The organism is Acinetobacter sp. YH12156 (genome assembly GCF_013418235.1).
GTDB classification, from domain to species: Bacteria; Pseudomonadota; Gammaproteobacteria; order Pseudomonadales; family Moraxellaceae; genus Acinetobacter; species Acinetobacter pseudolwoffii.
Map to the genome: position 1 here is coordinate 172,757 of NZ_VPCL01000002.1, position 115,343 is coordinate 288,099.

Sequence of the window (115,343 nt, forward strand, 5' to 3'; positions counted from 1 at the left end):
GAACAACTAGAGCAAAACCTTACACAGTATACCTCAGTTTATAGTGCAGAATTTAATACCAAGATTATCGGGGCAATCTGGTGCACCGGACAGGGAGAAAGCCGGATTCTGGAAAATATCGTGGTGCATCCGGCCAACCGCGGGCGTGGCGTTGCAGAAAGGCTGGTCAGTGAAGTCTGCCGCATGGAAGAAGAAAAAGGGGTCAAGAATTTTGTGCCGGGGTGTGGTGCCATCCATCGTTGTCTGGCCAATCTGGAAAAAATCTAAAAATAGATCAAGCAGTCGCAGCCTTCGGGCTGCTTTTTTGTAAATAAGACCGCAGATTTGTTTTATTGGTGAAGTCTTTGGTAAAAACTGTTTAATTTATGACTCAAATTGATGCGAGTTGATGGAAAAGTAAACATTTGATGAAAATTATTCTCTGCGCTCTTGACGATTTAAAGCTGAAACTGTTTAATACGCGACATCGGCGTGATAGCTCAGTAGGTAGAGCAACGGATTGAAAATCCGTGTGTCCCCAGTTCGATCCTGGGTCTCGCCACCATATTTTAAAACATTTTAAAGTTTTCAATCCCTGATCCCATCAGGGATTTTTTTTAGACCAAAATTCAGTCATTCAATTATTTTTTTTATAATTTTGATTGACTAATGCAGCCAGATACGGCTTAATACACCGCATCGGCGTGATAGCTCAGTAGGTAGAGCAACGGATTGAAAATCCGTGTGTCCCCAGTTCGATCCTGGGTCTCGCCACCATATTCGAAAAAACCTCAAACATTGTTTGAGGTTTTTTTTCGCCTGTCATTTTGTCTTTCAGCTGAAAACAGTGGTTTTGCCTCACTATTCGGCTTTCAGACGATGAGTCCATGCTTTGCTGACTTTCAGGATAATTCACATGAGTTGCCATTCATCTGAGCAAGCATGAGTTATCCAATTAATCAATGTAATCTAGTAGATAAGAATATTGAAAATAGACTGGATCATCGTCAGTTGCAGTATTTGGGCCATCAATAATAGGGGAAAGGCAAACCAATGAATATCATGAAAATGTCTATATTCGGACTCATGCTCGGTGTTTACAGCATCGGAGCACAAGCCGAGGACAAGCAAGCGGTCGTGACGCTACCGACCCTGACCGTGATGGCCGAACCTGAAATGAGTAATGAAACCGGCTATGTGCCTTTTGTACAGGAAGAAAAGAATCTGCGCGCCTTACAGCATCAGGTGATTCGTGGTACCCGGGATGCAGAGAATTTCATGGTCAATCCTGATGTGGTGGCAAACCTCGAGATCCAGCCCATAGAAGCCCCTGATCTAGATTCACTGTCACCGGCACTACAGCAGTACGTGCTCACCATTGCCCAGGGACTGCAATCCAGTGATCCAACCCAAGGGTTATATACCATTCTGGAAAATTTTGGCATTGATCGAAGTAACAGCCTACAGCCAGATCGCAATATGAAGATCCAGATCAATCTGGACAAGGTGAATATCGACCTGCTTGAAAATCACCTTAATGTACCTGCTGTCATACAATTACCGAAACAGCCCTGAAATACTGTCCAATGCTACCTATCCATCCCCGCCAGTCGGGGATTTTTTATTGCTAAAATTTACGGTAAAAGGAGCATGAATTTCTAATCGCCCGCTTAAAACCAGCATCGAAAGATACGCCAGTAATCATGCTGAAATGACCGTGTATCAATACTCACAGTAATACTGATCATGTTTACACAAGTTTAAGGAACAATAGGGTCTCTCCCCCTGAAATGATGATGCGGAGGTTTTCCTTATGCGTCCCCTTAGCACAACTTTCCTGATGTTACTGAGCCTGTTTACTGCACTGCGCATGGTCGATGCACATGCCGCACCAGATTCAGTCACTTTACCGACACTGACCGTGATGGCAGATCGTGAATTGCGTGAAGAAACAGAGTTCATGCTTCCCCTGCAACAACAATCCAGCCAGAAAAAGGCGTTAAAGATGCGGATGATGAAGATTGAACGCGAATTGCAGGACTACACGGTCAATACTGATTTCGCGGGTGATCTCGACATTCTACCTAGCAGCAATCCGGCACGACTGGATAGCCTGCCACCGGGGCTGCAACAGTATGTGCAGGCGATTGCGGATGGTTTGCGCTCTGCTGACCCACGTGATGGTATTTATCTGATGCTGGTGCCATTTGGCATTAACCGTAATGCAACTTCAGTTCAGACTGCCCGAGAACAGTTCAACCTGAATAATATTGACCGGGCGCTGCTGAATGAATGGTGTTCGGCAAACGCTTGCTAGATAAAGTCAAACGATACAGCGTGAGTTTAAAACAGGATTTCGATCTGATTTCCTTTTGGAACAGTCCGTGCCTTTGCAGAGGTTTTGTATAGAAGAATTGATTTATGCTTAAAAAATAAGCATATTGATAAAAAGGAAATCTATACATAACTTGCAGCAGGGGAGCATGTGCATGCCGCGTGTTTTTATGATTTTAGCCGCTGTGACACTGGCAATTTTTATCGGACTGTTTTATCAAAACTCTGCCCAGAAAAAACATCAGGCTGATTTGCTCGAATATGAAACTGTGCTTGAAGAAAAGACCGAGAGCATTGCGCAGCAAGCGCAGGACTGGTCTAAGCCGATTGAGCTTGAGCTTGAAGATGACCGGTTGGATGGAGACTATGCCATCATGGCTGAATTCATGCTGGGTCAATTGCGTGACAGTGCCGAGGAGCGGAATCAGTACCTGCGTGATTTAAAAGCGGCCAACTGGCAGAATTTTCTGGATATCGACCGCCTGGCCAAGGATCAGGCACAAGACTATAAAGAAACTGAAGCCATGCTCAAGCAGGTTCATCATATCGTCAACAGCTATCAGCAGAAAATTCAGCAGCGAGATGCCGAACTGATCGACAAGGCGCAGCAACTGGATATTAAAAACCGTTATCGCCAGCAACTGAGCCAGACCCTGAAAGATAGTCAACAAAATAGTAATGCGCATGTCATTTTTGAAATTGAAAAACAGACTTTGGCCAAGGCCGATGCCTTGTTTGCCGTATTGAAAAAGCATAAATGGCAAAAGAAAAATAAAACCTTCATGTTTTATGAAGATAAAGCAGTGCAAGAGTTTAATGCGCTGTATAAAGAAATATTAAATCTGAATAAACAGATGCAACAGATTGCGACAGCAAACCAGAAAGCGGTTGAAAACAAGTTATAACCCTGTAGGCAATCACAGGATTGCCACATGACTGTCATCTGCTGTTCAAACTCAGTGCTTAAATTGAATGTGTCGCACAGATCACGACATAACATTTAAGCAGGTGAGTCATGCAAACAATTCAGGTTTTTGCTGATATTCAGCAGGTGTACGGTGAGTTTGTCGCAAATAAAATATGTCCAAAACTACAAAGTCTGAATAATGAGGGCAGGAGCCGATTTTTCTTGAATCAATATTTCAAGCTGATCGAGGACTGGCACTATACTGAACAGATTGTGATCCAGTTTAATCAGCAATATTTCAGTCTGGATCTGGAAGGCGCGCCGGATTTTATGGATCAGGAAAATTATATGCGCTGGCTACAATCAGAACTACTGCATTAATCCAGTCACCCTATTCATTCTCTGGCTAAACTCAAGCTGTCGATCGAGGCAGCTTTTTTATTTTCCAGATTTGGTCTGCATCTTGCTGCTGTATTGGCACAGCGTAAATAAGCGCTGATTCCAATTCCGGCCTGAACCAGCTATGCTGAAATGAATAAAACCGTCGCTATAAGCATGACAGGCGGCGCATGCATGAGATGGAGGGCGATATTGATGCAAGAACTGATTTGTTATAAGCAACTTCCGGTCTGGACAGAAAAGAGTATTCCTCAGGGCTTCAAGAATCAGCACAATACCAAAGCAGGGACTTGGGCCAAACTGACGCTACTTAAAGGCGAGCTGCGTTTTGCCATGCTGGAAGCATCCGGTGTGGTGCAATCTGAACATGTATTTACACCAGAACAGCAACCGCCATTTATTGAACCTGAGGCTTGGCACAAGATTGTTTCTGCCAGCGAGGATGTCGAATGCCAGCTGCGTTTTTATTGCCGGCCTGAAGATTACTTCATCAAAAAATATCAGTTGAATCCTACCCATTCTGAAGTGCTGGCGGCCATGCCCTATTTAAAGGGTGGCCGTGCGCTGGACGTCGGTTGCGGTACAGGACGTAATGCACTGTATTTAAGTCAGAATGGTTTTAATGTCGAAGCCTGGGATGTCAATGAAAACAGTTTGCAGACCTTAAGACAGATTGTGCAGACGGAGCACATTGATCACGTGCAGATCCAGCGCCGTGATCTCAACACAGATACCAGTATTACAGGCCAGTATGACTTCATTTACTGCACCGTGGTGATGATGTTCCTCGAGGCCAAAACCATTGCACCCTTGATTGCGCAGATGCAGCAGGCCACCGTGCCGGGTGGTTATAACCTGATTGTTTGTGCGATGGATACGCCAGAGATTCAGGTACAGCCCGATTTTCCATTTAGCTTTAAGCCGGGGGAGTTGCGGGCTTATTATGAGGACTGGAAGATTGTGAAATACAATGAAAATATTGGTGAGCTGCATCGGGTGGATGCACAAGGCCAACGGATTAAACAGCACTTTGCCACCATGCTGGCGCAGAAGGTTGAATAGAAGATTGAGGATTTTTTTAAATTCTTGAGCTTAAATGAGACTACATAAAACAAAAAAAGATGTCGTAATGACATCTTTTTTATGCTTTTAAAAAGCTTAAGCCGCTTTTTTAAACCAAGAGAACCAGCCTTTTTTCTCAGCTTTTACTTCTGCTTGAGCAGCTTCGGCTTTCTCAGTAGTCGCGTCTTTTACTTCAGCAGCAGTTTCAACAGTTGCGTCTTTTGCTTCTGCTACTTCTGTTTTTGCAGCTTCAACTTGTTGTTCTGCGGTTGCTTGTGCAGTTTCTACTTGAGCAGTTGTTTCAGCTTTTACTGTTTCAACTTTCGCTTCAGTTACTTGTTTTGCATCTGTAGCAGTGGCTTGAGCAGCTTCAACTTTTGCTTGCACAGGCGCAACCGCTTCTGTAGCAACAGTTTGAACTGTAGTGGTTGTAGCAGCAGGTGCTACTTGAGCTTCAGTTGCCATTGCAGATGCAGAAGTTGCTACGATTGCAGTCGCAAGCATTGTTTTAAGCATGTTCATATAAACCCCTTAAGGAAGTAGGAAAAAAGAGGCTTGATCATACACAGATAAAATTTAAGCGATTCATAATTAAGATTTTAATGGTGGAAAAATAAACCAATTTTACAAAGGGATAACATTCTAGTTTAAATAAAAAAGCTCTGAAGAGCTTTAACTAATGACATAAAGCTTTGGTCGAGGTTTAGATTCTTCATATTTAATTAAAGAATCAAATGTTAGTTCATTAAAGTCTTTTTCAGATATACGAATTTCATCGAGCATTTTCTGCTTACTAAATTTTGGATCTGAAGCTAATGTTAAAATTAATTTAGGAAGCATTACGCTTTCATCACGGTGAGTTTCGTTAGGCTCATTAATGTGATAACCTAAGGTATTAATTTTCATAGAGTTACTTCGATAAAACCAATCTGTTATACGTTGCAATTTATGCGATTTATAATTTATAGCCTTTAAACATGTTCGCCATACTTTCTTATAGTCGATCATATTTTCAATCGTTAAATAAGAAGGAACTGTACTTAAAAAACCTTCAGTAGGCATTAAAAATTCTGAAGCAAACTTATCTGCTTCAGTTTCTAAAATGCGATTGTCTACTTCATTGCGGACATATTTGTTATGTGTGTGCATAACGGTGTGGCCTAATTCATGCGCACAATCGAATCTTACCCGTTCGGCAGATTTTGTATCATTCAAAAAAATAAACGGTGAGCCTGATTCATCATCAAAAAAAGAAAGGGCATCAATTTCTTTTTTTTGTATAAAAAAACCCCGCACTAAGCGGGGTTTATTTTTATCTGAGTATTTAAGAATTAAACACGTTCGATAATTGTCGCAATACCTTGACCCAAACCAATACACATGGTCGCAAGACCAATTTGCGTATCTTGCTGTTCCATCACGTTAAGCAAAGACGTGGTAATACGCGCACCAGAACAACCAAGCGGGTGACCCAACGCAATCGCACCACCGTTATGGTTTACGATGTCCTGTTTGTCATAAATGCCTAAGCCTTTAAGAACAGACAGACCTTGTGCAGCAAAGGCTTCGTTCAATTCAAAAGTTTGAATATCAGAAATGGCAAGGCCAGCACGTTTCAAGGCTTTTTGCGTTGCCGGAACCGGGCCATAACCCATGATCGCAGCATCACAACCTGCAACTGCCATAGAGCGGATCACGGCACGTGGCTTAAGACCTAAGGCTTGTGCACGCTCATAAGACATGAGCAACATTGCAGAAGCACCATCAGACAAGGCTGAAGAGGTTGCCGCAGTCACTGTACCGCCTTTCGGATCGAACACTGGACGTAAAGCACGGAATGATTCGATGTTGGCATCCGGACGGATCACTTCATCGATATCACATAGAACTTTATAACCATCAGCGTTGTGACCTTCAATGCCCACAATCTCGTTCTGGAACAGACCATTTTCAGTCGCAGCCCAGGCACGACGATGTGATTCCACACCAAAGGCATCCTGTTCCTCACGGCTAATGCCATTCATGCGACCCAGCATTTCCGCAGTCAAGCCCATCATGTTGGACGCTTTGGCATAATGCTTAGACGCTTCCGGGTTCAGGTCGATACCGTGCATCATGCCAACGTGACCCATGTGCTCGACACCACCAATGATGAAGATATCACCCTGATTGGTGGCAATTTGCGCAGCCGCAGTATGAATCGCCTGCATAGACGAACCACACAAACGGTTCACGGTTTGACCAGCCACAGTTTTCGGCAAGTCCGCCAGTAATGCGATATTACGGGCAATGTTCATCCCTTGTTCCAGGGTCTGATTCACACAGCCCCAGATCACGTCTTCAACTTCATTCGGGTCGAATTCGTTACGTACCATCAGGGCACGGACAAGTTCAGCAGACAGGCTGTCCGCACGTACATTGCGGAACATACCGTTTTTGGTTTTACCCATTGCTGAACGTACGCCATCGACGATGACAACGTCACGTGGATTTAAAGTAGCCATTCACGTTGCTCCTTAACCGTAGAATTTTTTGTTGTTAGCAGCCATTTCACGCAACATTTCTGGCGCTTCATAAGCTTTACCAAGGTGCGCATACTTATTGCAAAGCGCAACATACTCAGCTACACCGGTTTGATCGATGTAACGGCATGGACCACCACGGAATGGAGGGAAACCGACACCCATGATCATTGCCATATCTGCTTCAGAAGCAGTCGCGACAATGTTGTCTTCCAGGCAACGAACCGTTTCGTTACAGAAAGCCAGCATCATACGGTCAATGATTTCCTGAGCGTCAAATTCACGTTTTTCCACAGTTGCAACAGAGGCCACAAGCTCATATGCAGTTGGATCAACTTTTTTCGCTTTCTTGCCTTTACGGTCAAGTTCATACTTGTAGAAACCCACGTCGTTCTTTTGCCCCAGACGTTTGTTTTCATACATGGTTTGAATCGAACCTTTGAAGTCCGGTTTCATACGGTCAGGGAAGCCTTCAGCCATCACTTCTGCACCATGCACGCCAGTATCAATACCGACAACGTCCATCAGGTAAGCAGGGCCCATCGGCCAGCCGAATTTTTCCATCACTTTATCGATTTGCTGGAAATCAGCGCCATCTTTAAGCAATAGGTCAAATGCACCGAAGTAAGGGAACAATACGCGGTTGACCAGGAAGCCCGGGCAGTCATTCACCACGATTGGTGTTTTACCCATTTTCTGAGCAAGTACCACAGTCGTTGCAATGGCTTCGTCAGAGGTCTTCGCGCCACGGATCACTTCAACCAAAGGCATCATATGTACCGGGTTAAAGAAGTGCATCCCCACGAAGTTCTCAGGACGTTGCAGGCTTTCAGCCAGACGCGTGATCGAAATCGTAGACGTATTTGAAGCAATGATGGTGTTCTCACGTACTGATTTTTCAGTATCAGCAAGTACAGCAGCTTTGATTTTAGGGTTTTCAGTTACCGCTTCAATCACGATATCCACTTCTTTAAACTCTTCCAGGCTTAAAGTCGGACGGATACGTGCAAGCGTTTCACCCATTTTCGCTGGTGTCATTTTTTTGCGTTCAACCTGTTTGGTCAACAGTTTGTTCGCTTCAGACATACCCAATGCAAGCTGTGGATTACCAATATCTTTCATGATGATTGGTGTGCCTTTGCTCGCCGCCTGATAAGCAATACCACCACCCATGATCCCAGCGCCAAGTACCGCCGCCTGGTTCACCGGATGCGCACCTTTTTCGTAGCGCTTCGAGGTTTTTTTCACGATCTGGTCGTTCAGGAACAAACCGATCAATGCACCTGCTTGTGGCGTAACTGCAGCTTTGGCAAAGCCTTCAGCTTCAACTTTTAACGCGTCATCACGATGCAAGCTTGCACCGGCCTGTAATGAATCAAGCAGTAATTTTGGCGCCGGATATTGAGTCGGATTGGCCTTGGCCAGAACCATGCCTTTCGATGAGTTAAACGCCATCATCTGTTCAATCGGGCTGAGTTTAACCGGATCCAGTTTTTCCTGACGCTTGGTTCTCCAGTCTAAACGGCCATGAATCGCCTGTTTGACCAGATCAAGTGCAGCATCTTTAAGTTTGTCAGCAGCAACCACTGCATCTACAGCACCGTCTTTTAGTGCAGCAGCAGGCTTTTTCGGGTTGGCCATGGCCATCCATTCTACGGCGTTGTCGATACCGATCAGACGGCTTAAACGCACTGTACCACCGAAGCCCGGGAAAATGCCCAGCTTGATTTCAGGCAGACCGACTTGCGCCTGTTCTGACATGACACGGTAGTCACACACCAGACACATTTCAAAACCGCCACCCAGTGCCATACCATTAATGGCCGCCACTTTAGGAATGTCGAGATCTTCGAAGCTGTTGAAAATTTCATGTACCGGCATCGCCCAGTCAACAATCGCTTGTTCACCCTGAGCAAAGTTATCGCCGAATTCTGTGATATCGGCACCGACAATAAATGTAGATTTGCCTGAAGTGACAATCAGACCTTGAATATCGGCATAGGAGACGGCTTCAATAGCAGCCTTGAAATCTTCAATCGTTGCACGGTTGAATTTGTTAACAGACTCACCTTGTAAGTCAAAGCGGAATTCTGCAATCCCGTCCTCTAGCATTTGGACGGTAATGGCATTGCCAGCGTGGATCATGCCCTGATCTCCTTTATTTTGGAGGACTTCTAAGTTGATGTTGTGAAGCAAATGCGCATATCCCGCGCACTTTTAGACTTCGCTAATCTTACGATAACTATATCCAAAAAGAACATAACAAGTTGTATCAAGCCGTGACGCAAGGGTCATCAATTTTTGCCGAATCGATTCCATCTGCGCTGTATTTTTGTTGCCGTTTTTGACCACAGCCTGAACTAAAGATTCTGTTTCAATTCATTATTTTTTATCGATTAGCCTGATTGATATGGAGCAGGGTGGACAATATTCAAGGGCAGGCTTTGCTGCTATTTGGTCAATTCAGTCAATTATCGGCCTGTGGAACAAGGGAAATCAGGGCTGAATCTCGCTCAGTACAGGGCGTGCAGGCATGTATAGATATTTTCGGATCAGCCGCAATAAAACTGTAGTTGATTGTTTTAGTCGAGGGTTTTCTGAGGATTTCAGCCCCAACATGCCTATGTTGATGCTAGGCCTGAAATAAGCGTGCTTCTGTTGGATATGACCTCTGTCATCTGGCACAGAATTGTTTATGATGATCAGGCACATAGATATGGGGATCTCGATGCAGGTATTTCGTTCCAAAAAAGACTGGTGGCTGGTCGCTTTTCTGATCTGTATGAGTGGCCTGTTACTGCAACTGCTGCTGACCATGCAGGCCAAAGGCACCCTGCAGCAATATCCACTGCACACCGCCATCTACATTCTGACCATTATTATTCTGTGGTGGCCGCTGTGGAGTACGCGCTATATGGTGGAAAATGGAGTGTTGAGCATTAAAAGCCTGTGGTTGAGCTGGCAGATTCCGTTGAGCGCCATCCAGTCCATCCAGCCGACAGATCACTCTATCATTGCACCGGCCTTGTCCTTAAAGCGTCTGCGGATTAACTATAGGGAAGACGGCATGCAGAAATTTGTATTGGTTTCACCTACAGATCCGACCACTTTTAGACAGGCGATTCAAGCAAATAAACCGGATATTGAGTCTGCATGATTTAAGCTTTTGCTTGCTCAGGCAGAACCACGAGTTGTCCATCGACACAGTCCAGATGCAGACTGAACTGCTCGGGCTGACTTAAAAAATACAGCGCCAGAACCGGTTCCAGTTCGGTACGCAGCTTGCGACCCAAATGCCGGGCGCCGTAACGAATATCATAGCCCTGATAGAAATAGGCTTTGGCTGCATCCGATAAATGTACTTGTCGGTTTTGATGTTGCAGGCGTTTATTGAGTTTTTCCAGTTCAATTTCGACCAGACGCGGCAGGGCATCATGCTGTACCGCCTGATAATGCAGGCTGCGGTCAATCCGGTTTAAAAATTCAGGATCGAATTTACGCTGCATGACTTTTTCAATAATGCGCTGGGTGGGTACATGTTTCAGGCACAGTGCCTGCATTTGCTGTGGCAGGTAGCTGAGTTTATCCAGATATTGTTGTGCCGCCTGTGCCCCGACATTGCTGGTCATAAAGATCATGCAGTTACGAAAATCGATGGTTTTAGTTCCGGCTGTCAGGGTCAATCTTCCAGTATCCAGCACATTCATCAAACCACGAATCACTTCGTTACTGGCTTTTTCCAGTTCATCAAACAGCATGATGCCGGGACGGGTATGACTGCCGGCAATCGCCGTTTCATCAAACAGGCTATGACCTTCTTTAGAACCGACATAACCCGGCGGCGCACCGGTGAGTGCTGCGGCATAATGTTCCTGTGCCAGAGTGTTCATGTCAATCCGGCAGAAAGCATCCGGACGACCATAAATCGCTTCGGCAATCAGACGCACAGTTTCAGTTTTACCCACGCCGGTTGGGCCGAGCATCAAGGTGACCGAGAGTGGACGCTCCGGACTGGAGAAATCGGCCTTGACCACATGCAGCATTTTTTCAATTTCATTCAGTGCGGCATCCTGTCCAATCATCCGTTCACGCAGCAATTGCATCACGTGATTCGGCTCGAAATGAAAACGCGGTTTGCCAATCCGGCGATCACGCTCAGAGGGGTGATGGGTGGAGCTGGATGGTTGAACAATATGGATGCCCGATTGCTGCATGGTCATGCGAATCATCTCAAAACTAGACCCTTCGAGCATAGCAAAGTTAAAGGTTGAAATTTAGAGCTTTTAGCAATCAGATCATGCGGAGAAAGCTATAGATTGCAAAGATGGCTGAGCTATAGTTTTAAATTGGGTGTCAAGTTGAGGGGAATTTTGTGTTTTCGCTTGAAAATAACCGAATAATCATCACATATATCTGCAGATTGCATGTAAAAAATAGGCTTTAGGTGAACGAAAACGCACGTCCTCATATCGAGAAAATTCTGGCCAATATGACCAGCCTGCCCGGGGTCTACCGGATGTATGGCAAAGACGGCGAACTGTTGTATGTGGGGAAAGCCAAAAATCTAAAAAACCGGGTCTCCAGCTATTTTGTCAAAACGCTGGATCATCCCAAAACCCAGGCCTTGGTGGCGCGGATTTATGATATTCAGACCTTGGTGGTGCGCTCTGAAACCGAAGCCTTGTTGCTGGAACAGAACCTGATCAAGCTGCATCATCCGCCGTATAACATCATGCTGCGCGATGATAAATCTTATGTCTATATCTTTGTTTCCGCAGATAAACCTTATCCACGACTGGCCAGTGGGCGCGGCAAGGGCAAGCATCAGGTCGGCAAGTTTTTTGGGCCTTATCCGAGTGCCTATACCGCCCGGGATACCTTGGTGGTGCTGCAAAAACTGTTTAATGTGCGTTCCTGTGAAAACAGCTTTTTTGCCAACCGAACCCGTCCCTGTCTGCAATACCAGATCAAGCGCTGTTCGGCGCCCTGTGTCGGATTTATCTCTCCGGAAGACTACAAAGCAGATGTGGATAACTCGATTCGCTTTTTGCAGGGCGATACCAAGGAGCTGAATCAGGAACTGATCGCAAAAATGGAAGCGGCAGCCGAAGCTCTGGAATTTGAAAAAGCCGTGTTCTATCGCGATCGGATGGCACTGTTAAGAGATGTGCAGTCACAGCAGGCGATTTATAAGCTCAAAGGCGAAGCCGATATTTTATCGATTGCTTATCAGGCCGGGGTGACCTGTGTGCAGATCATGCATGTGCGCAACGGTAAAATGCTGGGTGGGAAAAGTTATTTCCCGGATATGCTTAGTGATGACCTGGGGCAAATGCTGGCCGATTTTATTGCCAATTTTTATTTTCAGGTGGCAGATGAAATCCCGGCTGAACTGATTGTCAATCTGGAAGTGGCTGATCGTAAGGAACTGGAAGCAGCACTGTCGCAGCATTTTGGCAAGAAAATCCAGATCAAGTCTAAAGTCCGCGAAACCCGGGCCGAATGGCTGGAACTGGCGCAGATGAATGTACAGCACGCGATTCAGGGCAAGCTAGCCAATCATATAGAATTAAATGAGCGTTTTCATCAGCTGGAGCAGGTGGTCGGCCGTCCTGTAGACCGGATCGAGTGCTTCGATATTTCACATACCATGGGCGAAGATACCGTGGCGTCCTGTGTGGTCTTTGATAGTGGTGGCGCGCGCAAGCGCGATTATCGCCAGTTTTCCATCCATGACATTCAGGCGGGCGATGACTATGCCGCCATGCGTCAGGCTTTGACCCGTCGTTATAAAAAAGCCATGCTGCCAGATTTACTCCTGATTGATGGCGGCAAGGGGCAACTGCATATGGCGATGGAAGTGATGCAGGAACTGGGGCTGGAGGCCTTTATGGTCGGTGTGTCCAAAGGCGAGGGGCGTAAACCCGGTCTGGAAACCCTGCACTTTACCGATGGTCGCAAGATTCAGTTGCCAGAAGATCATAAGGCACTCCATTTGATTCAGCAGGTGCGGGATGAAGCGCATCGCTTTGCGATTACCAAGCACCGCGCCAAACGCGATAAAAAACGCAGTTCATCGGTACTAGAAGTCATTCCGGGCCTTGGGCCAAAACGCCGTCGTGACCTGTTGACCCATTTTGGCGGGATTCAGGGCGTACTGAAAGCCTCAGAAAGAGATCTGCAACTGGTGCCGGGATTGGGTTCAGTCATGGCACGGATGATCTATAAAGTGCTGCATGAATAATTATCAAGCCCAATGCAAGGGCAAAAGAGCACATTGACGCACGGGTCATTGATCATTCACAGCAGAGCAAGCTTGACTCAATATACTGAGGATCAAGACTCACTGAGGGATCAACATGTCTTTGCAGGCGCTTTATGCACAAATTTCCGAACAGGAATGGGTGGAATTTCCATCAGGATGGTTACAGGGGCGCACCCTGTATGGTGGTCTGGCTGCAGCAATGATGATGCAAAAAGCGGTTATTCAGATCAATGATCCGGCCAAACATCTGCTCAGTTGCAGCGTCACCTTTGTTGGGCCGATCCAACAGGCGAAAGTGCGACTAAGTGCTGAAATTTTGCGGGAAGGTAAGTCGGTCACCACCATCGAAGTGCGTCTATGGCAAGACGAGGTAGTACAAAGTATTCTGATTGCCAGTTTTGGTATCTCGCGTGACTCGGAAATTCAGGTACAGCAAGAAGAACAGGCACCTGACTATGCTGCACCAGAGCAGTTGTTGCAGATTCCTGCTGGTTATGGCCTGCCAGAATGTTATGACCATTTTGAAATCGCCTGGGCGGACGTCAATCTGCCTTGTAGTGCCAGCTCACGTCCGGACTTTGGCGGCTGGTGCCGTTTTCATCCTGAAAAGCATAGCAATCGTGAATTCCTGATCGCTGACCTGATGGCAATTTTCGACATCTGGCCACCTGGTGTACTGCCGATGTTTAAAAGTATGGCACCCGCGAGTAGTCTGACCTGGAGCGTGACTTATGTGCATCCGCTTCAGCATCAACTGCATGATTGGTTTAAATATAAAGTATTTACGGATCATGCTGCGGATGGTTATGCAACCGAGCATGCCTATCTCTGGGATGCAGAAAATCGCCTGATTGCGATGGCAAGACAAACAGTGACGGTGTTTGCCTAGTGACACTGACAGCCAATTCGTATAAAGTGAAGCCTATTAATGATGGATCAAACCTCTAAAAAAGTGTGCATTTTCATCGTACATGAGGGGAACAATTGGCGGTGTCTATGACTACAGGTCGTATCCTGAATATTCCAAATATCTTGACCTTGGCGCGTATCGCTCTTATTCCGGTATTTTTATTGGTGGCTTACTGGCCGCCTGCAATGGGCTTTGAAGCCAACCATTCCGACATGACACGGCATATTATTTTGACCACGATTTTTGTAGTGGCTGCAGTGACGGACTGGTTTGATGGCTATCTGGCTCGAACTTTAAACCAGACCTCTGCTTTTGGCCGTTTTCTCGATCCGGTCGCAGATAAATTGATGGTCGCAGCTGCGCTGATTGTATTGGTGCAATGGCAACCTTCAATGTCGATGGCTTTTGCTGCGATTGTGATTATTTCACGTGAAATTACTGTTTCAGCATTACGTGAATGGATGGCAGAACTGGGTGCACGAACCAATGTTGCAGTATCAACCGTGGGTAAGTACAAAACGGCTTTTCAGATGATTGCGATTACCGTGTTTTTGCTGAACTGGCCACCACTGGAAATGCTGGCCTATGCCTTGTTGTACACAGCAGTCATCCTGACTTTATGGTCGATGTTTATTTATCTGAAAGCGGCTTGGCCCTATTTGAAACAGCCTTAAGCAAAATTAAAAAGAGAAGCTCCTTGAAAGGGGGCTTTTTTTATGCGCTTAAATTATCAAGCCAATCGGCAAATTGCAGGCAAAAAAATACCCAGCCTTTGGGGGAAGAACTGGGATGAAATCGGGGTATTTGTTGCTTATTATTATAGTTATTCAAAGATATCTCATCTTCTTAGGGATCATTATAGAGAGACAGTTTTTTTTAATCATGTGGCTTCTTGTAGCAGAATGTTGTGTTTTGTGATTACTCTGTATATTGCTTTTACAATCTATTATTTTGATACAAATCTGAATGTTTTTCAGCAGGATAGTGGCTGACTATTGGCGGGGGATAGGCTAGGTAAAAATGCTTTTTAATCCTTCAGCTTTTGTCTAAAAAGTACAGAATACCGGCCGCCGCCCAATCAAAACCCTGAATTCAAGACATCAATAACTTAGCTTGCTGCTATTACTCTGTTCTTGAAATTTGAAAGCGCTATTGGAAAGAAAGATTTATAATTTCAGAAATGAAAAAGAGCCTCAAAAGAGACTCTTTTAGATTAAAGCCTACGCGCAGCATAGCTGCTTGTCTTGCGTTCGGGTGGAGCAGCGCTCCACTAATCCTCACTCAGGCTTTAGCCCTTCAGCTTTTTCCAAAGTTTCGTCATTGCTAAAGAACTTTTCACGTTGTTCTTCTAGAAACTTTTTCGCATCAGCTTCAAACACGTTTAAACGCTTTTCATTAATTAGCGTGGTTTGGTGTTTTAGCCATTCTTGCCAAGCCTGTTTAGACACGGTATCAAACAATTCCTGACCCTTTGGTCCCGGAAATGGAGCAAAGTCTAAACCATCCATGTCAGCCTGATACTTACGGCAAAAAACTTGTCGAGACATATCCATACTCCAAAATTATGCGTAAAGTTGTTCCAAACGCGCATGTGCGCGCTCAATGGCTGCTTTCACTTGAGCAGGCGCGGTGCCACCAATGTGGTTACGTGCATTTACCGAGGCTTCAAGAGTTAAGGCTTTTTCAAATACGTCTGCTTGAATCAGGTCAGAGAACTGTTGCAGCTGTTCGAGTGTCAATTCAGACAGGTCTTTAGATTCTTGTACACCGAGTGCAACCGCTTTACCTACAATCTCGTGCGCATCACGGAATGCAACGCCGTTTTTTACCAAGTAATCAGCCAGGTCAGTCGCAGTTGAGAAACCACGTAGTGCTGCTTCGCGCATTTCAGCAATGTTTGGAACCAGTGCAGGAATCATGTCGGCAAATACCATGAGTGAACCGCGAACGGTATCAATTGCATCGAACAATGGCTCTTTATCTTCTTGGTTGTCTTTGTTATAGGCTAGTGGCTGGCCCTTCATTAAAGTCAGCAGGCTCATCAGGTCACCATAGACACGACCAGTTTTACCACGTACCAGTTCAGGTACATCCGGATTTTTCTTCTGTGGCATGATTGAAGAGCCTGTACAGAAACGATCTGGAATATTCACGAATTTGAACTGCGCTGAAGTCCATAGAATCAGTTCTTCAGACATACGAGACAAGTGCATCATAATTAACGATGCAGCGGCATTAAATTCAATTGCAAAATCACGATCCGATACTGCGTCTAAAGAGTTTTCAGCAACGGCTTCAAAACCTAACAGCTCAGCGGTGTAAGCACGCTCAATCGGGTAGGTGGTTCCTGCAAGTGCAGCAGAACCCAGTGGCATACGGTTGACACGTTTACGGCAATCAATCAGACGCTCAGAGTCGCGTACCAGCATTTCAAACCAGGCCATTAAGTGATGACCAAAAGTCACCGGCTGAGCGGTTTGTAAATGGGTGAAGCCCGGCATGATGGTATCGGTATTTTTAGCCGCCAGGCTTAAAATACCTTTTTGTAATTTTTCGAGTAATTTTAAAATCGCATCAATTTCATCACGTACATAAAGACGAATGTCAGTTGCGACCTGATCATTACGGCTACGGCCAGTGTGTAATTTCTTGCCTGTGATGCCAATACGTTGAGTCAGGCGCGACTCAATGTTCATGTGCACATCTTCTAGGTCAATGCGCCATTCGAACTTACCTGCTTCAATATCGGCTTGAATGGCAGTCAGACCTTCGATGATGTCATCGCGTTCCTGTGCCGTCAGTACGCCTACTTTGGCCAGCATGGTTGCATGGGCAATCGAGCCTGCAATATCCTGTTTATAAAAACGTTGGTCAAATTGAACAGATGCTGTAAATTCAGCAACAAAAGCATCAGTCGCTTCAGAGAAACGACCACCCCACATACCCGAAGTCTGGGCTTGTGATGGATTAGAGGAATTAGAAGATGTGGTCATGTCGGCTCAATCAGATTAAAAGCAGTAGAACGAAAAAGAGTATAACAAATTCAAAGCCTATTGCCGAAGTCACATCTGCTCAATCTTTCGCATCGATAAACAGGCAAACACAAAGTTCCTATTTTTTTAGCCAGATTGGCAATCTTCGCTATTTGCTGGAACTGTTTGTCGGCGGCAATATTCTGGCCATGATTCTAGCGCTCGCAGAAGCACAGTCGTGGCAAGCTTTAAATGCGATGCATCTGCTGCAATATATGCTGTATATCAACTGGGTACTGTTATGTTTTGCAGCACTGGTGGAATTATTCCATCAGGCCTTTCAGCATATGGGGATTAAGCTGGCGCTCATTTCCGGTTTTTTGCTACTACAGGCCATTGTGGTGCTGACCACCATCAGTCTGAATGTTGTGATACATTTTGGAATGAATTTTAATTTTCAGGGCTTAAACCTGGCAATTGCCCTGGATCAGGTTGGGTTACATCTCAGTTTGGGTGTTTTGCTCGGTATGTTTTGTTTTCGCTACCTGTATTTGCGTGAACAATGGGAACAGCAGCAGCATAGTGAACTGAATGCCCGGATTCAGGCCATGCAAGCGCGGATTCAACCGCATTTTCTGTTCAATAGTATGAACAGTGTGATTAGCCTGATCAGCATCGATCCGGATAAAGCCGAACAGATGCTGCTGAATCTGTCCCGCTTATTTCGTGCCAGTTTTCAGGAGTTGAAACTGGTCAGTCTGCAAGAGGAAATTGATCTGTGCCAGCGCTATCTGGAGATTGAGCAGATCCGTTTGGGTGAACGCCTGCAAATCGAATGGAAGTTAGAAAACAAAGACTTATACTCACAAGTACAAATTCCATTATTAACTTTACAACCCTTGTTAGAAAATAGTATTTTCCATGGAGTTGAAAAAATTCTCACAAAGAGTACGATAAGTATATTGGTTGAAATATTGCAAAATCAAATTAATATCATTATTACTAACCCTTATACGCAGGATAATAAAACTTTAAAAAAGGGGCATGGTATTGCAATAGAAAATGTCAGACAGCGTCTGCAAGCTTATTACGGACCCAGTATGACCTTTCAAACCTTTGCCGGCGAAGGGATGTTTACGACGGTAGTGCGATATCAATATAAATAAAAATAAATCAAAGAAATCGCAGTTAGCTTTATCATGTATTTGATCATGTTAACTGGGTAAGGAGGAGCAATGGACATCCTGATTTGTGATGATGAGCCTTTGGCTGTCGAGCGATTATCACGTTTGGTCTCTCAGCTGGGGCATGATGTGGTGGCGACTGCAAGTCATGGTCGTCAAGCGATTGATCTGGCTCACCAATACGAACCCGATGTCATTTTATTAGATATTCAAATGCCTGAAATGAATGGACTGGCTTGTGCGCAGTATTTGCGTCAGCTGGACCCGATGCCGGCAATTATCTTTTGTACGGCCTATGACCAACATGCGCTGGATGCATTTAAATCAAATGCCGAAGGCTACTTGCTTAAACCCGTGATGCAACAGGAATTGGCACAGGTTTTGGAGCACTTAACTAAACTTACCCAAGCTCAGATGAGCCAACTAAAACAAAAAGAAAATATGGACGAAATCAATATCAGCCGCCAGCAGATTGCGGCAAAGACCTATCGTGGTGTCGAATTGGTGCCAGTTGAAAATATCTATTATTTTCTGGCGGATCAGAAATATGTCACTGTACGTCATAAAAACGGCAGTGTACTGATTGATGAAACCTTAAAGGAGCTAGAGCAGGAGTTTGGGAACCAGTTTATCCGGATTCATCGTAATGCCTTGATCTCGGTGAATTATCTGGATGGTCTGGAAGTGGTCAGTTCAGGTCAGTATCAGGTGCGTTGTCGTGAGCTGGACGACCGTTTAGCGGTCAGTCGGCGACATTTGCCATTTTTAAGGGATCGGATTCAAAAGCTATAGCAGGAATCAATGAGAGCATTCAGTTGAAACTTGTATAAATTCACTTGCATTTTAAAGTGAGCAGGTTAAGTTTAGACTATTGTTCTCATTTACTGTTATTGAAATTTATGAAGACCCTAAAAATTGCAACTCGACAAAGTCCACTTGCGCTTTGGCAAGCGGAACATATCCGTGCGCGCCTACAAGATTTGCACGCTGGTTTGCAGGTCGAGTTAGTCACTTTTGTTACACAGGGCGATAAAATCCTAGATACGCCGCTGGCCAAAATTGGTGGTAAAGGTCTATTTGTAAAAGAATTAGAAGCTGCTTTACTCGATGGCCGTGCCGATCTGGCCGTACATTCCATGAAGGATGTACCGATGGCATTGCCGGAAGGGCTGAGCCTTGCGGTGATCTGTGAGCGTGAAGATCCACTGGATGCCTTTGTCTCGAATACCTATGCCAGCTTTGATGAATTGCCACAGGGCGCCAAAGTGGGCACTTCCAGTTTGCGCCGTAAAACCCAGATTTTAAAACAGCGTCCTGATCTCGAAATCATTGATTTGCGCGGTAATGTCGGTACACGTTTGTCCAAGCTGGATGCCGGTCAGTATGATGCGATTATTCTGGCCAGTGCCGGTTTGAAACGTTTAGGTCTGGCAGAACGTATTCGTCATACTCTGACTCCTGAAATCAGTCTACCGGCCGTAGGTCAAGGTGCACTGGGGCTGGAATGCCGTACCCATGATCAGGCGGTACTGGACTTGATTCAGCCATTATTACATGCAGAAACGGATGCCTGCGTGCGTGCTGAGCGTGCCTTTAATGCCTATCTGGAAGGCGGATGTCAGGTGCCGATTGCCGGCTATGCCACGCTCCAGAATGATGTGATTTCAATCGAAGGTCGCGTTGGCAGTGTTGATGGAACGGTTTTGCTGCGTGCACAGCACACTGGAAAAATTGCAGAAGCTGAACAGTTAGGGGTGGAATTGGCCAAAAATTTACTCGATCAAGGTGCAGGCGAGTTGCTGAAAGCACTTTATTCAAACTGATGTTACTGATTAATACCCGTCCGAGTGAGCGTGCTGCGGGTTTGACTCAGCAGTTACAGGCAGCGCAGATTTCTGTACTAGAATTGCCTTTGCTGGAATTGCACGCACAGCCTTATTCCGACGAGCTGTTACGCTTGTATCGCCAGCTGGATCAGGCCAAAATCATTGTGGTGGTCAGTCCGACTGCCGCCCAGATTGGCATGCAATATTTACAGCAAGCGGAAATTATCTTATCGCGCTTGGCAGATGTGCAATGGGTGGCGGTGGGTAAAGCCACTGAGCAGGCGCTGGCTGGTTATGGTATTCAAAGTCATGTGCCTGAACTTGAAACTTCGGAAGGCATGTTGCAATTACCCGTGTTAAGGCAACTGCCTGCTGGCTCAGCTGTGGCCTTCTGGCGCGGAGAAGGCGGCCGTCAATTTATGATGGATCATCTGCGCGCAAATAATATCAAAATTTTGAATTTTATTTTATATCGGCGGCAATGCCCCGCAAGCACAGCAATAATTTTGGCAGAAAACCTGGCATTGCTTGAAGCGCAGCAGCGCTTTGCCGTGCTAATCAGCAGTGAAGCAAGCTGGTTAAACTGGCTGACATTAATGCAGGATAACTCGGATTTAATGCATCAGGCCCGTTATTTGGTTTTGGGGCCGCGTTTGGCCACTCTTCTTGGGGAATATCAACAGCAGCATCAGGCAGGGTTTGAATTTGTGCAAATTGATGATTTAGAGGCGAATACGATCTTGCAAAAAATGAGACTGATACTAGGGAACGCATGAAGAAACTATTTATTGTATTTTTCATTTTGAGTGTGGTGTGGCTCATCAAACTCAGCTATGACCTTTATGTTCTCAATGCAGCGCAGACTGGACTTCATCAAGGTGTTAAACAGTTGCAGCAGCAAAATGCCAATCTCAATGATCAGTTTGTGGCATTGAAACGCCAGTTTACCGCCCAGCAGCAAAATGCAGGCACTCCCTCAGCTCAGGCAGCAGCTGCAGTGCTAACTGCTGACATGCAGAATGATATTGCTCTCGTACAACAGCAGCTGGATCTGATTGAATTTGCACTGCAACAGCAACAATATGCCACCGCCATTGAAAAACTAAACCACCTGCAGAATGAGTTGGATGAGTATGTCTTGGCGCCTGCCTTGGTCAGTAGTCTGCAGCAAGTAATTGCGAAAGATCAGGACATGCTGAAAAAATTCGTCAATAGTCGCTTGGTGCAGCAAAATAAATTAAAAGAAGTATTGATGCAGATGGATGCTGAAATTGAAAAAGAAATTCAGGCTCCGCATCTTCAAAGTTTGGAAACTCAACGCTCTTTCTGGCAGCGCTGGATTCAGATCGAAGCTGCAGAGCAGCCGAGTACCGTATTAATGCAACGGCATCTGGTATTGAAAGAAGCTCAGTTGCGCTTGCTCATTGCACAAAATACGTTGCAGCAAGATCAATCTGTCGCCTTTCAGCAAGCGTTGAATGCGGTGATTGATGTCTTGGAACAATTGCCGGATGCACGTAGTCAGCACTGGATTCAGCAGTTGCATCAAATCAAGGCCACACCGGTCACTCCGACGCCTTTATTAAATACACGCACCTTAGTTGGCTAATTGCTTATGAAACAGATTTTGCTGGCCTATTTATTTATCTGCCTACTGGGTATAGCGGGGCTGAGCATCCTGAGTTATGGGCATGGGGCCGGCTATGTCTATTTATATTGGCGTGAGTGGCAGTTACAAACTAGCCTGTGGTTTTTGGCGGCCTCACTGGTCACGTTCAGTTTTCTGATTCATTGCCTCTGGTACGCGATCAAACAGTATCGCAGCCGTGAACAGCGTAAAAATGAAACCGTATTTAGTTTTGCCCATTTACATCCTTATGAACAACTGGCTGTGATCTGGTTATTAAATGCGGCTCAGGATCAACGGGATTTTATTCAGCAGTCTTTTAGCAAGTCGGGCTTACTCAAACATATTATTGATGCACGATTATCTTGGGGGCAACAGCAATATACAGATGCCTTGACTGCTTTAAATCAGTCTAACCCGATGGCATTTGAGTTGGCAGAATTGCAGCGAATTGAAATTTATTTATCGCAACAGCACGGTGAGCAAGCACTGACTCATTTAGAATTTTTAAATCAGCATGAATTATCACCATGGTTAATACAGGTGAAACTAGCCTATGAACAGCGACTCACCACATTATGGGGTGTATTTGCCCTACAGTTTCCCTGGTTATATTTACGCTCGACTAAATATGGACATTTAGAACAAGAAGTAAAAAAAATATGGCTTGAACAATTATTATTGGCCTATGACCAAGCCACACAAGATGATTTAATTTATTTACAACAGCGTTATTTAGATTTAAAAAAGCAAGTATTTGATCGTGACTATACAGTTAAGTTATTATGGTTGAAATTATTATTCAGAATACCTGAAATGAGTGCCGAACATGAAACAATGGCAATTCATTTATTAGAGCAACAATTTAATCAGGATGTATTTTATTTGTGGTTTCAACAGCAATTGTTACGGCAGAACCCGGATTATGATCATATTGCACAGCAGATTTCGCATTGGGAAACCAAGTATCCGGCATTACCGATTTTGAGTTTTGCAAAATGGCATGTGTTACAGGCCACCGGTTATACAGAGGAAGCCCAGCATTTGCTTGACTTATATCCTGATGATATTCGTATGAGTTATTTGAGAATTAAAGCGGCCTTACAAGACCGTGAAGACTTGCTCCAGCAGTTAAATGCAGTATTTGAATCCAATGTAAACTTTATCGAAATTAAAATTTGAGAATCATCATGTCAGAATTACAACAATATCCAGTGGTTTATGCACAGAGCGTGGCATGGGGAGACATGGATGCATTGGGTCATGTGAATAATGCCATGTATTATCGTTACATAGAAAATGCACGTCTGGCTTATCTGGATGCATTGGATTTACTGAATGAATCGGTCTCTACGGTGGTCTCTTCAAATCAGTGCCGTTATTTAAAACCGGTGGTTTTTCCAGATCATTTAAAAATTGCAGCACGTATTGAAGAGATTCGAAATAGTGCATTCCGCATGCATTATTTATTATGGAGTGAAAAACAGCAAAGTATAGTGGCAACTTCGGAAGCGGTTATTGTTTGTATTGATCAAAAAACCCTGCAGAAAACTCAAATTCCAGAACATATCCGAAAGAAAATCGAAGCACTTGAATTAACAGCCGGACATGAAATCTAAAAAATGAATTGATTATTTAATTTTGTCATTATTTTTAAACTTTATTGTTATTGGTTTAAATATTTATATTGAATGTTTTATTTAATATAAATATGATGGGGCATTATTTAACAAAACAAATAATATTATTTAATCGGAGAGCATTATGCCAGATATTACTCATTTATCAGTAGAAGAGTTAAAGCGTTTACAAGCCGAAGCAGAATCACTGATTGCTTCAAAAAAAGACCAAGAGATCGAAGATGCTTATCAGCAAATCTTGGCCGTTGCTGACAAAGTAGGTATGACTGTAGAACAGTTACTTGAATTTGGCGCGTCTAAACGCAAGAAATCATCACGTAAATCGGTAGAGCCACGTTATCGTAGCAAAAGCAACCCAGATGATACCTGGACGGGTCGTGGCAAGCAGCCGCGCTGGTTGGTGGCAGAGCTGGACAAAGGTGCCAAGCTTGAAGATTTCTTGATCTAAGCCTCGATTTCATCTCGTCATTAGGCTGTCATACAGACAGTCTAAGATTGCTGAACCAAGCATGATTGCTTGGTTTTTTTATATCTATGAATTGGCGTTGGGAAAAAAGTGTGCATAATGTGTCTGTATAAGGAAAACATTATAAATGGGGATTTAGACTTGAGATATTGGTCGTGGTGGGATGAGCAATAAACCTAAAACTTTAAAATGGTTCATCCTTGCGCTTGTGGCGTTTTTTGTCTTTGTGATCCTGCAAGTGCCAGCTGCCTGGTTGATTTCAAAATTTTATAAAAATAATCAGGCCTTGCACAATGTAAACGGGAATATCTGGCAGGGCAGTGCTGACTGGAAAAAAGGTAATTTGCGGGGCAGCCTGAACTGGAAAGTACGGCCATTGGACTTGCTGTTGCTGCGAGTTGGGGCAGATGTTGAATTGCATAGCGGCAATACTCAGCTTTCAGGGATCATGGGCTATGGGCTGAATAAAGCCTTGATCGTCAAAAATCTTGAGGGTCAGCTCGCGCCGGAAACCTTAAAAAAAGTGGCAGACTGGCAATGGCCAGCGACTGCTATTCAGTTTAAAGAGCTGGATTTTAAATATAAACAGGAACAAGGCTTCAGTCAGGTGACCGGGCAAATGCAATGGGCGGGTGGTGAGCTGATTTATAGCTTTGCCCAGCGTCAGGAACGTATGAATGTACCGGCCATGACCGGACAACTGGCAGATGAGAGCGGACAGCTCTTACTCGACGTTCGGGATAACCGAGAGCAACGTATGCTGAATATAAAGCTTGATCCCAGTCTGATGCTCGATATCCAGCTTACCCAGCGCTTTTTAATGAATGCACCCTCCTATGAAGGTAAAGCTGGCCTGGATACTTATGTGATTAGTACCCGCCAACCCCTAATGGGAGGCTTGAACTAATGGCCATTTCTCTTGGCGATCTAAAAAATATCGATCTGAAACAGGCCAATCGTGTTGCGCCTGTCGTGTTGCTGTTGTTGATTCTATATTTATGCTGGAAACTGGCGGCCATGTTCTGGTTGCTGATTGCACCACCTCAAGCTATGCAGCTGGATCGGGTGGAACTGGGTTCACAACAGGCGCAAATCCCCAATATCAGTGCATTTTCGCTGTTTCAGGAAAGTGGACAAACAGCGGCAGGAGCAGAAGCTGCCAATATTCTTTTGCAAGGCGTGGTGGTTGCCAGTCCAAGCTATAACTCTTCTGCGGTGCTGAAAGTCAATGATCAGGTGGATCGTTATCGCGTTGGAGAAATGCTGGGCAGTAGTGGTTTTGAGCTGGCCGAGGTCTATTGGGATCGGGTCATTCTGCGCAGAGCAACCGGTGCCACTCATGAAGTGTTATTCAAGGGGCTGGAAAATGGCTTGAATCAGCCGATCGTGCCGGCAACCCCAGCATCTAATACGATGTCTGCTCCATCTTCGATTATGAATAGCGCAGCTGAAGCACAAAATCTGCCTTCAGCGCAAAATGAAATCGGTCGGGCAATCCAGCAGATGCAGGAAAACAAGGATCAGTATTTACAGAATATGGGGGTCAGTGCGTCGGATGGAGGCTTTGAAATCACTTCCCGGACACCAGCTGCACTGCGTAATCGACTCGGTTTAAGACCGGGAGACCGGATTTTATCTTTAAACGGTCAGACGCTATCGCAGGGGCAAACCGAGGCGCAATTACTGGAACAGGCTCGACGTGAAGGTCAGGTCAAACTCGAAATAAAACGTGGTGATCAGACGATGACCATACAACAAGATTTGAAGTGATGTGTCATCACGCATAGGGTTAGGAAACACAAAAGTTTATGGCTTTATTTAATAATAATCGATCAGCATGGGCATGCTGTGTGGCCGCCCCGCTCGTAGCAATGATCAGTACGGCGGGTTATGCGCAAACCTGGAAAATCAACCTGCGGGATGCTGACCTCACCGCATTCATTAATGAAGTGGCTGACATTACCGGCAAGAACTTCGCAGTCGATCCGCGGGTGCGTGGTAATGTTACCGTTATTTCCAATAAAGCACTGAATAAAAATGAAGTCTATGACCTGTTTTTAGGTGTGCTCAATGTCAATGGTGTGGTGGCGATTCCTTCGGGCAATACCATCAAGCTGGTACCGGACAGCAATGTCAAAAGCTCGGGCATTCCCTATGATGCCAGAAGCCGTGCCAGTGGTGACCAGATCGTGACTCGGGTATTGTGGCTGGAAAATACCAATCCGAATGATCTGATTCCAGCACTGCGCCCTTTGATGCCGCAATTTGCCCATCTGGCAGCAGTGCCGGGCACCAATGCGCTGATCGTATCAGATCGGGCCAATAATATTTATCAGCTGGAAACCATCATTCGTAATCTGGATGGCACCGGTCAAAATGATATGGAAGCGGTCAGTCTACAATCGAGTCAGGCCGAGGAAATGATCGAGCTGATCGAGTCCATGACAGCCACGGGTGCAGCCAAAGATGTTCGTGGTTCGCGGGTACGTGTCATCGCAGATACCCGCACCAACCGGATTATCATTAAAGGTGATCCGACAACGCGTAAGCGGCTGCGTCAAATGATTGAAACTTTGGATGTGCCGGCGGCAGACCGTCTGGGCGGCTTGAAAGTCTTTCGTTTGAAATATGCCAGTGCCAAGAATCTGGCAGAGATCTTGCAGGGACTGGTGACAGGGCAGGCGGTGAACAGTAGTTCAAATTCCACTAGCACGTCTTCGGGTTCATCTTCCCTGAGTTCGAATAACAGTTTAAGCAATAACAACAGTAGCAACACCAGCGGAAATAATACTTCCTCCGCTATTCAGTTGAATACCGGCATGAACACCGAGCAGGGTGGAATTAGCAGCTTTAGCGCAAATGGGGTGAGTATTATTGCCGATGCCACGCAAAACTCTTTGGTGGTTAAGGCCGATCCACAATTGATGCGGGAAATCGAATCAGCAATTAATCAGCTGGATATTCGCCGTCAACAGGTACTGATTGAAGCTGCCATTATCGAAGTAGAAGGTACAGATGCCGATCAGCTTGGGGTGCAATGGGCCTTGGGAGATATCAGTAGCGGTATCGGGCTGATTAACTTTGATAATTTTGGTACCAGCCTAAAAAATGTGGCAGCCGGTTATCTCACCGGCGGTGGTGCAGGTGCTGCAAGTACCGTGGGAGCTGGGACTTCGTTGGTGCTTGGTGATTATCGTGAAGGCAGTGATGGTTCACGCCGTCTGTATGGTGCGCTGATTCAGGCCTTAAAAGAAAGCACCAAGTCCAATCTGTTGTCTACGCCATCCATTGTGACCATGGACAACGAAGAAGCCTATATTGTGGTCGGTGAAAACGTACCCTTTGTGACAGGCTCGGTTTCAACTGGCGCTGCTGGGGTGGCCAATCCCTATACCACGATTGAACGTAAAGATGTCGGGGTCACTTTAAAAGTGGTGCCGCATATTGGTGAAGATGGTACGGTGCGTCTGGAAGTGGAGCAGGAAGTATCGGCTGTTAATCGGGATCGTGGACAAGCGCAGGATCTGGTGACCAGCAAGCGTGCGATTAAAACTTCGATTCTGGCTGAAAATGGGCAAACCATTGTGCTGGGTGGTCTGATTTCGGATAACACCAGTTATGGCCGTCAGGCAGTTCCGGGTCTGGGCGCAATCCCTGGTCTTGGGCGTTTATTCCGTTCTGAAGGTAAATCTAATCAGAAACGTAATCTGCTGATCTTCATCCATCCAACGATTGTGGGGGATAAAAATGAAGTCAGTAAACTGACCCAGCAACGTTATAGCCAACTGTATAGTCTGCAACTGGCCCTGGATGCTGATGGTAATTTTGCCAAGCTGCCGGAACAGGTCAGTGATGTCTATCAACAGCGTATTCCGGTTTCGAAAACACCTTTACAAAATTCGTCTTATCAAACTGTGCCGACTGCTCCGGTGCCGACTCAGCCAGCTGCTGTGGTAGTCACGCCTGTCGCGATTGAGCCTGTGTTGCAGTCACAACCCGGACAACACGTCGAAAAGCGTAAAAATACCGTGACCACCACAACACTTAGACCGAAAAGCTAAGTGATGTAGCATGAACAAACAGCATGTTATGATAATGTCAAAGAGAAAAGAGAAGTAAATTCATGACTTGGAAAATATACGCGATTACAGGTGACTTGACAGGGCAAGAGATTAGCATTGACCGTGATATGCTGGTGGGACGTCATCAGGCCGCAGACATTGTGTTGCAGGCCGCAGAGATCTCGCGCAAACATGCTGCTTTCTTGCTCAAAGATGATGCGCTCTGGGTACAGGACTTAGGATCATCGAATGGCACTTTCGTCAATGATGTGCAGATTGCACAGGAAACGTTATTAAAACAGGATGATATCGTTCAGTTTGCCAGCCTGAAATTTTCCGTGTTGGCGCCTGTGGCTGCGGTAGAAGTTCCAGCAGAAATAGAAGCCACGGCAGAAAAAGTCGTGGCACAGGTTGAAGTGACTGAACCAACGCCAGCACAACAAATGAATGAGCAGGGTATACCGGAACTGACACAGCGAGATGCCTCAGTCCAGCTGACCCGAGATGGCATGCCAACCCATGTCGGGATTCCAAAACCAGCGCCGATTCCTGAAGGCGTCGATCTTGCTGCAGGGAAACCAGAACCTACGCCAATGCCGGTTGAGCAGCCTGTGTCACGGGTAGAGCAGGAAAAAGAAACCCAGAAAAATGTGTCTGTTGGTTTGATTTCAGTGATTGTATTGATTATTTTGGCAATTATGGCTTGGGTAATGTTTAAATAAGCCGATGATTGGTTACAATCAAGGTATGCACAGCGCATGCCTTTTTTGTGGCTGCGAATAATATAAAAGAGGGTCGGGATGTCTATTGCACAATTAGAACAGCGTGAACTGATCTTGTTTGATCTGGATGGTACTTTGGTTGATTCGGCGCATGACCTGTATCGTGCCATGAATATGAGCCTGAATGTGTTGCAATTGCCTTTGGTCACGGAAGAGCAGGTTCGTACCTGGGTGGGCAAGGGCACCTCGATATTTTGTGAAAGTGTATTGCTACATCTGGTCGGTGAAGTTACACCCGCACAGCATCAGGAGCTGCTGAATACTTTTCTGGATATTTATAATGTTGATCCTTGTGTCGACACGGTTCCATTTCCCGGAATTCTGAAGTTTCTCGACTGGGCCAAAGCGCAGGGCAAAACCCTGATCTGCGTCACCAATAAGCCGGAGCTTCCTGCTTGTGCTATTTTAGAGACATTGGATATGGCACATTATTTTGCCGAGACCATTGGTGGCGACCGTTTTAGCGAGCGTAAACCGCATCCGCGTCAATTATTACACTGTGTCGAACAGTATGGTGTAACGAAAGAACAGGTGTTACTGATCGGGGATTCTTCCAATGATGTGGAGGCTGCACGTCGCGCCGGGATTGATTGTATTGTGGTGAGCTACGGCTATAATCACGGTGAAAATATAGCAGACTGTCATCCTCAAGAAATTGTAGATGATCTACGTGAATTGCTTGCTTAATTAGGGTGTTAGGAAAATAAAATGAATAGTGATCAGGTTTTTCGATGGCGTCGCTCAGTTCAAGTCTATTTATACACTGAGTAAACCAAATTTAAAGAGAAAAACCGCATGACCACACAAGCACAATTCCAGCAACTTGCTGCACAAGGCTATAACCTGATTCCAGTGTACCGTCAGCGTCTGGCCGATACGGATACCCCACTTTCTATTTTCGCGCGTCTTAAGCAGCATCAGCAGGCTTATCTGTTTGAATCTGTCGAAGGTGGAGAAAACTGGGCACGCTATTCGATTATTGGGCTGGGCGAATCTACGGTATTTTCCTGTAATGCCGGTGAACTGACGGTACAGCATGCGGACGGCTCGATTGAAAAGCAGCACTGTGCAGATCCTTTTCACTATATTCGTGACTTTCAGGCTCAGTTTAAAGTGCCGACCCAACAGGACTTACCTGCATTGCCAAGCTTCACTGGCGGTCTGGTGGGCTACTTTGGTTATGATGCCGTGCGTTATATTGAACCCAAACTCAAAAATGTGCCTGAAGCAGATCCGGTTGGCTTGCCTGATATCTGGATGATGTTGTCTAAAACCGTCATTGTCTTTGACAATTTAAAAGATACCTTATTTCTGATTGTGCATGCCGATGCAGCTGACCCGATTGCTTATGAAAAAGCACATGAACAATTGAATGAATTGGAAAATATTCTGGCAACACCGATTAGCCTGAAAGCTGAAAAACATAGTCCGCCACATTTTGAATCTCTAACCGGACATGACAACTTTATTGCCTCGGTTGAAAAGGTCAAAGAATATATTCGTGCTGGCGATGTGATGCAGGTGGTGCCCGGGCATCGTATGGTGTCAGATTTCGATGGTGATCCCTTACAGGTCTATCGTGCGCTACGTCATCTGAATCCTTCGCCGTATCTGTTTCTGGTACAAGGGCAAACCTTGGAAAACAATACACCGTTCCATATTGTCGGTTCATCACCAGAAATTTTATCGCGTTTGGAAAATGGCATTGCCACAGTGCGTCCTTTAGCAGGCACACGACCACGTGGCAAAACCAAGGAAGAAGATCTGGCCCTTGAGCAAGACTTGCTCTCTGATGAAAAAGAAATTGCCGAACATGTCATGCTGATTGACTTGGGGCGCAATGACGTCGGACGCATTGCAAAAATTGGTAAAGTTCAAGTGACTGATCGAATGGTGATCGAACGTTATTCGCATGTCATGCATATTGTCTCGAATGTACAGGGTGAAGTGCGTGACGATGTCGATGCCTTGGATGTTTTCAAGGCAACTTTCCCTGCCGGTACGCTTTCAGGTGCACCAAAAATTCGTGCCATGGAAATTATTGACGAAGTTGAGCCGGTAAAACGTGGAATTTTTGGTGGCGCTGTCGGTTATTTAGGCTGGCATGGTGAAATGGACATGTCGATTGCGATTCGTACCTGTGTGATCCGTGAAAATAAGGTCTATGTTCAGGCCGGAGCAGGGCTGGTTGCCGACTCAAATCCCGAATCTGAATGGAATGAAACCCAAATAAAAGCTCGCGCAGTGATCAAAGCGGTTGAATTATCATCAAATGGTTTGATTTTATGAGTTTTTGGGGTTTTTTTTGAAAAAAACACTTGCATGGTTTGTGAGTTTTGCTAAACTGCACACCGTTCCGATACGAAACGTACGAAACACTAAGAAACGCCGGCATAGCTCAGTTGGTAGAGCAACTGACTTGTAATCAGTAGGTCCACAGTTCGAATCCGTGTGCCGGCACCATCTTAGAGAGTTTCAAGGGTTGAGTAAAGAACAGCACTGATGTAAGTGTAAAATGGTGAGGTTCCCGAGCGGTCAAAGGGGGCGGACTGTAACTCCGCTACGAAAGTTTCGAAGGTTCGAATCCTTCCCTCACCACCAATTTTAATACTTCAATAAGTGGTTTGTACCAACATCGTGCGGGAGTAGCTCAGTTGGTAGAGCGGTAGCCTTCCAAGCTGCATGTCGCGAGTTCGACCCTCGTCTCCCGCTCCATTGAAGTGCTAATATTTGCTCTTATAGCTCAGTGGTAGAGCACTCCCTTGGTAAGGGAGAGGTCTCGAGTTCAAATCTCGATAAGAGCTCCAGATTACAGTTTAGCAATTTTTATTGCACAATATTCCAGAAGCAGGCTATTTAGTCTGCTTTTCAAGTATTTGGTATTTGGTTTTTTAAAACGACATGTCGGAACTGGGTTTTACTCAGAATTGTGTTCGACGTAAACGAGGAGTATTAACATGGCTAAGGCTAAGTTTGAACGTAATAAGCCACACGTTAACGTGGGCACAATTGGTCACGTCGACCATGGTAAAACAACTTTAACAGCTGCGATTGCAACTGTATGTGCGAAAAAATTCGGTGGCGAAGCGCGTGATTACGCTGCAATCGACTCTGCACCAGAAGAAAAAGCACGTGGTATTACAATTAATACTTCACACGTAGAATACGATTCTCCAACTCGTCACTACGCTCACGTAGACTGCCCGGGCCACGCCGATTATGTTAAAAACATGATTACTGGTGCTGCTCAGATGGACGGCGCGATCCTTGTATGTGCTGCGACTGATGGTCCTATGCCACAGACTCGTGAACACATCCTGCTTTCTCGTCAGGTAGGTGTACCTTACATCGTTGTATTCTTGAACAAATGCGACCTTGTAGACGACGAAGAGCTTCTTGAGCTGGTTGAAATGGAAGTTCGTGAACTTCTTTCTACTTATGACTTCCCGGGCGATGACACTCCAGTAATCCGCGGTTCTGCACTTGCTGCACTTAACGGTGAAGCTGGTCAGTATGGCGAAGACGCTGTTGTTGCATTGGTTGAAGCACTTGACTCTTACATTCCAGAGCCAGAACGTGCAATCGACCTTCCATTCCTTATGCCAATTGAAGACGTATTCTCAATTTCTGGTCGTGGTACAGTAGTAACTGGCCGTGTAGAGACTGGTATTGTTAAAGTAGGCGAATCGGTTGAAATCGTTGGTATCCGTGATACTCAAGTAACTACAGTTACTGGTGTTGAAATGTTCCGTAAATTGCTTGACGAAGGTCGTGCAGGCGAGAACTGTGGTGTTCTTCTACGTGGTACTAAGCGTGAAGACGTACAACGTGGTCAAGTATTGACTAAACCAGGTGCGATCAAGCCACATACTAAATTCGATGCGGAAGTATACGTACTTTCTAAAGAAGAAGGTGGTCGTCACACTCCATTCCTTAACGGTTACCGTCCACAGTTCTACTTCCGTACTACGGACGTAACTGGTGCGATCGCGCTTAAAGAAGGCGTGGAAATGGTTATGCCTGGTGACAACGTTGAGATGTCAGTAGAGCTAATCCACCCAATCGCAATGGACCCAGGTCTACGTTTTGCGATCCGTGAAGGCGGTCGTACAGTGGGTGCTGGTGTAGTTGCTAAAGTAACTGCATAATCATAGAATAAGATAAACGGGTTGGGGTTTCGGCTCCAACTTGTTATTTTGCAGGTCAGTAGTTCAATTGGTAGAGCGTCGGTCTCCAAAACCGAATGTTGGGGGTTCGAGTCCCTCCTGACCTGCCAAGTTTTGAAAAAGACGCTTGATGTCGGCAAAATTGGTCATATAATAAGTCGCGAAACCTACGACGAGTACAAAAATGTCGAATGAAAAATCACGCGACGCATTAGGCGAAGCGGCAATTCCTCAAAGAAATAATCCTGCAGTAGATGTAAGTTCTGGTTCTCCATTAGACATGGTTCTATGGGTTATCGCCTTGATTTTATTGGTTGGTGCAATGATGGTAAACCAATATTTACCAGCATACTGGGCCCCTGCGAATGATATTTGGGTGCGTGTTGGGGTGATTTTGGCTTGTATCGTTGCAGCATTCGGTTTATTATACGCCACCCATCAAGGCAAAGGCTTTATTCGTCTGCTGAAAGATGCACGAATCGAGCTCCGTCGAGTGACCTGGCCTACCAAGCAAGAGACTGTGTCCACATCTTGGCAAGTTCTTGTTGTAGTCGTAATTACCTCCATTGTTTTATGGTGTTTCGATTATATTTTAGGCTGGTTAATCAAGTTTATTATCGGGTAAGAGAGCTATGAAACGTTGGTACATTATTCATGCCTATTCAGGTTATGAAAAACAAGTAATGCGTTCGCTTAATGATCGAATCCAGCGTAGCGCTGTTGCCGATAGCTTTGGTGAAGTCCTGGTTCCTACCGAAGAAGTGGTAGAAATGAAGGATGGCAAGAAACGTAAATCAGAGCGCAAGTTCTTTCCTGGCTATGTTCTAGTCGAAATGGAAATGAATGACGACACTTGGCACATTGTTAAAGAATGTCCGAAAGTTTTAGGCTTTATTGGTGGTACGGCGGAAAAACCGGCGCCAATTACGCAAAAAGAAGCTGATGCGATTCTTGCGCGTGTACGCAATACTGGTGAAGCACCTCGTCCTAAGACGATGTTTGAACCAGGCGAAGAATTACTCGTAGTTGACGGTCCATTCACGGACTTTAAAGGTGTGGTGGAAGAAGTTCAGTACGAAAAGTCACGTTTAACGCTGACCATTAATGTATTTAACCGTCCAACTCAAGTTGAACTGGAATTTCGTCAAGTCGAAAAATCAGTTTAATTGGTTTGGGTTGAAAACGCCTGATTTGCGTGCAAATCAGGCATTGTTGTTGTAACGGTATCGTTACTTGAAATCATTGGGGAGCCTTCACCGGCGTTTGCACCCAGAGGTAATTTGAAATGGCTAAGAAGATTGACGGCTATATCAAGCTGCAAGTTCCAGCTGGTAAAGCGAATCCATCTCCACCGATTGGTCCTGCACTAGGTCAACGTGGTGTGAACATCATGGCATTCTGTAAAGAATTCAATGCTGCGACACAAAAAGTTGAAGCTGGTCTACCAATTCCAGTCGTGATCACTGTGTACAACGACAAGTCGTTCACATTCATCATGAAAACTCCACCTGCTGCTGTTCTTCTTAAGAAAGCTGCTGGTATCCAGAAGGGTTCAGCTGTACCTAACAAAACTAAAGTTGGTAAGTTGACTCGTGCTCAAATCGAAGAAATCGCGACTACTAAAGAACCAGATTTGACTGGTGCTGATTTAGACGCACGTGTACGTACCATTGCTGGTTCTGCGCGTTCTATGGGCTTGGAAGTGGAGCTTTAAGACATGGCTAAATTAACTAAACGTCAAAAAGCGATCGTAGCTGCTGTAGAAGCGCACAAAGTTTACACGCTAGAAGAAGCTGTTGCAGTTTTAGAGAGCCTTCCAGCTCCTAAATTCAAAGAATCTTTGGATATCGCGGTAAACCTAGGTGTTGATCCTCGTAAATCTGACCAAGTTGTTCGTGGCGCGACTACACTTCCTGCAGGTACGGGTAAAACTGTACGTGTAGCTGTATTCGCTCAAGGCGCTGCTGCTGAAGCTGCTAAAGCTGAAGGCGCAGACGTTGTTGGTTTCGATGATCTTGCTGAAAGCATCCAAGCGGGTAACCTTGACTTTGACGTTGTAATTGCTGCTCCAGATGCAATGCGCGTTGTAGGTAAACTTGGTACGATCCTTGGTCCACGTGGCTTAATGCCAAACCCTAAAGTGGGTACGGTAACTCCTGACGTAGCAACTGCAGTTAAAAATGCAAAAGCTGGTCAAGCACGTTACCGCGTAGACAAGGCGGGTATTATCCACGCTGCGATCGGTCAAGTAGGTTTCACTGCTGAAGCTGTTCGTTCAAACGTTGAAGCACTCGTTGCTGACTTGAAACGTTTAAAGCCTGCGACTTCTAAAGGCGTATACATTCAAAAGATCACTTTGAGCTCAACTATGGGTCCTGGTTTGATCGTTGATGTAGCAAACGTTTCTAAATAAGTCTCGACTTATACAGAATTTTAAAGCCCTGAGTAAGTTTTAAAGCAGTGCTTTAAAACTTACGCAAGAAACGCTCCGTCGTATTTTGCAAACTTAGGCAAACTTTGAATTGATAAATGAAAATTTATCAGCGTCAAAGACCGCGGGCGAGGGGAGTTTTATGCTTCGCTCTTAATCGTCCAGCCTGCGTAGACGCGGTGGTGTGATTTGTTCATCCTCCGCGTGTTAGTCCAGTGATGGATTAACGAATTGGGAGTGTACTTCGCGTAAGTACATAAATCACCGTTAGGAGGTTTTACAATGGCTCTTCTTATCGAAGGCAAAAAACAGATCGTAGCTGAAGTAACTGAAGTTGCTTCTACTGCATTTGCCGCTGTTGTTGCTGACTATCAAGGTTTAACTGTTGAGCAATTAACTGCTCTTCGCGTTGAAGCTCGTAAACTAGGTGTTCACACACGTATCGTGCGTAACACTTTGGCTAAACGCGCTCTTCAAGATACTCAATTCAATATCTTGAACGACAACCTTGTTGGCCCAACAATCTTAGCTTTCTCGACTTCTGAAGACGACATGGGTGCTGCTGCACGTTTGTTCGAAGAATTCGCTAAAACTAATAAAGCATTTGAACTTAAAGCTGCTGCATTTGATGGCAAACTTTATCAAGGCGAAGAAGTTAGCGTTATCGCGAATCTTCCGAACCAAGAAAAAGCGCTTACTATGCTTGCAAACGTTCTTCAAGCTCCTATTTCGAAATTGGGCCGCTTACTTACAGCGCTTCAAGAGAAAAACGAGTCAGAAGCTGCTTAAGCTCAAACTTACACACACATCATTCAATACCCATTTGGAGTTAATCTCATGGCTTTAACAAACGAAGAAATCCTAAACGCAGTTGCTGAAAAAACTGTTCTTGAACTTGTTGAACTTATTTCTGCTTTCGAAGAGAAATTCAACGTTTCTGCTGCTGCTGTAGCTGTTGCTGCTGGTCCTGCTGCTGCTGCTGCTGAAGAGCAATCTGAATTCAATGTTGAATTGACTTCTTTTGGCGCAAACAAAGTTGCTGTAATTAAAGCAGTTCGTGAAGCAACTGGCCTTGGCTTGAAAGAAGCTAAAGACATGGTTGAAAGCGCTCCTACAGTTCTTAAAGAAGGCGTTTCTAAAGAAGAAGGCGAAGAACTTAAGAAGAAACTTGAAGAAGCTGGTGCTACAGTTACTCTTAAGTAATAGCTTAAGGGAGCCGGTTTTTTTATAATCAGCTCCAAAAATTGGCTGATGGCTCTTGGGTCATCAGCCTTTTTGCGTTACAATAATCGGCTCGATTTTTGTTTGCATGATATAAAAATCATACAAATTAAAAATAAACATAATGAACAAACGTTTACCAATATTTTTCAGTAAAAAAATATTGATAAGCGTTTTAATACCACTAAAAATTGCAGCATTTGTAAAGAGTGGTGGCCATATCGGCCAGCGTAATTCCTTCTGAGCCCGTTCTGCAGGCGGGCTTGGTTTACACTTTCCGAGGACTCCAGATGGCATACTCATATACCGAAAAGAAACGGATCCGTAAGAATTTTGGTAAATTGCCTAGCGTTATGGATGCTCCGTACCTGCTCGCGATTCAAGTCGACTCGTACAGAACGTTCTTACAAGATGGCAAATCACCAAAAAACCGTGAAGATATCGGTCTCCAAGCCGCATTTCGTTCAGTTTTTCCTATAGAAAGTTATTCTGGCAATGCTGCTTTAGAATTTGTTGAGTATAGTCTTGGTAAGCCTGAGTTTGATGTACGCGAATGTATTCTTCGTGGCTCAACTTATGCAGCACCAATGCGTGTAAAAATTCGTTTGATCCTGAAAGATCGTGAAACGAAGTCAATTAAAGACGTACGTGAACAAGAAGTCTATATGGGCGAGATGCCATTGATGACGGATAACGGTACCTTTGTAATTAATGGTACCGAGCGTGTAATCGTATCTCAATTACACCGTTCACCAGGCGTATTCTTTGACCACGATAAAGGTAAGACTCACTCAAGTGGTAAAGTCCTTTATTCAGCGCGTATCATTCCTTACCGTGGTTCATGGTTAGATTTTGAATTCGATGCCAAAGACCTGGTCTATGTACGTATTGACCGTCGTCGTAAATTACTTGCGACTGTGGTGCTGCGTGCGCTGGGTTATAGCAGCGAAAACATTCTCAACATGTTCTACGAGAAAGTCCCTGTGTATCTTGACATGGGTAGCTATCAAATTGACTTGGTGCCGGAACGTCTGCGTGGCGAAATGGCACAATTTGACATCTTGGATAAAGATGGCAAGGCAATCGTTGAGCAAGGTAAACGTATTAACGCGCGTCATGTACGTCAGATGGAAGCTTCAGGTCTTGAAAAACTTGCAGTGCCTGATGAGTATTTGTATGAGCGTATCACGGCTGAAGACATCGCATTAAAAGATGGCGACGTGATTGCTGCAAATACCGTATTGAGCCATGAAGTCATGGTGAAAATTGCAGAAGGCGGCGTGAAGCAGTTTAATGTTCTGTTCACCAATGATATCGACCGTGGTTCATTCGTTGCAGATTCTCTACGTGCAGATACTACGACCACTCGTGAAGAAGCATTAGTAGAAATCTACAAAGTCATGCGTCCGGGCGAGCCACCAACCAAAGAAGCAGCTGAGAACCTGTTCAACAACCTGTTCTTCTCTTCTGAGCGTTATGACTTGTCTCCAGTCGGTCGTATGAAGTTCAACCGTCGTTTGGGTCGTCCTTACGAAGTGGGTACAGACCAGAAGTCGCGTGAAGTTGAAGGTATTCTCTCGAACGAAGATATCACTGATGTATTGAAAACATTAGTTGAAATCCGTAACGGTAAAGGTGAAGTCGACGATATCGATCACTTGGGTAACCGTCGTGTTCGTTCTGTGGGCGAAATGACAGAGAACCAATTCCGTGTCGGTCTGGTTCGTGTAGAACGTGCTGTTAAAGAACGTTTATCTCAAGCTGAAACAGATAACCTGTCTCCGCAAGATCTAATCAATGCGAAGCCTGTTGCTGCTGCAATCAAAGAATTCTTTGGTTCAAGCCAGTTGTCTCAGTTCATGGATCAAAACAACCCGTTGTCTGAAATCACGCACAAGCGTCGTGTATCAGCACTTGGTCCCGGTGGTTTGACGCGTGAACGTGCGGGCTTTGAAGTACGTGACGTACATCAAACGCATTACGGTCGTGTATGTCCAATTGAAACGCCGGAAGGTCCAAACATTGGTTTGATCAACTCGCTTTCTGTATATGCTAAAGCGAACAACTTCGGTTTCTTGGAAACGCCTTACCGTAAAGTAGTTGATGGCCGTGTAACCATGGACATTGAATACCTGTCTGCGATTGAAGAAGTGGGTACTGTGATTGCACAGGCCGATTCTGCAGTAGATGCTGATGGTAATTTATTAGAAGAAGTTGTATCTGTACGTCACCAAGGTGACTTCGTACGCATGCCGCCGGAAAAAGTAACGCATATGGATGTATCTGCTCAGCAGGTTGTATCTGTGGCTGCGTCACTGATTCCGTTCCTTGAACACGATGATGCCAACCGTGCATTGATGGGTTCAAACATGCAACGTCAGGCTGTTCCTACGTTAATCGCTGACAAACCACTCGTAGGTACGGGTATGGAAGCGAACGTAGCACATGACTCTGGTGTATGTGTGATCGCTCAGCGTGGTGGTCGTATCGAGTTTGTTGATGCATCTCGTGTAGTCATTCGTGTGAACGAAGAAGAGATGATCGCAGGTGAGGCAGGTGTAGATATCTATAACCTGATCAAATACACCCGTTCAAACCAAAACACCTGTATCAACCAGAAAGTTCTGGTGAACCTGGGTGATAAAGTGGGTCGTGGTGACGTATTAGCTGATGGTCCATCGACTGATGGCGGTGAGCTAGCGCTTGGTCAAAACATGCGCGTCGCATTCATGACCTGGAACGGTTACAACTACGAAGACTCGATCTTACTTTCAGAGCGTGTACTTCAAGAAGACCGTTTAACCTCGATTCATATCCAGGAATTGTCATGTGTCGCACGTGATACTAAGCTTGGTGCTGAAGAAATCACGGCCGATATCCCGAATGTGGGTGAAGCAGCGCTTTCTAAACTTGATGAATCAGGTATTGTTTACATCGGTGCTGAAGTAACAGCAGGTGATATTCTTGTTGGTAAAGTGACGCCTAAAGGTGAAACGCAGCTAACGCCGGAAGAAAAATTGCTTCGTGCAATCTTCGGTGAAAAAGCAGCTGACGTTAAAGATTCATCTTTACGCGTTCCATCTGGTACCAAAGGTACTGTGATTGATGTTCAAGTGTTTACACGTGATGGTCTTGAAAAAGACGAACGTGCTCAAGCAATTGAAAAAGCTCAGCTTGATGCTTACCGTAAAGACTTGAAAGAAGAGTTCAAGATCTTTGAAGAAGCAGCACGTGAACGTGTAATTCGTTTGTTGAACGGTCAAGAGTCGAATGGTGGCGGTACCACTAAACGTGGCGACAAACTGTCTGAAGACGTGTTGTCTGGTTTAGAGCTTGTTGATCTTCTTGAAATTCAACCGGTTGATGAAGCAATCGCTGAACGTCTAACGCAAATTCAAGTGTTCTTGAAAGAGAAGAGCTTCGAAATTGACGAGAAATTTGCTGAGAAAAAACGCAAACTTTCTACAGGCGATGAGCTGACCACTGGCGTATTGAAAGTAGTTAAAGTTTATCTTGCGGTAAAACGTCGCATCCAGCCGGGTGATAAGATGGCCGGTCGTCACGGTAACAAGGGTGTTGTATCAAACATCTTGCCGGTAGAAGACATGCCACACGATGCCAATGGTGTACCTGTTGATATCGTACTGAACCCGCTGGGCGTACCATCGCGTATGAACGTGGGTCAGATTCTTGAAACTCACTTGGGTATGGCTGCCAAAGGTCTTGGCGATCAAATCGACAAGATGATGAAAGAACAGCGTACTGTACTTGAGCTTCGTGATTTCCTGGACAAGATTTATAACAAAGTTGGTGGCGAGCAAGAAGATCTTGACAGCTTGACTGATGAAGAAATCTTGAAACTTTCTGGTAACTTGCGTGCTGGTGTGCCTTTGGCAACACCTGTATTCGATGGTGCTGAAGAAGGTCAGATCAAAGAATTGTTACAACTTGCAGGTCTATCAAGTACTGGTCAGACAGTATTATATGATGGTCGTACTGGTGAGCGTTTCGACCGTCCAGTAACTGTAGGTTATATGTACATGCTGAAACTGAACCACTTAGTTGATGACAAGATGCATGCGCGTTCAACTGGTTCTTATTCTCTAGTCACGCAACAGCCGCTGGGTGGTAAAGCACAATTCGGTGGTCAGCGTTTCGGTGAGATGGAAGTCTGGGCACTAGAAGCTTACGGTGCAGCATATACGCTACAAGAAATGCTGACTGTGAAATCGGATGACGTTGAAGGCCGTACCCGTATCTACAAGAATATTGTAGATGGTAACCATTATATGGACCCGGGTATGCCTGAATCGTTCAACGTATTGACCAAAGAGATCCGTTCTTTAGGTATCAACATTGAACTGAAAAATGGTGACTAATTAGTTCCATTGAATCTCCCTTGCGAAGCAGTGCTTCTCACCTCTTTAAGAAAGAGGGGAAAGTCCCTCTTTATAAAGGGGGATTTAGGGGGATTCTTGGGATTCCCAATTCAGTTGAAAACAATATTTGTGACCCAGTCGAGAAGTGAAAATCTCCTCGACACACGGAGAAAAAAATTGAAAGACTTGCTCGATATCATGCGCAAAAAGACGGATTCAGACGGTCATGCTCCTGTAGAGTTTGACCGCATCCGTATTGGTCTTGCGTCACCAGAAATGATTAAGTCATGGTCTCACGGTGAAGTTAAAAAGCCAGAAACCATTAACTATCGTACGTTCAAACCTGAACGTGATGGTTTATTCTGTGCCAAAATCTTTGGTCCAGTAAAAGATTACGAATGCTTGTGTGGTAAATACAAGCGTATGAAATACAAAGGCGTCATTTGTGAAAAATGTGGCGTTGAAGTAACAACTGCGAAAGTTCGTCGTGAACGTATGGGTCACATCGAGCTAGCTTCTCCAGTTGCACACATCTGGTTCTTGAAATCATTGCCGAGCCGTATCGGTCTATTATTAGACATGACGCTACGTGATATCGAACGCGTATTGTATTTCGAATCTTATGTGGTTACCGATCCTGGTATGACACCATTTGAGAAATACCAGCTTCTGAACGATGAAGAATACTTCAATGCGTTGGAAGAACACGGTGATGAATTCACAGCGAAAATGGGTGCTGAAGCGGTTCAAGACTTGTTGAAAGACATCGATCTTGAAGCTGAAATTGCGCGTCTTCGTGAAGAAATTCCTGTGACAACTTCAGAAACCAAGCTGAAAAAAGCCTCTAAGCGTTTGAAGTTGATGGAAGCATTCAACGATTCGAACAACAAGCCAGAATGGATGGTGTTGACTGTACTTCCAGTTCTGCCACCAGACCTTCGTCCGTTGGTACCACTTGAAGGTGGTCGTTTCGCGACTTCTGACTTGAACGATCTTTACCGTCGTGTGATTAACCGTAACAACCGTTTGAAGCGTCTTCTTGACCTTGCAGCGCCAGACATCATCGTACGTAACGAAAAACGTATGTTGCAAGAGTCTGTCGATGCATTGTTAGATAACGGTCGTCGTGGTCGTGCAATTACCGGTTCAAACAAGCGTCCGCTTAAATCTTTGGCAGATATGATCAAAGGTAAGCAAGGTCGTTTCCGTCAGAACTTATTGGGTAAACGTGTCGATTACTCAGGTCGTTCGGTCATTACCGTTGGTCCAAACCTGCGTTTGCACCAATGTGGTCTTCCGAAGAAAATGGCACTTGAACTGTTCAAGCCATTCATTTTCGCGAAACTACAAGCATCTGGTCAAGCAACCACCATTAAAGCTGCGAAGAAAATGGTTGAGCGCGAGACGCCAGAAGTTTGGGACGTTCTTGCTCACGTGATCCGTCAACATCCAGTGATGTTGAACCGTGCGCCAACACTTCACCGTCTAGGTCTTCAAGCATTTGAACCGATCCTGATTGAAGGTAAGGCGATCCGTCTACACCCGCTCGTGTGTGCTGCGTTTAACGCCGACTTCGATGGTGACCAAATGGCGGTACACGTACCATTAACACTTGAAGCGCAGTTAGAAGCGCGTGCGTTAATGATGTCGACCAACAACATCTTGTCTCCAGCGAACGGTGAGCCAATCATCGTGCCGTCTCAGGACGTTGTCTTGGGCTTGTATTACATCACGCGTGATGCAATCAATGCCAAAGGTGAGGGCATGGTGTTCGCGGATACTCACGAAGTAAACCGTGCACTGGCAACAGGTCAGGTTGATCTACACGCTCGCGTTAAAGCACGTGTACACCAGACTGTCATCGATGAAGATGGCAACCGTGAACATCAAACCATTATTGTAGATACCACACCTGGTCGCTGCCTACTTTGGGAAGTTGTGCCTGAAGGTATGGATTTCCAGCAAATTAACGTTGAGATGACCAAGAAAAACATCTCTAAGTTAATTAACTCTTGCTACCGTAAATTGGGTCTGAAAGATACTGTTATCTTCGCTGACCAATTGATGTACCTAGGCTTCCGTCAGGCGACGCGTTCAGGTGTATCTGTCGGTATGGAAGACATGGTTATTCCACCGCAAAAACAAGTCATTATTGGTAAAGCGGAAGCTGAAGTTCGTGAAATCGAACAACAGTTCGAACAAGGTTTCGTAACTGCCGGCGAACGTTATAACAAAGTGGTCGATATTTGGGCGCGTACCAATGACCAGGTTGCTAAAGCGATGATGGACAACTTGTCTTTCACGACTGTTAAAAACAAACAGGGTGAAGACGAGAAGCAAAAATCATTCAACTCGATCTACATGATGTCTGACTCGGGTGCCCGTGGTTCGGCAGCTCAGATTCGTCAGTTGGCGGGTATGCGTGGTTTGATGGCGAAGCCGGATGGCTCGATCATTGAGACCCCAATTAAAGCGAACTTCCGTGAAGGTTTGACTGTACTCCAGTACTTCATCTCGACACACGGTGCGCGTAAAGGTTTGGCCGATACAGCACTGAAAACTGCGAACTCTGGTTACTTGACGCGTCGTCTGGTAGACGTTGCGCAGGACTTGGTGATTACCGAGCCAGATTGTGGCACCTTCGACGGTCTAGTAATGACACCATTCATTCAAGGTGGTGATGTTATCGAGAACTTGGGTGCACGAGTATTGGGTCGTGTGGTTGCTGAAGATGTGAAACGTGTCGGTACAGACGAAGTTCTGCTTCCACGTAATACTTTAATTGACGAGAAACTGGCGACGTTTATCGAAAGCCAAGGTGTCGACGAAATTAAAGTACGTTCGGTTGTAAACTGTGCGTCTACTTTCGGTGTATGTGCGAAATGTTACGGCCGTGACTTGGCGCGTGGTCATCAGGTGAACCCGGGTGAGTCTGTTGGTGTCATGGCAGCTCAATCAATTGGTGAACCAGGTACACAGTTAACTATGCGTACCTTCCACGTGGGTGGTGCTGCAAGCCGAACGTCTGCTGCAAACAGCGTACAAGTTCGTAACCAGGGTACAGTGCGTTTCCACAACGTGAAAACAGTACAACATGCCAAAGGTCACTTGGTATCGACTTCACGTTCAGGTGAGATCGGTATTGCGGATGATTTAGGTCGTGAGCGCGAGCGCTATAAACTGCCTTACGGTGCATCTATCTTGCTAAAAGATGGCGAAGCTGTAGAAGCAGGCGGTATCGTGGCGACTTGGGATCCGCATACACATCCATTGGTAACAGAAGTTGCAGGTAAAGTGCGTTTCAGCCAGATCGCTGATGGCGTGACCGTGACTTCGAAAACTGATGATGCAACAGGTATGTCAACCATCGAAATCTTGCCAGTGACTTCACGTCCTGCGTCAGGTAAAGATTTGCGTCCTGCTGTAGTGTTAGACACAGTTGAAGGCACTGAACAGTTCTACTTCTTGCCACAAAACACCATTCTTTCTGTCCGTGATGGCGAAACGATTGGTGTCGGTGACGTTATTGGTCGTGTACCACAAGAATCTTCACGTACCCGTGATATTACCGGTGGTCTACCGCGTGTAGCTGACTTGTTCGAAGCACGTAAGCCGAAAGAGCATGCAATCCTTGCAGAAGTATCGGGTGTTGTGAGCTTCGGTAAAGAAACCAAAGGTAAGAACCGTCTGGTGATTACACCGGATGATGGCTCTGAGATTTACGAAGAGCTGATTCCGAAATGGCGTACCATTAACGTGTTCGAAGGCGAACATGTGAACCGTGGTGAAACCATTTCTGACGGCCCACAGAACCCGCATGACATTTTACGTCTGAAAGGTGAAGTGGCGCTGACCAACTACATCGTGAACGAAGTTCAGGACGTATACCGTCTGCAAGGTGTAAAAATCAACGACAAGCACATTGAAGTCATCGTACGTCAAATGCTGCGTAAAGTGGATATCACTGATGGTGGCGATACCAGCTTCATCAAAGGCGAACAAGTGGATTACATCCGTGTTGTACAAGAAAACCAAGCAGTTCTTGCACAAAACAAGTTCCCTGCGAAGTTTGAACGTCTGTTGATGGGTATTACCAAAGCGTCGCTTTCGACTGACTCGTTCATCTCTGCTGCATCGTTCCAGGAAACAACTCGTGTGTTAACTGAAGCGGCTGTAACAGGTAAAGAAGATGACTTACGCGGTCTGAAAGAAAACGTGGTTGTAGGTCGTCTGATCCCAGCGGGTACAGGTTTGGCTTACCATCTCGAGCGTCGTCGTCAAGAAGCAGAAGCTGCAGAATTTGAACTGCACAATGACTTCTCTGATGTTGATCAAGCTTTAAGTCAGGCATTTAACGAAGAATTCTAATTCAAGTTAAAGCTAAAAAAGAGGCGCCTTCGGGCGTCTTTTTTTGTCTTAAATACATAAAAATTAAAAGCTAATTAAAGGCTAAACAGCGGAATAATCCATTGATACTTACAAAACTCAGCAGGAATACCGAGAGAAGTAACACGCTCCATGTTTTAGTTTTATAAAATGAAGATAAGCTAAATTAAAGTATGAAAAGGAAGGCCAAAGTCATGAAAAAATTAATGGGTGTGATGGCAGTTGCAACTCTCTCCACCTTTATGCTGGCAGGTTGTGAAAGTATGTCTGCCAATGAGCAGCGTATCGGTGCCGCCGCCTTAGGTGGTGCAGTCGGTGGTGGTGTAGGTAATAGTGTCGGGGGTGGTCTTGGTTCTGCAGTCGGTGGTGGTGCAGGCGCAGCCGTGGGAAGTAAGTCCCAAGGTGGCTCAAACCGTAATGCGACCTATAGTGGTGTCGGCGGTGCTGTAGGCTCAGCTGTAGGTAAAAGCATATTCGGTGGGAATGCTGGTGCTGCGATTGGTGGTGCAATCGGTGGTGGCGCAGGTGCTGCGATCGAACAGGATAACCGCCGTCGTTAAGTCTGCACTGACTTTAAATCGATTCAGATCTAAAAGCGCCCATGTGGCGCTTTTACCTTATCCAGTTTTTTGAATTTTTCCTTTGCTTTGTTTGCGCCGGATATAAACCGTTTTTTGTACTTCGGCAATTCGAACGCCAGCCTCATCATAGATATTGAGCTGGTAATGGCGATATACCGGTGCATAGTCAGCAGCCAGGTCAATAATAGTACTGACTTCTTCAGCAGAGATGCGCACATCAGCAAAGACGGTGCCGCGACCCGGTGCTAAAAACTGGATACTCGCGCCCTTATCCCAGACGATATATTTCGGCCCTAAATGATGCATCAGTAAGAGCATATAAAATGGATCGACCATTGAATATAAGCTGCCACCAAAATGGACGCCGACAATATTCTGGTTTTTACGGGTCAGTGGCATTTTGACCCGAATGTGATAATGATTAAAATCAATTTTATCAATTTCGATGCCTGCACCACGATAGGGGGCATAGCGGTTCAGAATAAATTTTGAAACCAAAGGCAGTTTTTGAATTTTCTGGAATAGGCTCATGCTGACATTCTTTTTTCTTGTGTAGTTATGCATACTAGAGCAACAAAAATGCGCTGGCATTGATAAATTATTCCGATTTATAAACTATGCGGTCAATAACAACAACAGGATCAAAACATGGAAATGCAATGGGTCGATACCACGGATCAGCAGCGTCTTTGCGTTAAAACTTACGGACAGCCCACACGGCCGGCATTGGTACTGGTTCATGGCTACCCCGATCATCAAGCGGTTTGGGAGCCAGTCATTGCTTATTTGAGTCAGGATTATTTTGTTGTGAGCTACGATGTGCGCGGCGCAGGTGAGTCCAGTATTCCTCAAAAAATCTCGGATTACCGCTTGGCACGCTTAAGTCAGGATCTGGAAGAGGTAGTGAGCAAGGTATTGCCGAATCGTGGTTTTCATCTGGCAGCGCATGACTGGGGTTCAATTCAGTCTTGGGAATCTGTCACAGATTTAAGATTCAAAGGCCGAATTCTGTCTTATAGCACGCTGTCTGGCCCTTGTCTGGATCATGCTGCTTTCTGGATGCGCGAGCAGTTCAATCAAGACAAAGCAAAATTTTTAAAGCAAATGAGCAAGTCCTGGTATATCGCGGTATTTCAGTTGCCTTTACTAGCCCCCTTGGCCTGGAATTTTTTTAATCCGCAGCGCTGGGCCAAGATTGTCCGGCAATTAGAAAGACGGGACGATCTGCCGCTGAACCCGAAGATCGTCAAAGATGGCAAGTATGGGGTAAACCTGTATCGGGCCAATTTTTTACCGCGTTTGGCCCGACCACGGCAGCGCTTTGCCATCTGTCCGGTACAAGCGATTGTGCTGAAATATGACCAGTTTGTCGGGCCTGATCTGGTCGATGAGATGGCAAAATGGGTCGATAATTTCTCTAAAGTGGAACTGGACGCCAATCACTGGGCAATTCTGAGCCAGCCAGAACAAGTGGCTCAATTAATTGATCACTTTATTCAGCGTCAATCTGCTGAAGTCGTTTAATCAGCCTCAGCACTGAACATGACTGCTGAAAGGAAAAGTGGCGGAATTTTTATCCGAATTTTCTGATAAAATAGCCGCTTTCTCTCTATTCCGATTCATTATGTTCGCAATTCTTGCTGCTATTGGAGTCATGTTCGGACTCTCATTGGCACGTGTACCTGTGGTTTTTGCCCTGGTCATTGGTGCTGTTACGGGTGGTTTACTGGCAGGTCTTGGCCTTCAGGGAACCTTGGACGCGTTTAACAATGGCTTGGGCGGCGGTGCCAAAATTGCCTTGGCTTACGGTGTTTTAGGTGCATTTGCTTTGGCGTTGGCACGTTCAGGTTTGCCGGATTTGTTGGCGTATAAAATGATCAACACCTTAAAAGGTGAGGCTGATTTTAAAGCACAAAACCGGGTGAAATATCTGATCTTTTTTACAGTAGCCATTGCTGCGGTATTTTCCCAGAACGTGATTCCGGTACATATCGCCTTTATTCCAGTCCTGATTCCACCATTATTGACTGTATTTAACCATTTAAAGCTCGACCGTCGTTTGATTGCCTGTTTGCTGACCTTTGGTCTGGTAGGCACCTATATGCTGATTCCGGTCGGTTTTGGTGCAATCTTCCTGAATGACATTCTGGGTCATAACATCAATACTTTTGGTAAGCCATATGGATTTGAAATTAGCTATGACCAGATTCCATCTGCGATGGCAATTCCAGTATTCGGTATGTTTGTGGGCTTATTGGTGGCGATCTTTATTAGCTATCGCAAACCACGTCAATATCAAGATATTCATGTCCAGGAACAGCAAAGTATTTCCGCTGAATTGGGTGTGGCTGAGCAGGTTAAACCGCAGATTGCCAAATTTACCATCTGGATGGCCGGCCTTGCAGTTATTGCCACATTGGCGGTACAGCTTTATTCAGACTCGATGATTCTGGCCGGTCTGGTCGGTGTCGCAATCCTGAGTTGTGCCGGGATCTTTAAATGGAAAGAAGCGGATGATGTGATCATTACCGGTATGCGCATGATGGCGCTAGTTGGCTTTATCATGATTGCGGCACAAGGCTTTGCCGCGGTGATTGAAGCGACTAATCAGGTACCAACCTTGGTTGAAGCATCAGTAAACTGGATTGGTAATAGTCAGGCACTGGCCGCATTTCTGATGCTGTTGATTGGTTTGCTGATCACATTGGGCATTGGTTCGTCTTTCTCGACTATTCCCATTCTGGCGATTATTTATGTTCCGCTGTGTATCCAGTTTGGTTTCAGCCCGGCTGCGACCATTGCCATTATCGGGACTGCGGCGGCTTTAGGCGATGCCGGCTCTCCAGCGTCAGATTCAACTCTAGGCCCAACATCCGGTCTGAATATGGATGGTCAGCATGACCATATGAAGGATAGTGTGGTTCCAACCTTCATTCATTTTAATATCCCGCTGATGATTTTTGGCTGGATCGCGGCGATGGTGCTGTAATTTAATTATACGGACTTGAGTGAATATTAAATTCACTCAAGGGGTATTTTAAATGGCTTTATAATATATATTTAAAATACATGTTTTAATGGTTTTAAATATAAAAATGAGTTTATTTCTTTAAATAACCTTATTTAAATCTGATTAGATTGGTTGGTATTAAAACCAACCAATCTAGTCAATTTAAAATAAATATTTATTAATTACATAGACTTAAATAATAATAAAAATTTAGTTTTATAATCTCTATTGCATATTAATTTAACCCGTGTTTATTATTAATTAAGAGATATTTTGTTAATAATTATTCTTCCTGTGGGGTATTTTAAAATGTTAAAGCAAGTTGCTCTAATTGCATTAATGGGTCTTTCAGCATCGGCGATGGCAGGTCAATGGCAAGTGAAAGTGGGGGCTTCTGTATTAGCGCCTACTCAGGAAACTGACCTGATTCCTGGTGTAGTTGAAGATGCTAAAGCAAGTAGCGAACTCAATTTTACTCCTTCTGTTGAATATTTCTTTAATGACAATATCTCAGCCGAATTATTATTGGCTACCCCATTTAAGCATGATGTTGAGATGGCGGGTGATGTGAAAATTGCATCATTAAAACATCTACCACCAACGATCACAGCCAAATATAATTTTAAAAATTCAAGCCGCTTTACTCCATATATCGGCGTAGGTGCTACAGTATTCATTCCATGGGATGAAGAATTTAGCCAAACTGCAAAAGATGCATTAGGTGTAGCAAAGCTTGATGCAGATGTTGCTTATGGTGTAGCTGGCCAAGTCGGTTTTAACTTCCAGCCAGCGGATGCAAAAAACTGGGGTGTATTTGTTGATGCACGTTATGCAGACTTAGATACAGATCTGGAAGCAAGAACTGCTGATGGGACAAAAATTAATTTAGGTGAATTTGGAATCGATCCTTGGGTTTATACGGTCGGTTATAGCTACAAATTCTAAGTTCCAATCGTTTTGGATTCACCTTTTCCAATAGCCTCATCTTGTATGAGGCTTTTTTTTCAAAATAACAACGATTTATAACCTATTGAAATTGAGCAGATCGGCACTGTTCAAATATATTAAAGCGAATAAAGTAAATATTAATTGAATACGACTTAATAATTGAATAATAAGGAAGATCAGCATGAGATTTTTAATGAAGAGTATTGTGATCTTCTGCGGCCTGTTGGCTGCACCTGCCTATGCAGCAAGTTTTGATTGTCAGAAAGCTGAAACCGTGACCGAAAAAGCCATTTGTGAACATCGTCTGCTTAATGATGCCGATGTCAAAATGAGTACCAGCTATCATATCTTACGGCGTATGGTTCCCATGGGCACGCGTTCAGTGATACAGCGCGATCAGGTCAAATGGTTGCAGTTTCGCGACCAGTGTCTGGAATCGGTCTCTTGCCTGAACCAAGTCTATAATATGCGTCAACAGCAACTGGACTTGCAGTTTCAGCGCATTTATAAGCTTGGGCCTTATTAAGTCTGACAGTCGGTCTGGCAAAGATTAAAACCCTGCCAGATCAAGTGCTCAAAAATATCTTGTGAAAAAATATACCACTGACTATTGAAAATTGAGGAACTCACTCCATTCATATAGGCAACAGTATTGACCTGTATTTAAAATAAAAGGAGTGATTAATGAGCGAGTCTAACGCACAAAAACATAGTTTCCAGGCTGAAGTGGCTCAGTTACTACATCTCGTGACCCATTCGCTTTATTCAAACCCTGAAATTTTTCTGCGCGAACTGATTTCGAATGCCTCGGATGCTTGTGACAAATTGCGTTTTGAAGGGATCAATCATCCCGAATTTTATGAAAATGATCCGGATTTACGTGTTCGTGTCAGCCTTGATGCAGAGAATAAGACCATTACCATTTCAGATAACGGAATTGGTCTAAGCGAACAGGAAGCTATTGATAATTTAGGCACCATTGCCAAATCGGGCACCAAAGACTTTATGTCTAAACTGACCGGTGACCAGAAGGCCGATGCCCAGCTGATTGGCCAGTTTGGGGTCGGTTTCTATTCCGGTTTTATTGTGGCAGACAAGATCACGGTAGAATCACGTCGTGCCGGTGCAGATGCATCTGAAGGCGTACGCTGGATCAGTGGTGGTACTGGTGAATTTGAAGTTGAACAAATTCAAAAAGCAGGTCGTGGTACCGATATTATTCTGCATCTGCGTGACGATGCGCTGGACTATTTGCAAAGCCATAAAGTCAAACAGATCATCAATAAATACTCAGACCACATCAGCCTGCCAATCCAGATGCAAAAAGAAGTCTGGCAGGAAGAAGAAGCAGCTGAAGGGGAAACACCGAAAGGTGGCCAGTATGTCAAGACTGATGAGTGGGAAGCGATTAACTCGGCCAGCGCACTCTGGACACGGAGCAAGTCTGAAATTACTGAAGAACAATATGTCGAGTTCTACAAAAACTTAAGCCATGATTTCACGGCGCCATTGGCCTGGGCGCATAACCGGGTGGAAGGCAGTACTGAATATACCCAGTTATTGTATATTCCAAGCAAAGCCCCACATGACATTTTCACCCGTGAATCAAAAGCCGGTATCAAGCTGTATGTGAAACGCGTCTTTATTATGGATGATGCGGATAACCTGATTCCGAATTACCTGCGTTTTGTACAAGGCGTGGTAGACAGTGCGGATTTACCACTGAACGTCAGCCGTGAGTTGCTGCAAGAAAGCCGCGATGTAAAAACCATTCGTGACGGGAATGCCCGCCGTATCCTGACGATTCTGGATCATCTGGCCAAATCTGAAGATGAAAAAGATCAGGAAAAATTCAAGACTTTCCATCAGGAATTTGCTTCAGTGTTGAAAGAGGGCCTAGGCGAAGATTTTGCCAACCGTGAACGTATTTTGAAACTGCTGCGTTATGCAACCTCGAACAATGATGAAGTCAGCACGTCATTGGCAGACTATAAAGCAGGCATGAAAGATGGCCAGAAAGCCATCTATTATGTGACTGCAGACAGCCTGAATGCTGCAAAGAATTCACCGCAGCTGGAACTGTTCAAGAAGAAAGGCATTGAAGTTCTGCTCATGACCGAACGCGTAGATGAATGGGCGATGAACTTCGTGAATGAGTTCGATGGCACACCGTTGCAAAACGTGTCTAAGGGTGCAGTTGATTTGGGCGATCTTCAGGATGCTGAAGAGAAAAAAGCACTTGAAGAAGCCGCAGCCCAGTTTAAACCGGTGGTCGAGAAGCTGACTGATTCACTCAAAGACAAGACCAAAGAAGTGCGCGTGACTACGCGTCTGGTCGATTCACCGGCCTGTCTGGTGACTGGAGAAGGGGAACTATCTCCACAATTAATCCGTATGCTAAAAGATGCAGGTCAGCCTGTACCGGATATGAAGCCGATTCTGGAAATCAACCCGGAACATCCTTTGGTGAAAAAACTGGATGGCTCAGCGCAGTTTGATGATCTGGCCAATGTGATCTTTGATCAAGCGGTGATTGCAGAAGGCGGATTACCAGAAAATCCTGCTGAGTATGTGAAGCGTATCAATAGCTTATTGCTTGCTTAACGCATGATGCTTTAAGCTAAAAAATCCCTCTACGGAGTAATGCCAGTCAGTTAAGGAATTGACTGGCATTTTCTTTTTCAAATTCATGATTATATCTGATAGATAGAAAAGTCATTCGCAACTGTTTGAGGCATGAGGTGTATTGCACCGCAAGATTTAAAAATGATTGTTTCTGCGACAAATTTACTAATCGATGGTGGCTGACGAGTTTTGCGGTGAGGAGTGTTGCTCCGCAAGATGCCTTCCTTGCGAAGCTTCGCTTCTCATTTGGGCGAAACCAAAGTAAAAAATTATTTTTAAGTATTTGATTTATAAATTTAAGACTCCGTCGTGAACGACTAAAAAGTTAAAGAGTCTATTTCTAAACTCCTTAACTAATCAGCATTACCTCTACGGAGGAATTTTTTATATCTGCACCGCGCTTGAGTTTAAAACAATGCCTCTAAACGCACCAAAGCACCAACATAGTGATCACGATCTTCGCGATGATCATTCAGATAGTTGAGGTCGGTCTGTACAAAAAACCATTCACGTAAAAAAGGCTGTCTCCAGGACACATACGGTCCCCAGCGATTAAGACGCAGATCCTTGTCATTTAGATAACCGCCAGTATAAATACCATAGCTAAAACGGTTGTCCTGAAAAAACTGATGTTGCCTAAAGGTATAGTTGTCCCAGGTCAGATCGTCATCTTGATCATCTGCATAGGTCAGACTGAGCTGATTGGAAAAAAATGCCTGATTGGGACGGGCATGGATCAGTTCCAGATTGGTACGCAAATAGTTTTCACTTTGAATCCCGTAGCGATAAATCTGTTCGGCATGAAAAAAGTAGTCATTTTCCAGTGTCCAATCTTTACTGGCTTTGACGCGCAGGTAGATATCATCTCCGGAGCGTAAACCTAGATCCAGATCGGTTTCAAAAGGAATCCGGTCTGACCATTCCGACCAACGTAAGGCGAATGAGCTGTTATCCTGGCGTGCGCGCTTGGTATCGAGACGCTTATCTCCAGATGTTGCCGGATTTTCATTGGTAATCGCGACATTACTGTCTAATTCATTGTCCAGACTGTCATCACCGAAGACCAGACTCAGCTTTTGTTCTAAGGTGGGAAGTTTGATTCTGCCACGGATACGGGGCTTAATCTCATAGCCCTCATATTCATCCCAGCGATTATCCAAAATGACACGCAGTGTGGCGGCAGCCGGCTGATCCGGATCAGTTTCACCGAACCAGTTGTCAATCTTATACGCAGTACGATCTGCCCATTCTCGGATGCCTTTCTGTTTCTGATCGGCCCATGAATGATTTTCCGTTTCTAGCGTTGGCGGGACGATGGCGGTATTCGACTGCTCTGGAAGAATGGTTGGTGTTGCATCAATCAAACGCGGAATTTGATCCAGCAGTCCTGAACGTACCGGCTCAACATTCTCCGAGCTTTTTTCCTGGTCTGAAGAAGCATCTTTTACTGAATTTGCCCAAGACATGCTACTGCTGATTCCCACGCCAAGAGAGAGCAGGAAGATCTGAGTAATTCGATTTATTTGCATGAGATATTTATTACTCTTGTATTCTTTTATTCAGCTGTAGTTTTCTTAAATATAGCGATAAAAAGCAAGTTAAAGCTACAAAATAACAGCAATTATTCAATGATTTGAGTCTGAATTGCCTGATAAAGCTCCATGACCTGAATGGGTTGCGACATCATTAAAATAATCGTGTGAATTTTTTGCCAGTTTAGCTGTTGATCACGTTGCAGCAAGATAGATGGATAGGCCAGTTCATCCTCTGCGAGAGACAGGCGTTTTTCACCATGAATCACGCGTATTCGCTGATGTTCTTGCAATAAGAGTATCGGTGTAGAGAAATCCGCAAGGGCTTCCTCAAATGAGATAAATTTTTGTTTCTGAATCGAATCTGCCGGAATATAAGGATAATAATCGGGTTGTGTCCAGACTATTTCTGCTTGTTGCAAATAGGCTTTTGACAACAGATGCAATTGCGTGAAACCTGTACTTAATTGAGGCCACGACAGCGATTTAATCGCAGCAGCCTGATACTGATGCTGACTCAACCAATGCTCAATACAATAGTGCGCCTGTAATTGACTTGATGCACCCAAAAGCATCAGATATTTAATAAACTGGCCTTGCAGATTCAGCTGCTCCACCAAATAAACTTGGCGTGCCTGCCAGTGATCTTCTGCGGCATAATACAGCACAATATCCAGATAGGCTGGATGCCCGACATCAGGTTCCAATTCTAAAGCACAAAGCCGCTGGAGATTGGTATCTTCCGGAGTCAAAGGCTGAACCTGCGCAATCACGTCTCCCAGTTGAATCTCAGCGGGAAAATCGATCACTTCTGGGACAATAATTTTTTCCTGCACAATCGCAGTTTCAGTGGGTAATGGATGATCTAGATACTCAGACGTGGCCTGTATCTGAATGTGTGGTTCATCTGAATGATTTAAGCTTAATGAGTTGATTTTTGCTTTTTGTCGGCCACGATGATATCGAGTCGTGGCCGCCGCTTTTAAGCTGGCTTCTGCTTCATTCAGGGATAAGGCCGGTACAGTCAATGGAGGAGCCGCTTGCAGACCGGTTGTCAATTGTTGCTGTGACAGCCAGATAGAACATTGTTGTAACTCATTCCATTCACTGTTTAGTGCAGGATGCTTCGGTGCCGGAATTAGCCAGACCTGCCAGCCACGCTCAGGATGATGTAGAATTGCCCAGCCTATATCTGGCTGGGTATACAGTGCCTTTTCCAGAGCTGGAATTTCAGTGAAATAACCACAAAAACTTAGATGATAGGGGGTACTGGCGGAAAATTGATAGGCAGCAAGTTCAGGCTGGGTCTGGGCTTTAAACGCTAAAATCTGATTTTTAAAAATAGGTTCATCACAAAGATTAAAGATATCACGAATTCTTTTTTTGAAACGGGCCACGTCGTACAGAGGTAGAGCCTGATGCTCCAGTTGCTGGATCAATTCATGTAATTCCTTGACTAAGTGTGCTTTTTTTAAAGCGTTCATTTTATATCTCTAGATATGTTTTAGCGCTTTATCCAAAGTTTGGGCCAGCACCATATTCAGCGCCAACTCGATTAATTTGTATTCAGCAGAATGAGGATCTGTATGGCGTTCTGCCATTTCAATCAGAAAATCAATAGAAATGGACTGAGGTGAAATTTTACCCTGCACCAATGCCTGAAGTCTGTTCATAACAATGCTTTTGTATTATCAATATTTTTATATTGCTACAATTATATGCGTAGATCACATGAAATAGTGATTTATTTTAACGGTTTTATATTTATAAACTAGTAAATTTAATGACAAAAAAGCGATCAATATCAATGGAAAATAGCAAAATATGAAATGATCGATAATTTTTAAAATATAGATTTTCTTCAGAGAGCAGCTAAATTAAATCGATATAAAAAAACAGGCTGAATCAATCAGCCTGTTTGCATAAAAACTTGTTGGGTATTAAGCAGTTTTTTCAGTTGCCGGCGTTGCAGTTTCTGTATTTACAGTTTCAGCAGGTGCTTTGCTTGCCGGAAAGTCTGGCAGATAAACCACTTGTGCCATTTGCGCTGATGCTTGAACAGAAAAAGCCATAACAGTTGCTGCGAAAGCAAATTTAAGAGCATTCATGGGACGACCTTTAATATCAGGGTGCTCAATAACTTGAACAGAGGGGAGAGTATTTAAACTTGATTCGGGTGAAATCATAGCAAATAAGGCTGAATAGAAAATGATAGATTCGGCAAAAGCAGCACCTAAAAATTAGAAAAATTATTCTACAAAACAATATATTAGTGTATTTACTCTAGTCTGGGTTTCGGCTGTTTACGGGGCTTTTATGGTTGTTAGTCACAATGGAAATTTGAATATCATGAACTGCCAAAATAAGGTCAACAGATTTTCATCTGCTCAGATGAAAGCTTTGTTCAATCCATGTAAGTTTTTGCTGTCGCTTGTTTACGCGCTGCTGCAATCCTGTGGGAATGAACTAAGATGGATTTTCATTCATGTTTACAATGAGAGTTTCATTATGGCAATTGCAAAAGTGGTGGAAGTTAATTCAAGCAGTACGAAAAGCTTTGAAGATGCGATTCAAACCGGTATTCAAAAAGTCACAGAAACCATCAAAAATGTACAAGGTGCCTGGATCAATGAACAGAAGGTGGTCATCAAAGAAAATAAAATCACGGAATATCGTGTAAATTTAAAAATTAGTTTTCTGGTCGACTAAGTCAATGAGTGTAAATGACAGGCAAAAAACATCCCCATCTGAAATGGGGATGTTTTTATAAATTTTCTGAGTTCGATTGCCTAGGCGTATTGCAACTCTCTGTTGAGTATTATTCAGCCGGATTTTCTGCTGCAGTCTCCAGCGCTTTCTCAAAAACCTGCAAGAACACGTCTTTAGGCTGCGCGCCTGCCAAGGCCACACGTTGATCAAAAACAAAGAAAGGTACACCAGTCACTTTGAGCTGATCCTGTGCCACTTCCTGATCAAATTTGACAAAATCGGAAAATTCATCAGAGTCCAGTAAGTCATCGACCTCGACCGGATTCAGGCCAATACGTGCTGCGACATCTTCTAGTGTTTCACGCTCTCCAATGGCCAAGCCTTGCGTCATATAGCTATAGAAGAAAGCTTCCTGTGCATCAGTACCCAAACCTTTGCTTTGCGCCAGATGAATAATACGATGCGCATTGAAAGTATTGCCTGAGTTGGCACCTTCCCAGTTAAATTCAATGCCTTCAGCTTTGGCCATCTCGGCAATATTACGCTGCATTTCTTCGACTTCAGCTACGCTACGACCATATTTTTGTGCCAGACGCTCAGAATTGGACACTTCCTGGCGCATTGGTGCTTCAGGGTCGAGCTGGTAACTGTGCCAATGCACTTCAAGTTCAATGCCTGCTTCTTGTGCAGCTGCTTCTAAACGTTTTTTACCAATATAGCAGAAGGGGCAAACCACATCTGACCAGATATCTACGCGCATGTCATGTCTCTAATTTACTCTTGTGTTTAAGTATGAGGGTGAAGAATCAGAATTTAAAGTCCTTGAGCATCAGAAGGGGATTTCTACAGCATATTGGCAGCATGAAGATTGGACGAGAATATGAATGATAGCCTGATGATTTTGTCCAGAGAGTCTGCTTATGGCTATTCAAGAAAGATAAAAATCCCATAAAAAAACGCCCCGTAGGGCGTTTTTCGAATGCAGTCAATTATGCAGTTTTTACTGCAGCTTCAACAGCCAGCATGTGACCATTTTCTTCGAAGTTTGAATGCCAAGACAGCGCTTCACGAAGCAGATGAGGCGTATGGCCGCCTTTTGCAGAAGCACGGTCAAAGTAATCATTCAGGGCATCACGATACATTGGGTGTGCACAGTGATCAATCACTGCACGGGCACGCTCACGTGGCGCTAAACCACGAAGATCTGCCAAACCTTGTTCAGTTACCAGAATATCTACATCGTGTTCCGCATGGTCGATATGTGAAGCAAAAGGCACTACAGAAGAGATGTCGCCACCTTTCGCAATAGATTTGGTCACGAAGATCGCCAGGTGCGCATTACGTGCGAAGTCACCTGAACCACCAATACCGTTCATCATTTTGGTACCGCAGACGTGAGTCGAGTTCACGTTACCGTAAATATCAAACTCAAGTGCCGTGTTGATACCGATAATACCTAAACGACGTACCAGTTCAGGATGGTTCGAAATTTCCTGTGGACGTAATACCAGTTTGTCTTTGTATTGTTCCAGGTTGTTAAATACTTTCTCGCCATATTTAGCAGACAGGGTAATCGAAGAACCTGAAGCAAACTTCATTTTGCCTGCATCAATCAATTCAAAGGTACAGTCTTGTAGTACTTCTGAGTACATGATCAAGTCTTCGAAGTTTGAATCTTTCAGACCGGTCAATACTGCGTTGGCAATTGAGCCAATACCCGCCTGTAATGGACCTAAGTTTTTTGGTAGACGCTCTTCAGCCACTTCTTTTTCAAAGAAAGCGATCAAATGGTTGGCGATGCTTTGCGTCTCATCATCTGGTGCAGTTACTGTAGATGGTGAGTCGTGCAAGTCATTGTTGAATACGATACCGACAATTTTTGCTGGATCGATGTTGATCGCATGTGTCCCGATACGCTCATCCACTTGAGTCAAAGGAATCGCTTGACGCGTTGGACGGTATGACGGGATATAGATATCGTGTAAGCCTTCAAATGCCGGGCTTAAGTTGGTATTGATTTCTACAATTACTTTTTCAGCAAAGATTGCAAAGCTTGCAGAGTTACCTACAGATGTGGTTGGAATGATGCCGCCATCTTCAGTGATTGCAACCGCTTCAATGATCGCAACATCTGGTTTTTTCAGCTGTTGGTTACGCATTTGTTCAACAGTTTCAGACAAATGCTGGTCGATGAACATCACTTCGCCGTTGTTGATCGCCTTACGTAAAGTATTGTCGACCTGGAACGGTAAACGACGTGCCAGTACGCCAGCTTCAGTCAGTTGTTTGTCTAGATCGTTTCCTAGTGATGCACCAGTAATTAACGTGATCTTTAATGGATTTGCTTTTGCTTGTTGAACTAAAGCTAAAGGAACCGCCTTCGCTTCACCCGCGCGAGTAAAGCCACTCATACCCACAGTCATGCCATCTTTGATGAATTCAGCCGCTTGTTCTGGACTGATGACTTTGTTGTGTAGGGAGGCTAAACGGATACGATCTAAAGACATTTTAACTCTCATTAATTCTTAAACTATGAGACGGATTGTACCGCTCAAAAAATGTATTGTGCATAGGTGTTAGGCTAAGGTCTAATTTTTTAGCTAAATGTAGGTATAATAAAAAATGATGATTTTTAAGTGATTGAATTAATGAAATATAAAATGAATTGTATAGAAAAACTACAAAATCATTTGCTCACTGACTGATCGTTTCTTAAAAGCGATCAGTCAGTGTTTGGCGGATTTTATCAAGTGTGGTGGCTGGGGGAGGCGTCTCTGGGTTAAGCTGATTCAAGGGGAGTGAGATGATGGCTTCAAGTCCGCCTTCAGGGCGATTATGAATGCGTAATTGACCTTGGTGAATATCGACAATCCGTTTCACAATGGCCAGTCCCAAGCCACTGCCTTGGACGGTTCGTGCTGAATTTCCCCGTACAAAAGGCTGCATCAGCGCTTCAATCTGGTCTTCCGGAATGCCTTCGCCATGATCTGCAACACAAATTAACAGCTGGTTTTCCTCGACATGTGCAGAGATTTCAATCGGTTCTGAACCATAGCGTTTTGAGTTATTGATCAGGTTGCCAATCAGTCTTTTTAGCGACATGCTGCGCGCCTGAATCAACGGTATTTCTTGCGGACTGAAACGGATATCGAGCGGTTTAAACTGCTTGACCAGTTCCTGAAGCAATACATTGACATTGGTGTCCTGTGGTTCTTCATCGGAACCATCGCGCATATAGGAAATGAACTGATCCAGAATCGCGTCCATATCTTCCACATCATAAATCAGACCTTCTTTGAGAAAGTCTTCATCGGGCATCATTTCGGCACTGAGACGAATCCGCGTTAAAGGCGTGCGCAAGTCATGTGAAATACCGGCCAGCATGATGCGGCGTTCCCGCTCGGTCTGGTCCAAGGTATAAATCATCTGGTTAAAGGCATGATTGACCTGACGGATTTCCAGTGGGCCATGATTGGTGTCCAGATAAGGTGCTGAACCAATGCGGCTATAACTGTTGGCGGCATTCTGCAAGCGGCGTAAAGGACGGTTGAGCTGACGCACCAAGGTCAGGATAATAATACCGACAATAATCGGCGTGCCCAGTAACCAGCCCAGAATCAGCTCATTACTATAATTGGCATAGGTTTTTAAAGGCTCTTGCACCCAGTGACCATTCATTTCAGGGGTCTGGATCCAGATGCGCGGGCTTGGTTTAAACTGGAAATAGACCGTGGCCTCTTCAATACGTAGTTCTTTGGCCAGCTTGGTTTCGATCTGCCGGGTAAAAAATTCTGCAATCACTTTTTCCCGGACAGTAGGATACTCTGCCGGATTGGTCACATATTCAATACCAACGCGGTTTTTTAACCAGGTATCAATATCGACTTCCTGCTGTTTATGATACAGGCGCAGATCGGGATTATTGAGAATTTCCAGTTCCATGGCCAGATAGCGCGCATGTTGCTGGATTTCAGGTAAAAATAAGGTACGCCAGAAGAACCACAAAGACATGAACAGGCTGAAACAGACCACAAAGACCACCAGAACTGTGGTACGCATGGCGGCAGAACGCGGTTTGATCTTGTCCAGAAAGCGTTCCCCACGGGTGCGTTTTTTTTCTGAGTAGGTAACAAAATCGGTAAATTTTTGTGGGTCGATGGGGTCGAGTTTCACACTGCGTCCTTTTGCTCAAAAGGGGAGGCTTCCCCCCGTAGTTGGATACACGTTAAGGTCATCCGCAACTGTTTGAGGCAGGACTCAAGATGGTCAATGATGTTTCTGCGAGAGAATTGCTTGAATGACGGAGGTTGTCGAGTTTTGCGGATGACAATGGTTTTGCTTACTTTTGTCGAAACAAAAGTAAGGCGAACCGCAGGTTAAACCCTATAAATGAGCTTAAACTATAAGACTCCGTCATGAATCAAGGTATTAATTTACTCCGCACCATCTGGAACAAACACATAACCCACACCCCAAACGGTCTGAATATAACGCGCACGCGCCGGATTTTCTTCAACCAGACGGCGTAAACGTGACACCTGAACATCAATCGAACGTTCCATGGCACCCCATTCACGACCACGCGCCAGATTCATCAGCTTGTCACGGGTGAGCGGTTCGCGTGGATGCTGAACCAGAGCTTTCAATACCGCAAACTCACCTGTGGTTAAAGTCACGACTTGACCTTCACGGGTCAATGTACGGGTTGATAAATCCAGTGACCAGGGGCCAAATGAGACCACTTCCATTTGCTGGCTCGGTGCACCCGGTACTTCACGCACTTGACGACGCAATACCGCACGAATACGCGCCAGCAATTCATTCGGATTAAACGGTTTAGGCAGGTAATCGTCCGCACCGGCTTCAAGCCCTGCAATACGGTCAGAATCGCTGCCGCGCGCGGTCAGCATAATAATGGGCGTATCGATATTGGATTGGCGTAAACGACGACAGATACTTAAACCGTCTTCAACCGGAAGCATAAAGTCGAGCACGATCAGAGAAAACAGTTCCCGCTGTAAAAGTCGATCCATCTGCGTGGCATCGTGTGCAGTTTTCACCACAAAGCCTTTATCTTCGAGGAAACGTTGCAATAGGGTACGCAGACGAACATCATCATCAACAACCAAGATGCGTTCGACTCGGTCTGTTTCGGTATGTACGGCATCGGCTTTTTCAGCAGGTACAACTAAACTCATGAGATGCTCCTTTATTCTTTATTGTCGTCATAAACAAAAAATGAAATATGCTTTGAGTATACGATTCATTGATATTAATTGACTATGCTCTAAAGCACCAAATATTGCAGTTAAAATCAAGACATAGATACCAAATATATACATCTAAATGGACAAAAAATATGATTTGGAGCGAGATAAAAAGCAAAGTTCATGCAAACTATATTCAGAAAAGCTGAAAACTGTCGCACTTCATAATATAAAGTTGAGACAAATTAATAAAAACAATGGTGGATTTTATAGGCCCGGTCTTTATAATCATGCCATTTAGTACTTATCCTTGTGGGATCAAACACGATGACTGACTTAGTTCAGCAGTTGGCAAAAGAACTTGCCGTACGTCCAAACCAAGTTGAAGCTGCCATCAAGCTTATTGATGAAGGTGCCAGTGTTCCTTTTATTGCACGTTACCGTAAAGAAGTAACGCAAGGCTTAGACGATACGCAATTACGTCAACTCGATACGCGTCTATCATACTTGCGTGATTTGTATGAGCGCCGTGACAAGGTGATTGAATCACTCAAAGAACAAGATAAATTGTCTGATGATTTGTTGGCGCGTGTGAATGCAGCTGAAACCAAAAATGCATTAGAAGAAATTTACGCACCGTACCGTCCAAAACGTACCAGTAAATCATTTAAGGCCAAGGAAGCCGGTTTAGGCCCAATCGCCGAGAAAATTTTTGCTGAAGCGGTAGATCCAAGCGACGCATTGGCCGGTTTTAGCCATGACGATTATCCAGATACTGAAAGCCAGCTTGATGCGATCCAGCACATCCTGATTGATGACTGGGCACAAAATATCGCGCTGACCACTGAACTGAAAGCCACTTTTGCCAAAACTGCAGTGCTGAAAAGTTTGGTTGCTTCTGAAGAAAAGAAAGAAGTCGGTAAAAAATTCCGTGATTATTTCGATTTCTCTGAAAACCTGAACAAAGTGCCTTCACATCGTTTATTGGCGATGCTGCGTGGCCGTCAAGAAAACGTTCTGGGCCTAAAAGTGGATGGCGAAGATGCTGCACCATTGGCACGCATTGAGACTGAATACAATTTAGACACGATTCAGCCGCAAGCACGTCAGGATTTCTTGAAGCAAACCGCAAAACTGTTCTGGCTTGGCAAAGTGCGTCCAAGCATTGAACATTCATTGCTGACTGAAAAACGTCTGGCTGCTGAAACAGAAGCCATGAACGTATTTGCTGAAAATTTGCGTCATTTACTGCTTTCTGCTCCTGCAGGCGCGCGCACTACTCTGGGCGTTGACCCGGGTATCCGTACCGGTGTGAAACTGGCTGTGGTAAATGCATCGGGTGATGTGCTGGCACACAGCACGATTTATCCATTTGCACCCAAAGATGATAAAGCAGGTTCATTGGCTGAACTGGCACGTTTATGCCGCGAGTTCAATGTTGACCTGATTGCAGTGGGTAATGGAACGGCAAGCCGTGAAACTGAAGCTTTAGTGGCTGAAATGATGGCTGCGAATAGCGATCTTAAACTGACGCGTGTATCTGTGTCTGAAGCAGGTGCCTCGGTGTATTCAGCATCAGAACTGGCTTCTCAAGAACTGCCAGAGCTGGATGTGTCGATTCGTGGTGCAGTGTCAATTGCACGCCGTTTACAGGATCCATTGGCTGAACTGGTGAAAATTGATCCGAAATCGATTGGTGTGGGTCAGTATCAACATGATGTGAACCAGACTGGTCTGGCGAAAACCCTTGAAGCAGTGGTAGAGGACTGTGTGAACTCGGTGGGTGTCGATGTCAACACGGCATCTGCGGCGATTTTGGGTTATATCGCAGGTCTGAATAAATCGATTGCACAGCAAATTGTGGAATTCCGTAAGGAAAATGGCCGTTTTGATAATCGCCAGTCCTTGAAGAAAGTGCCACGTTTAGGCGAGCGTACTTTTGAACAAGCCGCGGGCTTCTTGCGTATTCAAGATGGTTCTGAGCCACTCGATGCTTCTGCAGTGCATCCAGAATCTTATGCACTTGTATCTAAAATTGTTGAAGCGAAAGCGACGACAGTGAAAGATATCATTGGCAATACTGAAATCATTCGTCAGGTCAATGCTGAAGAATTTGCAGATGAGAAGTTCGGTCTGCCAACTATCAAAGATGTTTTAAGCGAACTGGAAAAACCGGGTCGTGACCCGCGTCCAGAATTCCGTACCGCGAAGTTCCGTGATGACATTACTGAAGTTGCGCAATTGTCTGAAGGCATGCAGCTAGAAGGCGTAGTAACCAATGTCACTAACTTCGGTGCATTTGTCGATGTCGGTGTGCATCAAGATGGTTTGGTGCATATTTCTGAACTTGCCAATGAATTTGTCGCGGATCCGCATAAAGTGGTGAAACCGGGTCAAATCGTGCAAGTGCGGGTCTTGAATGTGGATGCTGAACGTAATCGTGTGAACTTATCGATGCGTCCTGAAGGTTCTGAAGCGCCGGCAAAAGCACCACGTCAGCCACGTCGTGAGAATGAACAGCGCGGTGAGCGTAAGCCTCAAGGCAAACGTCCACAACAAGCACGTCCGCAAGGTGAGCGTCCTCAGGGCAAGAAACCGCAAGCGGCTAAACCACAAGAGCAAAAAATTGGTGGTTTGGGTGCGTTGCTACTTCAAGCAGGCATTAAAGGTTCAAAGTAATCTTTAATTGCTAAAAGAAAACCTCCCGATCGGGAGGTTTTTTATATGTGATTTTTATGAATTGATCATCGGTACAATCCAGCTGGTAATAATCAGCAAAATACCCAGATGCCCCATTTTTCGTGTCACATAGACCAGTTTCGACGGTGGCTGTTCCAGTCGTTTGGCATATTCTTCCATGGTAATGCCTGCTTTGGTTTTACTGCTAAATAAAAACACGCCCAAGTCAATACAGATCAGAATCGTACCAATATCAGCGACCAGCTCCATCAGGACAAAATCTTGGTTATACAGCGACATGCTCACGCTATAAGTCAGATAGACGGCAAAGGCCAGACACAGGTATTGCAGGACCACTAAAAACTTCTGCATAAATCTCAACAGTTCACAAAATGAAGGCAATTATACAAATAATCGGGCACTCTCGGTCAATTACAAGCCTTTCATGACCTCAGCAAAATTTTGCTTCTCGACCAGTTCCAGAAATTCATCGCCTAAACGCTGACTTTCAGCAATACAGGCTTTCCATAATTTGATCCGTTCTGCCTGATCTAGGCCCTTCAGGGTAAAATCCTTACGATCCGGTAAGCGGCCTGAAGGCAAACTTTGCAGATAGTCCTGCGATGGAGAAAGCAACAAGGTGCGTGCCTGATTTTCCGGATTTGAGGTACGTTTAAATAACTTGTCGAACCAGCCGGGAGTAATGCTGTCAGTAAAATGTGGATAGAGCACAATGCCTTTGCTCTGAAAGGGCAGGTCAATGTGATAGTCAATCAGGCCACCATCGCGGTAATAACCCTGCGGTGCGTCTGGAATATTGTTCACCGCTGCCATTACCCCGGGAATCGACGCCGAGGCCATCAGCCAGGACAATACACTCTGCTCGGTCAGGGCATGATAATGTGTAGTAAATCCATCTTCCGCGATTTGAAATTGTTCCCCCATATTCGGCTGGCTAATCACACGCTGCATAAAATGACGGCTGTGTTTACGTGCGACAGCAGTCGTTCCGACAATTCCGGCTACAGAAGCCAGCAAAGGCAGCGCTTTGTCACTCTGGAAAATGTGCTTGGCTTTAATTGAAATCACAGCGAGATGATAATCCGGATGATTGACCAGATCATTTTCCTTGCCTTGTACCAGGTCGAGTAGCATGCCGCGGCAAACTTCGCTGACCTCCTGGCGGGTCATTTTTTTATGGAAATAAAGGTTGGTATACAGCTCAGCTAAACGCTCGGTTCCCTGTTGAGCCCCATGTGCAGCCATACTGGCAAAACGCCAGCTACCAATCGAGGAACCAACGAGAGTACGCCGTTGTGGGGCACGTGGGAAAAATTCGCCAAAAATTGCCTGATCCAGACCCTGAATCCCGATTCCTTTTGGGCCACCTGCAGCACCTGGGATAATATCGACCTGTTCAGGTTGTAATCCTTGTTGCAGAATCAGCTCACGTGCCAGATGGCCAGCACGAATCGTCAGCGCAGGCGCCCGTTTTTGTAAAATCTGTACCATGATTCAACCCATACCAGCCAAGTGTGTGCTTATTTTAATCGATGCGTCTTTAGACCCAATGGCAAGATATGTCCTAAGGTGACTTGAGAGTCATGGCATCGGGTTGATGTAAGTGTGCATGAGTTCTTTATTGCGTAAATTTAAAAAAGGTAGATTAAATGAAATAATCAAAAGCGTGGTTATAGGATAGCTTGGCCAGTAAAAAGCATGAATTAGAAAGAAACTACCTGCAATACCTATCCATATTTTTAAAGCTAGTATTAGCTGTGTTTGTCGTAGACAGAATAGAAATAACAACGGAAGCAGGTTAAAGCTGACAATGAGCCAGAAATAGTCACTATGAATCAGGCGGTAGAATGTGGTATTGGCAGCAGGGGACCATGCAAGCCAATGGGCTGTTTGGTTGATATAGAAAAAAATATCTATCCATGTTGGGAAGCTGTAAAGTAGTGCAGTGAGAAAGGTTTTTTGTCTATTCTGGCGATACAGTGCGCATAAAAAACTATATTTCATTTGGATATTCTTGTTTTATTTTTTCAATAATTTAAGCATAAAAAAGCCTGACGAATCAGGCTATTTAAAAAATTATTTCGAAATTCGCCAGACTGCCAGAACGCTCACCAGCACAATCAGAAGCACCGACACAAACCATGGTGAAATAATCGCAATCGACAGCAGAATGGCCATGATACTGCCAAACATCCAGCTACGTTTTTGCTGAAGTTCCATTTGCAGGCGCATGCTTTGCAGTTCATTGAGCTGTTTGGCATGCCAGGCTGACTGGTTTTTCAGACCGTTCAGGCTATCAATCATCAAGGTTGGTAGATCCTGTGCCCCTAATAGCAGATCCGGAATTTTTTGTCCCAGTTCTTTCAGGTTCTTTTGCGGATTCATCTGCGCCTTGATCCAGTCCGTCAGGATCGGTTTGGCCAGACTCCAGATATCCAGTTCCGGATACAGGTCGGTTCCCAAGCCTTCGACATGCACTAGTGTTTTGAGTAGCAGCATCAGTTGCGGTGGAATTTCCAGATGGAAACGACGGGCAATGTCCATCACTTCAATCAAAATACCGGCAAAATCCAGCTCATGCATTGGTTTAGAGACCATCGGCCCGACACTGCGGCGCATTTCACGAGCCAAAGCATCCTGATCGGTGCCTGGTGGAATCCAGCCAGCTTGATGCACCACCTGAATCAGTTGCATGAAGTCGCTGTTCATGACCGCCAGCAGCATGCGTGCTACGGTCATCTGGTCGTGTTTGGACAGCTCACCCATAATCGCGCAGTCCAGCGCAATAAAGCGCGGATTGCTCGGATTGATGGTTTCGACAAAGACATTGCCCGGATGCATGTCGGCATGGAAAAAGTTATCGCGAAAGACCTGGGTAAAGAAAATAGTCAGGCCTTTACGTGCCAGATCAGCACGATCCATGCCGAGTCGGTCAAAGGTCGCGATATCTGAAATTGGCACTCCGGTAATGCGCTCGGCCACCAGCACATCTTTGCTGTCCATATACACTTCCGGCACGTACATCATGCTGGAGCCGGTAAAGTGATGGCGCATACGGCGGGTATTGTCCGCTTCCAGGGTCAGGTCCAGTTCATTTAAAATGATCTGACGATAATCCTGAATAATTTCAGACAAATGTAAAGCACGTGCAGCTTCGAGACGTTTTTCCAAAAAGTCCCCCAGCCATTGCAGAATTTCAAAATCCTGCAAAATCTGCTGGCGAATATTCGGACGGGTCACCTTGACCACCACTTCACGACCATCGTGCAGGGCTGCGGTATGCACCTGTGCAATCGAGGCTGCTGCGAGTGGTTGCACATCAAAACGGGCAAACAGGGTATTTACATCGGCTTTCAGCGATTCCTGAATGCGCATCCGCGCCACGTCATTGTCAAAGGGCTTGACCTGATCTTGCAGCAAAACCAGTTGCTGTAACAGTTCAGGTGCAATCAGGTCGCGACGAGTGGAGAGCAGCTGGCCCATTTTGATGGCCAGCGGTCCCATTTCTTCTAAAGCCAGTTTCAGCTTGAGTGGATTCTTACGTTCACGACTGGACCAGGCGGCCGGATGCATACGGATCAAAGACAGAATATGCCGGGCCTTTTCTGGTAATTCTTCCGCAGGAAACAACGTGTCGAGTCGATAGTGCGCGGCGATGCGCCAAAGTTCGAGTAAACGTGAAACATGCGGAATCATAAAGCGGCGTACCTAGTCTTGAGTAGAATTGTTTGAGGTATCGATCTGGGCCTGAAGCTGCTGGATTTTCGCTTCAACCCGATCTAAATTTTGATTCAGGATACGGGTGTCCTGATTCAGGTCATCCATTTGCCAGCGTGGGGCAAACAGACCACTGTCTTCTTTTAAGGCATCTTCGGCAAAGAATAGCTGACTTTGCAGGGTACGTTTCAGCTGTTTGGGTAATAGCTGTAATTTACCAATTTCATGTGCCAGTGCCGGGCCAATCCAGGGACTTAAGTGCGCCGCCAGATCCAGCTCTGCCTGTTGCATGATGCGCTGGATTTCCTGCAATAACTTGTAGTCACCTTGCAGTGGAATATTGCCGACTTCATCGGACAGCAGCAGCTTGAGTAATTCCACCACATTGCTGACCTGTAAGGTTGCAGTCGCTTCGGTGACTGTAGATGAACCAGCATCAAATGGACGCTGTTCAAAGATTGAAGATGCTTCACTATGACCAGTCGCGGTCGGCTCCAGACGAAGCTTGTCTTTATCAAAAAACACATCGACCGAAAGCTGCGGAGAAGCAATCACCACCCGCAGCATTTTACCAGACAAAGCATTTAGCTGGATGCGGGTAATCGCATCCAGATCAATCACATGGTGAATCACGCGTTCAACAGCACCGAGTGCCAGAATTGACCACATAGGGAGTGAACCTTAAAGTTTAAAACCGCGGTGAACTGCAACAATCCCGCCAGTCAGGTTGTGATAGTCACAATTCTGGAAGCCGGCATTTTCCATCATGCCTTTTAAGGTGCGCTGGTCTGGATGCATACGAATCGATTCAGCCAGATATTTATAGCTTTCAGAATCATTGGCAATGATTTTACCCATGATTGGCAAGGCTGTGAATGAGTACAGATCGTAAAGCTTAGAGAATGGCTCAAACACCGGTTTAGAGAATTCCAGCACCAGTAAACGGCCACCTGGCTTGAGTACACGATACATCGATGCAAGTGCGGCATCTTTATCGGTCACGTTACGCAGACCGAATGAAATCGTCAAAAGATCAAAACTGTTGTCTGCAAATGGTTCTAAGGTTTCAGCATTTGCCAGAACGAAATCGACATTGGTACAACCTGCATCAATCAGACGGTCACGACCGACATTCAGCATGGATTCGTTAATATCAGACAGTACCACATGACCCGTCGGGCCAACTTCGCGGCTAAAGACTTTAGCCAAGTCGCCGGTGCCGCCCGCGATATCTAGTACATGCTGGCCACGGCGTACACCTGACATATTGATCGCAAAACGCTTCCACAGGCGATGAATACCAAAAGACATCAGGTCATTCATGATGTCGTATTTGCTCGCCACAGAGTGAAACACTTCTGCGACTTTCTGGGCTTTTTCTTCGCTGTTGACAGTTTGATAGCCGAAGTGTGTGGTTGAGCCGACGTTACCGGTATTGGCACCACGCGGCAGATTATATTTAGGCACAGTACCCGTCACAGGCGTGTCAGTCAGACGTTGTTCTAAAGATTGTTGCTGACCTTGCGGGGTGCCTTGTGGAAGGGGTTCAGTTAAGAATGGGCTCACTTTGTCTGTCTGTTGTGCCGACTCGGGGGTAGGGGTAGGCGTTGTATTTTCATTCGACATTGGAGTCACTCCTAACATATCAATCGGGTTAATCTTGCATTGTCTGCATCATGACAGATTCTAAAGGCTTATTCAGCAATCATGATGCAATTGTTATGAATAATATACAGAAAAATTCACGCTTGGCAGAAATACTCATCGGGTATTTACTGAAATGGCAACGGATCGCCAGAATGTACTTTCTCGATAATCTGGCGTTCGGTTGCCGTGAACGTGCGTACAAATTTTTCTGCCGATTTAAGTGGCTTCATCGCTAGAAAACCATCCTGCATAAATTCATACATCACCTGAAAGTTATACTTATTCGCCGCGCCCTTACACATTTTAAAGGCGGTATAGACCACAAATGAACGCATGTATTTATCCAGACTCATGCCGAGCTGATCCAGTAGAGCCAGCTGTTTCAAGCGTGCTTCACCCTGATCCAGCTTCAAATAGGTCAGGCGCATCATCTCGTCAGTCAGCGGTTCATGTGGATGATAATCCTGTAATAACTGAATCGCGACCTGTTCATCCAGTTGTACCGCCAGAATAGCCAGCTCTACCCCTGAGGTGCCGGTTTTAATGGCATTTTCCGGAATAACTTTTTCTGCTTTATGCGCATATTTCATCAGCCGGGCAATCTGTTCTGCCAGCGCATCAAATTCAGCACCGCCGTAGAGACGGTTCAGGAAATATTCGGACATCAACAGGTTTTGTTTTTCAGCAAAATGGGCGCGATGAGTGCGCTGCATGCGGACTTTCTGCCAGGCCTGCACATCCTGTAAACGGCTTAAAATGTCAGGCCGGGTGTGATAAGCCAGTTGATAATAATGCGCTAACAGATCATCGAGTACGGCAAGTTTGGACATGAGGCTTCAATTATGATTGGAGGATGCAAGAATCTTAGAGGCTGCCGGGCAATCCTGCTATGACAAATTGAACACAGATCGGACATTTGTCTGTCAATGTGTTGTTTAAATAGCCAATTTAATCGTGTGAAAAATGTTGCCAGAGCTATTTTTGCGCCAAAACTCATCGTTATACTGCAAACAGAATAAAAACATCAGGGTTGAAGATACGCATGGAACAACCACAATTTCAGTTAATGGATGAAGATCAGTTATCGGTCGAGCTGATTGATGCTCAATATGATTTAAAAAAAACACGCGGCCAGAAAAATGCCAAAAGCCTGTTGATTCTGGTCAACGGGATTGAGCTGGCCGGTAAGGGTGAAGCGGTCAAGCAGCTGCGTGAATGGGTCGATCCGCGCTATTTGCGCGTGAAAGCAGATGCACCGCAAGTGGCCGGGCCTAAACAGACTTTGTGGCAGCCTTATGCGCGCTTTATTCCGGCCGAAGGACAAATCATGGTCTTGTTTGGCAACTGGTACAGCGACCTGCTGAGCAGCGCCATGCAAGCTTCAGATCCGATCACTAATGCACAGTTCAATCATTATCTGCAAGAGATGCAGGCCTTTGAACAGGACCTGAAAAATAATCATGTCGATGTGGTCAAGGTCTGGTTTGACCTGTCCTGGAAAGCCCTGCAAAAACGGCTGGATGCCATGGATCCGAGTGAAGCGCACTGGCATCAGCTGCATGGTCTGGACTGGCGCAACAGAAAACAGTACGACACCTTGCAGCGCTTGCGTCAGCATTTTACCGAAGACTGGTTCATTATTGAGGGTGAAGATGAACAGCAGCGTGACCAGCAATTTGCCCAGCATATTCTGGGTGCTCTCAAGCATTGCCCCAATCATCCGGCCAGAGCCAGTGGACGATGGAAACAGGCCAAGATTCCCGAACTGTTAAAACATCCTGCCGAAACTCGAGCCAAGGCAGAGGATTACAAGCCGGAGCTGAAGAAATTAACGGCTAAGGTAGCCAAGGCGATGCGGTCCGATCCGCGGAATGTGGTGATTCTGTTTGAGGGCATGGATGCGGCTGGAAAGGGCGGTGCGATCAAGCGCATTGTGAAAAAACTGGATCCGCGTGAATATGAAATTCATACCATTGCCGCACCAGAAAAATATGAGCTGAGCCGTCCCTATTTATGGCGCTTCTGGACCAAGCTGCAAAGCGATGATGATATCTGTATTTTTGACCGTTCCTGGTATGGGCGGGTGCTGGTAGAGCGGATAGAAGGTTTTGCCAGTGCCGCAGAATGGCAACGTGCGTATGCGGAAATTAACCGTTTTGAGCAAAGTCTGGTCAAGCATCAAACCGTGGTGATCAAACTGTGGCTGGCCATTTCCAAAGATGAACAGGCCGCACGTTTCAAGGCACGCGAAGATACACCGCATAAGCGTTTTAAAATTACTGAGGATGACTGGCGTAACCGGGAACGTTGGGAGGATTATCTGAAAGCGGCAGCCGACATGTTTGAACGTAGCTCGACCGATTATGCGCCTTGGCATATTATTGCGACCGATGATAAAAATACCGCACGGGTCGAGGTGTTAAAGGCCATTTTAAAACAGCTTCAGGCAGAATAATCTGCCTGAAGTAGCACGGGCTCAGCTGTTTAAAATATTGAGCTCAAATGTGCTTAACCTTGAGCGACCTGTTTTTGCTGGATATTTTTAGCCGCACGGTAGCATTCCTCGACATGGGCTTCGGCAATTTTTTTCATGACAAAATAGCCCAGACTGGCGGCAATCAATTGACCACCCAGGGGAATGAATTTTGTCACTTGCTTTGTGATCACTTTCGCTGCAACATTGTTCAAAGATTTTTTGACAGCAGTTCGCGCGACCACCAGACCAGAAAATTCTACGCCGCGTTTACGCAGCTCATTCCAGTGCACCTGACGGGTTTTGGGATCATAGACACTGATCTGATCAGGCGCCAGTCCGAAGCGGGCATTGATCTCGGGAATCAATTGCGACAAGATGCCGATGTCAATGACGACATCCATAAACGGCACTGGAATAATGGCGGCACCCGCAGAATAGTAGGCACGTTTTTTGGTGAGTTCCAGGCACTCGGCACGAATTTGTTCCAAATCTAAGCTTGGATCGATACGTTCAGGAATTTTATCTAATTTCATGGGCACTACCTAAGCTCTATGTTGTTTTTTTCTATGCAAGCATCATTAAGATGCTTTTTTCAAAGAAATTTTTCGACTGAAGTGTGATTTTAAAGTGTCATACAGCGCTCGAGATGTATAGTAACTAATCTTTATCATTTTGTAGTAAAACTAGTTCAGCAGTTCAGGGGAAACGATGGCAATCCATGTTATTCAGAGTCAACGCATTGATGTGCTTTTGGATAGTATGCTGCGTATTGTCAATCAAACTGCCCGGCATCCGTTTGAAGTGTTACAGCCCCGGCATTTTATTGTGCCGTCTCCGGCCGTAGAAAGCTGGTTGACTCAAAAAATTGCCGAGAAGAAAGGCATCAGTGCCAATAGCCAGTTCCATCACCGGATTCGTGCCTTTCAGTGGACGTCTTATCAGTGGGTGCTGAATGCGCCTAAAGAAGTCGAACAGGTTCGAGAAGCCAATATTCCGCGTATTATCATCAAATGGCGCGTGTTTCAGGCACTGCGTAAATGTATTCTGCCAGAACATATTCCCTTAGACGTCGATCATCCGCTGTATTCAATTGTAAAGCGGATTTACGACAGTGCCGACCGGCTGGAGCAGGGCACGGAAAAACAGCTGAAAAAACAGAGCATGCTGTACTGGGTGGCCGAGCAGGTATCGCGCCTGTTCAGCCATTATATGGATTATCGCGGTTATTGTGCACGTAACTGTCCACCGCAAAGCTGCAGCTGCCCGACCAACTGGCTAGAGGCCTGGGGACAAGATATTGCGCTGGATATCGAGCAGATGATTTATAGTCCCAAAGATGAAAATGGTCACGAAATGCAGGTGGCCGATTTCGTCAAAATTCAGGCGCGTGAGCTGGAAGCCTGGCAACGCTGGTTGTGGCAGCATGTATTTCAGGAGGATTATGCCAAAATTCTGGAGATTGAGCGCCTGTATTGGGAACGGCTGGAGAATCCGGAAACACGAAGCGAAGCCCTGAAACGCTTGCCGGCACAGATAGTGGTATTTAGCCTGCTGGAACTTCCGCCCAGCCAGCTGGACTTTTTACGCCGGCTGGGGCAATACATAGACATTTATATCTTTCATTTTAACCCCTCGCAGGAATACTGGGCCGACAGTGTCGATCCGGACTGGAAAGCCAAATTTGATCTGCAACGGGAAGAGCGCTTTATTCAGCGCTTTGAAAAAACTCGCCAACGTAAACCGAATGATGCTGAACTGAAAGAATTTCGAATCAAGCAGCTCAATTTTAATGCCGAAGATCGTGAATCGCGGCATCCGCTGTTGACCCGCTTTGGCAAGCAGGCGCGGGATCATTTCTCTTTACTCTCCAAACTGTCTTCTGGAGAAGAAGGTCTCTGGGCCGATGTTTTTGTCGATGACTATCAGGACAAGCTGCTGGCAAAAATCCAGTCAGATATTTTATATTTACTCGAACCTGAACAGCATCAATATGCTTTAAATCCGGCCGATGATTCGGTGCAGATTCATGTCTGTCATTCCTCGTTGCGTCAGCTGGAAGTACTCAAAGAACAGGTTATTCACTGGCTGGCACAAGGTACGGAACAGCAGCCACGGCAACCGAGCGACATTCTGGTGCTGAGTCCGAATCTGAAAGAACTGGAACCGGCGATTCGCAGTGTCTTTGCCCCGCCACCACGTGAGCGTGAGATCGGCAGCCAACGGTTGCAGAAAGATAACCTGTATTTACCGATCCAGATTGCCGGGGTGTCGCGTCTGGATGTTAGCAATGCCTGGCGCGCGGTACTGGGCCGGATCCAGTGGGTACGTCGCCGTTTCAGTATTGAGGACTTTGCCGACTGGCTCAGCCTGAATGCCACCCAGCAACGTTATGCTCTGGACTATAGTCAGGTAGAACGGATGTTGCAGTTGCTGACGGAGGCTGGCTTCAAGCGCGGTCTGGACCAGCAGCATTTACAGCAAAGCCTGAGCGCAGGCGATGATGATTACCGTTTTAGTTTTAAATTCGCGCTAGACCGTCTGGCTTTGGGCCTGGCCATTCCTGAACATACAATGTTTGAGGATACCTTGAGTTATGCCAAGGTTCTGACCAGTGATTTCCCGTTGATTTCAACCCTGATCCAGATTTATCAGGATCTGGTGCAGCGCCGTGACTGGCTGACTTTGCATGAGACCGGACAGCGCACACCGGTGAAAACCTGGCTGGAATATTTGCGGGCTGACCTGAATGAATTTCGTGATGCCGGGGTGGAATCGCTCAAAACTGTGGCCGAGATTATCGACAAGCAGATGCGGATGCTGACCTTGGCCGATTATCATGAGCAGGATGATTCACATGCCAGTCAGGAGCTGGTGGCACTGAGTTTGCCTTTGCCTTATGTGCTGGAAGAAATTCAGAATACGCTAGAAATGCAGCTGGATCAGGCCGAACCAACCGGACAGATCACTTTTAGCCAGATTGGCCAGATCCGGCCACTCCCTTATCAGCTGGTGGTGATGCTGAATCTGGATAGCGGTAAGTTTCCGAGCCGGAATCAGCAGGTGCCGTTTGATCTGATGCGCAGCCTGAAGCCGCAACTCGGCGATCGTTCGCGTCTGGATGATGAGCAGGGTGCTTTTCTGGATGCCTTACTATTGGCGCAGGATAATTTATGGCTGTTTTATAATGGCTTTGATCTGGACGATGGCGAGGCCCGAGATCCATCCACTGCCTTGCAGGAACTGATTCAGCATATCGCATTCATCTGTCAGTCGGAACAGCCGGATGCCGAAGTCGATCCTGTGGTGGAAATCAATGGTCTGTCAGTCGCCCAACATATCCAGCAGCTTTATCATGTACATCCCTTGCAGCCTTTTGATCCAGCCGGATTTGCAGATGCGCAAACACCGCGTTATCGGGATCAGTGGTTTGCGGTGGCAGAATATATCCGAAGTGCCGAAGGCAAGCGCAGCAGCTGGATCAATGCGTATTATCCGGCAGTTGAACAAAAAGAACTACGGGTGCTGAAAGGGGATGAGTGGATTCGGGACATGATTTTCCCGGCACGTTTATTTCTGAAAAGTGTCGGAATTTCCACAATTCGCTATGCAGATTTGCCGAGTTCCCGTGAGCCCTTGTTATTAAACAAGCTGGAACAATATCAGGTGCGGGATTTTCTATTACAACAAGATCAGCAGATTGAGCCGAGCTTGATGCTAGACCGTTTGCCAGTAGGCAAAACCCAGCAAGCCACCTGGCTCAGCAGTCAGCAGGAACAGCAGTTGTTGCAAGAACGTTTGCTACAGCTCGGCAAAGAACTGACGCCGGTGACCCAGCAATCCCTGCAATTTAGTCCTGAACTGATCATTCATATCAGCGTACCACAAGCCTCGCACAGCAGTTACTGGTTAAGTCTGCAATCTTCTTCGGCCTCGGAAAAACGCCGTGCCCAGATCTGGCTGGAATATCTGTTATGGCTGGCTTACTTAAATGATGATGCACGCTCACCAGAACTGGAACGTATTGTGATTTTCAGTAATAAGACCCTGAAATTTTCCGGCTTGAGTTCAACTAAAGCGCGAGAATATTTACAGTTCTGGTTCAAAGCCTGGGAAATTGGTCAACAGCAGCCGCTGGTGTTGCCAGCGGAATTGTTGATGAAAAAAGAGTGGCAGTGGGCCGAAAATGAACAGGGCAAAATGACCATTGTGGAAATGCCGGAACTGCTAAAAGCCTGGAATAATAGCTATGAAAGTGCCAAGCCTTTGGCTTCGGATGAATCCAGCCTGTTGCATCAGGACTGGCAGTTTATTTTGCAGGATCAGGACCCGGATCTGGCCTTGCAGCGCTGCTGTCATGATTTCGCCCATGCTCTGTATGCGCCGATTCACCAACATCTGGAATGGGTGAAATAGCAATATGACCGTGTTAAAGCAGCAGATGCAAAAAGCCATTTCTACCAATCCGATTCAGGACATGACGTTCCGGGGCTTACACTGGATTGAGGCCTCGGCAGGCACCGGCAAGACCTATACTTTATCCAGTTTGATGGTGCGGATTTTTCTGGATCAGTATTATCCGCATCAGGTGATTGCAACCACCTTCACCCGCAAGGCAACGGCCGAACTGAAAAACCGGGTACGGCTGCGGGTCGAAGAAACTTTGGCCTATATCCAGCGTCATCAGCAGCTCAATTCTGTGGAAATTGCAGCGAAGATTCAGAGCGAAACTGATCCTTTATTTCAGCAGGTGTTGAAAGATTATGGCACACGGATGGACTATGCCCGTCGCCGCTTGCGTCTGGTACTGAACCAGCTGGATGAACTGTTTGTCGGGACGCTGGACAGCTTTAGCCAGAAACTGTTACGTGAATTTGCTTTTGAAAGTGGCAAGATTGAACGTGCAGAACTGACCGAAGATCAGGATTTATATATCCAGCAACTGATTCATGATGTGCTGCGTGACTGGATTCAGCAGCAGCCACAATATATGGTCAATCATTTGTATGTGCAGAATCTGCTGAAACCGGTCGAGCATTATACCGGGCTGGTTCGGGATGCTCTGAATTTTAGCAAGCAGCAATTCCAGAAGGTCGAGCCGGCTGAATGTGATCTAGGTAAATTAGAAGCCTGTATTACCCAATTATTGAATATTCATGAGCATGATCTCGAAGTCATGCGGCGCTATTGTCAGGAAAGTCCAAAGTATTTTCACAAGAGTTTTTTGACCAAGTTAACCGACGTTTGTGAAAACTTTATGACCTGGAGCGCAGCCCTAAAAACTCAGGGTGGCATGAGTTTCTTCGATGCAGAATTGCAACCGATTTTACTGAATCTGTGCCATTTACGCCGTAAAAAAACTGATTTCCAGCCGACCACTCAGGTTTTTAACAAGAGCTGTCCGGAGGCGGAGCAGCAGCTGATTTTGCAACACAGCCTGATTGTGGCAATTGATGCACTGTGTGAGGTCAAACAGGATCTGGATGAGCAGTTGAAGCAGCTCACGACCTATCTGGAATTTCATATTATTCAAAGTGTGCAAACTCGTTTGCCGCAAACCCTGCAACAGCAGGGTGAAACGACTTTTTCCCAGCAAATCCGCACACTGGCAGAAGCACTGCAAGGACAACAAGGCCAGCGCTTTGCCCAGTTTGTACAGGCACGTTATCCGCTGATTCTGGTGGATGAATTTCAGGACACCAATCAGGATCAGGATGACCTGCTGGCCAAGATCTGGCGGGGTGCCAGCCGGGTGCAGTCCGGCTGCATGATTATGGTCGGCGATCCGAAACAGGCGATTTATGGTTTCCGTGGCGGCGACATGCTGACCTATAACAAGGCACATGCTGACGTGCGGCAAAAGCAGGGCCGCGAATATACCCTGATGCAGAACCATCGTTCGGTCAAAGCGCTGGTCGAAGTGGTCGATGCTTTATTTCAACGCCAGATGGATTTTGGTGAACAGGTGCAGTACACCCTGATTCAGGCCGGGAGTCGGCCGCATCCGGATCTCATCGATAGCGCTGTCTGCAATCCGCAGCCCTTACGCTGGATTCAGTTGGGTGAGTCGGATGTAGAAGCCGATCAGGTGGCCTGGAAAATCCGTGCACTCCTCAATCAGTCTGCTCAACAGCAGTTGTATTTTCAGCAGCAGAACAGTATTCAAAGCCTGAAAGCCGATGATATTGCAGTGCTGGGGTTTGGACATTTTGCCCTGGAACAGGTCAAGCAGCGCCTACAGCGTATGGGTATTCCTTGTTATAAAGAATCCAAACAAAGTGTTTTTGCCAGTGCCATTGCGCAGGATGTCGCGGCCGTCTTGACTGCAATCATGGATCCTTTTAATGAATCCAAGGTCAAACGTGCCTTACTGACCCGCCTGCTGGGTTTCAACCTGAAAAAACTGATTGAGTTACAGGCGCAGAGTGAAGGGCTCAGTCGCTATATTGCCGATCTGGATGCAATTCGGGAAATGTGGTTCGAAAAAGGTTTTCTCACGGCATGGAATTATGCCTTAAACCTGTTTCAGGTCTGGACTCATCTGGTGGCCAGTCAAAGTCTGGATAATGAACGGGTGGTTGTGAATTTGCGTCATCTGACCGAAATTCTGAGCCAGCAAAGTGAATATTATCAGGGTGCCCAAAAACTCTATCACTGGTATTTGCGTCAGTTACAGTCCCCTTCAGGCAAAGACAGTGAAAAAGAACGCAAGCTGTCTGGTGATCATGGGGTACAGCTGATGACCATCCATGCCTCTAAAGGGCTGGAATTTAAAGTGGTATTTTTATTGGGCGCAGATGCTGCTTTTGATGTGAATAAAGGCAACTTGAACTTTTCATTAAGTGGCACACTGTCTGAAAGTATTTTAGAACAATCCCGGGTGATTGCGGTCAATCATAAGAATTTGCACGAGCAGGCGATTTTACAGAATGCAGCGCGTAATGCAGCGGAAAATCACCGGCTTTGGTATGTGGCGCTGACCCGTGCCAGTCATCGGGTGTATGCCATGTTGCAAGACCACGCTTCACAATCCGATTCGGGCTTGGCGTTCTGGCGTGGCCAGGGCGATGCCATCTTCGAACATGCTTTATCTCTGGTCGAGCAGCCGCTGTCTCAGGAACCGGCACGTCTGGTCGAGCAGTCACACCATCATAAGATCGACATGCTGGCGCAACCTTTGCCAGAGCGACAGTTCTATCCACGCACCAAAACCAGTTTTACCGCATTGTCGCAACACCAGTCACATGCGCCAGTTTTGCAGGATGATCTGGTCAATGCACAGGAACACCCGGATAGTGCAGCGGATGAAATCAATCTGAATGCTTTAGCAGATCAGCCGGCTGTCACACCGCTAGACTGGATCAAGCTGAATTTCCCCAAAGGTACGGTGGCCGGGACTTTCTTGCACAGTATTTTTGAACATATCAATTTTCAGGACAGCAGTTACTGGAATCTGGAAATTCGCCGTCGTTTTAAAAATACTGCACCGCAAATCTGGCAAGAACTGAAAGAAAAATTTGAACAGGCCTTCCAGTTGCGTACTGTGCTGGAGCAGACCTTTGCGCCGCATTATCAGGCCGCAGCGGTGAATCTGCGTAGCCTTTTTCAAGCCGCAGCGCAGGCAAATTTCAAAGCAGATGAGTTGCAACAGAGTATGCAACGCGTTTTGTCCAGCCTGAACTATAAATTGCTGAGCGGCATTCGCCTGCATGATCAGAGCCAAGCTTATCGTCAACAATGGCGAGAGTTGTTTCAATCGGCACAGCAAGACCGATCAGCCTTGATGCTCTTTTTAAGCCAGTTTGAGCGTTATTTCACCGAGCTGGATGATGACAGCTTTATCCTGTTTTTTGAACAGGAAATGGCCCAGATTGCACACCTTGCAAGTCCTGAACAGCTCAATGTCGAAAGCATCTTTCAGACTGCTTTAGATGGATTGCTTGATGAAATTAGGGAAGATATTTTACTCAATCTGATGCATGACTGGGTGCATGACATTCTGGTCACTCCGATTCAGGCAGATTTTGTTTTGGCACAACTGGGTGATCAACAGTATCTGTCAGAGTTCCCTTTCTATCTGTCACTCACCGATGCGCCTTTGCAGATCCGACAAATTCATCAGCTCTTTGTTGAACATGACATTGTCATGAGCGATTTTAATGAAGCCAAATCGGCACGTTATCTGACCGGTTCCATCGATCTGGTGTATTTCGATGGCCAGCGCTACCATATTGCCGATTATAAAAGTAACTTTCTCGGCCCAGATCAACAGCATTATACCGCTGAGGCTATTCAGCAGAATATGAGCCAGTCCAGTTACTGGTTGCAGGCAGCCTTGTATCTGGTGGCCCTGCATCGTTATCTGAACGCAAATATGCAGGCGTATTCAATGCAGCAGCATCTGGGCGGCGCAAGCTATTTATATTTACGCGGTATGCACGGGCAGATGGAACAAGGTGTATATCACTGGCAACCAGACATCGAATTCGTTGAAAAACTGGATCAGATTTTGGGCTATTTTGAGCAGAAAAAAACAGCATAATTTTGCTGCCTGATAAAATATATAGAGATTAAACAGAAAATTATCCTGTGGATAACTTTGAGGATAACTGTGTGGAAAATGAGCAGAATCACGTGTCGCAACAAAACGCCAGTTTGATGGCCTGGATTGACTATTTATGTCAGCCTCCATTTAGCTCGGCTACATTTGATCCGGCAGCAAAATTACTGATTCAGCAATTGCTTGAAGCAATGCAGGCCGGCGATAGCTGCATTGAGGCGCTTCCTCAACAAATGGCATTATTGCATAATCTGGTGCGTGATCATGCTCAGCAAGGCACGGGTATTGCCCCCTTGGTGTTTGAAGATCAGCATTTATATCTGTACCGCTACTGGCAGCTGGAACAGGCAGTGGCAACGCATATAGCACGAATCAAGACCCAGTCTATTGCAGCCCTGGAGTTAACAGCACGTGACCGCAGTCTGCTCTCAGATCCACAGCAGCAAAAAGCCCTGCAAATGGTGGCAGAGCAAGCCTTCAGTATTATTACTGGCGGGCCGGGAACCGGTAAAACTTATACGCTGGCGCATATTATTGCAGTTTTATATGATGCGCTGCCGAATATCCGGATTGCCATGGCCGCGCCGACCGGAAAGGCTGCACAGCGGATGAAAGAAGCGCTGCAAAAAGCCTTACAGACTGAAGTTTTGCAGCAGTTTGAAATAGCTGCACTACAACAGTTACAACCCGTGACCCTGCATCGTTTATTGGGATTGGGCACGCGCGGACAGCCACGTTTTCATGCCAAACAGCCTTTGCCCTATGACGTAATTGTGGTCGATGAAGCCTCGATGCTGGATTTAAGTCTGTCACAGATGTTGCTGGCTGCTGTACCATCTCAGGCACGTCTGATTTTACTTGGCGATGCAGACCAGTTGGCTTCTGTGGATGTCGGTACCGTTCTGGCAGATCTGCAACAGGTTGCGACTTTGCAGGATAATCGGGTCAACTTAATCACCACACGACGTTTTAAAGCAGGGGCCAAGATTGGGGCAATGGCTGATTTTATTCAGCAGCAGCATGAAGCTGCCAATGTCCTGCAAAAATTTGAGCAGCAGATTGTCACTGCCAGTGAATTACAAGCCCTCGCCTTGGATCAGGTTGAGATTGACCAGCTCCAGTTGCAATATTTAGCGCCTGGTGCTGAACAGACGGCCACTACATTGAATCAATATTATGACCAGTTGATGTATGGTTATCAGGCCTATACACAGGCTGTCAAAAATAAGCAAGGCTTAGATGATTTCGAGCAATATGTACAACAGGTGGTGAGATCATTTGATGATTACCGTATTTTAACTGCGATTCGTTCTGGTGATCTGGGCTTATTCAAAATCAATCTACAGATTGAACAACGCTTTTTAGCCGCTCAAGGTCAACTGAAGCAGGGTGACTGGTATGTCGGGCGGCCGGTCATGATGACCTATAACGATTATCAACTGGGTTTATCCAATGGTGATATTGGCATCTGTTTTTTACGTGAGCAGTCTGGTCAGTGCCAGTTTGAAGTCTATTTTCCGAGTCTGGAAAAATGGGTCTTAGCCACCCGTTTGCCAAAGAGTATAGAAACCGCTTTTGCACTGACCATTCACAAATCTCAAGGTTCAGAATTTGCCCATACCGCAGTGGTGCTGGATCAATATGCGCAAAATCTATTAAGTAAAGAGTTGATTTATACTGCAATTACCCGTGCTAAAAAAGTGGTCAGTTTATTGGTAGATTGTGACGCTTTTACACAAGCCTTATGCGTACGAACCACACGTAAAAGTGGTTTAAGTCAAAAAATACTTGAACAATCTACTAGTTTATTGGCAAAAAATAATCAGATCTTGTAGGTAAAAGCTTACACGGATTCAAGAAATTGCCGCATAGAGCTTTTAATCAGTTTTTGAGAAGATTGGTCATACAAAATAACTCAACACGGAAAGTTGAGCATAATCGTATAATTATAAAAAGAATGTCAGTAGACAGCGAACTTACAGTGAGGTAAGTAAAAAGAGGAAACTTACAGCCGCTAAGCCTTGTAGTTTTGGGAGAGACTACAAGGCTTTTTTATATTTAATTAATTTATATTTCAAAATACTAGATATTTACCTTAATTCTAAAGTTGGATATTGTTGTGGAATGGCTGGATTTAAGCGAATTAGGTTAAATAAAGTGGTATTAATGTAATATTATGCAACTTTTAGGCTAGTTATTGTACGAAATAGCTTACAGCAAGATACGCTAAATGCCTCTACTTGTCTTTGTAGAATATGGCAAAATCTACCACACAAGGAAGGTGATTTTTCAACAGGATGTTTGAAAATAATAACAAGCGTAAAACGCTATAAAAAACACAATAAATAATAATGATAAGAGAAAGAACTACAGCGCCAAAAAGCCCGACTAAACTCGGGCTTTTTTTTATCTATTTTTTATTCAGACAGACGACGGTACATAAAACAATAGAAAAAGCGTTCTAATTGCTTAGGTCGATTTCTCTATTTAAGTGGTCTAGACGATCTCGCTTAAAACAGTACAGATCTTGAATAACTCAGGATCAATGGACAACAGCTTCGCTTTAAATAAATCACCGATTGAAAACATTTAAAAGTGCTGATCTATTTTTGCAATTTGGCGCATTTTCCCTTAAAATATACAACTTGCTGTAGTGATGCACGGCAGTCAAAGTTTTGAATTCTCATTACATTGATTTTTATCAAAATATATAAGCATCTCGGAGAAATCGAATGGCTTTAACTAACGCAGATCGCGCAGAGATCATTGCTAAATTCGCACGCGCTGAAAACGACACTGGTTCACCAGAAGTTCAAGTAGCTCTTTTGACTGCTCAAATCAATGACTTACAAGGTCACTTCAAAGAGCACAAACACGACCACCATAGCCGTCGCGGTCTAATCCGTATGGTTAACCAACGTCGTAAGCTGCTTGACTACCTAAATGGTAAAGACCACGGTCGTTATGTAGCATTGATCGGTGCTTTAGGTTTACGTCGTTAATTCGATTTAAACTTTATTTTCGGGTTATTGCATGCTTTGTGCTTTATTGCTGAAAACTAAAGTCGGTTTAGCTTTTGGCTAGGCCAGTGGAAGGGGCGAATGTTTCGCTCCTTCTTTGTGTTTAAAAATAGTATTTAATCTGGTGAGGTCGGCTTCTAAGCTTTGTCATTTGTTCGTCTATATAGTCGTGAATGCCAAACCTTAGGGGTCTCCACTAGAATAATTGTTCACAAGAACTAGGAAAAAATAAAACATGTCGATGTTTAATATTATTCGTAAAGAATTCCAATTCGGTCAACACAACGTGATTCTTGAAACAGGTCGCGTTGCACGTCAAGCAAACACTGTTGTGATTACCATGGGCGGCGTACAGGTTCTTGTTGCTGTTGTAGCGCAACCTAAAGCAAAAGCCGGTCAAGACTTCTTCCCATTGACTGTTAACTACCAAGAAAAGCAATATGCTGCAGGCCGTATCCCGGGTGGTTATGGTAAGCGTGAAGGCCGTCAGTCTGAAGCTGAAACTTTAATTTCACGTCTGATCGACCGTCCAATTCGTCCATTGTTCCCAGAAGGTTACTTCAACGAAATTCAAGTGACTGCAACAGTAATTTCATCTGACAAAACCATGGATGCTGACATTGCTGCAATGCTGGGTACTTCTGCTGCATTGTCGATTGCAGGTACGCCTTTCCGTGGTCCAATCGGCGGCGCGCGCGTTGGTTTGATCAACGGTGAATACATCCTGAACCCGAACCACGAACAGTTAAAAGAGTCTGATCTTGATCTGGTTGTTGCAGGTACTGAAGCTGCAGTATTGATGGTTGAATCTGAAGCGAAAGAACTTTCAGAAGACCAAATGCTGGGCGCTGTATTGTTCGGTCATGACGAAATGCAAATCGCGATTCAAGCGATCAAAGAATTTGCTGCAGCAGCTGGTGCAGTTGAGTCAACTTGGGTTGCTCCAAGCAAAAATGAAGCGCTTCTTGGTCAATTAAAAGATGCATTCGAAGCGAAAATCTCTGAAGCCTACACAATTGCTGTGAAACAAGACCGTTATGCGGCGCTTGATGCACTTCACGCAGAAGCTGTTGCCCAATTCGTTCCTGAAGAAGATGAAACAGGTATTGCTGACGAAGTAAACGAACTCTTCGAAGATCTTAAATACCGCACGGTTCGTGACAACATCTTGTCTGGTAAGCCACGTATTGATGGTCGTGATACTAAAACTGTTCGTGCAATCGATGTACAAGTGGGCGTATTAGGTCGTGCTCATGGTTCTGCATTGTTCACACGTGGTGAAACTCAGGCATTGGTTACAACAACTTTGGGTAATACCCGTGATGCGTTGATGGTTGATACCCTTGCAGGTACTAAAACTGACAACTTCATGCTTCACTACAACTTCCCTGCATACTCTGTAGGTGAAACGGGTCGTGAATCTGGTCCTAAGCGTCGTGAAATCGGTCACGGTCGTCTAGCACGTCGTGGTGTTCAAGCAGTTCTTCCTGCAGCTGACCGCTTCCCGTACGTGATCCGTATCGTATCTGACATCACAGAATCGAACGGTTCATCTTCAATGGCTTCTGTATGTGGTGCTTCTCTATCACTTATGGATGCAGGTGTTCCACTTAAAGCACCAGTTGCGGGTATTGCAATGGGTCTAGTAAAAGAAGGCGAGCGTTTCGCAGTTCTTTCTGACATCCTGGGTGATGAAGATCATCTTGGCGACATGGACTTTAAAGTCGCAGGTTCTGCAAACGGTATTACTGCACTGCAAATGGACATCAAGATCGAAGGGATTACTGAAGAGATCATGGAGTCTGCATTGAACCAGGCTTATGCCGGTCGTATGCACATTCTTAATGAGATGAACCAAGTAATTTCACGCGCTCGTCCTGAAATTTCGATGCATGCACCAACCTTCCAAGTGATCAACATCAACCCGGACAAAATCCGTGATGTAATCGGTAAAGGCGGCGCGACGATTCGTGCGATTACTGAAGAAACGAAAGCTGCAATCGATATTGAAGATAACGGTACAGTTCGCGTATTCGGTGAAACTAAAGCGGCAGCCGCTGCTGCAGTTGCTAAAATTCAAGCATTAACTGCTGAGATCGAACCAGGTACAATTTACGTGGGTAAAGTGATTCGTATCGTTGAATTCGGTGCGTTCGTGAATATTCTTCCGGGTACTGATGGCTTACTTCATATCTCTCAAATCTCGAACGAACGCATTGCGAACGTTGCAGATGTATTGAAAGAAGGTCAAGAAGTGAAGGTACAGGTTGCAGACGTTGACAACCGTGGCCGTATCAAATTGACCATGAAAGACATCGAACAAGTTTAATCATCTGAATATTCCCATGAGTTAGCTCATGGGAATGAAATATCAAAGCCCTGAGCTTGATCAAAGTGCTTACTTTGGCTGTTCAGGGCTTTTTTTATGCTTCGGAAAATCTCCGCACATCTGGCCAAAATGTTTGAATCGCCCACAGGCTGTCAACGATTGTCGCACGATGGTATTGAACGATCTGAGTCTGTATTAAGCAGTTGATCTTAGGTCAGGGGATCGGCTTCAGAACTTTTTAACAGACGATAAATTTCATCTTTCAATTTTAGCTTTTTACGCTTGATCGCTTCAATATCATTGTTGATATGATTGACCGGGTCGAGTTCAAGCTGACTAATTTTCCTGTCCAGCTCATTATGTTCCTCAAATAATTTGGCAAAGTATGGATTTTCCTCGCGAAGTTGCACAATCAAGTCGCGGTATTCGGGAAACATGTATTTCATTTTTTTATTACAATCTTTGGTTTTCATAGCGCTTTTTATACTCTAATCATCAAATTAAAAATAAATATGCCCTGATCTGCAGCGAAAGATACAGATAGACAGAGCATCAAAGGACTTACTTAAAATGCAAATGTTTGACCTCGCGGCGTAACTCCTGCACTTCATCGATGAGGTCCAGCATCATCGCGACTGCGGTAAATGACGCATCAAAATCGCGTTGCAGGCGATAGGCGCGTTGTGCACGTGAAATATCCTCACCGAGGAAAGTGCTGGCTGGCGTGATAGGAGAACGATCGGGCAGAATTCCATGTTCAATCAATTGCATGACCCATTCCGGGCTTTGTCCGCATGCTTCTGCGAAGTGGATGAGGTCAAATGAGTGATCGTCCATAATTTCTGACGGGGTATAGTCCTGTGAAAAGCTTTCTTGGTACTGAATTGTAGTCATGGCTCTACTCCTTAAACAGCCAAGTGTGCAAAATTGAGAGAATGAAAAGGTGCTGAAGTAAAACGCTTTCTATTCTTCGGATATGCAGACTCAGAGTGATGACTCAAATGATCACGAGAAAAAAATCGATATGTTCCGGTATTCAATGCCTCAGGAACGCGCGAATAAGAGAAGGTGAAAGTGAACGCTGTTTTTATAGTTTTATGTTTTATTGACCGAGTGTGTTCAAACACTTTCCTGTGTTGAATATACGCTGCCCTATGAGGACAGCAAAGCAGACCTGATGACAGAATTAAACAAGGCTGAAGATTGATCATCATAAATGGATAAAAAATAACCGTCTTCAATCCATTATTATGACTTTAGCTGCGCCAAAACAGTTTTTATTTGTACCTTATTGTTTCAAATCATGACAAAGAAAAAGCCCCTGATACAGAGGCTTTGAAAATCTTTCTGAAATTAATGTTTTATCCAGGTTACACTGCGGCCAATTACTGAGACACCGACATAACCACGCAAGGTTAGACGTTTGCCATTGGCACTTAGGCGTGCTTTGCCTTTGTAAATTTTGCCACTGATCGGATCAAGCACTTTGCCGTCATGGTATTCACGTGGCTTTTTCGGATCTGCTTTAAAATCCCAGATAAACGGCAGGCCTATAAACGGTTTATCTTTGAGCTGACCTGGACATTTATGACAGATGCCCATTTTCTCCGCGCCAGGCAGGCTACGTGTTGCGACAATTATTCCTTCATAGCTACCATCCGCTTTCTTACGAACTTCTACATCCGCACGAGAATAGCCTGATTGATCATCAATGGTTTTCCATTTACCCACTAACGGATCTTCATAGGCAAAGGCCAAGCTAGAAACCGCAGCCAAACTTATCCCCATCACTAGAGTGTTCAATAATTTTTTCATAACATACCTGTTAAATTTGATACTGTATTCATTTTAGAATTATTACTCTAATTTATTTTAAAAGCATAATTAAATCAATACTATAAAATGTGATTGTATTCTCATAATTTTTTTAAAACGATGATTATTTGGTCTTTGTTAATGTGAATAGTCTTATAATTTAAATGGGATTTTGGGGTGGGGTTTATCTGAGGATCTGATTCAGTGAATAGGCAGGTTTTCTACTGGAGGTAAATATGCTCTGTTGAGCTTCGTCATGTAAATTTTAAAACATAAAAAAGCACTCCTGAGGAATGCTTTTTTAAACTCATGCTTAGCACCGTTTAGCTTAGATGTTCACCACATAGACCTAAGGCCTCTTCGGCTGTAAAGGTATATTGGCTATTACAGAACTGACAATCCATTTTGATCGGATTCTGGAATTCCAGTGTTTCACGTATTGATTCTACGCCAATCTGTTGTAAGGCCACTGCACAGCGCTCTTTAGAGCAGGTACAGCCAAATTTCAAGGCTTCAGTTTCTGGTAAGCGCACCTCTTCCTCATTATATAAACGGTAAAGAATGTCAGTGGCTTGCAGGCCGATTAGTTCTTCAGTTTTCAAGGTTTCAGTGAGCATGGTCAGACGCGGCCATAAATCTTCATCAACACGGCGCTGTTCTTCTTCACTATTCCGTGGCAATAGCTGAATCAGTAAACCACCGGCGCGCTGATAGTCGCTTGCCAGTACAATGCGCGTTGGAATCTGTGCAGACAGGTCATAATACTGCATGAGGCAGCCAGCCAGATTTTCTTTGTCCAGCGGCACAATACCTTGATAACGCTCACCAAATTCTGGTTCGATATTGATAAACAGCACTGGAGAAACCAGTGACTTTAAGATGGTGCTGCTGTCTTCACCCACCAGAAAGTGCGGATCTTCTTCATAGTCCGCCAAAGCGCGAACTTCACCCAGGTGGTTGCATTCAGCCATTGCCCATTTAAATGTGCCTGATGCCTGAATTTGCAGGCTGATACGCCCTTTAATCTTCAAGGTGCTGGCAAGCAGTGCAGTCGCAGTGAGCATTTCACCCAACAGAATCTTGACCGCAGGTGCATAGTCACGTTGCGCTAAAATGGTTTGTAAAGCTTCTTCAAGATGCACCACTTCACCACGAACAGGGCTATCTTCAATAAAAAAGCGTTGGCGTAAATCAGACATAAAATTCTCCATAACCCTGCTTTAATGGTGTCATTATTGTAAAACACAAGTTATGACAGATCATCTCTTAACGCATCAATTCCTGCGCCGTTTGTATCCTGTTGCGGCTGTGTATCTGTTTTTTGAACTTTGTTGCGTTGATCCTGCGCAAACAGATGTTCGAGTTCTGCCAAGCTACTGCGGTGATGTTCATAACTTGCGTGTTGATCCGAATCTAGATGGTATTGACTGTTGAGTAATTTTTCATCATGTGCGCGGAAGTATTCAATCTGTTGCTGACTTTCTTCCGGAGCAGTATTCAACTGGCTTAACAAAGCCTCACTCATTTCCAGTGCTGAAAAGTAGTTTTCACGCCAGATTTTCTCTACACCTAAATCCTGTAACAGATGCACATGATGACGATCACGCGCGCGTACCCATAAACAAGTTTCAGGATAATTCAGCCGGATATACCGCACGATCAGCATCGAATCTTCAATATCATCAATGGCAATAATCACTTGCTGGGCCATCGCAATTCCTGCATGTGCCAAAGTTTCTGGCTCTGTCGCATCGGCCTGATAGAAAGGAATTTGATACTGCGCAAGCAGTTCAGTGGCTGGCACATTGCTGTCCATGACACTAAATGCATGCTGTTGTTGCAGTAAAATCCGGGCAATAATTTGTCCAAAGCGGCCAAATCCAATCAGCAAAATAGGGGGGCTGGCTTGAGGACTGGAATCGGTTTCAAAGGTCGCAGCCAGATGATTGTTTTGATCCAGACGCGGTAAAACCTGACTGTGTAATAACCAGTAAAATGCCGGGCTAAGTAACAATGAGAAACTCACCATCCAGAGCAAGGGAGACAGCAGATTGGCTGCAATGATCTGGTCGGATACCGCAATCACCAGCGCCAGCAAGGCAAATTCGCCGCCTTGCGCCAGACTAGCTGCTAACAAAGTACTATTGCGCCAGCTATTTTGATGATAACGCGCCAAGGCCAAAGTCATGGCAAATTTGACCAAGATTAAAGCTAGAGTGCCGCCTAAAATGATCCAACGGAAATTCAACAGATCGGGCAGTTGCAGTGACATACCCAGACTGATAAAGGCTAGGCCCATCAATAAGCCCTGAAAAGGCCGAATGGTGCTTTCTACCGCGGGCCGGAAATCTGTATCTGCCAGTAAAATCCCGGCAAATAAAGCGCCAAGAAACAGATTCAGTCCAAGCGTATTCATCAAGAGCAGCAGTGCCAAAGTTACCGCAATCGCCACAATGGCATGCAGTTCGTGACTGCCACTTTTTGCAATCCAGCGATATAGTGGCTGCATCAGATAGCGATTACACAGGAACAAGCCGGTAAAAGTGGTGATCATTGCGGCAAAATAAGCCACTCCGTGTTCGGTCGAGGGAATTCCGCTAAATAAAGGAATGGCGGCAATCACAGGAATGGCCAGCAGGGCATGCAGCAGCAGGATTGAATAGGTCTGTTGACCATAGCTGGTGGCAAACTGTTCCTGATTGTGGAGTTGTTGAATCACCAAGGTCATGGCTGACAGACTGCCAGCAAGTCCAATCACAATACTGGCAAGCAGGCTTTGTTGTAGAAAAATCCAGGCCAGCAGGCTAAAAATCAAGGTACTCATTAGTACCTGCAAAGCAGCCGTCATCCACAGAGATTGACTGATCTGGGCGATGCGTTGTGGTCTGAGTTGCAGCCCGATCCAGAACAGCAGTGCCAACAGGCTGACGTTCATGAAACTGTTCATCAGGTCTGGAGTCTGAATCAGATGCAAAACACCCGGACTTAAGATCATTCCTGTTAACAGATAGCCCAGTACGCTTGGTAGTCTGAGCCTTTTACTCAGTGGCACTATTAACAGTGCGATCACCAAAACCAGTGTTATTTGTAACAGTATCGACATTTTCCTGTCCTAAATTTTATGCTTGATCCAGACGTTGATGCGTATGTCCCGGACATGGACTCAGATGCAATTCTCTTAGCTGAGTTCTTGCGGGTCAATGTCCAGTGTCAGCTTCATGCTGGAAGGTTTGTCCTGCAGCATATTCTGCCACCAGCTGCGCACATAGTAATGCAAACGTGGACGATCTGCTGACAAGAGCACCATATGCGACTGATAGCGCCCAGCCTTACGTTCCATCGGCGCAGGAATTGGACCCCAGATGTCCAGCGCCAGATCAGGATATTGCCTGAGGAATGCCGCATGTTTCTGTAAGAATTCGGTGTTTTGTGCCTGATCCTTGGATTCGCAGCGAATCAGGATGGCATAACGATAAGGCGGCATCTGGGCAATTTGCCGTTCCTTTAAGGTCTGCTGGGCAAACACACGATAATTTTCATTGACCAAGGTATTCAGCAGGGCATGATCCGGTCTGAGCGTCTGCAAATAGACATCGCCTTTGTGTTCACCACGTCCAGCCCGGCCTGCGACCTGAACGATCAGTTGTGCGGTACGTTCGGTGGCACGGAAATCCACACTGAGCAGACCGGAATCAATATCCAGAATCGCCACCAGCGTCACATAAGGAAAATGATGCCCTTTGGCCAGCATCTGGGTGCCGAGCAGAATCGCGGGTTCACTTTTTTGAATCTTGTCATAGATTTTTTGCCAGCTACCCACCCGGCTTGTGGAATCGCGATCGACCCGAATCACTTCATGATCCGGAAAAAGTTCATTCAGATGTTCTTCGACCTTGCCAGTGCCCATACCCAGTGTGACCAGTTCCTGATGCTGACACTGCGGACAGTGCTCCGGCATTCGGTGAATGGTGCCACAGTGATGGCAATGCAGATGCTGATAAGGCTGGCGATGCACAGTAAAATTGGCATCGCAGTGCGGACATTGTGCCTGCCAGCCACAACTGCCACAAAGCAGGACGGGGGCATAGCCACGGCGGTTTAAAAAGATCAGTACCTGTTCTTTTTTCTCCAGACGCTTTTTGATATCCTGAATCAATTGCAGACTGATGCCATGCTTTTTCTGTGCCACCTTTAAATCCAGAATATGGATTTTCGGCATTAAGGCTGTGCCGGCACGTTGATTCAGCTCCAGCACCTGCATTTTGCCATATTCAACCAGCGCATAACTGTCAATGCTTGGCGTCGCTGATCCCAGCAGCACTGGACATTGCTGTAAATGGCCGCGGTACAGGGCGACATCGCGGGCATGATAGCGGAAGCCTTCCTGCTGCTTAAAAGACAAATCATGTTCTTCATCCAGAATGATCAGACCTAAATTCGGTATGGGGGTATAGATGGCGGAACGTGTGCCGAGGATGATTGAAGCTTTGCCAGTTTCTGCTGCCTGCCAGGCTTGCAGACGTTTTGTATCATTTAGGCCTGAATGCAATAGCGCGATATGACACTGAAAACGCGACTGGAAACGGCTAATCGTTTGCGGGGTCAGACCAATTTCCGGCACCAGCACCAAAATCTGCTTGCCCTGTTTCAGCACCTGTTGCATGATTTGTAGATAGACTTCGGTTTTACCACTGCCGGTCAGACCATCCAGTAAAAAAGCCTGATATTGATTGCGATACTTTAATACCTGATCAATGGCATGTTTCTGTTCAGGATTAGCGGTCAGCGGCATTTGCGCCAATTGCATCGGCTGTGGACTGAAATCTTGTGGCTCCAGCACACAGGTACAAATCTCTTTTTTCTCCAGTGCTTTTAAGGTCGCAGTTTCAATTCCGGCCAAATTCAATACATTTTCAGTGGTGCTAACCGGATGCAGTTTTAAAATCCGGTAGGCTTCCTGCTGCTTTTCCGAACGGCGTATTTTAGCTTCAGCATCAGGGTTCAGAAGTTTCCAGGTGCGGGCCAGCAGGTTATAAGGCTTACCTTGGCGTAACAGCGTTGGCAGGGCACTGTGCACCACTTCACCCATCGGAAACTGATAATACTGTGCCGACCATGTCAACAAACTTAAAACTTTAGGGTCTATGATGGCACGTTCATCCAGCAATTCAGTGACGGGCTTGAGTTTAAAACGTGGGTCGACCGGAGTATCTGCGGAGAGCTTTTCGATAATCACCCCAACCAGATTCTGTCGTCCAAAAGATACCAATACGCGTGCGCCGACCTGGGCCTGCTCAAATTGTTCTGCATTCATACTGTAATCAAAACAATCGAATACATGCACAGGTACAGCAACGCGTACGCGACAAAGTGGACTAGAATCGGTATGAGAATTTTGCATGTCTGGTGCTGGATATCCTGAAGAAATTTCGTCGTGCTTAAAGTTCGATTATGGTAGAGTGAGCAGATAATTTATATCAAAGAATATGAATGATTTCGGTGGTCTGACGCAACAGCGTTAAGCAAAATTTTGGAAAATTAGAGCATTACAATGCCTGCATATCAGTTTATTGCGCTTGATGCTTCAGGAAAGCAGCAAAAAGGCGTGCTGGAGGGGGATTCTGCACGTCAGATCCGGCAACAGTTAAGGGATAAAGCACTTATTCCGGTCTCTGTTGATCCTGTCGAGAAAAAAGACAAACATGATCGGCGGAAATGGTTTGAAAAAAGCATTACCGCTTATGATCTGGCCTTAATGACCCGGCAATTATCTGTCCTGGTCGCCGCCGCGATTCCGCTGGAAGAAGCCATCCGCGCCGTCGGCAAGCAAAGCGAAAAAGTACATGTACAAAATCTGCTGATGTCGGTGCGTTCCAAGGTTCTGGAGGGGCATAGTCTGGCGCAGGGTCTGCAACAGTCCGGGCGGTTTCCAGAATTGTATATTGCCACCATTGCGGCCGGTGAACGTTCCGGGCATCTGGATCTGATTCTGGATCAATTGGCTGACTATACCGAAAACCGTTTTGCCATGCAGAAAAAAATTCAAGGCGCGATGGTCTATCCAATTATTCTGATGCTGATGTCTTTTGCCATCGTGATGGGGCTGATGACTTATGTGGTGCCAGATATCGTCAAGACTTTTGATCAAAGCAAAGATGCCTTACCGTGGATTACGGTCGCCTTGATGAAAGCCAGTGATTTTATTCGTATTGCGTGGCCATTTCTCTTGGTTGGCGGTTTCTTGGGCATCTCCCTGCTGATACGATTCTTAAGAACCACAGCCGGGCATTATGCCTTCGACCGTTTAACCCTGAAACTGCCTTTATTTGGAAAATTATCACGCGGGATTAATGCCGCACGTTTTGCCAGTACCTTGTCCATTTTGACCCAGTCAGGCGTGCCTTTGGTCGATGCCCTACGGATTGGCGCTGCAGTCAGTAATAACTGGGTGATTCGTGATGCGGTCAATCTGGCAGCGGAAAAAGTCACCGAAGGCGGCAACCTGGCAACCCAGCTGGAGCGCAGTGGTTATTTTCCGCCGATGATGGTACAAATGATCAAAAGTGGCGAAGCCTCGGGCGAACTGGATCGCATGCTGGAGCGTGCATCACAGATGCAGGATCGGGAAGTCACCACGCTGATTTCGACTTTACTGGCCTTATTGGAACCTTTAATGCTGGTGCTAATGGCCAGTATTGTTTTGGTCATTGTGATTGCGGTGATGCTGCCAATCGTCAATATGAATAATATGATTTAAACAGAATCAAGTTAAAATTCTCGTGGTATTAAAATTAAATTGAATGTTGTGAATGATGCAAATGAATGAGAGAGATTGAATGAAAAGAAATCAATTAAATAAACAGACGGGCTTTACCTTAATCGAAGTGATGGTGGTGATTGTGATTCTCGGTGTGCTTGCTGCACTGATTGTACCGAACGTGATGGGACGCGGTGAAAAGGCCAAAGTGGATACCACTGTGATCAAGTTACAGAGTATTGCTGGTTCACTGGACCAATATAAGCTGGACAATGGCAAATATCCAAGCATGCAGGAAGGTGGTCTGGATGCACTGGTGAATCAGCCAGCGACTGCGAAAAACTGGTTGCCGGGCGGCTATGTCAAGGGCGGCTATCCTAAAGACAGTTGGGATAATGATCTGCAATATGTGATGCCGGGCACCAATGGTCGTACTTTTGATCTGTATTCATTCGGTGCAGATGGTCAGTCGGGTGGTGAAGGCACCGATGCTGATATTTATTATCAGCCTTGATTGAGAATCAATATAAACTCTCAATAGATGAAATATATCACTTCACTTAATAGACGTTTTCAAGACTAAGTGAAGTGATAATAACTCTTAATTATAAATTATAATCTAAGTTTTTGATATTTATTGTAATTAATTAATAATTTGTATATGCGAGTTATAATAAGAATTATTCCCATATTTATCTATTACAATTATCGTAAAATATGAATAAATATAGACTTTCTATTTACTCAAAAAGGCTCATAATGATCTGAACGGCACTTGACGAGCCAACGGAGAAGAATATGAAAGCATTAATCTTAGGGGATGAAATAAACCAATTTCATTGGTCGATGCTGAAATCTATTCTTTTGGTTTTAAGCATGTTACCGATTAGTCAGGGCATTCTGCATTTATGGCAGACTACCGAGGGTAGCAGCCAGATTATGGTAGGTTTTTTTGCCATCAGTTTGATGAGTTCATTATTTGCATTGTGCTTCTGGTCGGCATTGAAAGCCTCGGTATTGCAATTAAAACAACGGCAGATGTCTGTATTCGAAAATATGATGGTGCAAACTTACCGCTATCTTCCAATGTTATCCCTCGCCAGTATGATTTCTTATCTAGCAGTTCAGTTCTAAAATTTGAAATATAAAAAACCGAGGCATTGACCTCGGTTTTTTATTGCCTTGAGTGTCCGTCCCTTTCGTAAAGGGAGCTTAGGAGAGATTGATAAGATGTTATATCTAGGAATTCACCTAAATCTCCCTTTGTAAAAGAGGGACTTGAAGAAATTATCTTCTCGACTTAAAACTGACATCCACTTTACGGGGACGGAAGCGCCATCCCACCAGCAAAAGTAAAACTGAAAAGATCATCACCGGCCAATCACTGAGTTTCATATACAATGTTTCACCTTGCATGGCTGGAAGTTCACCCCGCAGTACCGCTTCCTGATCCATCGGGGCTTTTTTCACAATATGGCCATTGTGGTCAATAAAGGCGGTCACGCCGGTATTGGTGGCACGGATAAACCAGCGGCCATTTTCCTTGGCGCGCATTTGCACCATTTGTAGATGCTGCAAAGGTCCTGCCGTGCCGGTAAACCAGGCATCGTTCGAGACCGTAACTAAAAAGTCACTTTGACTGGCATTGCGGCGTGTCAAGTTTGGATAAGCAACCTCATAACAAATTGCGGAACCTAAAGGATGGTTTTTCACATTCAAGGGCTTTTGATTGTCCGCCCCACGGGTAAAGCCGCTCATAGAGGGATCATTCTGTAGACCTGGCAATACCCAGCTTAACCAGCCTGACAGCGGAATATATTCACCAAAGGGCACCAGGCGCTGCTTTTTATACAAACCCTCCGACTCATCACCCGTGGCCATAATGCTGTTGTAATATTTCGGATAACCCGCAGCTTGTGATTCTGGTAAGTCCCAATACGGAATGCCGGTGACCCATGCAGTACCGGATTTTTCAGCCTGTACTTTCATCGCTTCGAGAAAAGCTTCAATATCGGTCTGGAACATCGGAATCGAGGACTCTGGCCAGACAATCAGGTCACGGCCCCATTCGGTCTTGCTCAGATTGGCATAAATCAATAAAGTTTTTACCTGATATTCAGTCAGCCATTTCAGATCTTGCGGAATATTGCCCTGAATCAGAGAAACCGTAAGCGGCTTTTCATTCTTTGGTTGCACAAAACTCAATTGAGCCGCGCCCCAGGCACTGAATAGTAAAATTGCAGCAGGAACCGCCCAGAACAGACGTCGGTTCAGAATTTCGACCAGTGCACAGGCCAGAATAATCACGACAAAAGATACTCCAAACACCCCAAACAGAGGTGCATAGGCATCTAGGTAGCGTTCGGTAAAGGCATAGCCGGCAAACAACCACGGGAAACCGGTAAAGACCCAGGTTTTAGACCATTCAAACAGAACCCAAAGCGGGGCAAAGGTCAAAGGGGTTTCCGGGAAAAAGCGGCGATAGACAAAGGTTTGAACGGCGCTAAACAGGCCCATCACCAGTGCCATGATCAAGATCATTACAACACTGAGAAATGCACTGGTATCGCCATAGACATGAATGGAGGTATACAGCCAGAATGCGCCCACAAACCATAGGCCAATTCCATAGGCCCAGCCAATTCCAAAGGCCTGTTTGGCACTACGTCCACGCAGGCAGGCATAGAGCAGTGCCGGAGACAGGATGGCCAGCCACCAGTAATGATAGGGAGCCAATGCCAAACTGAAGATAGCACCTGCAAATAAGGCAATTAAAACAGGATAGATCAGCGGCAACGGTTTTTGCTGTTGATCAGAACTCAACAGCTTGTCGAAATACGCTCTCATTGGCGCACGGCTCGAATTAGGTGAATAGAGCGTGAATCTGCTTCAAGAATGGTAAATTGCCAGTTTTCCAGTTCAATGGTCTGACCTTCAAGATCGTTCACCAGACCAATTTCCTGTAATAACAAGCCGCCCATGGTTTCCACTTCATCGTCAGAAAAATTCGCATCCAGCATATTATTGAAATGCTCAATCGGGGTCAGAGCTTGTACTATCCAGGTATTGGCGGTGTTTGGATCGTTATCCGGAACAATGAACTGTGCCTCTTCATCGGCATTGTCATGTTCATCTTCAATTTCACCAACAATTTCTTCCAGAATATCTTCCAGCGTGACCAGACCCGAGGTGGTGCCGTATTCATCAATCACCACGGCAATATGGGTCTGGGTATTTTTCAGCATCCGCAGCACCTGATCGGAACGGGCGCTCTCTGGCACAAATAAGGGTTGACGCATCAGTGCGCGAATATCGACTTTGGAGGTTGGTTCGGTCAGAAAAGGCAATAAATCCTTGGCCAATAGAATGCCGACCACATTATCGGTTTGATCGGAGGAAAAGACCGGAAAACGCGAATGCGCAGATTCGACCAACACATGCAGGATATCCAGCAGTTGGTCATCTTCCTGTAAGCTGATCATCGACGTGCGAGGCGTCATGACTTCGCGAATTTTGGTTGCCGGAAGGTCAAGTACACCTTCAAGCATGGCAACAGTATCGGGTTCTAAAAATCGACGTGAATCTTGTACTAATTTTAGCAGTTCGTCGCGAGTTTCGGGTGCAGTTCCCAGCCATTTACGTAAGCCGCGCATACCCCACGACGGGCCTGATTCCTCGTGCATGATTTTTCCTGAAGACTCTTAATATCTAAAAAAACGTGGTTTTATCATACCGCAGAAAATACGCTTGTCTATTGTAAATATGATGTGCAGGCATGATCGTATCAGTCAGGGCTGCGTTTAGTCGTGTGTACTTTGGCAAAGCCGCAATGCCCGAGCGGGATTATGCTAAAATATTTTCAGTCTTCCACTCTTGAGTCTATCGATGTCCCCAACTGAAATTATCCCAAGCCTGCAATTAAATACCCGAGGTTTACGCTGTCCTGAGCCAGTCATGATGTTGCATCAGGCCATTCGTAAATCTAAAGCCGGTGATGTAGTTGAGGTGTTTGCTACCGATAATTCAACCTCTTGGGATATTCCAAAATTTTGCATGCACTTGGGACATGAATTGCTGTTGCAGGAAGAGTGTCTGGATGAAAATGGTAATAAAGAATTTCATTATCTGGTGAAAAAGGGCAGCTAAATTGGCCGAAATTTTTTTGAAATTTATGATCTGATAAGAGTTCTTATTCGATCTTAAAAATAATATTATCGTCATTCTCCAGAAAATAAACCCGCTCGAAAGCGGGTTTATTTTGTTCTCATGAGAGCTTAAATATTCGGATATGAGAACTTGCGGAATATATTCCTCATTCGCAAGATTACCCTAACATTACATGTTAGGGTATGAACTCGCGCAAGGACTAGCCGAATTACATATTCGGATACTAATTACATGTTAGGGTAATTAGGACCACCGCCACCTTCTGGTGTTACCCAGGTGATGTTCTGAGACGGATCTTTAATGTCACAGGTCTTGCAGTGCACACAGTTGGCTGCATTGATCTGGAAACGTTTTGAACCATCATTATTTTCCATGATTTCATAGACACCCGCCGGGCAGTAACGCTGCGCCGGTTCATCCCATTTAGGCAGGTTTACTTCAACCGGAATAGAGGCATCAGTCAGCTTTAAATGCGCAGGCTGGTTTTCTTCATGCACGGTATTCGATACAAATACAGAAGATAAACGGTCAAAAGTCAGCTTGCCATCCGGTTTTGGATAGTTTGGCTTGAAGCTTTCAGCGGCTTGGGTTTTCAGTGCAGCATGGTCTTGCACCAGATCATGCAGGGTAAATGGTACTTTGAACACGTTCTGGTCGATAAAGTTAAATGCACCACCCATCCATTGACCGAACTTGTGCATCGCCGGGCCAAAGTTACGTGAATTGTATAACTCTTCTTTGAGCCAGCTGTTGTTGAACTTGTCGGTATAAGCGGTGAGTTCCTTAACAAAGAAATCGTCACCCTCAACCACACGTGCAACCGCCAGATCACCGCCTTTTTCCACACCAGCCGCAATCGCTTCAAATACCGCTTCACCGCAGAGCATGCCGGATTTCATTGCGGTATGTGAGCCTTTGATTTTGGCAAAGTTCAGGAAGCCGGCATCATCACCAATGAGTGAGCCACCCGGGAAAGTGAACTTCGGTAACGAGTTAAAGCCACCTTTGGTCACGGCACGGGCGCCATAAGAAATACGCTTGCCGCCTTCTAAATACTGCTTGATTAAAGGATGGGTTTTCCAGCGCTGCATTTCCATGAATGGATACATATGCGGGTTGGTGTAGGACAGATCCACGATCATGCCCAAAGTCACCTGATTGTTTTCAGCGTGATACAGCCACCAGCCGCCTGAAGAACCGGTTTCATTCAATGGCCAGCCGGCGCCGTGCATCACCAGACCTGGTTTGTGCTTGGCAGGATCAATCTCCCAGAGTTCTTTAATGCCGATCCCGTAATGCTGTGGATCTGCATCTTTGGCCAGATTGAACTGTTCAATCAGACGTTTACCGAGGTGACCACGACAGCCTTCAGCAAAAATCGTATATTTGGCATGCAGTTCATAACCCGGAGTAAAGTTATGCGTCGGTTCGCCATCTTTACCAATGCCCATGTCACCGGTCTGGATGCCTTTTACCGTACCATCTGCATGATACAGAATGTCTGAGGCGGCAAAGCCCGGGAAGATTGAAACTTCCAGTTCTTCAGCTTTTTGGCCTAACCAGCGCACCACGTTGCCGAGCGAGATGACGTAGTTACCATCATTGTGCATGGTTTTTGGCACCATCCAGTGTGGTGCTTCTTGTGATTTTTCATCTGAAAGCAAGAAGAAAGTTTTATCTTCAGTCACCGGCACATTGAGCGGTGCGCCTTGTTCTTTCCAGTCCGGGAACAATTCATTAATGGCACGCGGTTCAAGCACAGCACCAGACAGAATATGTGCGCCAACTTCGGAGCCTTTTTCTACGACACAAACGGACAAATCATTTAAGTTATTTTCAATTGCAAGTTGACGGATTTTGATCGCAGCAGATAGACCTGCAGGGCCTGCGCCGACGATGACGACGTCAAACTCCATCGATTCACGTTCGATGTGTTCCATGTAGGACTCCTCATATTACTATTCGGTGGCAACCATAATCGGATGATTGGGTGCTGCCATAAGTGTTCTTGGTTCCTAGACACAAAAATACTGGTGTCTTTGATAATCTGGGCTAGTATAGTTTTAAACCGAGTTTTAGCCAATTGGCTGAAACATATTATTTTTCCGTCATTAAGGTCTTCTTTTATGGATAAGCCAGTACCCAGCAAACATCTGACGAAAAAAGTAACTTCTCCTGATGATAAAAATTTAATGGATATCGCGCAATACTTAAAAGATGCACAGGGCGGTCACAAAAGGTCAATTCCCCCTTTGGAGCAATGGCAGCCAAAGCATTGTGGCACAATGGATCTGAAGGTTTTGGCCAATGGAGAATGGTGGCACGAAGGTCAATTGATCAAACGCCAAGCCATGATTAACCTGTTTGCAACCGTCCTTTGGAAAGAGCAGGGAAAATTCTACCTAAAAACACCGGTAGAAATGATTGAAATTGAAGTGGAAGATGAACCTTTATTGGTCAATCAGGTCGATCAGGTCGAGATTAATGGACTGAGTTATTTACAACTGGGCACCACAACCCAAGACCTGATTATTGTGGATGCTGAACATCCGATCTTTATGCGTGAATATAAAGATGAGTTGCGACCTTATGTGCATGTACGTTTTGGAATCAATGCCCTGATCCAGCGTGCCGCATTTTTGCATCTGGTCGAGATGGGAGAGCTTGATGAAAATCCGGCAGGTGAAGCCGTTTTAAGTTTGAAAAGTGGCGATTTAGACTTGCATTTGAGCACCTGAGGTTTAAGCTTGGTCGCTAGAGTTTTTGACACCGCAATTCAGACCGTTATGAGCGCCATTCAACCCATTTCCCCGCTATTAGACCCGATGCCCAACGCAACAGCAGATGCGCCGATTGGTATTTTTGACTCGGGCGTAGGCGGCTTATCGGTGGCTCTGGAAATTGCCCGCCATCTGCCGAATGAACGCTTTGTCTATTATGCCGATACTGCACATGTGCCTTATGGCCCGAGAGATGATCAGGAAATCCGTAGCCTGACTGCTCAGGCGATTGAATGGCTGTATCGTCAGGGCTGTAAAGTGGCAGTCGTGGCTTGTAATACGGCTTCTGCCTTTAGTCTGGATTATTTGCGTGACTATTATGGCGAGAACTTTCCAATTATCGGTTTGGTGCCAGCACTTAAACCTGCAGTCTTGAATACCCGGTCGAAAACAGTTGCGGTCTTGGCAACACCGGCCACTTTTCGCGGGCAGCTGATTAAAGATGTGATCTCCCGTTTTGCCGAACCGGCTCAGGTTAAAGTCCTGCCTGTGACCAGTCTGGAACTGGTACCTTTTGTTGAGGCTGGAGAGCAGATGAGTGAAGCCTGTTTACAGACATTAATAGAGATTTTACAACCGGTTGTGGATCAAGGCGCTGATTATTTAGTGCTGGGATGTACGCATTACCCCTTCCTAAAAGCGTCAATTCAGTATATTTTTGGTCAAAAGCTGACATTAATTGACTCAGGATTCGCAGTTGCGAGACAAACGGCCCGAATTTTAATTAAAAATGAGTTATTATTTGAGCATGAGTGTAAAGAAAGCATGAAAATTGAATTGGTGGTGAGTGGGCAGAATGCTGAACAGCTCCGGCCGGTTTTGCAGCACCTGATTCCTGCCGGTTTAAAATGGCAGATCAGTAATATGAGTGCAGTTTAAAACTCATTTTTATAATTTTAAAAGAACGATATTTTTTCATTTTGGGGTGGTCATATTGTGTCAAAATGCATGAATTCATGCATTTTTTATGCAAATGTACAGGAGAAGAGGATAGCCCATGCTGGATAAACGATACCAAGTGTTCATCTCAACCTCTGGGGCAGAAATGCAGCCGGAACGTATCATTTTGTCTCAAACATTAGTGGGTATGGGGTTCTTCTCTTGGGGACTGGAACAGCGTACGCCGCTGAATACTGCTTTTTCACGCCGCCAGATTGATGATTGTGACTATGTAGTGATTTTGCTAGGCAGTCAGTATGGGGAACAGTCTGTCTCGGGTGTCGGTTATATGCACCTCGAATACATCTATGCAGTGACCAAGCAAAAACCGATTATTGTGTTTATGCATGACGATCCGGCATCACGTGAAAGCTCATTACATGATACCAAGCCGGAATTACGGGAAAAGTTTAAGGAATTTCGTCAATTACTGCAGCAGGAAGTAGACCAGGTCTTTACTTATCGCAGCTTGCGCGATCTGGAAATGGCAGTACGTTTTAATATGCCGCAAATGCTGGAGCGTTATCCGGTGACCGGATGGGTGCGTCCGCAAAATACCCAGGCGCTGCATGACGAGATTGATCAGCTTAAGGCTAAAGTGAGCCAACTGGAGCGTGATGGTGGAACGGCGGAAATAGATCCGTTCCTGAGCCTGCCTAAAGTATCCATGCATGAAGTTTTTTCTTTTGAATACCGGATGCAGGCTTATCAGGATGGAAACTTTAAGGAAATTAAAGTTCAGAAGAAGCTGACTTGGGCGCAATTATTGGCCCTGCTGGGCTCTACCTTTGTCAATCCGACACCGGAAGAGTTTTTCTCCAAGCGGATGAATGAATATTTAAATGAAAACGGTCTGGAAGATGCACGGGCAGAAATGCCACGTGCACATGCCGTGGCTCGTGCCCAGATGAATATTCGTGCCTTGCATAGCTTGAAAATTCAGATGCGCCAGAATGACTGGATTGTGCCATCAGGTCGGGATGACCGCCAGCGCATGCTCTGGCAGATTACGCCGAAAGCTCAAAAATTACTGGACAGCAGTTTGCTGGATTTAGATCGTACTTTTCAATCTAAGTCAGTGTATTAATCCATATAGAGAATCAATCAAAAACTGTTAAAGTACAGGGGTTGATACCATGACGGATAAACTGAATGTCTTCTCCTGCTAAAGCTAAAGTGACGATTATATTGGCCAACTTGGGTACGCCAGATGCGCCCACGATTCCAGCAGTACGCCGTTTCCTGAAGCAGTTTTTGTCTGATCAGCGGGTGATTGAAATTCCGAAACCCATTTGGCAAATAATCCTGCGTTTATTCATTTTGCCATTTCGGCCTAAGCGGGTTTCACAGGCCTATGCACAGGTCTGGGGAGAGGATTCACCGATGCGTGAAATCCTGTTGCAGCAGGTCAATACAGTCAAAACCCATTTGACCCAGCTCTATCCGCAGTTTGAGTTGAATGTGGTGCCAGCAATGACTTATGGCAATCCGAATATTCAGCAGGTTTTGGCCAGAGTGTCTGAACAGCCGCAGGACCATGTGATCTTATTTCCACTATTTCCCCAATATTCTGCTACTTCGACTGCACCTCTCTATGATGCCCTGGCAAAATGGGTGGTGAAGCAACGCAATTTGCCTGGTTTGAGCATCATTCGGGATTATTATCAACATCCTTTATTTATTCAGGCTCTGGCGCAAAGCGTGCGTGACTATCAGGCAGTGCATGGTCAGCCGGAAAAACTGTTAATGTCTTTTCATGGTATTCCGCAGCCTTATGCCGACAAAGGCGATCCTTATGCCGATCGTTGTCGTATTACCGGACAACTGGTTGCACAGGCGTTAGGGCTGAGTGCAGAGCAATATGCGATTAGCTTTCAGTCACGCTTTGGCAAACAGGAATGGATTAAGCCCTATACCGATGTTTTGCTGGAAGACTGGGCCAAACAGGGGGTGAAATCCGTGCAGGTGATGAGCCCGGCATTCTCGGCTGACTGTCTGGAAACGCTTGAGGAACTGGCCATAGAAAATGCCGAAACTTTTAAATCTCTGGGGGGAGGCAGTTATCGTTATATTCCTGCTTTAAATAGCCGTGAAGATCATTTGCGATTGCTGAACAGTTTGCTACAGGCTAATCTGGATGCATTGACACAAACGCTTGCTCATTAATTTTTCCGAGGTTTTTTGCCCTATGTTACAAGTCAAAATTGTTCCGGTTACTGCTTTTCAGCAAAACTGTTCGATCATTTGGGATACGGACACGAAAGAAGCCATTTTGATTGATGCAGGGGGCGAAGCTGAAAAACTCAAAGCTGAGGTCGAAGCTCTGGGCTTAACCGTGAAAGCTTTATGGCTGACCCATGGACATCTGGATCATGCAGGTGCAGTAGGCGCCTTGAAAAAGGCCTGGAATGTACCAGTAATTGGGCCACATAAGGAAGATGCTTTCTGGCTGGACATGATTCAGGAGGTTTCAGCGCGTTATGGTTTTCCTATTCCAGAAAAAGTTGAAGTGACACAATGGCTGGAAGGGGGGGAAATACTGAAGCTCGGTAATGAAGAATTTGAAGTGCGTTTCGCGCCAGGGCATACCCCGGGCCATGTGATGTTTTATAATAGCAATCATGCCCTGTTATGGACGGGCGATGTGCTGTTTAAAGGCTCGATTGGCCGTACGGATTTCCCGCGTGGCGATCATCAGCAGCTCTTGGATTCAATTCAGCGTGAATGTTTTAGCCTGCCGGATGAAACCCAGTTTATTTCAGGACATGGACCGATCAGCACCATTGGTTTTGAAAAGCAGCATAATCCCTTTATTGCAGGCAAAGCGGGTTAAATATCGACGTGAATCAAAGACCAAGTATCCTTGGTCTTTTATTTTGAAAATGGATCACTGCTAAATTGACGAGTTTGCATGTGAATTAGCCATGCCATAAAAGCAAAAAGCACACCCAGTACAATAAACAAGCTATCTTGTTGGAAAATACCGACTCCCAGAGAGAGAAGTGCCAGTAGACCCACCCCAACTAATATGACTTTTAAAATAATATAGCTCATATTATTGCTCTAAAGATAATGTGAAGATTTAAAGTAGAACAATAATGCTAAGGCACGATGAATGGTGTTAATTCGTGTTGGCTTTTCAGGGTGATTTTATAAACTTTATGTGATTTTGGGCTAATTTTCTACATAGTCTTCAGTTCAGAAATGTTTTTTTACTGTACAGAACTTCTAATCCTCAGAAGTGTCCGCCTGCGGTGCATCTTGAGTGGGCAAGCTATATTCTTCATTGGCCCATGCGCCCAGGTCAATCATCTTGCAGCGTTCTGAACAGAAAGGACGGAAATCATTCTCTTCCCAGGTCGTCAGTTTGCCACAGCGCGGACAGTTTAAAGTAGTGGGCATGAGATCAACTCCAAAGAAAAATAAAGCTTCGATTAGGCAAATATAGCCGCACTTGGTAGACTTATGCGGTTTTTATTAGTTTGATCTGATTATGCCGATTCGTCAATTTCAAGCACAGCGTATGCATGCACCCCGTGATTTTCAAAGCATCAGTCCTGAAGCGGTCTGCATCGAAGTCGGGGCGGGTAAAGGCAAACATGCTTTGTTATTTACCAAGACCCACCCCGATACTCAACTGATTGCGATTGAACGTACCCGCGAAAAATTCCTGGCCATGCAAAAACAGCACGGGATTGAAGGTCAGGCCAATTTACAGACCGTTCATGCCGATGCTTTGCCGTGGATCGTGCATGCATTGTATCCAGAGCAGGTAGAACAATTCTTTATTTTGTATCCAAATCCTGAACCGCATAATCCGGCGCAGCGCTGGGTCAATATGCCATTTTTTGAGTTTTTACTTTCCCGTTTAAAGACGGGTGGAACCATTACACTGGCCAGTAATATTCCTGCTTATATCGAAGAAGCAGAACAGCAGGCGGAACAACTGTGGAAATTACCTTTTATTAAAGAAGTCATTGCCCAGGATTCAGCACGCACTCATTTTGAAATTAAATATCTGGAACGTGGGGAATTGTGTCAGCAACTTATTATTACTAAACCTGAAGCTTATGTGACACGGTTTGATGATTTCCAGCCTTTGCAAGGGCAGAATGCTAGCATCGCGGAATAATCAGATGAGCAAACGTATTGCCATTGTTGGCGCTGGCCCTGCCGGGTTAATGGCCGCAGAAGTCCTTAGTCAGTTTGATTATGAGCTGCACGTCTATGAGCAAAAACCGTCTGCTGCACGTAAATTTTTGATGGCAGGCAAAACCGGCCTGAATATTTCCCATGCCGAGCCTGTGCCACAGTTTGTACAGCGTTATGATCAGGTGGAGTGGTTGTCTCCCTGGATCAAACGCTGGGATGCGCTCTGGATTCAAGACTGGATGAAACAGCTCGGTATAGAACCTTATATTGGTTCATCCGGCCGGGTATTCCCGACTGAAATGAAAGCCGCACCCTTGTTGCGTGCCTGGCTCAAGCGTTTGGCTGGTGATGGCGTTCAGTTTCATTACCGGTATAAAGTCAGCCAGTTAGAGCAACAACAGCTTGAGCTACATGATTTGAAAAATAATGAACATCGCACTGAATATTTTGATGCCATTATTCTGGCTTGTGGTGCAGTGTCCTGGTCAGCGTTGGGTAGTGATGGTGCATGGCAAGCTTGGTTAAAGCCGGATGAAATTGAGCCATTTCAGGCCAGTAATGCCGGAGTGGAATATTCCTGGTCTCAGTTTATGCAGCCAGTCTTTGGTCAGCCGTTGAAACGTGTTGCAGCCTGGGTCGGGCAAGGTGAAAAGACCATCGGCGATATCGTAATTAGCCATTACGGTCTGGAAAGTGGTCTGATTTATAAGCAGAGTCGGAGTTTACGTGAGCAGCTGAAACAGGGGCAGTCTATGCATCTGCATCTGGATCTATTCCCAAATCAAAGCATCGAACAGCTTGCGCAAAAATTACAGCCAAGTAAGAAGCAGTCTTTAAGTAATGTCTGGCGTAAAGCTGGATTGGACGGTGCCAAGGCGGCCTTAGTACGGGAATTGGTAGCCAAAGCGATATGGCAAGATGCTGCTGAATTAGCTAAAAAAATTAAACATTTGATCCTTCCACTCACAGGTTTCCGCCCGATTGAAGAAGCCATTAGCTGTGCAGGTGGTGTCAAGCGTGAAGTGTTGTCAGAACAGCTACAACTTAAATCCAACCCGCATGTCTTTCTCTGCGGAGAAATGCTGGACTGGGATGCACCGACAGGCGGCTATCTGCTGACCGCCTGTTTTGCCACAGGGCGTGCAGCGGGTGAAGGCGTGCATCAGTTTCTGACAGCAGATTAAGTCATTTCTGGCGCTTCTGCTGAGATTCAGGCTCAGCAAAACAGGTCTTGCTCATCCACGCTGTTTTCAAACTGCCAGTTCAGCTTAGATTATTTTTGTATTTGATCTAAGCTGTGTGCCAATCTAGCCTCCTAGACTATTCCTTCACTTGCCGGGAAGCGGGTTCTTTCTTGGCGAGATCTGGATATTGCGAACGCCAGCGTTCCAGCTGTTCTTGGGCGTGTAGATATTTCCCTAGACCTTTGATATTCTCACTGGCTTCATTCACGGGCGCAGCTTGAGTCTTGGGAGTATTGAGTAATTTGTCCTGATGTTGCCAATATTGATACATCATGCCCTGAATATAACGGCCCTGTTCGGTTTTCAGTTCTAAATCCTTCAGCATATTCAGGGCTGACTGTACATGATCGCGCTGGCGTTGCTGAATAAACTCCGGACTCAAGCTATCTTCATCACGCATGCTGTTTAATTCTTTTTCCAGCTCCGCACTCATTTCCTGAAAACGTTGCTCATAATCGGTCAGTACTGCAATATCATGTGGATCCTCAGTGGTTTTGGGGAAGTCTTTCAGCGGCTCGGTTTTCAGTTCCTGCATCACCTGATCTGAAGCCGTACTGTCTGCAGCTGGTTCGGTACTTTCTGATGTTTTCTGGTCACATGCCATGAGCAGCATGACTGCTGCAAACAGGGCAGTGCGTGTCATTCCTGATATTTTATGCATGATTGACTCCTGTTTTTAATTAGTTTTTTTAAATACGTATATATGAGTAATATAAGGAAAATCAATCATTTCCTCTATACCTTTGGCTGTATAGTCCCAGATAATCTGTTCAAACTGTTGTTTGAGCTGTGCTTGCCGGGATGCCGGCATGGCTGCAATAAAGCTGGTCGAGAGTAGCCGTTTTGATACCACCTGCTCCACACTGCCATGGTGTTGCCGGGTCATGCTGGTTTCTGCATACGGCTGAAACAGGGTTTGTTGTTCAAACACCTTGCGCCACGCTCCGCTATGATAACGCGGGGTATCACCTTCTAAGGGGGCGATACACTCTGCCAGTGCCTGAACCCAGGCTACCCGGGTATCCCGCTGATTCCAGACCAGAACCAGATAAGCATCGGGTTTGAGGACTCGGTTGAGTTCCTGTAAGGTCTCTGCATTCGCAAACCAGTGAAATGACTGTGCACAAAATACCGCATTCAGGCTATGATCAGGCAAGGAGAGTTGATGGCTCAGGCCTTCAACAGCCTCAATGTCCGGATGGGCCAGTTTTAATTGTGCCAGCATTTCCGCAACCGGATCGACAGTGATGATGTTTTTACTGAGCGGGCGTAAATAAGGAATAAACTTGCCGGTTCCACTGCCCAAATCCAAAAGACGCGCATCGACAGGCAAAGTCAAAGTATCGGCCAGCCACTGACTGATCTCTGCCGGATAATCGGGACGCACTTGCTGATACAGCTCGGCAGATGCACTAAAACCCCGTTTTGCTGCCGGATGTAATGATTGTGTCATATTTTGCGCTTTTTAATCTTTTTGATCGATATAAAATAGCATATTCACTTTTTTGACAGCATTCATTGATTGAATTGTTGTGGAAGGGTTCGATTTACCAGCACGGGAAAGTTATGGACAAGCAGATTGTTTTTGAAGATGAGCATATACGCGCGATTTTTATGCCGGGATCTTCTTCAGAACTGATTTTTTCATTTGGCGATTTGATTACCCGTGCCAAGGGCCTCAACATCAATGCAGAAAAGTCACTGGCGAAATTCGAGTTTAATGTGCTTGGCATTATGCCCAAGCATAAATCCTGGTTCCCAAAAGGTTCCATGTGGAACATGTTACAAGCCATCGCAGATCTGATTGCGCCGTTTCAGCAGCGGGTTGCCTATGGTGGCTCGATGGGTGGCTATGCCGCGATTAAATATTCCCGTGCCTTGGGCGTGCAACGGGTGGTGGCGATGGTGCCGCAATACTCGATTGATCCGGAAGATGTACATGATGCCCGCTATAACATGTTTTATCAGCCAGAGCTGAATGCAGGAATGCGGGTTGAAGCCGAAGATATCGATAGCACGTGCGAATATATTATTGTTTATGATCCGTATTGTGCCGAAGACCGTGCGCATTATCTGAAATTACAGGCCCTGATTCCGCAGCATCATGTGCTGCATTTGCCATTTACCGGACATGATGCCATTGCCGTTCTGGCCAGTTCCGAATTGCTGTATGACTTTTTGGTACATGATTACGAACCGAGTTATTTTTACCAGAAAATGCGTCGGGTCAAGAAAAACAGCAAGTTCTATTATCGCAAAGTCATTGAAAATGTTTTGCCACGCCATCGTATGGCCTTGGGGCGTATCCTGAAAAATAATGATCTGCAACTGGATAATCAGTTTTTTGATGCCAGCCAGAAACAGGTGATCTTAAGAGAATTATTGCAAAATAAACAGGTCGATCAGCATGACCTGCTCAAGCTCGGCATTCATGTGAATTTGCCGCAGGAAAATCGTCAGTTGCTTCTGGATCAATATGGACATGGTCTGGTATTTAATGTCATCAGTCATAAAATCGAAAGTTATGCAGAAGGCGCGATTGCCCTGAACCATAAATTCCTGATTCCGATTTATGCCAAAGGCAATGGCCTATTGAGCATCAGCTTGAATGATGAGCGTTATCTGGTGGTGATGAATGACCGGCATGTCATGAAACTGATCAAGGAGCAGGATGAACTCAGTCTGGGCATGCACCCGATTCTCATGAAACGTTATAGCGATTATTATATGTTCAGCTATAAGCACTTGAATTTAAGTACCAATGAGTATGGCGCTGCGGCCTTTATCGATGAAAGTGACAAAAATACGCAGTTTGTGACGCACAATGAGATAAACTAGCTTTATTTTTTAATAAAAAACAATTACTTGACATGTGATTGGCTAGGCATAATATAGAGATAGGCGGTACAAATAATATCCACCCGTACTGCTCCCGATAGTTGAAACGAACCAGGGGGTCTCTATATGATGCAATCTGCCCAGATGATACAAGTCTGTTTCATGGTCGGTTTAGCGCTGCCCAATCTGGCACATGCAGAAAGTGTACATCCAGCCGTGATTATGATGAGTGCATCGATTATTTTCATGATCATTCTGGCGGTGTATGTGATCTATAAAATCCGGCGTTCATTGCGCAATCATCTCGATAAACCGCTAGATTAAGATTGGCAGAGCGGAAACTGCTTGAAAAGCCTCAATGACTTGTTTTAAATGATAAAGATCAATGGTTCAACAGGATTGAGGGAACAGCCATGAAAGCCGTTTATTTAGACTATGCTTCTCTAGACCAACAGGATTTGGACTTTCAGGCACTGCATGCAGCCTTTGATCCGCTTGTGTTGTATCCAACGACTTCGGCGGCCGAGATTGCTTCCCGTGTGGCCGAGGTTGAGGTCATTATTAGCAATAAAGTACTGATTGATGCTGCGACCATTCAGCAATGTCCTGAACTGAAACTGATCCTGATTTCTGCGACCGGCAGCAATAATGTCGATCTGGCAGCAGCCAAAGCACGTGGCATTGTGGTCTGTAACTGTCAGGCCTATGGAACGTCTGCGGTTGCACAACATACTTTAATGTTAATGCTCAATCTGGCCACTTCATTTCTGTCTTATCAACGTGCGTTACAACAAGGCCAGTGGCAAAAAGCCAGCCAGTTTTGTTTGCTGGATGCGCCAATTGTCGAGCTGTCCGGAAAAACACTGGGCATTGTCGGTTATGGTGAACTGGGCCATGCGGTGGCGAAACTGGCTGAAGCTTTTGGCATGAAAGTTCTCATTGCTGCGCTGCCAAACCGTCCAGCAGATGCATCCCGTGTAGCATTTGCCGAGTTGCTTGCTCAAGTTGATTTTCTCAGTTTGCATTGTCCACTCACTGAAGACACCCGACATTTGATCAGTCATGCTGAACTCGAAGCCATGAAGCCAAGCGCATTTTTAATTAACTGTGCGCGTGGTGGTATTGTCGATGAAGCAGCCTTGGCGCAGGCGCTGCGTGAGGGTCAGATTGCTGGTGCAGCGACTGATGTCTTAACGGTTGAGCCACCCAAAGAAGGCAATGTCCTACTCGATGCAACAATCCCAAACCTGATTGTGACGCCGCATAATGCATGGGGCAGTGTTGATGCACGGCAGCGCATTGTGAATCAGATGGTCGAAAATATTGAAGCTTTTAAAAATGGCCAGCCGATACGGCAGGTGAATTGATTTTTAACCCTTCTCTTGAAGTGAATATTTTTTGCTGAAAGATAAATAAAAAGCCCATGACGGGCTTTTCTTATAAATCAGTCACTGCATAACTGGTGGCAGTGCCGGAACCGGATTGAGGCTGCATCTGCGGTGTTGTGGTTTGCTGAGGCGCAGAGGATTCACTCAAAGGCTGTTGCACAATCGGTGCTGCTTGTTGAGGGTTGGCGCGCCACACTTCTTTGGTTTGCTGGATTTTCTGATTGGTTTGTTGGGCTGCTTGCGTAGCTCCCTGATCGACTTTTTGTGCGGTTTCTGAAGCCGCTGCCTTGGTATTTCCCCAAGCACGATCTACACCTGGTTTGACTTTGGCAATGCCTTTTTCAGTCACTTCACCGACTTTTTCTGCGGTATTGATGACGCCTTCCTGAGCTTTATAGGCAAAGACATGCAAAAGATTTGGATTGGTGCCATATGGCGCAATAGGTTTGCTGGTTTGTGCTTCTGATTCGGTTGCAGCTTGTGTCAATACCGGAATGCAGATTAAAAATGCAGTGCCGAGAATAATAGATTTTTTCATCATCATAATGTGATCGACCTCGAAGTAGTCAAATAGCGATCTTTTGTTTGATTTTGAGTGTAGCGGATAATTTCACGAAAACAATGAAGAACTGATGGATTCGCGAGCGCTTCCAAGAAGTACAATTTAGCTTTTTTGTAATGAAAGACGGCGCGGTGAGATATGAAACCGGTTTTTATTTATTTTAGATAAAGAATTGCCCCATTTTCTGAATAAAAACAGGGCAGGATGCTTAGTCACATTGAGTTAATGCATCTTTGGCAAAGTGATGGCGGAGTGAAATAAAGTTTTTTTGTACATTTTCGGCATGTAGATCAAACTTTTGTGCAGTGCTGGTGCCGTCGCGCTGGAAAGTTGCTGAACCTGCATCCATCAGGGTAAGGCCTTTAAATGACCATTGTTCAACGACACGGTTATTGCCAAGATCGCCGGTAAATTCAATCACGCATTTGTCGAGGAACTTGGTCAGTTTTGCCTTGTTGTTGGTGGTTTCTGGAGATACTTCGAGGTTTTGTACTTCCTGTAAGACGCCAACTTCAAGCTGCGGGATTTTTGGTGCAGATGTACAAGCTGTAACTGCGATACTCGCAAGACCCGTCAAAATAAGAGCTTTAAATTTCATATGATTCTTTCTTGTTGAGTGTTGTTAGGTTGAGTATAGGCAATTCAGATGAAATTGCCTATGATTTGAAAACTAATTTTAAAGAATACTCTACCCGTATAGATATAAGTATGGATCATCTACTAGACTCTTTAGATCAAATAGAAAATTTAGAAAATCAGCTGCGTAATTATATTAATTGTGGAGTTCTTCATTACCAATTATTAAATGATAAGCACAGATGGTGGATGCTATGCAGTGCTTTAGATGTGTTAGGAGACACATCCTTCGCCTTTAAGGATTATCTGCAAACGGAGTTTCCTAAAGAAACAGGGCTTAAATACATTCATTGCTATGGAATTTTACAATGTTTCATTCTTCAACAAGATAGCTTGAAGCATCTATATGAAGTATTCAAAGTTCAATGGGAAGCAAATAGTGAGTTGAAAAAGATCCGTAAGGTTCGGAATGCTTCGATTGGGCACACAATCCTAAATAATGAAGGAGGAAGAAGCGAAAAAGATAAGGATGAATTTAATAATTTTATTTCTCGTATCACAATTAATAAATCTGGTTTTGACTTGTTGAGATATTCTAACAAGAAAGAAGATACAGTTTATGAAGAAATTTCTATTTATGAGTTACTCAAGAAGCAATTAGATGAAGCAATTGTTCTCTTGAGAAGACTGAATAAAGAAATAATTATTATGGAAAATGAAGTTAAAAAGAAATTTGAAAATGAAAAATTAGTTGGCTTGTTGCCAATTTCTTATTGGTTTGAAAAAATTCATAGTATTTATGATGAGCAGAATAAACTATTTGCTTATACAGCTTTAGATAATATCCAGAGAGAATATTTAGCGTTAAAACAATCTTTAGAAAATCGATTATTACATGGTGAATATTGGTTTAATGAAATTGAAGATTATCTAGTTGCAATCGAGTTAATGAGAAAAGCAATGCGGAGCAATGATGAACGAGCTGGACGAATATATAATTTTTATCTTAATGAAAAAAATGACTATTTCAAAAGCTTAATGGCTGAAATTGATGAAAAGTATGAAATAAAAAACCCGCTTTAAAGCGGGTTTTTTATTAAATCGGAACTTAGTGCTGTAACACCGAAATATCAGCCACTTTCGTAAACAAATCACGCAGCTGAGCAAGCATACGTAAACGGTTTGCTTTCAAGTCAGCATCATCAGCCATCACCATTACACCGTCAAAGAAAGCATCGACTGGCGCACGAAGTGCAGCTAAAGCTGAAAGTGCAGCAGTGTAGTCTTTGGCAGTAAATAACGGCTCAACCACAGGTGTAATTTTTGCAAGTTCAGCGAACAATGCTTTTTCAGTATCTTCAACCAGGTTTGCTTCAACCACTTGACCTTCAGGAGCAGCTTCTTTTGCAAGAATATTGGCAACACGCTTGTTTGCAGCAGCAAGCGCAGCAGCTTCAGGCAAGGCACGGAAGTGATTGACCGCATTGACACGCTTGTCAAAATCAAGCGGTGATTTAGGCGATAACGCTTGAACTGCTTGAATCACAT

At 45.2% G+C, this 115,343-nt stretch carries 103 protein-coding genes, 7 tRNA genes and 1 pseudogene (2 of these 111 running past the window's edge); 70 read left to right on the forward strand and 41 right to left on the reverse strand.

The window, feature by feature from the left end; all coding sequences use genetic code 11:
* From FTU87_RS03770 to tehB, 8 genes are all read left to right on the forward strand, one after another.
* On the forward strand, positions 1-267 hold the 3' portion of the coding sequence (locus FTU87_RS03770) for a GNAT family N-acetyltransferase (protein WP_005095200.1). The gene continues 111 nt to the left of window position 1, outside the view; the window shows 267 of its 378 coding nt (coding positions 112-378); the start codon falls outside the window, past its left edge; its stop codon occupies positions 265-267.
* A gap of 201 nt (positions 268-468) precedes the next feature.
* Positions 469-544 (forward strand) — tRNA-Phe (locus FTU87_RS03775).
* Between the two features lie 136 nt (positions 545-680).
* Positions 681-756 (forward strand) — tRNA-Phe (locus FTU87_RS03780).
* A gap of 276 nt (positions 757-1,032) precedes the next feature.
* Positions 1,033-1,554: a hypothetical protein gene (locus FTU87_RS03785; protein ID WP_100354901.1), complete on the forward strand. Its 522-nt coding sequence runs from the start codon at positions 1,033-1,035 to the stop codon at positions 1,552-1,554.
* Positions 1,555-1,792: 238 nt separating this feature from the next.
* Positions 1,793-2,296 carry a hypothetical protein gene (locus FTU87_RS03790; protein WP_100354900.1) on the forward strand — a complete coding sequence of 168 codons (504 nt, stop codon included), beginning with the start codon at positions 1,793-1,795 and terminating at the stop codon, positions 2,294-2,296.
* A gap of 172 nt (positions 2,297-2,468) precedes the next feature.
* Positions 2,469-3,218, forward strand: a complete 750-nt coding sequence (locus FTU87_RS03795; protein WP_180096689.1) for a hypothetical protein — start codon at positions 2,469-2,471, stop codon at positions 3,216-3,218.
* Between the two features lie 110 nt (positions 3,219-3,328).
* On the forward strand, positions 3,329-3,601 hold the full coding sequence (locus FTU87_RS03800; protein ID WP_005095207.1) for a hypothetical protein: 273 nt from the start codon (positions 3,329-3,331) through the stop codon (positions 3,599-3,601).
* A gap of 213 nt (positions 3,602-3,814) precedes the next feature.
* Positions 3,815-4,681, forward strand: a complete 867-nt coding sequence (gene tehB, locus FTU87_RS03805; protein WP_180096690.1) for an SAM-dependent methyltransferase TehB — start codon at positions 3,815-3,817, stop codon at positions 4,679-4,681.
* A gap of 96 nt (positions 4,682-4,777) precedes the next feature.
* Here tehB and FTU87_RS03810 read toward each other — a convergent pair whose 3' ends face one another.
* The 4 genes and pseudogenes from FTU87_RS03810 to fadB form a co-directional block, all read right to left on the reverse strand.
* Positions 4,778-5,203: a hypothetical protein gene (locus FTU87_RS03810; RefSeq protein WP_005173119.1), complete on the reverse strand. Its 426-nt coding sequence runs from the start codon at positions 5,201-5,203 to the stop codon at positions 4,778-4,780.
* A 150-nt stretch (positions 5,204-5,353) separates the two neighbouring features.
* Positions 5,354-5,953, reverse strand: a pseudogene (locus FTU87_RS03815) (ImmA/IrrE family metallo-endopeptidase); the annotation flags it as partial.
* 59 nt (positions 5,954-6,012) lie between these two features.
* Entirely contained in the window at positions 6,013-7,185 is a 1,173-nt protein-coding gene (gene fadA / locus FTU87_RS03820) for an acetyl-CoA C-acyltransferase FadA (protein ID WP_005095215.1), read from the reverse strand.
* A 12-nt stretch (positions 7,186-7,197) separates the two neighbouring features.
* The gene (fadB, locus tag FTU87_RS03825; protein WP_180096691.1) at positions 7,198-9,348 is read right to left on the reverse strand and encodes a fatty acid oxidation complex subunit alpha FadB; all 2,151 of its coding nucleotides are present in this window, start codon (positions 9,346-9,348) and stop codon (positions 7,198-7,200) included.
* 583 nt (positions 9,349-9,931) lie between these two features.
* On the opposite strand from fadB, the gene FTU87_RS03830 reads away from it, so the two are divergent.
* Positions 9,932-10,360 carry a PH domain-containing protein gene (locus FTU87_RS03830; RefSeq protein WP_180096692.1) on the forward strand — a complete coding sequence of 143 codons (429 nt, stop codon included), beginning with the start codon at positions 9,932-9,934 and terminating at the stop codon, positions 10,358-10,360.
* A gap of 1 nt (position 10,361) precedes the next feature.
* On the opposite strand, the gene FTU87_RS03835 is transcribed toward FTU87_RS03830, so the two are convergent.
* Positions 10,362-11,423 (reverse strand): AAA family ATPase, encoded by a 1,062-nt coding sequence (locus tag FTU87_RS03835; protein WP_180096693.1) that lies wholly within the window; start codon positions 11,421-11,423, stop codon positions 10,362-10,364.
* Between the two features lie 224 nt (positions 11,424-11,647).
* On the opposite strand from FTU87_RS03835, the gene uvrC reads away from it, so the two are divergent.
* The 4 genes from uvrC (at position 11,648) to FTU87_RS03855 (ending at position 15,370) form a co-directional block, all read left to right on the forward strand.
* A complete protein-coding gene (gene uvrC, locus FTU87_RS03840; RefSeq protein ID WP_180096694.1) occupies positions 11,648-13,447 on the forward strand; it encodes an excinuclease ABC subunit UvrC in 1,800 nt (599 codons plus the stop codon).
* A gap of 115 nt (positions 13,448-13,562) precedes the next feature.
* Entirely contained in the window at positions 13,563-14,357 is a 795-nt protein-coding gene (locus FTU87_RS03845) for a thioesterase family protein (RefSeq protein ID WP_005095227.1), read from the forward strand.
* 107 nt (positions 14,358-14,464) lie between these two features.
* Entirely contained in the window at positions 14,465-15,052 is a 588-nt protein-coding gene (gene pgsA, locus FTU87_RS03850) for a CDP-diacylglycerol--glycerol-3-phosphate 3-phosphatidyltransferase (RefSeq protein WP_005095228.1), read from the forward strand.
* Between the two features lie 42 nt (positions 15,053-15,094).
* Positions 15,095-15,370, forward strand: a complete 276-nt coding sequence (locus FTU87_RS03855) for a hypothetical protein (protein ID WP_180076505.1) — start codon at positions 15,095-15,097, stop codon at positions 15,368-15,370.
* A 285-nt stretch (positions 15,371-15,655) separates the two neighbouring features.
* Here FTU87_RS03855 and FTU87_RS03860 read toward each other — a convergent pair whose 3' ends face one another.
* Positions 15,656-15,925 (reverse strand): oxidative damage protection protein, encoded by a 270-nt coding sequence (locus tag FTU87_RS03860; RefSeq protein WP_074383919.1) that lies wholly within the window; start codon positions 15,923-15,925, stop codon positions 15,656-15,658.
* Between the two features lie 15 nt (positions 15,926-15,940).
* The gene (gene argH, locus FTU87_RS03865; RefSeq protein ID WP_180096695.1) at positions 15,941-17,371 is read right to left on the reverse strand and encodes an argininosuccinate lyase; all 1,431 of its coding nucleotides are present in this window, start codon (positions 17,369-17,371) and stop codon (positions 15,941-15,943) included.
* On the opposite strand from argH, the gene FTU87_RS03870 reads away from it, so the two are divergent.
* The 26 genes from FTU87_RS03870 to rplL all read left to right on the forward strand — a co-directional run bounded on the left by FTU87_RS03870 (position 17,362) and on the right by rplL (position 36,736).
* Positions 17,362-18,516: a sensor histidine kinase gene (locus tag FTU87_RS03870; RefSeq protein WP_159138353.1), complete on the forward strand. Its 1,155-nt coding sequence runs from the start codon at positions 17,362-17,364 to the stop codon at positions 18,514-18,516. The two genes, argH and FTU87_RS03870, sit on opposite strands and share 10 nt — an antisense overlap.
* Positions 18,517-18,585: 69 nt before the next feature.
* Entirely contained in the window at positions 18,586-19,326 is a 741-nt protein-coding gene (locus FTU87_RS03875; protein ID WP_005095238.1) for a LytTR family DNA-binding domain-containing protein, read from the forward strand.
* Positions 19,327-19,433: 107 nt separating this feature from the next.
* Positions 19,434-20,357: a hydroxymethylbilane synthase gene (gene hemC / locus FTU87_RS03880; RefSeq protein ID WP_005095241.1), complete on the forward strand. Its 924-nt coding sequence runs from the start codon at positions 19,434-19,436 to the stop codon at positions 20,355-20,357.
* Complete coding sequence (locus FTU87_RS03885) at positions 20,357-21,136, forward strand: uroporphyrinogen-III synthase (RefSeq protein ID WP_100354891.1); 780 nt, start codon at positions 20,357-20,359, stop codon at positions 21,134-21,136. The genes hemC and FTU87_RS03885 overlap by 1 nt, the downstream gene beginning before the upstream one ends.
* Positions 21,133-21,969: a hypothetical protein gene (locus tag FTU87_RS03890; protein WP_100329461.1), complete on the forward strand. Its 837-nt coding sequence runs from the start codon at positions 21,133-21,135 to the stop codon at positions 21,967-21,969. The genes FTU87_RS03885 and FTU87_RS03890 overlap by 4 nt, the downstream gene beginning before the upstream one ends.
* Positions 21,970-21,975: 6 nt before the next feature.
* On the forward strand, positions 21,976-23,169 hold the full coding sequence (locus FTU87_RS03895) for a heme biosynthesis protein HemY (RefSeq protein ID WP_180096696.1): 1,194 nt from the start codon (positions 21,976-21,978) through the stop codon (positions 23,167-23,169).
* 8 nt (positions 23,170-23,177) lie between these two features.
* On the forward strand, positions 23,178-23,606 hold the full coding sequence (locus FTU87_RS03900; RefSeq protein ID WP_005173055.1) for a thioesterase family protein: 429 nt from the start codon (positions 23,178-23,180) through the stop codon (positions 23,604-23,606).
* A 142-nt stretch (positions 23,607-23,748) separates the two neighbouring features.
* Complete coding sequence (locus FTU87_RS03905; RefSeq protein ID WP_167381258.1) at positions 23,749-24,075, forward strand: H-NS family nucleoid-associated regulatory protein; 327 nt, start codon at positions 23,749-23,751, stop codon at positions 24,073-24,075.
* A 181-nt stretch (positions 24,076-24,256) separates the two neighbouring features.
* On the forward strand, positions 24,257-25,000 hold the full coding sequence (gspN, locus tag FTU87_RS03910; RefSeq protein WP_100354887.1) for a type II secretion system protein N: 744 nt from the start codon (positions 24,257-24,259) through the stop codon (positions 24,998-25,000).
* Complete coding sequence (locus FTU87_RS03915) at positions 25,000-25,863, forward strand: type II secretion system protein N (protein ID WP_074383927.1); 864 nt, start codon at positions 25,000-25,002, stop codon at positions 25,861-25,863. The genes gspN and FTU87_RS03915 overlap by 1 nt, the downstream gene beginning before the upstream one ends.
* 38 nt (positions 25,864-25,901) lie before the next feature.
* A complete protein-coding gene (gspD, locus tag FTU87_RS03920; RefSeq protein WP_180096697.1) occupies positions 25,902-28,154 on the forward strand; it encodes a type II secretion system secretin GspD in 2,253 nt (750 codons plus the stop codon).
* A gap of 62 nt (positions 28,155-28,216) precedes the next feature.
* Positions 28,217-28,876 (forward strand): FHA domain-containing protein, encoded by a 660-nt coding sequence (locus FTU87_RS03925; RefSeq protein ID WP_074383929.1) that lies wholly within the window; start codon positions 28,217-28,219, stop codon positions 28,874-28,876.
* A gap of 78 nt (positions 28,877-28,954) precedes the next feature.
* Positions 28,955-29,623 carry a phosphoglycolate phosphatase gene (gph, locus tag FTU87_RS03930; protein ID WP_100329455.1) on the forward strand — a complete coding sequence of 223 codons (669 nt, stop codon included), beginning with the start codon at positions 28,955-28,957 and terminating at the stop codon, positions 29,621-29,623.
* 108 nt (positions 29,624-29,731) lie between these two features.
* The gene (gene trpE / locus FTU87_RS03935; RefSeq protein WP_100354883.1) at positions 29,732-31,225 is read left to right on the forward strand and encodes an anthranilate synthase component I; all 1,494 of its coding nucleotides are present in this window, start codon (positions 29,732-29,734) and stop codon (positions 31,223-31,225) included.
* Between the two features lie 98 nt (positions 31,226-31,323).
* Positions 31,324-31,399, forward strand: a tRNA-Thr gene (locus FTU87_RS03940).
* Between the two features lie 54 nt (positions 31,400-31,453).
* Positions 31,454-31,537: transfer RNA gene (locus FTU87_RS03945), tRNA-Tyr, on the forward strand.
* A 38-nt stretch (positions 31,538-31,575) separates the two neighbouring features.
* Positions 31,576-31,651: transfer RNA gene (locus tag FTU87_RS03950), tRNA-Gly, on the forward strand.
* A 17-nt stretch (positions 31,652-31,668) separates the two neighbouring features.
* A tRNA-Thr gene (locus tag FTU87_RS03955) sits at positions 31,669-31,743 on the forward strand.
* A 150-nt stretch (positions 31,744-31,893) separates the two neighbouring features.
* A complete protein-coding gene (tuf, locus tag FTU87_RS03960) occupies positions 31,894-33,084 on the forward strand; it encodes an elongation factor Tu (RefSeq protein WP_005095265.1) in 1,191 nt (396 codons plus the stop codon).
* A gap of 52 nt (positions 33,085-33,136) precedes the next feature.
* Positions 33,137-33,212, forward strand: a tRNA-Trp gene (locus FTU87_RS03965).
* A gap of 74 nt (positions 33,213-33,286) precedes the next feature.
* On the forward strand, positions 33,287-33,727 hold the full coding sequence (gene secE / locus FTU87_RS03970; RefSeq protein WP_005095267.1) for a preprotein translocase subunit SecE: 441 nt from the start codon (positions 33,287-33,289) through the stop codon (positions 33,725-33,727).
* A gap of 7 nt (positions 33,728-33,734) precedes the next feature.
* Positions 33,735-34,268 carry a transcription termination/antitermination protein NusG gene (gene nusG / locus FTU87_RS03975; RefSeq protein WP_004278615.1) on the forward strand — a complete coding sequence of 178 codons (534 nt, stop codon included), beginning with the start codon at positions 33,735-33,737 and terminating at the stop codon, positions 34,266-34,268.
* 119 nt (positions 34,269-34,387) lie between these two features.
* Complete coding sequence (gene rplK / locus FTU87_RS03980) at positions 34,388-34,816, forward strand: 50S ribosomal protein L11 (RefSeq protein ID WP_004278614.1); 429 nt, start codon at positions 34,388-34,390, stop codon at positions 34,814-34,816.
* A gap of 3 nt (positions 34,817-34,819) precedes the next feature.
* Positions 34,820-35,515 carry a 50S ribosomal protein L1 gene (rplA, locus tag FTU87_RS03985; protein WP_005095271.1) on the forward strand — a complete coding sequence of 232 codons (696 nt, stop codon included), beginning with the start codon at positions 34,820-34,822 and terminating at the stop codon, positions 35,513-35,515.
* 300 nt (positions 35,516-35,815) lie between these two features.
* Positions 35,816-36,322 (forward strand): 50S ribosomal protein L10, encoded by a 507-nt coding sequence (gene rplJ / locus FTU87_RS03990; RefSeq protein ID WP_005095272.1) that lies wholly within the window; start codon positions 35,816-35,818, stop codon positions 36,320-36,322.
* 48 nt (positions 36,323-36,370) lie between these two features.
* Complete coding sequence (gene rplL / locus FTU87_RS03995) at positions 36,371-36,736, forward strand: 50S ribosomal protein L7/L12 (protein WP_005095274.1); 366 nt, start codon at positions 36,371-36,373, stop codon at positions 36,734-36,736.
* A 63-nt stretch (positions 36,737-36,799) separates the two neighbouring features.
* Here rplL and FTU87_RS04000 read toward each other — a convergent pair whose 3' ends face one another.
* Entirely contained in the window at positions 36,800-37,051 is a 252-nt protein-coding gene (locus FTU87_RS04000; protein ID WP_034608820.1) for a hypothetical protein, read from the reverse strand.
* Between FTU87_RS04000 and rpoB the strand changes: the two genes are divergently transcribed.
* The 3 genes from rpoB to FTU87_RS04015 all read left to right on the forward strand — a co-directional run bounded on the left by rpoB (position 37,045) and on the right by FTU87_RS04015 (position 46,079).
* Entirely contained in the window at positions 37,045-41,133 is a 4,089-nt protein-coding gene (gene rpoB, locus FTU87_RS04005; protein WP_100329329.1) for a DNA-directed RNA polymerase subunit beta, read from the forward strand. The two genes, FTU87_RS04000 and rpoB, sit on opposite strands and share 7 nt — an antisense overlap.
* Positions 41,134-41,310: 177 nt before the next feature.
* Entirely contained in the window at positions 41,311-45,501 is a 4,191-nt protein-coding gene (rpoC, locus tag FTU87_RS04010; RefSeq protein WP_005173031.1) for a DNA-directed RNA polymerase subunit beta', read from the forward strand.
* Between the two features lie 212 nt (positions 45,502-45,713).
* Entirely contained in the window at positions 45,714-46,079 is a 366-nt protein-coding gene (locus FTU87_RS04015; protein ID WP_005095281.1) for a hypothetical protein, read from the forward strand.
* Between the two features lie 57 nt (positions 46,080-46,136).
* Here the strand turns inward: FTU87_RS04015 and FTU87_RS04020 are convergent, their stop codons facing one another.
* On the reverse strand, positions 46,137-46,631 hold the full coding sequence (locus tag FTU87_RS04020; protein WP_205668332.1) for a DUF4442 domain-containing protein: 495 nt from the start codon (positions 46,629-46,631) through the stop codon (positions 46,137-46,139).
* Positions 46,632-46,748: 117 nt separating this feature from the next.
* Here FTU87_RS04020 and FTU87_RS04025 point away from each other — a divergent pair, with 117 nt between their 5' ends.
* The 5 genes from FTU87_RS04025 to htpG all read left to right on the forward strand — a co-directional run bounded on the left by FTU87_RS04025 (position 46,749) and on the right by htpG (position 52,662).
* Complete coding sequence (locus FTU87_RS04025) at positions 46,749-47,624, forward strand: alpha/beta fold hydrolase (protein WP_100355509.1); 876 nt, start codon at positions 46,749-46,751, stop codon at positions 47,622-47,624.
* Positions 47,625-47,724: 100 nt separating this feature from the next.
* The gene (locus FTU87_RS04030) at positions 47,725-49,089 is read left to right on the forward strand and encodes a Na+/H+ antiporter family protein (RefSeq protein ID WP_180096698.1); all 1,365 of its coding nucleotides are present in this window, start codon (positions 47,725-47,727) and stop codon (positions 49,087-49,089) included.
* Between the two features lie 330 nt (positions 49,090-49,419).
* Positions 49,420-50,055 (forward strand): OmpW family protein, encoded by a 636-nt coding sequence (locus tag FTU87_RS04035; protein WP_180096699.1) that lies wholly within the window; start codon positions 49,420-49,422, stop codon positions 50,053-50,055.
* A gap of 184 nt (positions 50,056-50,239) precedes the next feature.
* Positions 50,240-50,584 (forward strand): lysozyme inhibitor LprI family protein, encoded by a 345-nt coding sequence (locus FTU87_RS04040; protein WP_180096700.1) that lies wholly within the window; start codon positions 50,240-50,242, stop codon positions 50,582-50,584.
* A 158-nt stretch (positions 50,585-50,742) separates the two neighbouring features.
* The gene (htpG, locus tag FTU87_RS04045; RefSeq protein WP_074383935.1) at positions 50,743-52,662 is read left to right on the forward strand and encodes a molecular chaperone HtpG; all 1,920 of its coding nucleotides are present in this window, start codon (positions 50,743-50,745) and stop codon (positions 52,660-52,662) included.
* 428 nt (positions 52,663-53,090) lie between these two features.
* On the opposite strand, the gene FTU87_RS04050 is transcribed toward htpG, so the two are convergent.
* The 4 genes from FTU87_RS04050 to FTU87_RS04065 all read right to left on the reverse strand — a co-directional run bounded on the left by FTU87_RS04050 (position 53,091) and on the right by FTU87_RS04065 (position 56,323).
* Positions 53,091-54,212 (reverse strand): hypothetical protein, encoded by a 1,122-nt coding sequence (locus tag FTU87_RS04050; RefSeq protein ID WP_180096701.1) that lies wholly within the window; start codon positions 54,210-54,212, stop codon positions 53,091-53,093.
* Between the two features lie 92 nt (positions 54,213-54,304).
* Positions 54,305-55,699, reverse strand: a complete 1,395-nt coding sequence (locus FTU87_RS04055; RefSeq protein WP_159138678.1) for a hypothetical protein — start codon at positions 55,697-55,699, stop codon at positions 54,305-54,307.
* A 9-nt stretch (positions 55,700-55,708) separates the two neighbouring features.
* The gene (locus FTU87_RS04060) at positions 55,709-55,888 is read right to left on the reverse strand and encodes a hypothetical protein (RefSeq protein ID WP_005095300.1); all 180 of its coding nucleotides are present in this window, start codon (positions 55,886-55,888) and stop codon (positions 55,709-55,711) included.
* Positions 55,889-56,155: 267 nt separating this feature from the next.
* Positions 56,156-56,323 carry a hypothetical protein gene (locus FTU87_RS04065; RefSeq protein ID WP_171063334.1) on the reverse strand — a complete coding sequence of 56 codons (168 nt, stop codon included), beginning with the start codon at positions 56,321-56,323 and terminating at the stop codon, positions 56,156-56,158.
* A 400-nt stretch (positions 56,324-56,723) separates the two neighbouring features.
* Here FTU87_RS04065 and FTU87_RS04070 point away from each other — a divergent pair, with 400 nt between their 5' ends.
* Positions 56,724-56,924: a dodecin family protein gene (locus FTU87_RS04070; protein ID WP_005095303.1), complete on the forward strand. Its 201-nt coding sequence runs from the start codon at positions 56,724-56,726 to the stop codon at positions 56,922-56,924.
* Between the two features lie 109 nt (positions 56,925-57,033).
* On the opposite strand, the gene FTU87_RS04075 is transcribed toward FTU87_RS04070, so the two are convergent.
* From FTU87_RS04075 to ompR, 4 genes are all read right to left on the reverse strand, one after another.
* A complete protein-coding gene (locus FTU87_RS04075; protein WP_180096702.1) occupies positions 57,034-57,684 on the reverse strand; it encodes a DsbA family oxidoreductase in 651 nt (216 codons plus the stop codon).
* 229 nt (positions 57,685-57,913) lie between these two features.
* On the reverse strand, positions 57,914-59,431 hold the full coding sequence (locus FTU87_RS04080; RefSeq protein ID WP_005095307.1) for an acetyl-CoA hydrolase/transferase family protein: 1,518 nt from the start codon (positions 59,429-59,431) through the stop codon (positions 57,914-57,916).
* A 205-nt stretch (positions 59,432-59,636) separates the two neighbouring features.
* Positions 59,637-61,097, reverse strand: coding sequence for an ATP-binding protein (locus FTU87_RS04085; protein WP_100329320.1), 1,461 nt, complete (start codon positions 61,095-61,097; stop codon positions 59,637-59,639).
* Positions 61,098-61,357: 260 nt separating this feature from the next.
* Positions 61,358-62,122, reverse strand: a complete 765-nt coding sequence (ompR, locus tag FTU87_RS04090; protein ID WP_004278590.1) for a two-component system response regulator OmpR — start codon at positions 62,120-62,122, stop codon at positions 61,358-61,360.
* Between the two features lie 336 nt (positions 62,123-62,458).
* On the opposite strand from ompR, the gene FTU87_RS04095 reads away from it, so the two are divergent.
* Positions 62,459-64,810, forward strand: coding sequence for a Tex family protein (locus tag FTU87_RS04095; RefSeq protein WP_180096703.1), 2,352 nt, complete (start codon positions 62,459-62,461; stop codon positions 64,808-64,810).
* A 54-nt stretch (positions 64,811-64,864) separates the two neighbouring features.
* Here the strand turns inward: FTU87_RS04095 and FTU87_RS04100 are convergent, their stop codons facing one another.
* From FTU87_RS04100 to FTU87_RS04130, 7 genes are all read right to left on the reverse strand, one after another.
* The gene (locus FTU87_RS04100; RefSeq protein ID WP_005095313.1) at positions 64,865-65,182 is read right to left on the reverse strand and encodes a hypothetical protein; all 318 of its coding nucleotides are present in this window, start codon (positions 65,180-65,182) and stop codon (positions 64,865-64,867) included.
* A 60-nt stretch (positions 65,183-65,242) separates the two neighbouring features.
* Positions 65,243-66,322 (reverse strand): patatin-like phospholipase family protein, encoded by a 1,080-nt coding sequence (locus FTU87_RS04105; RefSeq protein WP_180049785.1) that lies wholly within the window; start codon positions 66,320-66,322, stop codon positions 65,243-65,245.
* 90 nt (positions 66,323-66,412) lie between these two features.
* Positions 66,413-66,835 carry a hypothetical protein gene (locus tag FTU87_RS04110; RefSeq protein ID WP_100357912.1) on the reverse strand — a complete coding sequence of 141 codons (423 nt, stop codon included), beginning with the start codon at positions 66,833-66,835 and terminating at the stop codon, positions 66,413-66,415.
* 72 nt (positions 66,836-66,907) lie between these two features.
* On the reverse strand, positions 66,908-68,527 hold the full coding sequence (locus FTU87_RS04115) for an AarF/ABC1/UbiB kinase family protein (RefSeq protein WP_100534684.1): 1,620 nt from the start codon (positions 68,525-68,527) through the stop codon (positions 66,908-66,910).
* A gap of 12 nt (positions 68,528-68,539) precedes the next feature.
* Positions 68,540-69,217, reverse strand: coding sequence for an SCP2 domain-containing protein (locus FTU87_RS04120; protein ID WP_005172978.1), 678 nt, complete (start codon positions 69,215-69,217; stop codon positions 68,540-68,542).
* A 12-nt stretch (positions 69,218-69,229) separates the two neighbouring features.
* Positions 69,230-70,174, reverse strand: coding sequence for a bifunctional demethylmenaquinone methyltransferase/2-methoxy-6-polyprenyl-1,4-benzoquinol methylase UbiE (gene ubiE / locus FTU87_RS04125; protein WP_180096704.1), 945 nt, complete (start codon positions 70,172-70,174; stop codon positions 69,230-69,232).
* Positions 70,175-70,320: 146 nt separating this feature from the next.
* Entirely contained in the window at positions 70,321-71,025 is a 705-nt protein-coding gene (locus FTU87_RS04130) for a hypothetical protein (RefSeq protein WP_180096705.1), read from the reverse strand.
* Positions 71,026-71,231: 206 nt separating this feature from the next.
* Here FTU87_RS04130 and FTU87_RS04135 point away from each other — a divergent pair, with 206 nt between their 5' ends.
* The gene (locus tag FTU87_RS04135; RefSeq protein WP_180096752.1) at positions 71,232-72,650 is read left to right on the forward strand and encodes a phosphate--AMP phosphotransferase; all 1,419 of its coding nucleotides are present in this window, start codon (positions 71,232-71,234) and stop codon (positions 72,648-72,650) included.
* Between the two features lie 53 nt (positions 72,651-72,703).
* Here the strand turns inward: FTU87_RS04135 and FTU87_RS04140 are convergent, their stop codons facing one another.
* Positions 72,704-73,204 (reverse strand): hypothetical protein, encoded by a 501-nt coding sequence (locus FTU87_RS04140; RefSeq protein WP_005095328.1) that lies wholly within the window; start codon positions 73,202-73,204, stop codon positions 72,704-72,706.
* Between the two features lie 175 nt (positions 73,205-73,379).
* Here FTU87_RS04140 and FTU87_RS04145 point away from each other — a divergent pair, with 175 nt between their 5' ends.
* The 5 genes from FTU87_RS04145 (at position 73,380) to pnp (ending at position 86,577) form a co-directional block, all read left to right on the forward strand.
* On the forward strand, positions 73,380-77,084 hold the full coding sequence (locus FTU87_RS04145; protein ID WP_180096706.1) for an exodeoxyribonuclease V subunit gamma: 3,705 nt from the start codon (positions 73,380-73,382) through the stop codon (positions 77,082-77,084).
* A 4-nt stretch (positions 77,085-77,088) separates the two neighbouring features.
* Positions 77,089-81,210 carry a UvrD-helicase domain-containing protein gene (locus FTU87_RS04150; RefSeq protein WP_180096707.1) on the forward strand — a complete coding sequence of 1,374 codons (4,122 nt, stop codon included), beginning with the start codon at positions 77,089-77,091 and terminating at the stop codon, positions 81,208-81,210.
* Positions 81,211-81,281: 71 nt separating this feature from the next.
* Complete coding sequence (recD, locus tag FTU87_RS04155) at positions 81,282-83,063, forward strand: exodeoxyribonuclease V subunit alpha (RefSeq protein ID WP_180096708.1); 1,782 nt, start codon at positions 81,282-81,284, stop codon at positions 83,061-83,063.
* Positions 83,064-83,960: 897 nt separating this feature from the next.
* Complete coding sequence (gene rpsO / locus FTU87_RS04160) at positions 83,961-84,230, forward strand: 30S ribosomal protein S15 (RefSeq protein ID WP_004637724.1); 270 nt, start codon at positions 83,961-83,963, stop codon at positions 84,228-84,230.
* Between the two features lie 259 nt (positions 84,231-84,489).
* Positions 84,490-86,577, forward strand: a complete 2,088-nt coding sequence (gene pnp / locus FTU87_RS04165; protein WP_171063368.1) for a polyribonucleotide nucleotidyltransferase — start codon at positions 84,490-84,492, stop codon at positions 86,575-86,577.
* Positions 86,578-86,786: 209 nt separating this feature from the next.
* Here pnp and FTU87_RS04170 read toward each other — a convergent pair whose 3' ends face one another.
* The 6 genes from FTU87_RS04170 to FTU87_RS04195 all read right to left on the reverse strand — a co-directional run bounded on the left by FTU87_RS04170 (position 86,787) and on the right by FTU87_RS04195 (position 93,793).
* Positions 86,787-87,050 carry a YdcH family protein gene (locus FTU87_RS04170; RefSeq protein ID WP_005095339.1) on the reverse strand — a complete coding sequence of 88 codons (264 nt, stop codon included), beginning with the start codon at positions 87,048-87,050 and terminating at the stop codon, positions 86,787-86,789.
* A gap of 88 nt (positions 87,051-87,138) precedes the next feature.
* A complete protein-coding gene (locus tag FTU87_RS04175) occupies positions 87,139-87,471 on the reverse strand; it encodes a chaperone modulator CbpM (protein ID WP_074383946.1) in 333 nt (110 codons plus the stop codon).
* Between the two features lie 459 nt (positions 87,472-87,930).
* Positions 87,931-88,392 carry a DUF2147 domain-containing protein gene (locus FTU87_RS04180; RefSeq protein ID WP_005095344.1) on the reverse strand — a complete coding sequence of 154 codons (462 nt, stop codon included), beginning with the start codon at positions 88,390-88,392 and terminating at the stop codon, positions 87,931-87,933.
* Between the two features lie 323 nt (positions 88,393-88,715).
* The gene (locus FTU87_RS04185) at positions 88,716-89,591 is read right to left on the reverse strand and encodes an Hsp33 family molecular chaperone HslO (RefSeq protein WP_180082913.1); all 876 of its coding nucleotides are present in this window, start codon (positions 89,589-89,591) and stop codon (positions 88,716-88,718) included.
* 50 nt (positions 89,592-89,641) lie between these two features.
* Positions 89,642-91,495: a cation:proton antiporter gene (locus FTU87_RS04190; RefSeq protein ID WP_180096709.1), complete on the reverse strand. Its 1,854-nt coding sequence runs from the start codon at positions 91,493-91,495 to the stop codon at positions 89,642-89,644.
* Between the two features lie 75 nt (positions 91,496-91,570).
* A complete protein-coding gene (locus tag FTU87_RS04195) occupies positions 91,571-93,793 on the reverse strand; it encodes a primosomal protein N' (RefSeq protein WP_180096710.1) in 2,223 nt (740 codons plus the stop codon).
* A gap of 150 nt (positions 93,794-93,943) precedes the next feature.
* On the opposite strand from FTU87_RS04195, the gene gspF reads away from it, so the two are divergent.
* The 3 genes from gspF to FTU87_RS04210 all read left to right on the forward strand — a co-directional run bounded on the left by gspF (position 93,944) and on the right by FTU87_RS04210 (position 96,283).
* The gene (gene gspF / locus FTU87_RS04200; RefSeq protein WP_074383949.1) at positions 93,944-95,149 is read left to right on the forward strand and encodes a type II secretion system inner membrane protein GspF; all 1,206 of its coding nucleotides are present in this window, start codon (positions 93,944-93,946) and stop codon (positions 95,147-95,149) included.
* A gap of 79 nt (positions 95,150-95,228) precedes the next feature.
* Positions 95,229-95,663, forward strand: a complete 435-nt coding sequence (gene gspG, locus FTU87_RS04205) for a type II secretion system major pseudopilin GspG (protein ID WP_005095357.1) — start codon at positions 95,229-95,231, stop codon at positions 95,661-95,663.
* Positions 95,664-95,947: 284 nt separating this feature from the next.
* The gene (locus FTU87_RS04210; protein WP_100355491.1) at positions 95,948-96,283 is read left to right on the forward strand and encodes a hypothetical protein; all 336 of its coding nucleotides are present in this window, start codon (positions 95,948-95,950) and stop codon (positions 96,281-96,283) included.
* A 153-nt stretch (positions 96,284-96,436) separates the two neighbouring features.
* On the opposite strand, the gene lnt is transcribed toward FTU87_RS04210, so the two are convergent.
* Positions 96,437-97,996 carry an apolipoprotein N-acyltransferase gene (lnt, locus tag FTU87_RS04215; protein ID WP_100329308.1) on the reverse strand — a complete coding sequence of 520 codons (1,560 nt, stop codon included), beginning with the start codon at positions 97,994-97,996 and terminating at the stop codon, positions 96,437-96,439.
* Positions 97,993-98,832: an HlyC/CorC family transporter gene (locus tag FTU87_RS04220; RefSeq protein WP_005095361.1), complete on the reverse strand. Its 840-nt coding sequence runs from the start codon at positions 98,830-98,832 to the stop codon at positions 97,993-97,995. Before FTU87_RS04220 ends, lnt begins: the two co-directional genes overlap by 4 nt.
* A gap of 202 nt (positions 98,833-99,034) precedes the next feature.
* Between FTU87_RS04220 and tusA the strand changes: the two genes are divergently transcribed.
* Positions 99,035-99,295 (forward strand): sulfurtransferase TusA, encoded by a 261-nt coding sequence (gene tusA / locus FTU87_RS04225; protein WP_005095362.1) that lies wholly within the window; start codon positions 99,035-99,037, stop codon positions 99,293-99,295.
* A 248-nt stretch (positions 99,296-99,543) separates the two neighbouring features.
* On the opposite strand, the gene FTU87_RS04230 is transcribed toward tusA, so the two are convergent.
* The gene (locus FTU87_RS04230; protein WP_100355489.1) at positions 99,544-101,256 is read right to left on the reverse strand and encodes an electron transfer flavoprotein-ubiquinone oxidoreductase; all 1,713 of its coding nucleotides are present in this window, start codon (positions 101,254-101,256) and stop codon (positions 99,544-99,546) included.
* Positions 101,257-101,442: 186 nt separating this feature from the next.
* On the opposite strand from FTU87_RS04230, the gene FTU87_RS04235 reads away from it, so the two are divergent.
* The 5 genes from FTU87_RS04235 (at position 101,443) to FTU87_RS04255 (ending at position 105,868) form a co-directional block, all read left to right on the forward strand.
* Positions 101,443-102,054: a DUF1285 domain-containing protein gene (locus tag FTU87_RS04235; protein ID WP_100329306.1), complete on the forward strand. Its 612-nt coding sequence runs from the start codon at positions 101,443-101,445 to the stop codon at positions 102,052-102,054.
* 48 nt (positions 102,055-102,102) lie between these two features.
* Positions 102,103-102,975: a glutamate racemase gene (murI, locus tag FTU87_RS04240; RefSeq protein WP_034608802.1), complete on the forward strand. Its 873-nt coding sequence runs from the start codon at positions 102,103-102,105 to the stop codon at positions 102,973-102,975.
* Positions 102,976-103,093: 118 nt separating this feature from the next.
* Positions 103,094-104,122 (forward strand): DUF4062 domain-containing protein, encoded by a 1,029-nt coding sequence (locus tag FTU87_RS04245; protein ID WP_005095369.1) that lies wholly within the window; start codon positions 103,094-103,096, stop codon positions 104,120-104,122.
* Positions 104,123-104,187: 65 nt separating this feature from the next.
* The gene (hemH, locus tag FTU87_RS04250) at positions 104,188-105,201 is read left to right on the forward strand and encodes a ferrochelatase (protein ID WP_005172935.1); all 1,014 of its coding nucleotides are present in this window, start codon (positions 104,188-104,190) and stop codon (positions 105,199-105,201) included.
* A 22-nt stretch (positions 105,202-105,223) separates the two neighbouring features.
* Positions 105,224-105,868: an MBL fold metallo-hydrolase gene (locus FTU87_RS04255; RefSeq protein ID WP_005172933.1), complete on the forward strand. Its 645-nt coding sequence runs from the start codon at positions 105,224-105,226 to the stop codon at positions 105,866-105,868.
* A 38-nt stretch (positions 105,869-105,906) separates the two neighbouring features.
* On the opposite strand, the gene FTU87_RS04260 is transcribed toward FTU87_RS04255, so the two are convergent.
* Complete coding sequence (locus FTU87_RS04260; RefSeq protein WP_005095373.1) at positions 105,907-106,089, reverse strand: hypothetical protein; 183 nt, start codon at positions 106,087-106,089, stop codon at positions 105,907-105,909.
* Positions 106,090-106,263: 174 nt separating this feature from the next.
* Positions 106,264-106,437: a DNA gyrase inhibitor YacG gene (locus tag FTU87_RS04265; protein ID WP_005095374.1), complete on the reverse strand. Its 174-nt coding sequence runs from the start codon at positions 106,435-106,437 to the stop codon at positions 106,264-106,266.
* 85 nt (positions 106,438-106,522) lie between these two features.
* On the opposite strand from FTU87_RS04265, the gene FTU87_RS04270 reads away from it, so the two are divergent.
* A complete protein-coding gene (locus FTU87_RS04270) occupies positions 106,523-107,167 on the forward strand; it encodes an SAM-dependent methyltransferase (RefSeq protein WP_171063366.1) in 645 nt (214 codons plus the stop codon).
* A 4-nt stretch (positions 107,168-107,171) separates the two neighbouring features.
* Positions 107,172-108,371, forward strand: a complete 1,200-nt coding sequence (locus FTU87_RS04275) for a TIGR03862 family flavoprotein (RefSeq protein ID WP_180096711.1) — start codon at positions 107,172-107,174, stop codon at positions 108,369-108,371.
* 136 nt (positions 108,372-108,507) lie between these two features.
* Here the strand turns inward: FTU87_RS04275 and FTU87_RS04280 are convergent, their stop codons facing one another.
* Entirely contained in the window at positions 108,508-109,092 is a 585-nt protein-coding gene (locus FTU87_RS04280; protein WP_180096712.1) for a hypothetical protein, read from the reverse strand.
* A gap of 15 nt (positions 109,093-109,107) precedes the next feature.
* Positions 109,108-109,884 (reverse strand): class I SAM-dependent methyltransferase, encoded by a 777-nt coding sequence (locus FTU87_RS04285; RefSeq protein ID WP_180096713.1) that lies wholly within the window; start codon positions 109,882-109,884, stop codon positions 109,108-109,110.
* Positions 109,885-109,997: 113 nt separating this feature from the next.
* Between FTU87_RS04285 and FTU87_RS04290 the strand changes: the two genes are divergently transcribed.
* From FTU87_RS04290 to FTU87_RS04300, 3 genes are all read left to right on the forward strand, one after another.
* Positions 109,998-111,269: a hypothetical protein gene (locus FTU87_RS04290; protein ID WP_180096714.1), complete on the forward strand. Its 1,272-nt coding sequence runs from the start codon at positions 109,998-110,000 to the stop codon at positions 111,267-111,269.
* Between the two features lie 126 nt (positions 111,270-111,395).
* The gene (locus FTU87_RS04295; RefSeq protein WP_005172920.1) at positions 111,396-111,593 is read left to right on the forward strand and encodes a hypothetical protein; all 198 of its coding nucleotides are present in this window, start codon (positions 111,396-111,398) and stop codon (positions 111,591-111,593) included.
* Positions 111,594-111,682: 89 nt separating this feature from the next.
* Positions 111,683-112,636 carry a 2-hydroxyacid dehydrogenase gene (locus tag FTU87_RS04300; protein WP_180096715.1) on the forward strand — a complete coding sequence of 318 codons (954 nt, stop codon included), beginning with the start codon at positions 111,683-111,685 and terminating at the stop codon, positions 112,634-112,636.
* A 70-nt stretch (positions 112,637-112,706) separates the two neighbouring features.
* On the opposite strand, the gene FTU87_RS04305 is transcribed toward FTU87_RS04300, so the two are convergent.
* Positions 112,707-113,201 (reverse strand): hypothetical protein, encoded by a 495-nt coding sequence (locus tag FTU87_RS04305; protein WP_159138698.1) that lies wholly within the window; start codon positions 113,199-113,201, stop codon positions 112,707-112,709.
* Between the two features lie 226 nt (positions 113,202-113,427).
* Entirely contained in the window at positions 113,428-113,817 is a 390-nt protein-coding gene (locus FTU87_RS04310; protein ID WP_100329299.1) for a hypothetical protein, read from the reverse strand.
* An 11-nt stretch (positions 113,818-113,828) separates the two neighbouring features.
* On the opposite strand from FTU87_RS04310, the gene FTU87_RS04315 reads away from it, so the two are divergent.
* Entirely contained in the window at positions 113,829-114,878 is a 1,050-nt protein-coding gene (locus FTU87_RS04315; protein WP_180096716.1) for a hypothetical protein, read from the forward strand.
* 25 nt (positions 114,879-114,903) lie between these two features.
* Here FTU87_RS04315 and glyS read toward each other — a convergent pair whose 3' ends face one another.
* On the reverse strand, positions 114,904-115,343 hold the 3' portion of the coding sequence (gene glyS / locus FTU87_RS04320; RefSeq protein ID WP_180096717.1) for a glycine--tRNA ligase subunit beta. It continues 1,630 nt past the right edge of the window; 440 of the gene's 2,070 nt are visible here — the last part of the coding sequence; its start codon lies off the right edge, out of view; the stop codon is at positions 114,904-114,906.

What these genes read in the sequence shown, in the direction of transcription:
- nusG (WP_004278615.1), top strand. Translation starts at nt 33,735, where the DNA reads ATGAAACGTTGGTACATTATTCATGCCTATTCAGGTTATGAAAAACAA.
- rplA (WP_005095271.1), top strand. Translation starts at nt 34,820, where the DNA reads ATGGCTAAATTAACTAAACGTCAAAAAGCGATCGTAGCTGCTGTAGAA.
- FTU87_RS03860 (WP_074383919.1), bottom strand. Translation starts at nt 15,925, where the DNA reads ATGTCTCGACAAGTTTTTTGCCGTAAGTATCAGGCTGACATGGATGGT.
- hemH (WP_005172935.1), top strand. Translation starts at nt 104,188, where the DNA reads ATGTCTTCTCCTGCTAAAGCTAAAGTGACGATTATATTGGCCAACTTG.
- rplJ (WP_005095272.1), top strand. Translation starts at nt 35,816, where the DNA reads ATGGCTCTTCTTATCGAAGGCAAAAAACAGATCGTAGCTGAAGTAACT.
- argH (WP_180096695.1), bottom strand. Translation starts at nt 17,371, where the DNA reads ATGACCACATCTTCTAATTCCTCTAATCCATCACAAGCCCAGACTTCG.
- FTU87_RS03835 (WP_180096693.1), bottom strand. Translation starts at nt 11,423, where the DNA reads ATGACCATGCAGCAATCGGGCATCCATATTGTTCAACCATCCAGCTCC.
- FTU87_RS03785 (WP_100354901.1), top strand. Translation starts at nt 1,033, where the DNA reads ATGAATATCATGAAAATGTCTATATTCGGACTCATGCTCGGTGTTTAC.
- FTU87_RS04065 (WP_171063334.1), bottom strand. Translation starts at nt 56,323, where the DNA reads ATGAATGCTCTTAAATTTGCTTTCGCAGCAACTGTTATGGCTTTTTCT.
- FTU87_RS04130 (WP_180096705.1), bottom strand. Translation starts at nt 71,025, where the DNA reads ATGTCCAAACTTGCCGTACTCGATGATCTGTTAGCGCATTATTATCAA.
- gspG (WP_005095357.1), top strand. Translation starts at nt 95,229, where the DNA reads ATGAAAAGAAATCAATTAAATAAACAGACGGGCTTTACCTTAATCGAA.
- FTU87_RS04175 (WP_074383946.1), bottom strand. Translation starts at nt 87,471, where the DNA reads ATGACTACAATTCAGTACCAAGAAAGCTTTTCACAGGACTATACCCCG.
- FTU87_RS04145 (WP_180096706.1), top strand. Translation starts at nt 73,380, where the DNA reads ATGGCAATCCATGTTATTCAGAGTCAACGCATTGATGTGCTTTTGGAT.
- FTU87_RS03810 (WP_005173119.1), bottom strand. Translation starts at nt 5,203, where the DNA reads ATGAACATGCTTAAAACAATGCTTGCGACTGCAATCGTAGCAACTTCT.
- trpE (WP_100354883.1), top strand. Translation starts at nt 29,732, where the DNA reads ATGACCACACAAGCACAATTCCAGCAACTTGCTGCACAAGGCTATAAC.
- rplL (WP_005095274.1), top strand. Translation starts at nt 36,371, where the DNA reads ATGGCTTTAACAAACGAAGAAATCCTAAACGCAGTTGCTGAAAAAACT.
- FTU87_RS04190 (WP_180096709.1), bottom strand. Translation starts at nt 91,495, where the DNA reads ATGTCGATACTGTTACAAATAACACTGGTTTTGGTGATCGCACTGTTA.
- gspD (WP_180096697.1), top strand. Translation starts at nt 25,902, where the DNA reads ATGGCTTTATTTAATAATAATCGATCAGCATGGGCATGCTGTGTGGCC.
- pnp (WP_171063368.1), top strand. Translation starts at nt 84,490, where the DNA reads ATGTTTAATATTATTCGTAAAGAATTCCAATTCGGTCAACACAACGTG.
- FTU87_RS04080 (WP_005095307.1), bottom strand. Translation starts at nt 59,431, where the DNA reads ATGTCTTTAGATCGTATCCGTTTAGCCTCCCTACACAACAAAGTCATC.
- FTU87_RS04180 (WP_005095344.1), bottom strand. Translation starts at nt 88,392, where the DNA reads ATGAAAAAATTATTGAACACTCTAGTGATGGGGATAAGTTTGGCTGCG.
- FTU87_RS04265 (WP_005095374.1), bottom strand. Translation starts at nt 106,437, where the DNA reads ATGCCCACTACTTTAAACTGTCCGCGCTGTGGCAAACTGACGACCTGG.
- FTU87_RS04100 (WP_005095313.1), bottom strand. Translation starts at nt 65,182, where the DNA reads ATGCAGAAGTTTTTAGTGGTCCTGCAATACCTGTGTCTGGCCTTTGCC.
- FTU87_RS03875 (WP_005095238.1), top strand. Translation starts at nt 18,586, where the DNA reads ATGGACATCCTGATTTGTGATGATGAGCCTTTGGCTGTCGAGCGATTA.
- FTU87_RS03845 (WP_005095227.1), top strand. Translation starts at nt 13,563, where the DNA reads ATGTCTTTGCAGGCGCTTTATGCACAAATTTCCGAACAGGAATGGGTG.
- FTU87_RS03790 (WP_100354900.1), top strand. Translation starts at nt 1,793, where the DNA reads ATGCGTCCCCTTAGCACAACTTTCCTGATGTTACTGAGCCTGTTTACT.
- FTU87_RS04280 (WP_180096712.1), bottom strand. Translation starts at nt 109,092, where the DNA reads ATGCATAAAATATCAGGAATGACACGCACTGCCCTGTTTGCAGCAGTC.
- ompR (WP_004278590.1), bottom strand. Translation starts at nt 62,122, where the DNA reads ATGAGTTTAGTTGTACCTGCTGAAAAAGCCGATGCCGTACATACCGAA.
- FTU87_RS04220 (WP_005095361.1), bottom strand. Translation starts at nt 98,832, where the DNA reads ATGCACGAGGAATCAGGCCCGTCGTGGGGTATGCGCGGCTTACGTAAA.
- FTU87_RS04170 (WP_005095339.1), bottom strand. Translation starts at nt 87,050, where the DNA reads ATGAAAACCAAAGATTGTAATAAAAAAATGAAATACATGTTTCCCGAA.
- FTU87_RS04015 (WP_005095281.1), top strand. Translation starts at nt 45,714, where the DNA reads ATGAAAAAATTAATGGGTGTGATGGCAGTTGCAACTCTCTCCACCTTT.
- FTU87_RS04245 (WP_005095369.1), top strand. Translation starts at nt 103,094, where the DNA reads ATGCTGGATAAACGATACCAAGTGTTCATCTCAACCTCTGGGGCAGAA.
- FTU87_RS04025 (WP_100355509.1), top strand. Translation starts at nt 46,749, where the DNA reads ATGGAAATGCAATGGGTCGATACCACGGATCAGCAGCGTCTTTGCGTT.
- FTU87_RS04115 (WP_100534684.1), bottom strand. Translation starts at nt 68,527, where the DNA reads ATGATTCCGCATGTTTCACGTTTACTCGAACTTTGGCGCATCGCCGCG.
- FTU87_RS03855 (WP_180076505.1), top strand. Translation starts at nt 15,095, where the DNA reads ATGCGCTTAAATTATCAAGCCAATCGGCAAATTGCAGGCAAAAAAATA.
- FTU87_RS03795 (WP_180096689.1), top strand. Translation starts at nt 2,469, where the DNA reads ATGCCGCGTGTTTTTATGATTTTAGCCGCTGTGACACTGGCAATTTTT.
- FTU87_RS04295 (WP_005172920.1), top strand. Translation starts at nt 111,396, where the DNA reads ATGATGCAATCTGCCCAGATGATACAAGTCTGTTTCATGGTCGGTTTA.
- FTU87_RS03885 (WP_100354891.1), top strand. Translation starts at nt 20,357, where the DNA reads ATGTTACTGATTAATACCCGTCCGAGTGAGCGTGCTGCGGGTTTGACT.
- FTU87_RS04035 (WP_180096699.1), top strand. Translation starts at nt 49,420, where the DNA reads ATGTTAAAGCAAGTTGCTCTAATTGCATTAATGGGTCTTTCAGCATCG.
- tuf (WP_005095265.1), top strand. Translation starts at nt 31,894, where the DNA reads ATGGCTAAGGCTAAGTTTGAACGTAATAAGCCACACGTTAACGTGGGC.
- murI (WP_034608802.1), top strand. Translation starts at nt 102,103, where the DNA reads ATGAGCGCCATTCAACCCATTTCCCCGCTATTAGACCCGATGCCCAAC.
- FTU87_RS03915 (WP_074383927.1), top strand. Translation starts at nt 25,000, where the DNA reads ATGGCCATTTCTCTTGGCGATCTAAAAAATATCGATCTGAAACAGGCC.
- FTU87_RS03800 (WP_005095207.1), top strand. Translation starts at nt 3,329, where the DNA reads ATGCAAACAATTCAGGTTTTTGCTGATATTCAGCAGGTGTACGGTGAG.
- FTU87_RS04210 (WP_100355491.1), top strand. Translation starts at nt 95,948, where the DNA reads ATGAAAGCATTAATCTTAGGGGATGAAATAAACCAATTTCATTGGTCG.
- FTU87_RS04020 (WP_205668332.1), bottom strand. Translation starts at nt 46,631, where the DNA reads ATGAGCCTATTCCAGAAAATTCAAAAACTGCCTTTGGTTTCAAAATTT.
- FTU87_RS04150 (WP_180096707.1), top strand. Translation starts at nt 77,089, where the DNA reads ATGACCGTGTTAAAGCAGCAGATGCAAAAAGCCATTTCTACCAATCCG.
- FTU87_RS04095 (WP_180096703.1), top strand. Translation starts at nt 62,459, where the DNA reads ATGACTGACTTAGTTCAGCAGTTGGCAAAAGAACTTGCCGTACGTCCA.
- fadB (WP_180096691.1), bottom strand. Translation starts at nt 9,348, where the DNA reads ATGATCCACGCTGGCAATGCCATTACCGTCCAAATGCTAGAGGACGGG.
- FTU87_RS04260 (WP_005095373.1), bottom strand. Translation starts at nt 106,089, where the DNA reads ATGAGCTATATTATTTTAAAAGTCATATTAGTTGGGGTGGGTCTACTG.
- FTU87_RS04075 (WP_180096702.1), bottom strand. Translation starts at nt 57,684, where the DNA reads ATGCGCGTAGATATCTGGTCAGATGTGGTTTGCCCCTTCTGCTATATT.
- FTU87_RS04050 (WP_180096701.1), bottom strand. Translation starts at nt 54,212, where the DNA reads ATGCAAATAAATCGAATTACTCAGATCTTCCTGCTCTCTCTTGGCGTG.
- hemC (WP_005095241.1), top strand. Translation starts at nt 19,434, where the DNA reads ATGAAGACCCTAAAAATTGCAACTCGACAAAGTCCACTTGCGCTTTGG.
- FTU87_RS04105 (WP_180049785.1), bottom strand. Translation starts at nt 66,322, where the DNA reads ATGGTACAGATTTTACAAAAACGGGCGCCTGCGCTGACGATTCGTGCT.
- rplK (WP_004278614.1), top strand. Translation starts at nt 34,388, where the DNA reads ATGGCTAAGAAGATTGACGGCTATATCAAGCTGCAAGTTCCAGCTGGT.
- FTU87_RS04255 (WP_005172933.1), top strand. Translation starts at nt 105,224, where the DNA reads ATGTTACAAGTCAAAATTGTTCCGGTTACTGCTTTTCAGCAAAACTGT.
- FTU87_RS03830 (WP_180096692.1), top strand. Translation starts at nt 9,932, where the DNA reads ATGCAGGTATTTCGTTCCAAAAAAGACTGGTGGCTGGTCGCTTTTCTG.
- FTU87_RS04310 (WP_100329299.1), bottom strand. Translation starts at nt 113,817, where the DNA reads ATGAAATTTAAAGCTCTTATTTTGACGGGTCTTGCGAGTATCGCAGTT.
- FTU87_RS04305 (WP_159138698.1), bottom strand. Translation starts at nt 113,201, where the DNA reads ATGATGATGAAAAAATCTATTATTCTCGGCACTGCATTTTTAATCTGC.
- FTU87_RS04000 (WP_034608820.1), bottom strand. Translation starts at nt 37,051, where the DNA reads ATGCCATCTGGAGTCCTCGGAAAGTGTAAACCAAGCCCGCCTGCAGAA.
- FTU87_RS04060 (WP_005095300.1), bottom strand. Translation starts at nt 55,888, where the DNA reads ATGAACAGACTTCAGGCATTGGTGCAGGGTAAAATTTCACCTCAGTCC.
- gspF (WP_074383949.1), top strand. Translation starts at nt 93,944, where the DNA reads ATGCCTGCATATCAGTTTATTGCGCTTGATGCTTCAGGAAAGCAGCAA.
- rpsO (WP_004637724.1), top strand. Translation starts at nt 83,961, where the DNA reads ATGGCTTTAACTAACGCAGATCGCGCAGAGATCATTGCTAAATTCGCA.
- FTU87_RS04040 (WP_180096700.1), top strand. Translation starts at nt 50,240, where the DNA reads ATGAGATTTTTAATGAAGAGTATTGTGATCTTCTGCGGCCTGTTGGCT.
- FTU87_RS04195 (WP_180096710.1), bottom strand. Translation starts at nt 93,793, where the DNA reads ATGCAAAATTCTCATACCGATTCTAGTCCACTTTGTCGCGTACGCGTT.
- ubiE (WP_180096704.1), bottom strand. Translation starts at nt 70,174, where the DNA reads ATGTCGAATGAAAATACAACGCCTACCCCTACCCCCGAGTCGGCACAA.
- FTU87_RS04140 (WP_005095328.1), bottom strand. Translation starts at nt 73,204, where the DNA reads ATGAAATTAGATAAAATTCCTGAACGTATCGATCCAAGCTTAGATTTG.
- FTU87_RS03925 (WP_074383929.1), top strand. Translation starts at nt 28,217, where the DNA reads ATGACTTGGAAAATATACGCGATTACAGGTGACTTGACAGGGCAAGAG.
- FTU87_RS04290 (WP_180096714.1), top strand. Translation starts at nt 109,998, where the DNA reads ATGGACAAGCAGATTGTTTTTGAAGATGAGCATATACGCGCGATTTTT.
- FTU87_RS04235 (WP_100329306.1), top strand. Translation starts at nt 101,443, where the DNA reads ATGGATAAGCCAGTACCCAGCAAACATCTGACGAAAAAAGTAACTTCT.
- fadA (WP_005095215.1), bottom strand. Translation starts at nt 7,185, where the DNA reads ATGGCTACTTTAAATCCACGTGACGTTGTCATCGTCGATGGCGTACGT.
- tehB (WP_180096690.1), top strand. Translation starts at nt 3,815, where the DNA reads ATGCAAGAACTGATTTGTTATAAGCAACTTCCGGTCTGGACAGAAAAG.
- FTU87_RS03895 (WP_180096696.1), top strand. Translation starts at nt 21,976, where the DNA reads ATGAAACAGATTTTGCTGGCCTATTTATTTATCTGCCTACTGGGTATA.
- tusA (WP_005095362.1), top strand. Translation starts at nt 99,035, where the DNA reads ATGTCCCCAACTGAAATTATCCCAAGCCTGCAATTAAATACCCGAGGT.
- FTU87_RS04030 (WP_180096698.1), top strand. Translation starts at nt 47,725, where the DNA reads ATGTTCGCAATTCTTGCTGCTATTGGAGTCATGTTCGGACTCTCATTG.
- lnt (WP_100329308.1), bottom strand. Translation starts at nt 97,996, where the DNA reads ATGAGAGCGTATTTCGACAAGCTGTTGAGTTCTGATCAACAGCAAAAA.
- FTU87_RS04275 (WP_180096711.1), top strand. Translation starts at nt 107,172, where the DNA reads ATGAGCAAACGTATTGCCATTGTTGGCGCTGGCCCTGCCGGGTTAATG.
- FTU87_RS04285 (WP_180096713.1), bottom strand. Translation starts at nt 109,884, where the DNA reads ATGACACAATCATTACATCCGGCAGCAAAACGGGGTTTTAGTGCATCT.
- FTU87_RS04110 (WP_100357912.1), bottom strand. Translation starts at nt 66,835, where the DNA reads ATGAAATATAGTTTTTTATGCGCACTGTATCGCCAGAATAGACAAAAA.
- secE (WP_005095267.1), top strand. Translation starts at nt 33,287, where the DNA reads ATGTCGAATGAAAAATCACGCGACGCATTAGGCGAAGCGGCAATTCCT.
- pgsA (WP_005095228.1), top strand. Translation starts at nt 14,465, where the DNA reads ATGACTACAGGTCGTATCCTGAATATTCCAAATATCTTGACCTTGGCG.
- FTU87_RS03900 (WP_005173055.1), top strand. Translation starts at nt 23,178, where the DNA reads ATGTCAGAATTACAACAATATCCAGTGGTTTATGCACAGAGCGTGGCA.
- FTU87_RS04120 (WP_005172978.1), bottom strand. Translation starts at nt 69,217, where the DNA reads ATGTGGTCAATTCTGGCACTCGGTGCTGTTGAACGCGTGATTCACCAT.
- gph (WP_100329455.1), top strand. Translation starts at nt 28,955, where the DNA reads ATGTCTATTGCACAATTAGAACAGCGTGAACTGATCTTGTTTGATCTG.
- FTU87_RS04070 (WP_005095303.1), top strand. Translation starts at nt 56,724, where the DNA reads ATGGCAATTGCAAAAGTGGTGGAAGTTAATTCAAGCAGTACGAAAAGC.
- gspN (WP_100354887.1), top strand. Translation starts at nt 24,257, where the DNA reads ATGAGCAATAAACCTAAAACTTTAAAATGGTTCATCCTTGCGCTTGTG.
- htpG (WP_074383935.1), top strand. Translation starts at nt 50,743, where the DNA reads ATGAGCGAGTCTAACGCACAAAAACATAGTTTCCAGGCTGAAGTGGCT.
- FTU87_RS04230 (WP_100355489.1), bottom strand. Translation starts at nt 101,256, where the DNA reads ATGGAACACATCGAACGTGAATCGATGGAGTTTGACGTCGTCATCGTC.
- rpoB (WP_100329329.1), top strand. Translation starts at nt 37,045, where the DNA reads ATGGCATACTCATATACCGAAAAGAAACGGATCCGTAAGAATTTTGGT.
- FTU87_RS04300 (WP_180096715.1), top strand. Translation starts at nt 111,683, where the DNA reads ATGAAAGCCGTTTATTTAGACTATGCTTCTCTAGACCAACAGGATTTG.
- FTU87_RS04055 (WP_159138678.1), bottom strand. Translation starts at nt 55,699, where the DNA reads ATGAACGCTTTAAAAAAAGCACACTTAGTCAAGGAATTACATGAATTG.
- FTU87_RS03870 (WP_159138353.1), top strand. Translation starts at nt 17,362, where the DNA reads ATGTGGTCATGTCGGCTCAATCAGATTAAAAGCAGTAGAACGAAAAAG.
- FTU87_RS03890 (WP_100329461.1), top strand. Translation starts at nt 21,133, where the DNA reads ATGAAGAAACTATTTATTGTATTTTTCATTTTGAGTGTGGTGTGGCTC.
- FTU87_RS04185 (WP_180082913.1), bottom strand. Translation starts at nt 89,591, where the DNA reads ATGTCTGATTTACGCCAACGCTTTTTTATTGAAGATAGCCCTGTTCGT.